Genomic DNA, 114,452 nt, shown 5'->3' with positions numbered 1-114,452 from the left:
TCCTCGGCTATTCCAACGGCGCCAATCTGGTTTCCAGCCTGATGCTGCTCCATCCCGGCCTTGTCGGACGGGCGGCACTGCTGCGGCCGATGCCGGTGCTGGACGAGACGCCGGCAACCGATCTGACCGGCATCAAGGCGCTGATTGTCGCCGGCGCCGCCGACCTGACCTACGGACCCTTCGCGCCGGCCCTGGTAACGCTGCTCAGCCAGCGCGGCGCCGAGGTCGACGCGCGTATCGTCGCTTCGGGCCATGAAATCGGCGACCCCGATGCCGCGATCGTGCGGCAATGGCTTGCCCCGCCCGCTCCTGCCGCCTGACGGGCAAGACGCGGATCGCCGCGCTCAGCCTCCTTCAGCGATGCCGGCCTGCGCCCCGGCAATCAGCAAGTCGAGGCCGCTTTCGAACAGCGCCTCGTGACCGCCCGCACGATAATCGGCCAGGGCCTGGCTGAGCAGCGGGTAACCGCTTGCCTTGGCATCGAGCGCTGCACCTCGACCCGGGCCGGCCGGATATTCTGCCTGTTCCTCGAGGACGCAGCCCACCGTGTAGCGCCCGACGATCATCAGCAACCGCATGGCCATGACGGAAGGCATGCCGGCCTCGCGCAGAAAAGTGAGCAACCGTTCGACATGTTCGAGATCGCCCGGATCGGCCTCGGTACCGGCATGGACGCGCGCACCGTCGCGATAGGCCATCAAGGCGCCGCGGAAGCTGCGGGCGTTGTTGCGTACGAATTCCTGCCAGCTCTCGCCCGGCAGCGGTACCTGATGTCCATGGCCGCGCCGCAGGATCTCCTCGTTCATTGCGTCGAGCAGGGCGCGCTTGTTCCTGAAATGCCAGTAGAGTGCCGGCTGCTGGACCTTGAGCCGCTGCGCCAGCAGCCGGGTCGAGAGCGCATCGATGCCGACGTCGTTCAACAGCTCGAGCGCCTGCGCCACGATCAGCGCCTTGTCCAGCTTCATATGCACCTCGCTTGCCCAGCCAATTTATCGGTGATAAACGCTACCTTATCACCGATAAACTTTAGGAAAGAAGCATCTCGATGAAAAGGGCCTATCTCGTCGTGCTGACGGCAATGGCGCTGGACGCGGCCGGCATCGGGCTGATCATGCCGGTGCTGCCGGGGCTGTTGCGCGAGGTTGGCCATGTCGAGGACATTGGCTGGATTTTCGGCGCGTTCCTCGCCGCCTATGCCGCAATGCAGGTGCTGTTTTCGCCCCTGCTCGGCGCGTTGTCCGACCGCTACGGCCGCCGGCCGGTGCTGCTTCTGTCGCTTGCCGGGTCGATGCTGGATTATCTGTTCATGACCTTCGCGCCGTCGCTGCCGCTGCTGTTCGTCGGCCGACTGATCGCCGGCCTAACGGGCGCCAGCATGGCGGTGGCCTCCGCCTATATGGTCGACATCAGCAGCGAAGAGCGGCGCGCCCGCGCCTTCGGCCATCTGAGCGCCGCTTTTGGCGTCGGGTTCATCGCCGGTCCGGCGCTCGGCGGCCTGCTCGGCGATGTCTGGCTGCGCGCGCCGTTCCTGGCGGCGACAGGGTTCACCGGCATCAATCTGGTGCTGGCCTTCCTTCTGCTGCCGGAGCCGGAGCGGGTCGGCGGCACAGGCGAGCCGCTGTCGTTCAACCCGCTGGCGCCGCTGCGTTGGGCCCTGACTTTTCCGGCCCTCCTGCCGCTGCTCGGCGCCTTTGCCGTGCTCGGCCTTGTCGGCGAAGTCGGCGGCACCGTCTGGGTTCTCTACGTGCAGGACAAATTCCGCTGGAGCCTTTTCACTGTGGGCATCTCGCTGGCATTGTTCGGCCTCTTCCATGCCGGAGCCCAGGGTTTCGTCGCCGGACCGATCGCCGAGCGCTGGGGCGAAAGGCGAGCGCTCATGGTCGCCATCCTTGCCGACAGCACGGCCTATGTGTCGATCGCGCTGGCCTGGCAAGGCTGGATGGCGTTCGCGCTGTTGCCGCTTTTCTGTCTCGGCGGCATCGGAGCCCCGGCGCTGCAATCGTTGCTGACGTCACGTGTCGCGGCAGATCACCAGGGGCGATTGCAAGGTGTGCTCACCAGCATGACGAGCCTGGTCTCGGTGCTCGGACCACTCGTCATCGCCATGCTCTATTTTCGCACTCGAATGGTCTTCCCAGGCATGGTGTGGGTCGCGGGCGCGACGCTCTATGTCCTCTGCCTGCCCCTGCTGCTCGCAACCGGATCGCCCACGGCCAAACGGGAGGCGGCGGAGTGAGGATAATAGTGGCCGGCGACAGGGTTATCCCTGCCCCATCCTGTTCCAGGCGTCCAGCCCGGCGATCTTATAGGCCTCGGCCAGCGTGGGATAGTTGAATGTATTGTTGACAAAGAAGTCGACCGTGCCACCCAGATTGATCACCGCCTGGCCGATGTGAATCAGTTCGGTGGCGCCCTCGCCGACGATATGCGCGCCGAGCAAGCGGCGTGTCTCGATCGAGAACAGAAGCTTCAGGAAGCCGGTGTTGACGCCCATGATGTGGCCCCGCGAGGTCTCGCGGAAACGGGCCACGCCAACCTCGTAGGCGGCGCCGCTCTCGCGCACCTGTTCCTCGGATTGGCCGACGGTGGAGATCTCGGGCACCGCGTAAATGCCATAAGGAAAGGTTTCCGGCGGCGGCGGCAATGTCACGCCGAAAGCATGGCACGCGGCTACCCGGCCCTGCTCCATCGAGGTGGAGGCCAGGCTCGGAAAGCCGATCACGTCGCCGGCGGCGTAAATGTTGGGCACGCTGGTCTGGAAGGTGTGCGGATCGACCTTGATGCGTCCCCTGGAGTCAGCCTCGATGCCGACCGCATCGAGGCCGAGGCTACCGACATTGCCGGTGCGGCCCGCGGCGTAGAGCACGATCTCGGAACGTATGGTGCGCCCGTCGGCCAGCGTGACCTCTGCATGGTCGGGCCTGGAGGCAATCTCCTTCACGGCGCTTCCCAGCCGGATGGTCATGCCGCGGTCGCGCATCTGGTGGATGAAGTCGTCGACGATCTCGCGGTCGACGAAATCGAGGATCGTGTTGCGCGGCTCGACCAGCGTCACCGGCACGTCGAGTGCCGAAAAGATCGTCGCGTATTCGACGCCGATGACCCCGGCGCCGATGACCGTCAGCGTGCGCGGCAAGCGGTCGAGCTCGAGCATTTCGTCACTGTCGAACACGCGGCTCTTGTCGAACGGCACGTCGCCCGGCCGGTGCGGCCTGGTGCCGACGGCGATCAGCGCATTGGCGAAGCCGACCTCGCTGTAGTCGCCATTGTCCGATGTCAGGCTGACCCTGTTGGGCCCGAGAAATTTCACCGCGGCGCGGGAGCTCTTGACCGTGTTGCGCATGAACTGGTGCTGCAGCACCTCGACCTCGTGGTCGAGCGTCTTGTGCAGGCGCTCGACCAAGTCTCCGACCGAGATGTCCTGCTTAACCCGATAGCCGCGCCCATAGAAGCCGCGCTCACGCCAGCCCGAGAGATTGAGCACGGTTTCGCGCAGCGTCTTCGACGGAATGGTGCCCGTGTGCACGGAAACGCCGCCCAGGCGCCGCCCCCTGTCGACGACCAGTACCGATTTGCCGAGTTTGGCCGATTGTACAGCGGCACGACGGCCGGAAGGGCCGCTGCCAATGACCAGCATGTCGTAATCCATCCTGCCCGTCCCTGCCCCTTGGCGCTTTTGGTGCGCCGCAACAAGCTAACGCCATGTCAGGCGCGAATTCAACCGGCCCGCCGGCCGCTTCCCCCGCCTTGCGCACCGGGAAAGGCTCGATCTTGATTCCGCCATCAGCCTTTACCATTTTCCCAGCAGGTGGGGCGCAGGCTAAGCAGGCCCCTGTTACGAGGAAATGACATGAACGCTCGCGTTCTCGACGGTGAAATCATCAATACCAGGCTCGACGACGTGAGGGCCTATGAAGGGGTACGCACGCGGCGTGTCCTGGCGGTCATGATCGACTATGTCATTGTCGCGCTGCTCACCATCCCTGTCGCCATCCTGGTGTTCTTCCTCGGACTTTTGACCCTCGGCCTTGGCTGGATGCTGTTTGGCGTCCTGGTCCCGGCCGTCGCGATTCTCTACATCTGGAACACGCTTGGCAGCGCCGACCAGGCGACCACGGGCATGAAGATGATGGGCATCCGGCTCGATCGGCTCGACGGCAGGCCGATCGACGGGCTCACGGCAGTGGTCCATTCGGTGCTGTTCTGGGCCGGCAACGTCATCCTGTCGCCGCTGGTGCTGCTGGTGACGCTGTTTTCCGATCGCAAGCGCACGCTGCACGACCTGCTGCTCGGCACGGTGGTCAGCCGCACCGGCCGCTGAGGCGCATTTTCGCAAGCATCGCCGCGGCGTCGGCACAAATGTGAAGGCGTCCGCATGGCCACGCCTTCACAATCCTGTTGAATTTTTCGCTTTCCGCGCCAAAGGTAGAGCGATTCGAAGGAGTGTTTCCGAGACTCGATGACGCAGCACCCGACCCAGTCGCCGCAGTTCTTCCTGACCGCGCCGTCGCCGTGCCCCTATCTCGACGGCCAGTTCGAGCGCAAGGTGTTCACGCATCTGGTCGGCGACAAGGCGTCAGAGATGAATGATCTCCTGACCCAAGGCGGGTTCCGCCGCTCCCAGAACATCGCGTACAGGCCGGCCTGCGAAACCTGCCGCGCCTGCGTCTCCGTGCGCATCCTGGCGCAGGAATTCGTCGCCAGCCGCAACATGAAGCGCGTGCTGCAGCACAATTCCGATCTCGTCGGCGCCATGCACAATGCCGAGCCCTCGACCGAACAATATTCGCTGTTCCGCAGCTATCTCGATGCCCGCCACCGCCGCGGCGGCATGTCGGACATGACGGTTCTGGACTACGCCATGATGGTCGAGGACACCCATGTCGACACCAAGGTCATCGAATATCGCCGGCGCGGGCCCGATACTTTCATCACCGGCAAGGGACAGGGCGAGCTGATCGCGGTGGCGCTCACCGACAAGATGGCCGACGGCCTGTCGATGGTGTATTCCTACTTCAATCCCGACTTCGAGGAGCGGTCTCTCGGCACGTTCATGATCCTCGATCACATCGCTCGCGCCAGGGCGATGGGGCTGCCCCATGTCTACCTGGGATACTGGGTCAACGGCTCGCGCAAGATGAATTATAAGATGCGCTTCATGCCGCAGGAGCATCTCGGCCCGAAGGGCTGGGAGCGCTACACCAACGAAGCGGTCTCACGCTGAGTTTTTCCAAGATCCACGTTTAACTGTTTCAACGCAGGGGATGCTGGTCTTTCAGCCGCTTGGCGGGAGAGTGCGTCATTGCGCCGATCGGCTGTCCCATCTGTATTTCATTACGAAAGTTTGCAAATGACGTCCCACAGCGACCACCAGAAGGGCCTTCTGATAACCGCCATTGGCGGCCTGACGCTGACCCTCGACATTCCGCTGATCCGCCTCGCCGATGGCGGCGCATGGACGATCCTGCTCTTGCGCGGGGCCGCCACCTTCATCGCCGCAATGATCATCTGGGCTGTCTGGCGGGCGCTCAGCCGAAACGCGCCTCAGCTCATTCCAGGCTGGTCGGGACTGGCGGCCGCGATATGCTACGGGCTGACCTCGATCACCTTCGTCACCGCCGTCTTCTACACCTCGACCGCCGACCTGGTGTTCATCCTGGCCTTCAACACAGTGTTCGCCGCGCTCTTGTCCTGGTTGTTTCTCCGCGAAAAGCCGCGGGCGGTGACGCTCGCGGCGATGCTGGTCATGATCCTCGGCGTGCTGGTAATCGTCGGCGGATCCGTCGGCACCGGACACCTGTTCGGCAATTTCATGGCGTTGTGTTCGGCCTTCTTCATTTCCGTGGCCATCACCATTTCGCGGGCCAGCGGCAAGGACATGGGCTTCACGGCGCTCGTCGGGGTGGTTCCGTCGCTCGTGCTGGCGGCCTTCATGGTGTCAGGTGAAGGCGTCCATGTGAGCGCGCCCTGGTGGATCATCTTTAACGGCGCCGTGATCATGCCGATTTCGTTCTTCTGCCTGGCGGCCGGTCCCAAATACATCTCCGGACCGGAAGTGGCGATGTTCTACCTTCTGGAGACCGTGCTGGCACCGGTGTGGGTATGGCTGATCTTCTCCGAAACGCCGTCACGCAACAGCCTGATCGGCGGCGCGATCCTGATCGTCACATTGGTGGTCCATTCGGTGTGGCAGTTGCATGACGGACGCAGGCGCCGCGCCGCCCTTGCGGTGCGTCATCCGGCCTGAATCTTCTTCGCCTCGCCGTCGATCTCGATCAGCGACGGCGAGCCTTCCTGTTCAGGGGAAGCAGGCATCTCGTCCATCATTTCCACCTCGCGCAGCCATTCGCGCCAGATCGCCACCAGCAGTGCCATCAGCACCGGGCCGATGAACAGGCCGAGAAAGCCCATCGTCTTGACGCCGCCGATCAGGCCGAAAAAGGTCGGCAGGAAGGGCAGTTTTATCGGCCCGCCGACGAGCTTCGGTCGCAAGGTCTTGTCGACGATGAACAGTTCGACCGTCCCCCAGATGAACAAAGCCAGGCCGGCCACCGGTGAGCCGCTGGCAGCGAGATAGATCGAAACCAGCGTGAAGGACAGCGGTGCCCCGCCGGGAATCAGCGCCATGACCCCGGTGAGCGCGCCAAGCGTCACGGGCGACGGCACGCCGGCCAGCCAGTAGGCGATGCCGAGCACCAATCCCTCGCCGATGGCGATGACGGTCATGCCGGTCACGGTCGAGGAAATGGTCGCCGGCACGACCCGCGAGATGCGCTCCCACCTCGTCGGCAGGATGCGCTCGCCCAGGCGATCGACCTGGCCCGCGAAATGCTCGCCGTCGCGATAGGCGAAGAACAGCGCGATCATCATGAACAAAAGCGTCAAAAGCAGGCCGAAGGCGCTGCCGCCAGCGGCAAGGACGCCGCGATAGATGCTGCCGATATTGGCGCCGCTGACCAGTTGGATCAGTTCGCCGATGCCGCCGGGATGGCCGAGATTGGTCGTCCATTGCTGGTTCAGCCATTCTCCTACGATAGGCAGCGTGGCGATCCAGTGCGGTGTCGGGGCGCCGTGCCGGTTGGTCTCGATCGCCCAGCCGACCCATTCGCGCACCTCGTTGATGGCGTAGGTGCCCGCGAGCGCGATCGGTATGACCAGGAAGGCAAGGATGAACAATATGGCGAAGGTGGCGGCGATGGTGCGGTTGCCGCCGACACCGGCCAAAAGCCGCCGGTAAAGCGGCCAGCTTGCGAAGGCGATGACCAGCGCGGCCAGCACCGGGAACAGGAAGCCGTGGAAGAAATAGACGCCGGCGGCAACGATCAGCACCAGCAGCCAGCGCGCCGCCGAGAGCGGTGGGATGACGGCGGCTCTGAGCGGCGTCGACAGACCGAACAGGCGCTGCCCCGGTTTCTGGATTTTCGCTTCCTTCAAACGCTCGTCTCTCCCCGGCCATCCCGCGGCTTATGCTCTGATATAGTGCAGCAATCGTGACGATAGTTCAAAAGGTGATGGTGAAGCTGCGGATCTCCCCCCTCGAGGGGGAGATGGCCGGCAGGCCAGAGGGGGTAGCCGCGCGTAAGGCGCTAGCATTCTTTGTTCAAAGCGATGAGGTTGCGTCCAGTCGAACCGACCCCCTCTGTCGCCTTCGGCGGCATCTCCCTTCGAGGGGGGAGATTACCCAAATTTCCCGGTCCTCGGGAAACCCTTCGGCACCATGCGGCCAGCCGACGCGCGGGCGCCGATCCATTCGGCCAATTCCTCGCGCGACCTTGTAAAGGTGCGGTCGGCCGAATCCTGCCAGGAAAGGCCGGTCTCCAGCGTAAACGGCTTGAGATCGAGAAGCCCGCCATCCTTGTATTTCTGCAGCCGCACGCCCTTGCCGCGGCTCATTTCCGGAATGTCGGACAGCGGAAACACCAGCATCTTTCGGTTCTCGCCGACGATGGCCAGATGATCGCCGCCGACCGGCACGCAGCGCTTGGCTTCGTCGGGCGCCTTGACGTTCATCACCTGCTTGCCCTTGCGGGTGTTGGCGACGACCTCTTCCTCCGGCACGATGAAACCGTTGGCGTCATGCGAGACCAGCAGCAGCTTGCGCTTCGGATCGTGGACGAAGGCGGTGACGATGTCCTGGTCATTGTCCATGTCGACGATGATGCGGATCGGCTCGCCATGGCCGCGCCCGCCCGGCAGCCGATCGGCGCCGATGGTGTAAAATTTGCCGCCGGTGGTGAACACCAGGATCTTGTCGGTCGTCTGCGCATGGAAGGCGAGTTTCAGGCTGTCGCCTTCCTTGAACGCAAGCTGCGAATGATCGGTCAGATGACCCTTCATCGCACGCAGCCAGCCCTTTTCCGAGACCACCACGGTGACCGGCTCGCGCTCGATCATGGCATGTGCGATGTCGGTCAGGTCATGCTCGGGCGCATCGGCGAACTGGGTGCGGCGCTTACCGAGCTCGGTCTCGGGGCCGAATTTGTCCCGCAGGCTCGCAACCTCCCACTTGATCGTCCCCCATTGCTTGGCTTCGGACGCAAGCAGCGCCTCGATCTGCTTCTTTTCGGCAGTGAGGCCGTCGAATTCCTTGCGGATCTCGAATTCTTCCAGCTTGCGCAGGGCGCGCAGGCGCATGTTGAGAATGGCTTCGGCCTGGGTGTCGGTGAGCGACCAGCGGGCCATCATGACCTGCTTTGGCTCATCCTCCTCACGGATGATCTTGATCACCTCGTCGATATTGAGATAGGCGATCAGGTAGCCGGCAAGGATCTCCAGCCGTCTTTCGATCTCGCCGAGGCGGTGTTTCGAGCGGCGGATCAGCACGTCGCGACGATGCTCGAGCCATTCCTGCAGCACGCCTTTCAGTGACAGGACGTTAGGCACCTTGCCGCGCGACAGCACGTTCATGTTGAGCGGGAAACGGCTTTCAAGCTCGGTGAGCTTGAACAGCGACTCCATCAGGATGCCGGGATCGACGGAACGGCTCTTGGGCACCAGCACGACGCGGATGTCCTCGGCGCTCTCGTCCCTGATGTCCTCGAGCAGCGGCAATTTGCGCGCCATCAGGAGCTCGGCGATCTTCTCGATCAGGCGCGCCTTCTGCACGCCATAGGGGATTTCGGTGACGACGATGCTCCAGGTGCCCCTGCCCTGGTCTTCCTGGCTCCATTTTGCCCGCACGCGAAAGCCGCCACGGCCGGTTTCATAGGATTCGAGGATGGAGGCTCGGCTATCGACGATGATGCCGCCGGTCGGGAAATCCGGGCCCTGGACGAAATCCATCAGCTTGGCCACCGGCGCGTCCCGATGCTCGATCAGGTGAAGGGCGGCGTCGCAAAGTTCGGCCGCGTTGTGCGGCGGGATCGATGTCGCCATGCCGACAGCGATGCCGGACGAGCCATTGGCCAGCAGATTGGGGAAGGCGCCCGGGAGCACCACCGGCTCCTCGTCCTCCTCATTGTAGGTCGGCCGGTAGTCGACGGCATCCTCGGTGATGCCCGCGAGCAGCTCGGTCGCCACATCGGTCATGCGCGCTTCGGTGTAGCGCATGGCGGCGGCGTTATCGCCGTCAATGTTGCCGAAATTGCCCTGGCCGTCGACCAAGGGGTAGCGCATCGAGAAATCCTGCGCCAGCCGCACCAGCGCATCGTAGATCGACTGGTCGCCATGCGGGTGGAACTTGCCCATCACCTCGCCGACGATACGAGCGCATTTGGCGAAGCCCTGGTCGGGGTTGAGGCGCAGCAGGCGCATGGCGTGCATGATGCGGCGATGGACGGGCTTCAGCCCGTCGCGGACATCGGGCAGCGCCCGGTGCATGATGGTCGACAGCGCATAGGCAAGATAGCGCTCTTCGAGCGCCTTCTTCAGATCGACCGGTTCGATGTGATCGCCGCCACCATTGTCAGGCGGCAAAAGCCTTTTTCCCATGGGCTGGAACTAGCCGAGCGGGTGATTCGCGGCAAGAGGGCAAGCCTTGAAGTGGGTGCATGCCCTGCCCTGCAACACGAAGCCGCAGGCAAGCCCGCCAGCCAACATCAATCCGTTACATGCCGTCTCTATTGCGAAGCGCGACGACGCCGGGCGGCCCGGTCTCCAGCATGTTCGGATCGAGTTTGCCTTTCGCCGCGATTTTTGACCATTGTGGCGGGATGCGCCTTTTTCCCGTCCAGTTCGTCACTGAAGGGTGATGGCGCCAAAAATTGAAAAATAATTTTCAGGACACTCGCAGGGGCATTCGCGATGACAATCAAACGCTCGACTCTCAGGAAATTCGCCTTTTCGACCTTCTTGCTCACACTGCCGCTGAACGCGGCGCTCGCCCAGGACACCGCGGTCGCCGACCGGCTGAAGGCGGCACTTGCCGCGCAGGGCGTCAACATCTCCTGGACCGGCGTGACCGGCGACAACGCCAGCATGGTGTTGCAGGGCGTATCCATCAAACCGGGCGCGGAAAAAGAAGCCCTTGCGATCGGCGACGTCAAACTCGAGGGCGTGACCGAAGCCAATGGCGGCTATGATATCGCAACCGTGTCGACCTCGGCATTCGAACATAGCAAGGACGGCGTCACCCTCAATTTAAGCCCCCTCGTCATCCACGACATGATGGTTCCGGCCAGCGGCGCCAGCGGCCCGCTGGGCTCGCTGATGATGTACAAGTCCGCCGAACTCTCGAACATGAGGGTCAAGATCGCCGACAAGACCGTTTTCTCGATGGACGGGCTTGCCATCGAAATCACGCCGCCGGTCGACGGCCAAGCGATGAAATTCACCGGCACCACCGAGAAGTTCAATGCCGACCTGACGCTGGTCGAGGATCCCAAGTCGAAGGAAGTCATCAACGCACTCGGCTACCAGAACATTGCGGGCAATTTCGAGATGGCCGGCACCTGGCAGCCCACTGACGGCAAGATGGAGCTGTCGAAATACAACATTTCGGTCGAGAATGCCGGCACGCTCGGCATGACCTTCGATCTCGGCGGCTACACGCTCGACTTCATCAAGTCGCTGCAGGAAATGCAGAAGAAGATGGCCGCGCAGCCCGAAGGGGCCGACAACTCGGCGCAAGGCATGGCCATGCTCGGCCTGTTGCAGCAGCTTTCCTTCAACAGCGCCTCGATCCGTTTCGACGACGATTCTCTGACGGGCAAGGTGCTGGACTATGTCGGCAAGCAGCAAGGCATGTCGGGCAAGGATATCGCCAACCAGGCCAAGGCGATCGTGCCGTTCGGCATGGCGCAGCTCAACAATCCGGAGCTGACGGCGCAGGTAACGGCGGCGGTCGGCAAATATCTCGACGATCCGAAGAGCCTCGAGATCTCGGCTAAGCCGCCGGCGTCGGTGCCGTTCGCACTGATCATGGCGGGCGCCATGTCCAATCCGACCGACCTGCCGAAGACGCTCGGCGTCACCGTCAAGGCCAACGAAGACTGATCGAAGCGACCTCGACTTGCTTCAAGATACGAAAAGCCCGGCAGCGATGCCGGGCTTTTGTCTGCGATTCTCAATCGAACGAGTCACTTCGGAGGCTTCTTTAAAGCGCCGTCCGAAGCGCCATCATGCCTCTTTCTTGATCGGTGCGACACGCAGCGACAAGTCGCGAAGCTGCTGCGGCGTGGCTTCCGACGGCGCATTCATCAACAGGTCGTAAGCCTGCTGGTTCATCGGGAACATGGTGATCTCGCGCAGGTTCTTGGCGCCCACCAGCAACATCACGACGCGGTCGATGCCGAATGCCGCTCCGCCGTGCGGCGGGGCGCCGTACTGAAACGCACGGTAAAGGCCGCCAAAGCGCTCCTCGACGGTCTGGCGATCCAGTCCGACCATCTCGAAGGCCCTGACCATGGTTTCGGGCAAATGGTTGCGGATGCCGCCCGAGGCAATCTCGAAGCCGTTGCACACGGCGTCGTACTGGAATGCCTTGATGCCGAGCGGCTCCTGGTTGTTGAGGGCGTCGATGCCGCCCTGCGGCATCGAAAACGGATTGTGGGCGAAATCGATCTTCTTCTCGTCCTCGTTCCACTCGAAGAACGGAAAGTCGACGATCCAGCACAGCTCGAAACGGTCGCGGTCGACCAGGTTCAGTTCCTCGCCGGCGCGGGTGCGCGCAGCACCCGCGAAGGAGACGAATTTCTTGGGATCGCCGGCGACGAAGAAGGCGGCATCGCCATCGGCAAGGCCCAGCTGAAGGCGGATCGCCTCGGTGCGCTCCTCGCCGATGTTCTTGGCAAGCGGACCCGCGCCTTCGAGTTTCTCGCCTTCCTTGCGCCAGAAGATGTAGCCCAATCCGGGCTGCCCCTCGCCTTGCGCCCAGCTGTTCATGCGGTCGCAGAAGGCACGGCTGCCCCCGGTCTTGGCCGGAATGGCCCAGACCTCGGCCTTGGGATCGTTGGCCAGGATGTTGGCGAAGACCTTGAAGCCGGAATCACGAAAATGGTCGGAGACCGCCTGCATCTCGATCGGGTTGCGCAGATCCGGCTTGTCGGTACCGTATTTGCGCATCGCAACATCATAGGGAATGCGCGGCCAGTCCTTCGTGACGGGCTTGCCGTTGGCAAAGGCCTCGAAGACCGATGTCATCACCGGCGCCATGGTGGAAAGCACGTCATCCTGCTCGACAAAGCTCATTTCGAGGTCGAGCTGGTAGAATTCGCCGGGCAGGCGGTCGGCGCGCGGATCCTCGTCGCGGAAGCAGGGCGCGATCTGGAAATAACGATCGAAACCCGAGACCATGATCAGCTGCTTGTATTGCTGCGGCGCCTGCGGCAGCGCATAGAAAGTGCCGGGGTGAATGCGCGACGGCACCAGGAAGTCGCGCGCGCCTTCGGGCGACGATGCGGTGAGGATCGGCGTCGAGAATTCGGTGAAGCCGACCTCGCCCATGCGCTTGCGCATCTCGGCGATGATCTTCGTGCGCGCCACGATGTTCCTGTGCAGCGTCTCGCGGCGCAGGTCGAGGAAGCGGTATTTCAGCCTGATGTCCTCGGGATAGTCCGGCTCGCCGAAGACCGGCAGCGGCAATTCCTTGGCCGCCGAAAGCACTTCGATCTCGCGCGCGAAAATCTCGATCTCGCCGGTCGGCAGGTTGGCATTGGTGGTTTCAGGCAGGCGCGCCTTGACCTCGCCGTCGACGCGGATCACCCATTCGCCGCGCACTGTTTCGGCGATCTTGAAGGCCGGCGAATCGGGATCGGCGACGATTTGGGTCAGGCCATAGTGGTCGCGCAGGTCGATGAACAGCAGGCCGCCATGGTCGCGCACGCGATGCACCCAGCCCGACAGGCGAACGGAAGCGCCGACGTCGCTCTTTCTCAACTGGGCACAGGTATGGCTGCGGTAACGGTGCATTGTCATGGGCAAAAGTCCGGGATGTTGGTTGCCGGCCGAAGCATCGCGGCCCGGCCTGAAAAATTTGCGCGAAAAGCGCATGGGAGGCCCGGTTTGTCAAGGCGAGTGGGCGGAGGGCCAGGGCAACGAACCCGGGTTGACGGGTTCTTTCGGAGCATTCGCCGGCGCGCAGGTCGCCCTATGAACCAAGGCTTGACAGCCGCAGGCGATGCGCGAGGTGATCGACGACCAATGCGGCGCTTGCGGAAGACGTTGTGGCCCGATGAAGGCGGATCTCCGCCCCGGGCAGCGGCGGCACATAAGGGCCAGGATGGACATCGCGCAGGCCGGGCGCGAGCATGCTGCCCTTGACCACGGTAACCGCAAGGCCCTGCTCGACGATCGCCTCCGTCGCGGCAAGGCTCGGGCTGACATAGGCCAGTCGCCACGGCCGGCCCGCTCTGTCGAGCGCGTCAATCGCCCATGCGCGAAACAAGCAATCGGGGTCCGACAACGCGACGGGCAGCGGATCGAGTTCTTCGACAGAGTGGGTCCTCGCCGCCGCCCATATCGCTCTTTCGCGGCATATCAGATCGCCCTCCGCCACACCTTCCGGATGCATGGCGATGACCGCGTCAAATGATGAGCCGAGCCGTTTCAGCAGCCGCGCCGTGAGGCCGATCTCCATTTCGACCTGCATGAGCGGAAATCGCACGGCGATATCGGCGAGGAGGCGTGGCAGGATCTTGGTGCCGTAGTCCTCCATGACGCCTATCCGGATGCGTCCCGCTACCCGTTGGTTGGAGACACGGGCAATCGCCTGCTCGTTAAGTGCAAGAATGCGGCGTGCGTCGATCAGAAACCCCTCGCCGGCGGCCGTAAGCTCGACATGGGCCGTCGATCGACGGAACAGCGAAATGTCGAGGCGCTCTTCAAGGCGCTTCACCTGCAAGCTGACGGTGGCTTGCGTTCGATTGAGCTGCTCGGCGGCTCGCGTGAAAGAGAGCCGCTCGGCAACGACGACGAAAGTCCGCAACAATTCCGGATCGAGACTCCGACTGCTCATTGCGCAAGCTTATCAAGCTCATTGCATTTATTCGATTCCTTTTACCCGGTTTGCCCGATACCGCTGGACTCCGAACTGGCAGAGGGGAAGCGATGGAAACTGGAGGCGTGCTCGCGGCGATTCTCTCCAGCGCCTTTGGCGGCACCGCTGTCGGTGCAACGCGCTATCTCGCGCATTCGCTGGATCCGCTCACCATCGGCGCGATCCGGTTCGGGGGTGGTTTTCTGGTGCTCGCCGCCGTAGCGCTTCTGCGACGGGACAAGTGGCCTGCGAAAAGCGATTGGCCTGGCGCCGCCGCATTGGGCCTGCTGTTCTTCGGCCTGTTCCCGGCGCTCTTCAACGGAGCCCTTGTCTACACGACGGCGGCGCGAGGAGCTCTGGCGCTTTCGACGCTGCCTGTGCTCACAATGCTCGCAGGCGCGGTTCTAGGGATCGAACCGCCGACGACGCGCAAGATCGTCGGCGTCCTGGTCGCGATGGCCGGAGTGGCTGTCGCGCTTGGCAGCAGCCTGACGACAGCTCCCCAGGGCGCCTGGCGCGGAGACCTCCTGATGATCGCGGCGGCATTCTGCATGGCGCTCTACAATGTCTGGTCGCGACCTTTTCTCACCCGCTGCGCGCCGACATCATTCGCCGCGTTTGGCATGGCCGTCGGCACGGCCTGCCTGTTGGCGCTGTCGACTTTGACTGGAGGCCTGACGCGACTTGCCGCGCTTGAGGCGTCGCAATGGGTTGCCAGCGGATACCTGGCCGTAATTTGCGGCGCCCTGATCTTCTTCCTCTGGGCGTTCGCGCTTGAACGTGCGCCGCCAACGCTGGTTGCCGTTTCAGTTGCCGTGAACCCCGTGACGGCATCGATCTTCGGCGCCGTCTTTCTCGGTGAGCAAATCAATGCAAACCTAATTGTCGGGCTCATCGCTGTCCTCGCGGGAATAGCCATCGCGTCGGGAGCAGCCGGGCGGTTCGCCGTGGGACGTCGAGGAGGCAGGCGCCGACTTCCTTGAACGGAAAGGCGGACACATCCTGTTGGCGCGGGGAATTGCCGCTGGTATTGACGGAAGCGATGGTTCAAGAAGGGATCACAGACATGTGATCGCCTCTTAATGTCCTCCATCCGTCCGCTGATCCCGCTCCTCATCGCCGCAGGCATCCTGCTCGGCGGCAATGGGCTGCAAAGCACGCTGATCGCGCTGCGCGGCGCGCAGGAAGGTTTTTCGGCTTCCGACATCGGCCTGATGGGCACGTTCTATTTCGCCGGCTTCCTGCTCGGCTGCCTGGCCGTCACCCGCATCCTGAAGGCGGTCGGCCATGTCAGGACCTTCTCGGCGCTGGCCGCGGCCGCCTCGGCCGGCACATTGCTCCTGGTTCTGGTCATCGACCCGGTGATGTGGTGCGCGGTGCGTTTTGCCGGCGGTTTCTGCTTCGCCGGCCTGTTCACGGTGATGGAGGCCTGGCTCAACTCCGGGGTCAGCAACAAGGACCGCGCCCGCGTGCTTGCCATCTACCGCATGGTCGACATCGGCTCGGTCACCGGCGCGCAGTTCCTCATCCCGATCTTCGGAGCGGGCGGCTTCGCCATATTCGCCATCATGTCGATGATGATCACGCTGTCGCTGGTGCCGGTATCGCTGGGCGATCGCTCCAACCCGACGCCGCCGGAAGACGTCAAGCTCGACCTGGCGCGGGTCTGGCGCATCTCGCCGCTCGGCTGTTTCGGCTGCATCGCCGTCGGCGTCACCAACAGCGCGTTCCGCACGCTGTCGCCGGTCTATGCCGAGCAGATCGGCATGTCTGTCGCCGATGTCGTCACCTTCGTCAGCGTCGGTATCTTCGGCGGCGCACTCATCCAATACCCGCTAGGCTATCTCTCCGATCGCTGGGACCGGCGCTCGGTGCTGCTGGCGACGACATGCTGCGCCATGCTGGCAGCGCTGGCGCTTGCGTTCGTGGCGGGAGCCGACCCGTTTCTCAACTTCCTCATCATCTTCATCTTCGGCTGTTTCGCCATGCCGCTCTACTCGCTGTCGGCGGCGCACTCCAACGACCGCGCCGGCGCGGGCGAGTTCGTTCTGATCAACGCCGCCTTGATGCTGTTTTATTCCTTCGGCGCCATTGGCGGCCCTTTCGCCGCATCGACGGCGATGCAGTATTTTGGCCCAAGCGCGCTGTTCGTGTTCAGCGCGCTGGTCTATGCAATCTTCATCACCGTCATCCTCTATCGGATGCGGGCACGATCGGGCGTGCCGGCTGGCAAGCGCAGCCGCTTCACCGCGCTGTTGCGCACCTCGACGGTTTTCGCCCGGCTGGCGAGAAGAAACGGCGATCCGGACGGGCCGGACGGGCCGTGATGCGAGCGCCAACGCTTGACGAAAGCCTTCCCGGCTGAAATCTAGGAAGACCCTACTCCTGCCAAAAGCGATTTGATGCACGTCATCACCACCCAAAAAGAACTCGAGACCGTTCTCGCCGCTTTCGAAAAATCGGATTTCGTCACCGTCGACACCGAATTCATCCGGGAAACGACCTTCTGGCCGATCCTGTGCCTGATCCAGATGGCGGCGCCCGGAATAACGGCGCTGATCGATCCGCTGTCGCCAGACATCGACCTGAAGCCGTTTTTCAGGCTGATGGCCAACGAAGCTGTCGTCAAAGTCTTCCATGCCGCGCGGCAGGACATCGAAATCATCGTCCATCTGGGCGATCTCGTTCCCCATCCGGTGTTCGATACCCAGGTTGCGGCGATGGTCTGCGGGTTCGGCGACAGCGTTTCCTACGATCAGCTCGTGCAGCGCGTCACCGGCGCGCGGCTCGACAAGTCCTCGCGCTTCACCGACTGGCGCCACCGGCCGCTGTCCGAAAAGCAGCTCGACTATGCGCTTGCCGACGTCACCCATCTTATCGAGGTCTACCAGCATCTCAGCGCCGAACTGGAGCGGGAGAACCGCGCCCACTGGCTGAACGAGGAGATGGACGTCCTGACCTCGCGCGAAACCTACGATCCGCACCCCGAGGATGCCTGGAAGCGGCTGAAGATGCGGCTGCGCAAGCCGCAGGAGCTGGCGATCGTGCAGGCCGTGGCGGCATGGCGCGAGCGCGAGGCGCGCGAACGCGACGTACCCCGCGGCCGCGTGCTCAAGGACGACGCCATCTACGAGGTGGCGCAGCAGGCGCCGCGCGACGCGGCCGCGCTGGCCAAGCTGCGCACGATACCGAAGGGCTGGGAGCGCTCCTCGACCGCGGCGGCGCTGCTTGGCGCGGTCAACACCGCACTAGCTCTGCCCAAGGAGCAATTGCCGAAGCTGCCAAAGAGTTTTCAGCCGCCCGAGGGATCGAGCGCCGCCGCGGAGCTGTTGAAGGTGCTGCTCAGGATCGTGGCCGAAAAGCAAGGCGTCGCATCGAAGGTCCTGGCTTCCAGCGACGACATCGACCGCATCGCTGCCGAAGGCGAAGCCGCCGACGTGCCGGCGCTGCAGGGCTGGCGCCGCGCCGTTTTCGGCGAGGCGGCGCTGAAGCTGGTGCGCGGCGAGATCGGCATCAAGTTCGACAAGCGCAAAATAGCGGTGTTCGATTTGTAGGCGGAGCGCCCCAACGAAGGGGAGTACTGCTCAAACCACCCGGAGCAGGTGCAGCGCGAACCAGATCCAGCCCAGCAAAAGAATCACTGCCCCCAGGGAGAAAGACCGGCTGCGCAGGAGCAGATTGTTGCTGGTCAGGTGAACCCAGGCATGAAAATAGCGGGTCGCGACAAAGATCCACATCAGGGCCAAGGTCAGATAGTTGACGCCGTTGGTCAGGTGCAACATCAGGCACAGCACATAGAAAAGCACCGGCAGTTCGAACTGGTTGCTGAGGTTGCTGGCAACTGTCACGCAGGAGGCCGGCTCGGTCGAGCGCGCCTTGTACTGGCTGACTTTGGCTTCGCCCGACTGGATGGCGACATACCTGCGCCGGGCCATGGCGCCATAGACGATGTAGACCAGCAACACGTGCGCCAGAACAGGCCAGAAAATCGATGTCTGGTTCATGAACCCTCCCCGCCCGGTGCCGGGTCAGATCAATTCTGTTTCTGACCCGCCAGCCAGAAGACGGCGATGACGATCACCGGAATTGCGAGCAGCGCGAATTTGGTGACGATCAGCGCCGAGGCGAGACCCAGGGAATCGGGATTGGCCGACAGGAAATCCGACAGAAGGCGGGCCACGGCGATGTTCTGGGCGTAGTTGGCGATCGTGTAGGGCAGCACCAGGATCAGTGCGAAGATCGATTGCATCTGGCCCGGAAGCACGCGGAAATTCCTCAACCGCCTTCCCGCTGCCAGGATCAGGCTGACCAGCGTCACCGACAACAGCGCGGGGAACAGAAGATCGAAGGTCAGATAGTGCCAGACCAGGATGATCTCGCCGCCGCGCCGGCCGAGCGCCGTCAGCCAGGCCATGCCTTCATCCGGCGTGAAGCCAAAAACGCGCATGTCGAGCGACGGCAAACCGCCACTCAACTGGCGGAAATAGAAGAACTCCATGAGCGTCATGGCGATGAAAACCGCCACCGATGCGGTGCAAAGGGCGGCAGCGTGGCGCGATAGCCGCAAGATAGTCGCGGCCAGATTGCGCCAGAACGTGTACTGGTCGGGCCGATCAGGCTCCGCCGGGATAGTTGGGGCTTTCGCGGGTGATCGTGACGTCATGGGCGTGGCTTTCACGAAGTCCGGCGTTGGATATGCGCACAAAGGTGGCGCGTTCGCGGAAATCGGCAAGGTCGCGGCCACCAACATAACCCATAGCGGCTTTCAGGCCGCCTGCAAGCTGGTGCAGCACGCCAGACACAGGTCCTTTGTAGGGGACCTGCCCCTCGATGCCTTCCGGCACCAGTTTCAGCGTGTCGCGAACCTCCGCCTGGAAGTATCGGTCGGCCGAGCCGCGCGCCATGGCGCCGACCGAACCCATGCCGCGATAGGCCTTGAAGGAGCGGCCCTGGTGCAGATAGACCTCGCCCGGGCTTTCGTCGGTGCCGGCAAGCAGCGAGCCGATCATGGCGGCACTGGCGCCGGCGGCAAGCGCCTTGGCCAGATCGCCGGAATATTTGATGCCGCCATCGGCGATCACCGAGGCGCCCGATTTGTGCGCAGTTTCCACCGCCGACATGATGGCCGACAGCTGCGGCACGCCGACGCCGGCGACGATGCGGGTGGTGCAGATGGAGCCGGGGCCGATGCCGACCTTGACGGCATCGGCGCCGGCATCGATCAGCGCCTGGGTGCCCTCGGCGGTGGCGACGTTGCCGGCCAGGATGCGCACCGAATTGGAGAGTTTTTTCGCCCGCGTGACGGCATCGAGGACACGCTGCGAATGGCCATGCGCGGTGTCGATGACCAGAAGGTCGACGCCCGCCTCGATCAGGCGCTCGGCGCGCTCGAAACCGTCGTCGCCGACGCTGGTGGCGGCCGCGGCGCGCAGACGCCCCTGCGCGTCCTTGGTGGCGTGCGGGTTGAGCTGCGATTTCTCGATGTCCTTGACGGTGATCAGCCCCACGCAATTGCCCTGCTTGTCGACGACGACGAGCTTTTCGATGCGGTGCTGATGCAGAAGCCGCTTGGCCTCGTCCTGGTCGACATTCTCCTTGACCGTGATCAGGTTCTCACGGGTCATCAATTCGTAGACCTTCTGCGCCGGATCGGAGGCGAAGCGCACGTCGCGATTGGTCAGGATGCCGACCAGCCGGCCGCTCTTGTGGCCGCCGGAGCCGCCATTCTCGACCACCGGAATACCCGAGATCGAGTAGGTGCGCATCAGCGACAACGCGTCGGCCAGCGTCGCGTCGGGACCGATGGTGACCGGGTTGACCACCATGCCGGATTCGAATTTCTTCACCTGCCGCACCTGCTCGGCCTGCTCGGCCGGCGAGAAATTGCGGTGGATGACGCCGATGCCGCCGGCCTGCGCCATGGCGATGGCAAGCCTTGCCTCCGTGACGGTATCCATGGCCGCCGACAGGATCGGCACGTTGAGGTCGATGTCGCCGGCAATCCGGGTGCGGATGTCGGTCTGGCCGGGCATGACTTCGGAATGGCCGGGCTGCAAAAGCACGTCGTCAAAGGTCAGCGCCAGCGCGCCGGTGGACGTTTCGATGATTTTTGCCATGGCCAGCCCTTTGAATGCGGGAAAAGCGCTGGACCGGGATGGACAGCGCGACTCTCTTCTTCCCTTTCAGGATTGGCGGTGGCTGGTACCACGTCCCGGCACGGAAGAAAAGCCGATCGTTGCGGACGCTTCAGCTTCTATTGCGAACCAAGGAAAGCATCCAGCAAAGCGTGACGCGGCGATGCAAAGGGGTTGACGACGGTTACACCGCCCCAGGTGAAGCCGTCCTGCAGGTCTTCCGACAGAAGCAGCCGGCAACCCGTTTGGGATGCAGCCGAAAGAATGACGGCATCCCAGATGCCGAAGCGATGGTCCGCCGCAAGATCGACAGCCATCGTCATCACCTCCGGCGTCGTCCCAGCAACCGGGAACGCGTCGCGCCAGCTAAGCAGCGCATCCCGAGCCTCCTGGCGCGACCTTCCGGCTTTGCGGACGAGGACATTGAACAGTTCACCCAGCACCTGGACCGGAACAATGGCAGCGTCTTGTGGAACCTTGCGCAGCAGTTCGAGAACGTGGTCGCGTTTGTCTACGTTGTTAACGCCCTCTGCGTAGGCAAGAATGTTGGTGTCGAGCGCGACCCTCACAGGTCATCCTCGTAGAGCTCATCGCGGGTCCAGCGTCCTGCATCGGCAACTGGCTGCCGTTCGAGTCGCGACAGCAATGCCGCGCGCGAGCGGGAGGCCACACCCTCGTGCCTCTCCGCAGGCACGATCCGTGCCACCGGCCGACCATGGCTTGTCACGACGTAGCTCTGGCCCTCGCGTACCTCACGCAGGATGCGAGAAAATCTGCGATTGGCATCGGCTGCCGAAACGGCCTCTTCCATGATCATAACGTCCTGTAGTTATTTTCACTACAATAGGGATAGTGTCCGCTTTTTGCAAGCAATCGTGTATCGCAGCCGCCACCGGAGGTTGCGGTCGCATAAAAGTGACAGCAATTTAACACGACATTGGTGTCCAGCCGTGATAACCGCCCTGCCTGCCGGCAAACTCCCGGTCGGCAACATCTGGAATCAAGCCCGGACGCGTTCCTTTGAACCGAACCATTCCGCTCATATTGGCGGTCGCTCTTTTCATGGAAAACATGGATTCGACCGTCATCGCCACATCGCTGCCGGCGATCGCCCTCGACATCCACACCAGCCCGATCGCGCTCAAGCTGGCGTTGACCTCCTATCTTGTGTCGCTGGCGATCTTCATTCCCATCAGCGGCTGGATGGCGGATCGCTTCGGCGCCAAGAACGTTTTTCGCGCCGCGATCGCGGTGTTCATCGTCGGTTCGGTCGCCTGCGCCGTTTCGGGCTCGCTGCCGGCCTTCGTGGTGTCGCGCTTCCTGCAAGGCATAGGCGGCGCCATGATGACGCCGGTCGGGCGCCTGGTGCTGGTGCGCGCCACGCCCAAGAGCGAACTTGTCGCGGCGATGTCCTGGCTGACCGTGCCGGCATTGGTGGGCCCGCTGGTCGGACCGCCGATCGGCGGCTTCATCACCACCTACTTCACCTGGCACTGGATCTTCCTGATCAATGTGCCGATCGGCCTGATCGGCATCTGGCTGGCCACCCGCTTCCTGCCGGAAACCGAATCGATGGAGACGCCGCCGCTCGATTTCGTCGGCTTCGTGCTGAGCGGGCTGGCGGCGTCCGGCGTCGTGTTCGGCCTGTCAGTGATCAGCTTGCCCTATCTGCCGCCGGCGACCGGCTTCATCACCGTGGGCGTCGGGCTGGTGTCGGGCGCTCTCTACCTCATGCATGCGCGCCGTGCCAGGAACCCCCTGCTGGCGCTCGACTTGTTCCGCAACCAGGTATTCCGCTCCTCCGTGCTTGGCGGCGGACTTTTCCGCATCGGCATCGGCGCCGTGCCGTTCCTGCTGCCGCTGATGTTCCAGATCGGTTTCGGGCTGACGCCGTTCCAGTCCGGCATGATTACCTTCGTCTCCGCGATCGGCGCCATCGGCATGAAATTCGTCACAGCGCTGATCTTCCGCGTCGTCGGCTTTCGTCGCGTGCTGATCGTCGGCTCGCTGGTGGCCGCCGCGTCGATCGCCGTCAACGGCCTGTTCACGCCCGATACGCCCTATCTCTTGATGCTGGCCATGCTGCTGGTGGGCGGCTTCATCCGCTCGATGTTCTTTACCGGCATCAACGCCCTCGCCTACGCCGAGGTTTCAGCCGAGGACACGAGCAAGGCAACACCGATCGCCGCCGTGTTCCAGCAACTGTCGATCGCGCTGGGCGTGGCGGTTGCCGGCGGCATCCTGGAAGTATCGACGGGTATCCACGGCGGCCCGTTGACATTGCCGGACTTCCATACCGCCTTCTTCATCGTCGCGGCAATTTCCGCCGCCGCATCGCTGTCGTTCATGCGGCTGGCGCCCGATGCCGGCAACGCCGTATCGGGCCACGGCCGCATGACCATGCCCAAGCCGCTGGAACCGGTGAGGTCGCCGGGGGAGTGAGACGGTTCAGCCGTCGCCGTCCGCCGGCCCTTCGCCATGGCTCCGTGCGCTCAAGTTCTTCGAGACATCCACTGGACGTTCCGATCCGCCTGATGGCGGACCGGATTCTCGCCCTTTGAAATCCTTCGCCAGTAGATACAGCTCCACCGACTCATCGCGCGACGCAGGCGGCTTGACGTGGTGGACGGACCGGAAATTCTTCTTCAGCATCGAGAGCAGCTCGTTTTCGGCGCCGCCCTGGAACGTCTTGGCCAGGAAGTGGCCGCCCGGCTTCAGCACCGACAGCGCGAAATCGGCGGCCACCTCGCACAGATGCATGGTGCGGATGTGGTCGGTCCGCTTGTGGCCGGTGGTGGGCGCCGCCATGTCGGACAGCACGACATCGGGATCGCCGCCAAGCGCCTCGGCCAGCTTCCGCGGCGCCTCGGGATCGAGGAAATCCATCAACAGCACCGGCGCGCCGGGCACCGCGTCCATCTCGAGATAGTCGATGCCTACGACATGCGGATTTTCCGCGGTCGATTTGGTCCGCGCGGCCGCGACCTGGCACCAGCCGCCGGGGGCCGCACCAAGGTCGATCACCTTCATGCCGGGTTTCAGCAGATGGTGCTTGTCGTCGATCTCGATCAGCTTGTAGGCCGCGCGCGAGCGGTAGCCGTCAGCCTTGGAGCGCTGGACGTAGGGATCGTTGATGTGACGCTGCAGCCAGCGGCGCGACGATTCCTTCAGCCCGCTTTTCTTCTTGATCCGCGTCTTCAGCACGCGAATGCCGGCCGAGCCCGGCTTTTCCGGTTTCTTGGTCATTGGTTGACTTCTTGTCCAAGTTTTCTCGCTTGCCGGGTTGTGGCCGTTTTTCGGCGGCAGCGCGTTTGGCAAACGGCTTCCCCCACTCCGTCGCTGCTTCGCAGCGCCACCTCTCCCCCCTCCGGAGGGAGAGGAAGGGCGCCAAGATTGGCTAGCTCGCGCCAATCCTCTCCCCCGTCGATCGGGGGAGAGGTGTCGAGCGAAGCTCGACGGAGTGGGGGTCGACTGCTCACCGGAGCAACGCTTGCGCCAGCTTGCCCGAGCGTGACTTCTGGACAAACGGAGCCGTTTGTCCGCGAAAACCGGTCGCCACTTTTCGCTGACGCGGTCCTGCGGTTCGGGATCATGTTCTGCCGCGCCCATCGTTGCGCCAGACGCCGTCATCGGCCATCAGCTCGCTCAATATGCCCTCGCGCAAGCCACGGTCGGCAACGCGCAGCCGCTCCGACGGCCACACGGCGCGGATCGCTTCCAGAATGGCGCAGCCGGCCAGCACCAGGTCGGCGCGGTCCGCGCCGATGCAGGGATTGGCGACACGCTGCTGGAAATCCCAGCCGACCAGCTTTTCGACCATGCGGTCGACGCTGTCCCTGTCCATCCACAGGCCGTCGACGCGGCGGCGGTCGTAGCGCTCGAGATCGAGATGGACGCCGGCCAGCGTCGTCACCGTTCCGGAAGTGCCCAGCAGATGAAATTTCGGGCTGGCCTTGAGGTGGCTAAGCCGATCGCGGCCATCGAAGGCGGCGAGCCGGGCGGCGACGTCGTCGACCATGGCGCCAAAAATCTCGCGCGTCACCGTGCGGCCGCCGAAACGCTCGGCCAGCGAGACGACGCCGACCGGCAGCGACGTCCACGACACGATATGGTTGGCGAGTCGCGGTGAGCGGCGGCCGGTGAGATCGATCAGCGCGATTTCGGAGGAGCCGCCGCCGATGTCGAACAGCACGACGCCCTGCGTGTCGCGCTCGACCAGCGAACCGCAGCCGGACACCGCCAGCCGCGCTTCGGTCTGTCGGTCGATGATTTCGAGCTTGAGGCCAGCCTCGCGCTCGACGCGCTCCAGGAACTCGACGCCGTTCGCCGCCGAGCGGCAGGCCTCGGTGGCGATCAGCCGCGCCTTCCTGATCTTGCGGTTGCGCAGTTTCTCGCCGCAGACCTTCAGGGCCTCGACCGCGCGGTCCATCGCCGGTTGGCCGAGGCGGCCGCTGGCCGTGAGCCCCTCGCCCAGTCGCACGATGCGCGAAAAGGCGTCGATGACACGAAACTGGCCATGACGCGCCGGCACGGCGACCAGCAGCCGGCAATTGTTGGTGCCGAGATCGAGCGCGGCAAATACCGGCAATTCCGGCATTGTCGGGCGACGGGCCCCCGGTTCGGGCCGAGCCACCGCGATGGGCGGTGTGGCTATGCCTGCAAGCGCCGCGCCAGCCGCGGCGGCGCGTGCCGTCGGCGCCCCGTTCGCCGCGGGACGGATATCGTCGCGCGCAAAAACCTTGCGCCCGCGCCGGCGTTTGCGCCTTTTCTTGGCCTTGCCCTTTTGATGGTGGTTCGCGTCGCTCGCCTGCCCGTCGGCGGAGCGTGGCTCCGTCGGGCGGCGTTGCTGCCATTTGGCGGTCCCCGGGCCTGACGGCCCCGGGGAAGCGCTGGACGCGCCCACCTCCGGCGCGCCGGCGCCGGTGTCGCGGTCTTCCACTGTCGTTCCTTCCGGCGCCGCGCGAACCGGCGAACGGACGCAGCAGGCGCTTCTTTGTTTCAAGTTGCCGCCAGACTAGCAGCGCCGGCCCGGATCACCAAGTGCCGCGTGGCACGAATTTTGCCGGCTGTCCGCAAACCGCCTGCTGCCGCGTCTTACGCAAAGTGGGGGTAAACAGCGACTTTCAGCACAAATGCATGCGGAGACGGTCGCATGGCCGGGCCGATATTCCCGCTCGGCTGTCGATTTTCCGCCTCTCGACGACGATAACGATTGCGGCTTGCCATGGCGGCAAGGGCCGGCGGTTGAATAGCCGGCTTCGATGAGGCATCTCTGAAATAGAGGGGGCAAAGCGATCGGAATCGCCGACCGCTTTCCCGCAATGACAGCGAAGACAACGGGCCCGCAACGCATGGCAGTCAGGCAATGAACTGGAGACGCTATTTCTGGCCGGTCGTCGGCATCGGGGCGGTGATTTTCTCGCTCCTGCTGCTCTGGCACGAATTGCGCGGCATTTCGCTGGATGATGTCTGGGACGGCATTGCGGCGATCCCGGCGCGCGGCTGGATCCTCGCGGGGCTGAGCTCGGTTGTCGCCTATGCCTCGCTCGCCGGCTACGACCACATCGCGCTCCTGCATATCGGCAAACGCGTGTCGTGGCTGTTCGTCACGCTGTGCTCCTTCACCACCTACGCGCTGTCGCACAATATCGGCGGCTCGGTGTTTTCGGGCGCCGTCATCCGTTATCGCGCCTATGGCACGAGGGGATTGAGCGGACAGGACGTCGGCGTGCTGGTGGCGATCTGCTGGATTACCTTCGTGCTGTCGACGGTACTTGCCTCCGGCCTCGTTCTGGTGCTCGAACCGCAGATCATCGACCGCTTCTCCGGCATAGCCCATCACGGCCTGTCGCGGGCTGCGGGCATCGTCATGCTTGCCGTCGTCGCCGCCTATATCTTCGGCAGCTGGCTGCATCTGCGGCCGCTGAAGATCGGCAGCTTCCAGATTCACTATCCGGCCCTGCCGATCGTGGCGCGGCAATTGCTGATCGGCCCGATCGAACTCCTGGCGGCGGCCGCGATCATCTTCTTTGCCCTGCCCGAGGCCCATAACCCCGGCTATTTCGTCGTGCTCGGCGTGTTCCTCGTCTCCTTCTCGATCGCGCAGATCTCGCACGCGCCGGGCGGGCTGGGCGTGTTCGAGGTGGTGTTCCTGGCCGGGCTCTCCGACATGGACCCCGTGGGCGTGCTGGCGGCCCTGCTGGTATTCCGGCTGTTTTATCTCATCGTCCCGCTGTTTCTGGGCCTGGGCATCGTGCTCTATTTCGAGCGCTCCCAGTTCGGGCGGACAGGCAATTGAAAGCCGCGCCGAAACATCACAATTGAAACACCGGCAGGCTTGACTATTTTCTGCTGGCGGCTACAAGGCAGCGCTCACAGCGGTTCGCCCGCTCGGCCCGCGCGGTTCATGACCTCGCCTGCTGGGGAATAGGTTAACGGTAGACCCACGGACTCTGACTCCGTTAGTCCTGGTTCGAATCCAGGTTCCCCAGCCAGCTTCACTCCCACCGTCCGCACCAGACCAACCAGCCTGATCCGCCGTCTCGCGATCGAACAGGCAGCCCGATCATCACGGGTTGAAATATCGGGGCGGCCTCTTACCTCGGTGAAGGGCGGGCGAACAATCCAGCAGATCGGAGAGCGGTTTTGGCGTCTCGCGGGATTCGACTACCGGCTATCCTGTTTCTTCTCACCGGCACGGGCGCGCTCTGGTCCTGCGTCGTTCCCGACGATACGTCCAAGCTTGCGAAAGAGGATCCCACGACGGCTGCCGCCCAAAAGGAAATGGTCGGCCTCAGCGAAGCGGATCTGCGAATGTGTGCGGGATTCCCCACCGCCACCGCCGACGAAGGAGCATCGGGGCAAATCTGGAGCTACGAGCGCGCGGTGCAGCGGGGCAATGTCAATGTCGTGCTTCCTACCTTCGCGGTAGGCCCCATCCCTTCCGTCGGCGGGTCGTTGAATGTCGCTCCGGGAGGTTATTGCAACACACAGGTTCGCATCGTCGATGGCCGTGTGGCTGAGGTCGCCTATGCGGGCGATAACAACCTTCCAAACCGCCGCGATGGGCTGTGTGTCAGCGCCGTCGACGCATGCGTCGTCTATGCCCGCAAACAAAACAAGGGCAGGCCTGGCAGTTAATGGCGTTCGACACCGGTGCGGGTGAGCCCGGCGTTGCCATAGGCGCTGCACGGGCTGGTGGAATGCCTGACACGGCGCGGCGAAGCGAGGCGTTGCCGGCGCTGCAAGCAAGGTTGGCCAAGACGGATGTACCAATCAGCTCGTCATGCCTGTGCAGGACGAGCGTGCAGCCGGCGCCGAGTTCTTGCCGTTAAGTCTATCATCACATGCATCCGCGCGACCGCCGGACGTCCCGATCCGTATTCCTCATACTGGCGGTCGGTGATCGCGGCTCAAATGCAGGGGGGAATGGAACCAGATCGGCCCTGCAACGTCATAGAAGCAGGTGCTCATGCAGGAGTGTGACGTCGATGACCAGGCTCCTTCTCGTCGCGGCTGTCGTGCTCGCCATGGCATGTGACGTATCGGCGGCGGCAAAGCTGGACGTCGCAGCCGTCAACAACGCGCAATTCGACGACAGCGAAGCAAAAGGCGTCAGTGCGACCGTGCTGAAGGCACAGATCCTTCTGGATCGCGCGCGCTTCTCGCCGGGCCTGATCGACGGCCGCGCAGCAGAGAACTTCGCCAAGGCGGTCCGGGCGTTTCAGGCAGCCAACGGGCTGCCCGCCGATGGTAAGCTCACCCGCCAGACCTGGGACAAGCTGGTCGCGACCTCCCCGAGCCCGGCGCTCGAGACGTACGAGCTGACGCGCAAGGATGTGCGCGGACCGTTTACCAGGCGAATTCCGGCGCGCATGGAGAAAATGGCCCGCCTGCGCAGGCTCGGCTACCACAACGCGGCGGAAAAAATAGCGGAGCGCTTCCACGTCAGCCAACAGTTGCTTCAACGGCTCAACCCTGGCGTCGGCTTCAGGAAGGCCGGGCAAAAGGTGCTGGTGCCTGCCGTCACCCGAGGCGATCCGCCCGCGGGTGTTGCTGAGGTCGAGGTCGACAAGGGCGCGCGCCAGCTTCGCGTGCTCGACCCGTCCGGCAAAGTGCTTGCGGTGTACCCCGCCTCGATCGGCAGCCAGGAGAAGCCGGCGCCGAGCGGCCAGGCAGAGGTCAAACGCGTGGTGCACAACCCCACCTATCACTACGATCCCGACTTCGCCTTCAAGGGGGTCAGGACCAAGCGCCCCTTCACGATCGCCGCCGGGCCAAACAATCCGGTGGGATCGGTGTGGATTGATTTGTCCATCGAAAGTTACGGCATTCACGGGACTCCGGACCCGAGCAAGATCGGGAAAACCTTCTCGCATGGCTGCATCAGGCTGACCAATTGGGACGCCGAAGACCTCGCCTCCGAAGTGCACGAGGGCACGAAGGTCATCTTCACCGGCGAAGCGGTGGGATCGATCGACCAGGGATCGCCGTAGAGGCAACCGGGGGACTCACTTTCACTTGGCTGCTGCCATTGAGGCGCTGCCGGCCTTGGCCGTTAGCCGGCCGGCGCCTCAGTTTACTGCGAAGTTACCCCAGCCACTTCTCATAGTCGGACACCAGCAGGTGCAGCGGGGCGACGTCCTCGTCGATGTTGGAGAAGCGGCCGATCGGCTCGCGAAACACATTGTCGGTGAGATCGTCATTGACGGTCGACACCTCGCCGATCAGCACGTCCTTGCCTTCGGCCCAGAAGGCATGCCAGACGCCGGGCAGCAGCGTGACGCTCTGGCCCGGATCGAGCTTCAGCAGCCCGCCCGCCGGCAACCGATGGATGGTTCCGTCGACAGGCACCGACACCTCGGCCTTGGGATCGATGCCGCCGTCGCGATCGTGCATGAACAGTTCCAGCACCAGCTTGCCGCCGCCACGGTTGATGATGTCCTCGGCCTTGATGTTGTGGCGGTGCATCGGCGACAGCTGGTCCTTGCGCGAGATCATGATCTTCTCGGCATAGAGCATGCCCATGCCCTTCTTCATGTCCTCGTAGCGGCCGTTGCGCACTGTGAACAGGAACAGGCCGAGCTCCTTGAATTTTTCCTGGCCGTAATCGGTGATGTCCCAGCCGAGCCGCGAGGTGAAAATGGCCGAGGAATCGATCTGGCGCGCCTTCATCTCTTCCGGCGACCAGTAGGCGAAGGGCGGCATGATGTAGCCGAACGAGCGGATGAAAGCGTCGGCTTCGCGGATGATGTCGTTGATGGCGGAGCGTTTCATGATCGTGGTCCTCGTGTCGACTTCTCCGACAAATCGCATAGCCGAACGACGATGCGGTGTCGATCCGTATTGCCTCGCCCCGGCTTGCAGCGCGGACGCATGGAACCACGGATCCGCCCGGCTGGCCGCGTGACATAAGGCGCTTTCAGGGCCATAACCCCTGCGGATTCCACAGGGTGACAGATGATGCCGACCATTCACGACCTCGATACGCCATCGATCCTGATCGACGCCGCGCGCGCCGAAGCCAATATTGCCCGCGCGCAGGCGCATGCCGACCGCCACGGGTTGAAGCTCAGGCCGCACATCAAGACGCATAAGCTGCCCTATTGGGCGAAGAAGCAGGTGGCGGCGGGCGCGGTCGGCATCACCTGCCAGAAGATCGGCGAGGCCGAGGTGATGGCCGATGCCGGGCTGACCGACATTTTTCTCCCCTACAACATCCTTGGCCGCGCCAAGCTGGAGCGGCTGAAGGCGCTGCATGGGCGCGTCACCCTATCGGTGACGGCGGACAGCGTGGAGACGATCGAAGGCTTGGCCGCCACCTTCACCGATGCCGGCCATCCCCTGCCGGTGCTGGTCGAATGCGACACCGGCATGGGGCGCTGCGGCGTGCAGACGGCCGGTGAAGCGGTTGGCCTGGCAAGACAGATCGAGACGGCAAAGGGCCTCGCCCTCGGCGGGTTGATGACCTATCCGGCCGCGGGCCGTGCGGGGGAGGCCGAGGCCTGGCTCGCCGGCGCCAGGCAGGCGCTGGCCGCCTGCGGTCTCGCCTGCGCGCGCATCTCCAGCGGCGGCACGCCCGACATGTGGCGCTCGGGCGAAGACAGCGTCGTCACGGAATACCGCCCCGGCACCTACATCTATCTCGACCGCTACCAGGTCGCCAAGGGCGTCGGCAGCCTCGACGATTGCGCGCTGAGCGTACTGTCGACCGTGGTCAGCCATCCGACGCGGACGCGTGCCATTCTCGACGCCGGCAGCAAGGCGCTGTCGAGCGATACGCTGGGGCTCGCCGATTTCGGCGAGTTGCTCGGCGTTGCGGGAGCACGGGTGACGGGCCTGAGCGAGGAACACGGCACGGTCACGCTCTCAGGCGATGGCAAGCTTCGCATCGGCGAGCGCGTGCGCGTGGTGCCCGACCATTGCTGCGTCGTCACCAACCTGTTCAATGAGGTCAATTTGATCGACGGCGAGACGGTGCTGGAAACCCTGCCGGTGGCCGCACGTGGGCGGATGGGATGACTTCTTTGGCCAGGCGCGGGTGATTCAAGCCGGCTGACGCTCAGCCTGCCGGGCCGCGACCCTGCGCATCGCAATCACCCGCCGCCGGTGGATTTCGGTACGCATCGCCATCAGGTGCAGCGCGAAGAACAGCACCGTGAACCCGATGGCCATCACCAGCAGCGGCCATAGCATCGAGGGGTCGATGGTCGATCCGCCCATGCGGAACACCGAGGCCGGCTGATGCAGCGTGTTCCACCAATCGACCGAGAATTTTATGATCGGGATGTTGATGAAGCCGACCAGCGTAATGATGGCGGCGGCCCAGGCGGCGCGGCCGGCATCATCGAGCGCGCGGGTCAGCGCGATGATGCCGAGATACATCAGGAACAGCACGAAAACCGAAGTCAGCCGCGCGTCCCACACCCACCAGGTGCCCCACATCGGCTTGCCCCAGATCGAACCGGTGACCAGCGCCAGCGCGGTGAAGACGGCACCTATGGGGGCCGCCGATTTCAGTGCGACATCGGCCAGCGGATGGCGCCAGACCAATGTGCCGAGCGCCGAGAGCGCCATCAGCGTGTAGCACATCATGGCCAACCAGGCGAAAGGCACATGGATGTACATGATGCGGACGGTGATGCCTTGCTGGAAGTCCTCGGGCGCGGTGAAGCTCATATAGAGGCCGGCGGCAAGGGTCAGCGCCGCAATCGTCGCCAGCCACGGCACCACCCGGTCGGCAAGCGCCACGAACCGTGTCGGGTTGGCAAGATCGGTCCAGCCGCTCAGGCGTGAAGTGCTGTCGCTCATGCCGCTTTAAATAGCCCGGCTATGCGTCTGGGGCAATCGAGGGAGTGTCGCAGGCCTTGTCACCTCCCCTTGGGGAGGGTCGCTGCGAAGCAGCGGGGTGAGGACGGCGGCGCTCCCCGACCGGACCTTCGGTCCGACCTCCCACGGGGGGAGGTAAAAGAACCCGCTCAGGCGGCCTCGCCCTGTATCGAGCGGCTGAGGCGGCGGACCTCTTCGTCGTTGAGCAGGCCGCCGGCGCGCAGCAGGCTGGCGAAACGGCCGTTGCGCAGCGACAGCTCGGCGAAGCCACCCATTTCGACCACCCTGCCCTTGTCCATGAACACGACCAGATCGGCGTCGCGGACGGTGGTCAGGCGGTGGGCGATGATGAAGGTGGTGCGGTCGCGGCGCAATTCGTCGATCGCTTCCTTGACGCGGTCCTCTGTCTCGACGTCGAGCGCGCTGGTCGCCTCATCCAGTACCAGGATCGGAGCATCCTTCAGCACGGCGCGGGCAATAGCAATGCGCTGGCGCTCGCCGCCAGACAACTGGCCGCCACGTTCGCCGACCACCGTGTCGTAGCCATTGCTCTTGGCCAGGATAAAGTCCTGTGCGGCAGCCGCATTGGCGGCGGCATGGATCTCGTCGTTGGTCGCATCAGAGCGGCCGACGCGGATGTTGTCCTCGATCGAGCGGTTGAGCAGGCCCGCATCCTGGAACACGGTGGCGATCGAATGGCGCAGCGACTTGCGGGTCACGGTGCGGGTATCGATGCCGTCGATCAGGATACGGCCGGTGGACGGCGAGAAGACGCGCTGCAACAAATTGATGAGCGTGGTCTTGCCGGCGCCGGTCGGCCCAACGATGGCTACGGTCTGGCCCGCCTGGACCTCGAAGGAGACGTCGTGGATGCCCTGCCCCGAATTGGCGAATTCGAAGCCGACATTCTCGAAGCGGACATGGCCGGTGACGTTCGTGAGATCGCGCAGCCCGTCCGGTTCGGCGGCGTCGGCCGCCGAGTCCTCGAGATGGTAGAAATCCTCGAGCTTGGCGCGGGCCTCCGAAATCTGGTTGGCGAATGCCGACATCTGGTCGAGACGGGCGATCAGCAGCGTTGCAAAACCGGTGAAGGCGATGACGTCGCCGATGCGCAGCTGGCCGTGGGTGACCAGATAGGCGCCGATCAAAAGCACCACCATCATCGAAATCGTCGACGACAGGCGATGCAGCGCATTGGCCATGGCCCACCAGTCGAGCACAGGGTTCTGCGCATCGAGCAGGTTCTTGACGTAGCGGCGCAGCGTATCGGCCTCATGGCCGAGGCGGTTGTAGCTCTGCAAAACGGCGACGTTGCTGACCGAGTCCGTCACATGGGCGAATACGGTATGATAGTGGCGCTCCACGGCGGCCTGGCCCGCCTTGGTCCGCTTCATCACCAGCCGGCCGATGCCGACATAGAGCACGCCGAGAGCCAGCAGCACCATCGACATGCGCACGTCCATGCTGAGCGCGGTCGGGATCAACAGGAACAGCGCGACGGCGGTGGACAGATGCTGGCGCATGAATTCGAGCCAGAGGCTGAACAAGGTCTCCACGGCACGCAGCAGCGTGTGCAGCGAATTGGACGTGCCGCGCTGATGATGCCAGGCGAGCGGCATGGTGATGACGCGCTCGAAGGAGTCGCAGAGCACTTCGCTGCGCCGGGCGTGGGCGAAGCGGTCGGCGCCGCGCGCCACAAGAACGAACGCGATGATGTTGAAGGCGCCGAGGCCGGCCCAGAGGGCGAGCGTCGAAAAGACGGAGCCGTGTGCGGAAATCGCGTCGATCACGCGACCGAACATGATCGGCTCCAGGATGGCGATGATGGCCAGCGCGACATTGGCTGAGCAGATCAGCGCCACGCGTTTCCTGTCAGCTGCCAAATAACCGAGCGCTCGCCAGTAGATTTGCAGAAGGGACACTTCAGCTACTCCGCCAAAACATTTATTGTGCACCGCACCATTTCTTGACACGTATCGGTTAACGCGTCGCAAAACAATGCCCGTCTATCCCTTCCGTTCCCGTTTAGCGAACAAAAGATGACGACGATGCGAAATCTCACGTGATCACCTAACGGGTTGAGATAAAAGGTGAAATGTCAGCCTTGCGGCAAAATCATGGCAGCCGCTGAGCGCTGCCACATTTTTAATCACGGCGATCTTGCCCGGCATGGCCCGACCGGGTGCGCCGGCTGCCGAAGCGGAGATCTGCAAATAGACAAAAGACTATCCCGCGCATTCCGGAGGATGCGCGGGACAGGGTTGAAGCTGTTGATTTTACGAAGGTATCTTCACGACGACTTCGACCTTGCTACCAGCCTTCGGTTGGAAAGACGCGGATTTCGTCTTCGAACCATCAACTTCAAGCGAGATCGACTTGGTCTTTTTGTCGCGGACGACACGCACCGTGACTTCGGCCCCCAGCATTTTGAGCGTGGCGGCGTAGCCATCCCAATGGCTGGGCAGTTTCGGCCTAAACGTGATCTGCTTTCCATGCCGCTCGATGCCGAGAATGCCTTCGACCGCCGCCCGGTACAGCCAGCCCGCCGAGCCCGTGTACCACGTCCAGCCACCGCGGCCGCCCTTGTTGTCGCTGGCATTGCCGTCGCCGGCGTAGATATCGGCCGCAACCACGTAGGGCTCGACGCGGTAGCGCTCTGCCGAGGCCTCGTCTAGTGCGTGGTTGACCGGGTTCAGCATCGAGAAGCAGCGATAGGCTTCGTCGTTCAGCCCCATTTCGGCCAGCGCGATGACGAACCAAGTGGCGGCATGAGTATACTGGCCGCCATTCTCGCGAACGCCCGGCGGGTAGCTCTTGATGTAGCCCGGATCCTTCTTCGTCTTCGAAAAGGGCGGCGTGAACAGCTTGAGGATCTTGAGTTCGTCGTCGACGAGCAGCTTGGTCGCCTGCTGCATCGCCGTCGTCGAACGCGCCGGATCGCCCTCGCCCGAGAGCACGCTCCAGGACTGGGCGATGGAGTCGATCCTGCACTCCTGGGATGAGCGCGAACCGAGCGGCGTGCCATCGTCAAAACTGCCGCGCCGATACCATTCGCCGTCCCACGCCGTGCTCTCCAGCGCGCGTTTCAGCGCGTCGGCATGCTTTGCCCAGGCCTGCGCGTGCTTGGCATCACCCTCCGTCTTGGCCACGGCGGCGAAGTCGCCCAGCGTCCGCAGCAGGAACCATCCGAGCCAGACGCTCTCGCCCTTGCCTTGCTCGCCGACGCGGTTCATGCCGTCATTCCAGTCGCCGCCGAGGATCAGCGGCAGCCCGGCGGGACTGCTGCGCGCAATGGCAAGATCGAGCGCACGCGCGCAATGCTCGTAAAGGGACGCCGTCTTTTTCGAAATTTCGGGCGTGAAGAAAGCATCGTGCTCGCCCTCGCCGAGCGGCTGTCCATCGATGAAGGGCAGCTGCTCCTTCAGGATGGTGGCGTCACCAGTCACCAGCAGGTAGCGCGCGGTGGCATGGGCCAGCCAGACCACGTCGTCGGAGATCAGCGTACGCACACCCGCCCCGGTGCGCGGCAGCCACCAATGCTGCACGTCGCCTTCAGGGAACTGCCGACGCGCCGCGTTGAGGATCTGGTCTCGCGCCAGTTTGGGATCGTGCGCCAGCAGAGCCAGCGTGTCCTGCAACTGGTCGCGGAAGCCGAAGGCGCCACTGGCCTGATAGAAGGCAGAGCGGGCGCGGATGCGGCAGGCGAGGCTCTGGTAGGGCAGCCAGTGGTTGACCATGGCGTCGAGCGCCTTGTCCGGCGTTTCGACCTGAATGGTGTCGAGGAAGCCGCGCCACTCGCGCTCGTTGTCGGCCAGACGCTGGTCGAAATCCCTGCCCCGATGCTTGCGCACCAGGGCGCTCGCTTCCGCGGCCGAGCCGGCGTCCCCGAGCAGCCAGAACAGCGTGACGTCGCCGCCGGCCGGAACATCGATGTCGCGGGCGATTGCAGCGCAGGGATCGTCGCCGGCCTCCACGCGGCCTGACAGTCCCGCGCCGCTCAGCACCGCCTGCGGAAACTCGCTGGTGCCGTGCCGGCCCAGGAATTCAGTCCGGTCTGCTGTCACCGAATGCACGCCGTCATCGGCGGCGAGGAAGGCGACGCGCTCCCCGAAATCGAGCCCGTAGGGGTTCTGTGCCAGCAAGGCGCCGGTGGCGGCATCGCGCGACGGAACGATGGTCGCCGCCGTGCGCGAGCGATGTCCGCCCAGCACCCATTCGGCATAGGCATAGACGCGCAGCCTGGCCGGCGCCGGGCCGGCATTCTGGATGCGCAGGCGGGAAATCTTCACCGGGTCGACCGGGTCGACGACATGGGTGAGGTCCATCGACAATGAGCCGCGCTTCGACCGGAAGGTGGAGAACCCTTGGCCGTGCCACGTCTCGTAAGTCATCGACGGATCGCGCACCACGGCGGCGAGCGGCGAGAATGCCCGGCCACTGGCGTGATCATAGATATAGATGCCCTCACCGGGCCGGTTCGAAACCGGATCGTTCGACCACGGCGTCAGCTGGTAGTCGCGGCTGTTGCGGCTCCAGGTGAAGGCAGCGCCTTCGGCGGAGACGTGGAAGCCGAACGAGGCGTTGGAAATAACATTGATCCAGGGCTGGGGCGTGGTGCTGCGGCCGGCCAGGCGCACGACATAATGCCGCCCGTCGCCCTCGAAACCACCGAACCCGTTCCATTGGCTGAGCCCGTGCCCGTCCGCCGCTAGGGCCTGCGAGCCAAAGGAATGTGTCATAGACGCCAATTCAGGCAATGCCGCCGGCTGCTGGGCATCGCGCGCCTGCAAGGCCGCCACCTCGGCCCGCTCGATCTGATCGAAGATGGTGCCGTTGCGCGTGTGCAGAACCACGCGGGCAACCGCAAGCAGCGTCTTGTAGGTGGTCTCGTCCATCAGGTCGCGGCGCACGGCGAATATGTGCTGGCGCGGTCCGAGCTCCTTGCCGCGCAAACGGCTGTTCTCGCATAGGGATTCGACCGCCCGCTGCAGGTCCTGCACATAGGAGGAGGCCTGTTCGTTGACGACGACGAAATCGATCATCATGCCACGGGTGCGCATGTATTCCTGGAAACGCAGTGCCTGCGCGACGATTTCGAGATCGGCGACGTCGCCGATCCTGACCAGGAAGATCGGGAAATCGCCCGAGATGCTGGTCGGCCACAGGCTCGACTGCTTGCCCAGTCCCGAAGCGATGGATTCTGCCGGCAGGCGCAGGAATGGATCCGGATAGATCAGGTAGCGCGCCAGCTTCTGTACGTTGGCGGCGTCGGCCAGGCTGAGGCCGAGATGCCGGGTCTGCACCTGGCTGCGCGTCCAGGCGAGCATGGCCTGGCGGGCAAAGCTCTCCGGGTGGTCGAGCCGGGCAATGGCCTCCTCCAGCTCCGCGCGGTTGGAACCGACGACGGTCCAGAAGGTCAGCGATATCTTCTTGTTGGCGGGCACGCGCACCTGGCGGCGCAGCGAAGCGACCGGATCGAGGGTAAAGCCGGAATGGCCGCCAAGCCGGGCGCCCGGATCGAAAGCCGCAGCGTCGACGATGGTGCGGCCACGGCCGATAAAGGCGCGCCTGTCGGTCTCGGCTTCGGCGTCGCGCGCCGGACCGGACGGGTCGGTGACGAAATGCACCATCGTCACGTCTGGCTCGCTGGTCTCGCGCTTGCGCCGCGTGGCGAAGATCGCCCCATTGTTGGGGGCAATTTCGGTCTCCACGAACATTTTCGAGAAGGCGGGATGGGCATTGTCGGATACCTCCAGGCCCAGCACCAGCTCGGCGAAGGAGGTCACTTCGATGTGACGGTCGGTCGGTCCCTCGTTGAACAGCGTCACGCGGCGGCCTTCGCCATTGCCTTCCGAGATGACGATGCATTCGACCTCGGAGCGCAGCGTGCCGACCAGTTTGACGAAGCTCGCCTTGTCGTCGGAGAACAGCGTCTGGGTGCGCTCCTCGGCCGCGCGCTTCGGCTCCGCCGTCGCCGACCACCAGTCGCCACTGCCTGCGTCGCGCAAGAAGATGTAGGAGCCGAGCCGGTCCTCGGTCGGATCCGGCTGCCAGCGCGTGACGGACAGATCGCCCCACCGGCTGTAGCCGGAGCCTGTCGCGGTGACCATCACCGAATAGCGGCCGTTCGACATCACGTTGGTCGAACGCAGTGCCCGCACAGGATCGAGCACGATGCGGGTGTCGGGACTCTCGGTTTCGGTCTCGTCCTTCGCCCGTTCGTCCGCCTCGGTTCTGACGGTCGCAGTCGGGATGTCGCGCGGCGCCCTCTCCTGGAGCAGAAGTTCGGCCGACTCGATGACCGGATCGCTGTGAAAACGGTCGCGCAGGCGACCCTCGAAAATGGCATCGGCGACCGCCGCGATCGACATACCGGAATGGTGGGCCATGTAGTTCTGCACGACGACGTGATCGGTGCCTTCCGGCACGCGCTGCGGCGTGAAATCGACCGCGTCGTAGTAACCATGGCGGCCAAGCGCGCCGAGCTCCCGCAGTCGCGCTAGGTTCTGCACCGCTTCGCGCGGGTTGAACTGCGCGGCCAGCACGGTGGCGTAAGGCGCGATCACCGTGTTCTGGCCAAGACCGCGCTTCAGCCCGAGACCGGGCACGCCGAAATTGGTGTACTGGTAGGTCAGCTCGCGGTCGCGGGCATTGTAGGCCGCTTCCGAAATGCCCCAGGGCACATTCTTCTGACGGCCATACTGGATCTGGCGCTTGATGATCAGCTTGCTGGTCTGGTTGAGAATCGAACCTTGCGGTTCCTTCATCACCAGCGGCGGCATCAGATACTCGAACATCGAGCCGGACCAGGACATCAGCGCGCCCTGGAAGCCGATCTCGACGATCGGCCGGCCAAGCCGGAACCAGTGCTCAGTCGGCAGGTCGCCCTTTGCGATGGCGAACAGGCTGGTCAGCCGCGCCTCGGAGGCCAGAAGATCGTAGCAGCTCTCGTCGAGCTGGTGCTCCTCGACCCGGTAGCCGATCGACAGCAGCTTGCGCTCCGGCCGCATCAGGAACGAGAACTCCATCTCGAAGGCGAAGCGGCGCGTGCGCTCGCGCAGGGTGAGCAGCTTGGCACGCAGCGCCTCTACGGCGTTGTCGTCGCTGTGGGCGTCGTGGACATGCGCCTCGCAGGTGGCTTCGAGCCTGGCCGCCCAGTCGACGATGACATCGCTCTGTGGCGATGCCGCCTCGGTGTGGATGGCGGTGGCGAGCTTGCGGATCTCGCCGGCCAGCACAGCCAAATTGATGGTGCGGATCGAGGCCATTTCCGGCTGCGCCTTGATGGTGTCGACGGCGCGCCGCATGCCGTCGAGGCGGTCGGCAAGGCGCTGGCGCAGCGGCCGCAGCTGACGGCGGTCGTCGGGCAGCTCATCCAGGCTCTCGCCGAGGATGGTCACTGTGTCGAGGATGCCCTCGAAATCGCCCTGGAGATGAACGGACGGCGCCTCGGCCCATTCGGCGCAGGCCGCCGCCACCGCCACCAGATGGCCGGCGAGATTGCCGCTGTCGACAGCCGAGATGTAGAGCGGATAGAGCGGCTTCAGTGTGGTGGTGTCGTACCAGTTGAAGAGATGGCCGCGGTTGCGCGGCATGCTCTCGATGGTCGTCATGGTGGCATCGATGCGGGTGATGGCATCGGACAGGCTGATCCAACCGAAATCGCGGGCCGAGACGACCGACAGGAGATAGACGCCGATGTTGGTCGGCGAGGTGCGCGGCGCGACCACTGGCGCCGGGCTCTCCTGGAAATTGTCCGGCGGCAGATGATGATGCTCGGCCGTGACGAAGGTTTCGAAATAGTGCCAGGTGCGGCGCGCCACCGTGCGCAGCGCATGGATGTCGGCCTGCGATATGCGCAGCCGGTCCTCGGTCTCGGCCGAGCGGCTGATCCAGCTGGCGATCGCCGGGGAGCCGATCCAGAACAGAGCGAAGAAAAAGGCGACGAAGGCGCCGGTGGAATCGGCCAGCACCGGAATGGCGAGGCCGACGAAGCCGATGATCACGGCGCCGTACATCATGCCGTAGTAGGAGCCGATGTCGTTGTCGCCGGCCTTGTGCGCCTGCGAGGCGGTGCGCCATTCCAGCAGGTTCTGCCGGGAGACGAACAGCCGGTAGAGCGTGCGCACGATGGCGTCGCCCATCATCCAGGCGTTATGCGCCATCAGCACGATCTTCAAGGCCACCATGGCGGTGCCGAAGGCCACGTCGCGCGCCAGCGCGGAGAAATGGCCGCGCGGCGTCTGGTCACCGCTCTTGGGCAGTATGGCGTTGACGACGTCGAAAGTGGGCGCCATGAACAGGCTGAGGATCAGCAATGCCTGCCATTGTGCTGCCTGCGTGAAGGGCAGCAGCGTCCAGCCGGCGATCGCCGCCATCACCCAGAAGATCGGCGTCAGCGAGCGGCGCAGATTGTCGACCATCTTCCAACGCGACAGCGCCGGGACGCCGGAGCGCGGATCGAGGATGAAGCCCAGGAGCTGCCAATCGCCGCGCGCCCAGCGATGGTGGCGCGAGGCGTCGACCGAATAGCGGGTCGGGTAATCCTCGACCAGTTCGACGTCGGTGACGAGCGCAGAACGCGCCAGCGCGCCTTCGAGCAGATCGTGACTGAGGATGGTGTTTTCCTCGATGCGGCCCTGCAACGCGGCCTCGAAGGCATCGACGTGGTAGAGGCCCTTGCCGGTGAAGGAACCGTCGCCGAAGACGTCCTGGTACAGGTCGGACACCGCAAAGACATAAGGATCGAGGCCGCGATTGGCCGAGAAGACCCGTTGGAAGAACGACGCCTCGTCGCCGCTGGTCAGCGAAGCGGTGATACGTGGCTGCAGGATCGTGTAGCCCGAGGTGACGACGCGCCTGGTGGCATCGAAATGCGGTCGGTTGAGCGGGTGGCAGAGCTTGCCGACAAGCGTAGCGACCGCATCGCGGGTGGTGCGCGTGTCGGCGTCGAGCGTCATTACGTGAACGACTTTTTCCGGCAGCGGCACATCGAGCGGCAGGAAGGTGGTGTCGCTGTCGCCGCGCAGCAGCAGGTCAAGCTCGTGCAGCTTGCCGCGCTTGCGCTCCCAGCCCATCCAGCATCCCTGCGCGGCATTATAGAGCCGGCGCCGGTGCAGGAGATAGAAGCGCGGCGCGCCTTCGGCGGGATAGCGGGCGTTGAGGCGGGCGATCTCGTCACGGGCGAATTCGAGAATCTCGGTGTCGGCCGCGTCGATCTCGGTCTTGCTGTCGGGCCAGTCCGACAGCAGGGCGAAGTGGATCTCGTCCGCCAGATTGGCGAGGTAGTGCACTTCGATGTTGCGGATGTTTTCCTCGACGTCGTCGCGCGAGCCGATCAGCGACGGCACCACCACCAGCGTGCGTGCCTCGGACGGCACGCCGTGCCTGTAGTCATAGCCGATAAGGCGCGTCGGCTTGAGGAACAGCGAGACAACGGTATTGAAGAAAGCGAGCGCGCCTTCGCTGGCCGGCACGGCAAACAGCGCCAGCATCAAGACGATCGAAGGCACAGACAGGCCGAGATTGGCAAGGGCATTGCCGGAAACCACCAGCAGCAGCACGGTCAGCGCAAAGACCGGCAGGACGATGCCCAGCCATCCGGTCTTGGCAAAGGTGCGCTTGACGGTCTGACTGACGGTCGGTCGGTAGCCGATCGCCTTTTCCAGCTCCAGCCGGCGTGGCCCGACAAGGAAAAAACCGACATCCGTGTGCGCTAAAGGAGCCGCAAGGCCATCTGCGCCGTCGGCGGCGGATGCAATTTCGTTGGTGATCTGGCCGGCCAGTTCGATCGCCTTTTCGGCGACGCGATATTCCGACAGATTCGAGCGGCGGGCCAGCTCTTCGATCGCGGTCCGGTACTGGTCACGCGAGAAGAAATCGAGCGCGGCGAAGTCGGTGCGCTCGCGCAGCACCGTGTCGATACGGCTGACGCCCTCGAACCACACCGTCCAGTCGATATCGTTGATGAGCCGCAGGCCGCGTATGATGTTGCCGGTCGTCACATTGCCGCTGGACAGCGTATGATGCTCGGAAATGATGATTTCCTCGGCGTCCGAGCCGGTCTTCTCGAGTTCGCCTTCCAGCCACTCCAGCGCCTTGCCTGCATTCTGCGAGCCGTCGCGCAAGCGGTAGAGCAGTTGCGTGGCAAAGGTGGTGTCCTGGGCGTGCGCGCTGAAATTGGCCAGGATCGCTTGCCGGTCCCGGGTATCGTCGGTCGCCAGCACCTTGTCGGCGACATCATTGGCGATCTGGCGCATCTGCCGGGTGCGGTTGACCCTGACCGCAAGGCGGCGAAGATTTTCGATCAGAACGAAGCGCAACAGCGACGGCAGCGCCCAGAGTTCGCCGATCTTCAGCGGCTCGACCGACTGGAAGCCCTGGACGATGGCCTTGAACATGGTCGCGGAGACGGAACTGTCGGAATGCGCCACATAAGTCCAGGCCAGCGCCAGCGCGCGCGGCACGCCGCCGCCGTCCGGCAGCTTCAGCGTCGGCAGTTGACGATAGAAGCGGCGCGGCAGGTCGCGCTTGACCTGGAAAATGGTTTCCTCGACCAGATAGTTGTTGTCGAGCAGCCATTGCGCCGCGGGCGTGATGGTCTCGCCCCTCGCCTGCGCGGCGTTGGTCGAACGGTAGACTTCGAGGATCTTCTTGGCGCTGTCGCGGATGCGGGCCTGGAAATCGAATGGCGTCAGGCCGAACAGATCCGCGAGATCGCCCTTGGCCAGGCTTTCACCGAGCAGCCGAAGGCGTTCCTCCGGCAGGAAAATGGATCTTATCGGTTCTTCCGTGATGGGCGGGAAGCTCGCGCTGGTCTTTTCGATTTGTGCTGGATTCGTCTGAATATTCATTGAAAATTCCGTAAGCGGGCACTCAGCGGCGTCACCGCCACGGCAATGGCCCTAAAACCGATTCAAATGCAATTGGTTGCATGCCCAGCTTTTGCCGAAAATTGTTTCCGCACCACGACAAGGCATCGTCTTTCGACAGTTTCAAAGACGAACGCCCCTCACTCCCGCCGAGACCGATCGACGGAAAGGATTCAGGCTTTTTCGTGATCCCGGCTGGAGCTTACCCTATATTTCGCCGGCATCACGATCATGTTTGGAAACAAGCGTTAATCGTTGGGTCGAATGCCATCGATCCGGACCACGAATACTGTCGGGTGGTCGATGGGCTTGATGCGCAGGCCAGCTGTGGCTGAGGCAGTCAGGAGTGCGTCGAGGTGGCTAAGGCGAACAGGCTCTGCGGCGGAAACCAAGACTTCCCCACCCAGGCACAGGACGAGGGTCGCTCTGCTTTCAATCCCGATTTCCAAAGGGTTCGACATTACGAGGCGTTCGACGGAATGCCTCATGCGGCCACGCCGGGTCATCACGTTGAGATCGGTGATCGGACCGGCGATCAGTTCGGCACTGGTCGGCCGGTCGGCTGGAAAGGAAAACGGCGCTGAAGCGGCGGTCAGGCACGCCGGCGGCTCGCCGGCGACATCAAGAATGATCCCCTCGCCTTCCAATACCGACAGGGTGCGGTCAATGCCGGCAAAGCTGGAGAACGGCCCGCTGCCTTCGACGCGGGCCATGGAGACACGCCAATCGAAGGTGTCGAGCCCGGCATCGGCCGGCGAGACGGCGATTTCCGTCGTCACGCCGCCGCCGTTCTTCCATGGCATCGATTTGTATTCGGCTGCCCGCAGGACGCGCATCGGTCGGCCTGTTATCCCAGAATGCCGGGCAAATTGAGCTGATGCTCCCTGGCGCAGTCGATGGCGATGTCGTAGCCGGCGTCGGCGTGCCTCATGACGCCGGTCGCCGGATCATTCCACAGCACCCGCTCCAGGCGCCTGGCTGCCTCAGGCGTGCCGTCCGCGACGATGACCATGCCGGCATGCTGGGAAAAGCCCATCCCGACGCCGCCGCCATGGTGCAGCGACACCCAGGTGGCGCCCGACGCCGTGTTGAGCAAGGCGTTGAGCAGCGGCCAGTCGGACACCGCGTCCGAGCCGTCCTTCATCGCCTCCGTCTCGCGGTTTGGCGACGCGACCGAGCCGGAATCGAGATGGTCGCGGCCAATGACGACAGGCGCCTTGAGTTCGCCTCTGGCGACCATCTCGTTGAAGGCCAGGCCCAGCCGGTGGCGGTCGCCGAGGCCGACCCAGCAGATGCGCGCCGGCAAGCCCTGGAAGGCGATGCGCTCGCGCGCCATGTCCAGCCAGTTGTGCAAATGGGTGTTGCCGGGCGTCAGTTCGCGCACCTTGGCATCGGTCTTATAGATGTCCTGCGGGTCGCCGGAAAGGGCCGCCCAGCGGAACGGGCCGATGCCGCGGCAGAACAGCGGGCGGATATAGGCCGGCACGAAACCGGGAAAGGCAAAGGCGTTCTCGAAGCCTTCTTCCTTGGCGACCTGGCGGATGTTGTTGCCGTAGTCGAGCGTCGGCACGCCGGCGTTCCAGAAGGCCACCATCGCCTCGACATGCTCGCGCATCGAGGCGCGGGCGGCTTTCTCGACTGCTTTCGGGTCGGACGTGCGCTTCTCGCGCCACTCGGCGAGCGTCCAGCCCTTGGGCAGATAGCCGTTCAACGGATCGTGCGCCGAGGTCTGGTCGGTGACCATGTCGGGGCGCACGCCGCGCCGCACCAGTTCCGGCACGATATCGGCGGTGTTGCCGACCAGGCCGACCGATTTCGCCTCGCCCGCCCTGGTCCAGCGCTCGATCTTCTCCAGCGCCTCGTCAAGCGTGTCCGCCCGCTCGTCGACATAGCGGGTGCGCAGCCGGAAATCGATGCGGTCGGGATCGCATTCGACGGCCAGGCAGCAGGCGCCGGCCATGACGGCGGCGAGAGGCTGCGCGCCGCCCATGCCGCCGAGGCCGCCAGTCAGGATCCATTTGCCCCTGAGATCGCCGCCATAGTGCTGGCGTCCGGCTTCGACGAAGGTCTCGTAGGTGCCCTGCACGATGCCTTGCGTGCCGATATAGATCCACGAGCCGGCCGTCATCTGGCCGTACATCATCAGGCCTTTCCTATCGAGCTCGTTGAATTTCTCCCAGGTCGCCCAATGCGGCACCAAATTGGAGTTGGCGATCAAAACGCGCGGCGCGTCCGGATGGGTGCGGAAGACGCCGACCGGCTTGCCGGACTGCACCAGCAGCGTCTCGTCCTCGCCAAGCGTCTTCAGCGAAGCGGCGATGCGGTCGAAATCGTTCCAGGTGCGCGCGGCCCGGCCGATGCCGCCATAGACGACCAGTTCGTTGGGATTTTCGGCGACATCGGGATCGAGATTGTTCATCAGCATGCGCAGCGGCGCTTCGGTCGTCCAATACCTGGCATTGAGCTTGTCGCCGCGGGGGCTGCGCACTTCGCGGATGTTGTGGCGAGGATCGGTCATGTCGTCACTTCCCTTTCAGATGAGTGCGGCGAGGCGTCAGCTCTCGACCCACGAAATCGCGGTCTCGAGGATGGATGTCAGCGTGGCGCGGATCGGCGCGGCGAAGGCGGCGTCGTAAGGCACCGGCCAGTTGTCGGGCGCGCCCTTGCCTTCGGGCTCTCGCATGTAGCCGCGGTTGGACAGTTCCATCTGCAGCGCATGGACGCCGTTTTGCGGCTGGCCGAAATGGCGCGTGATCCACCCGCCCTTGAAGCGGCCATTGACCACGAAGGTCTCGCCGGTCTCGGCCAGGATCCCGGCGACCTTTTCCTGCAGCGCCGGATCCGTGCTCTTGCCGTCATTGGTGCCGAGATTGAAGACCGGCAGCGTGCCATCGAACAGGCGCGGCAGCACAGAGCGGATCGAGTGGCAGTCATAGAGGACGATTTTGCCATGCAATCCGCGCAGCCGGTCGATCTCGGCCTGGAGCGCGGCATGATAGGGCATGAAGAATTTTCGGCGGCGCTCGTCGATTTCCGACGGTCCCGGTTCCTCGCCTGTACGGTAGAGCGGATCGCCATCGAAGGTTTCGGTCGGGCAGAGGCCGGTCGTCGCCTGACCAGGGTAGAGCGAGGCCCCGGACGGATCGCGATTGACGTCGATGACGGTGCGCGAGATGGCGGTGTGCACGACGGTGGCGCCAAGACCTGCGGCAAAATCATAGAGCTTGTCGATCCACCAGTCGCAGTCGCGCTGGCCAAGCCAGCTCGAGACCAGCCGGTTGTCGAGACCGGCGAGATCGATGCCGGTGTGCGGCATGGAAACCAGCAGCGGTGCGGTGCCTTGATTTACCGTCAGCCAAGGAGGTGTCATGCGAGATCTCCGCAAGTTGGAGCTCTACGGCTGGGATGCGAAGGAACGAGACCTATCATGCCAAGCACTCTCATGAGGCAATCCCCGGCAGCGCCACCGCGCTCGCCGCCTTCACCGCCGCACCGCTTCGCACCATGGCGATGGCTTTCTCCATGTCGGGATGGAAATACCGGTCGTTGTCGAGATGCGGCACCTCGGCCCTGACCAATTTGCGCACCGCTTCGAGTGCGGCGCTGGAAGCAAGCGGCGCGTGGAAATCGCAGCCCTGGGTCGCGGCCAGCAACTCGATGCCGATGACGGCCGTGGCGTTCTCGACCATGCCGATCAGCCGGCGCGCACCATGTGCGGCCATCGAGACGTGATCCTCCTGGTTGGCCGAGGTCGGGATCGAATCGACGCTTGCTGGATAGGCCTTCTGCTTGTTTTCGGAAACCAGCGCTGCCGCCGTCACCTGCGGGATCATGAAGCCGGAATTCAGGCCGGGCTTCGGCGTCAAAAAGGCGGGCATGCCCGACAGCGCAGGGTCGACCAGCATGGCGATGCGGCGCTCCGACAGCGAGCCGATCTCGCAGACGGCGAGTGCGATCATGTCGGCAGCGAAAGCCACCGGCTCGGCATGGAAATTGCCGCCCGACAAGGCGGTGTCGTCCTCGGCGAAGATCAAGGGATTGTCGGTGACGCCATTGGCTTCCGTGCCGAGCGTGTCAGCCGCCTTGCGCAACACGTCCAGAGCGGCCCCCATCACCTGCGGCTGGCAGCGCAGGCAATAGGGATCCTGCACGCGCTCGTCGCCGACGCGGTGGGATTCGCGGATGGCGCTGCCGGCCATCAGACTGCGTAGCGCATTCGCCGTCTCGATCTGGCCGCGATGCTTCCTCAAGAGATGGATGCGCGGATCGAAGGGGGCGTCCGAGCCCCTGGCGGCGTCGGTGGACAGTGCACCCGCGACCAGTGCCGACTGGTAGAGAACTTCGGCCTCGAACAAGCCCGCCAGCGCGTAGGCGGTCGAGAATTGCGTGCCGTTAAGCAGCGCCAGCCCTTCCTTGGCGCCAAGGATGACAGGCTCCAGCCCATGCGAGACGAAGGCGACCTTGGCCGGGAAGCGGCCATGCGGCGTGAAGCATTCGCCGACGCCGATCATCACGGCCGTCATGTGTGACAGCGGCGCGAGGTCGCCGGAGGCGCCGACCGAACCTTGCGCCGGCACCACCGGGATGACATCGTTGGCCAGCATCGCTTCCAGCAGCTCGATGGTGCGCGACCGCACACCGGAGGCGCCTTGCGCCAGGCTGGCAAGCTTCAGGGCCATCATCAGCCTGCAAACAGCGACCGGCATCGGCTCGCCGACGCCGGCGGCGTGCGAGAGCACGATGTTGCGCTGGAGCGTTTCGAGATCCTGGGCAGGAATGCGGACGCTGGCCAGTTTGCCGAAACCGGTGTTGATGCCATAGACCGGCTCGCCCTTGGCGACGATGCGTGCGACAGCCTCCGCACTCGCCTTGATCCTTGGCCGGCAGGCATCGTCGAGCCTGGGCACGGCGCCGCGATAGATGGCGCGCCAGTCGGCCAGGGTCACGTTGCCGGGTTTCAGTACGAGTTCGGTCATTGTCCTCTCCAGATGCGCGCGTGCAAGGGGTTGAAGCCCATGCGGTAGACGAGTTCGGCAGGGCGCTCGATGCTCCAGATCGCTAGATCGGCGGATTTCCCCGCCTCCAGCGTGCCGGTCTGTCCGAGCAGACCCAGTGCGCGGGCGGCTTCGCGGGTCACGCCCGCGAGGCATTCATCGACCGTCATGCCGAACAAGGTCGCCGCCATGTTCATGGTCAGCAGCAACGACGTCAGCGGCGAGGTGCCGGGATTGTTGTCGGTGGCGACGGCCATCCTGACGTCATGCCTGCGGAATAATTCGATCGGAGGTTTCTTCGTTTCGCGAATAAAATAGTAGGCGCCGGGCAGGATCGTCGCCACGCTGCCCGATGCAGCCATTGCCGCCGCGCCTGCCTCATCGGTGTATTCGAGATGATCGGCCGACAACGCGCCATAGCGCGCGGCGAGTTCGGCGCCATGCAGGTTCGACAATTGGTCGGCATGGAGCTTTACCGGCAGGCCAAGCGCCTTTGCGGCTTCGAAGACCCGTGCCATCTGCTCGACCGAAAACGCGATGCCTTCGCAGAAACCATCGACGGCGTCGGCAAGCCCGTCGGCAGCAATGGCCGGCAGGATCGTGGCGGTGATGAGATCGATGAAGTCGTCCTTGTCGCCCTTGGCTTCCGGCGGCAAGGCATGGGCGCCGAGAAAGGTCGTGCGGATCGTCACCGGGCGCTCGGCGCCCAGGCGGCGCGCCGCGCGCAGCGACTTTTTCTCGTTTTCCAGGTCAAGGCCATAGCCGGACTTGACCTCGACGGTGGTGGCGCCCTCGGCGATCAGCGCATCGAGACGCGGCAGTGTCTGAGCGACCAGTTCGTCCTCACCCGCGGCACGCAAGGCCCTAACCGACGAGACGATGCCGCCGCCGGCCCTGGCGACCTCCTCATAGGTGGCGCCGGCCAGCCGCATCTCGAACTCGTTGGCGCGGTCGCCGGCATGGACGAGATGGGTGTGGCAGTCGATCAGGCCGGGCGTGATCCAGCGGCCCTCGCAATCGACGATCTCGGCACGCTGCTCGAACGCCGCCGGAATATCGGCTTCGGCGCCGGCATAGACGATGATGCCGTCACGCGCGGCGACGGCGCCCTTTTCGACGACGCCCTGCCCTGCCCCTTCGGCAAAAGTCGCCAGGCGCGCATTGCGCCATATGCGAACCGCCGCCGCCCGGCTCCTGCTTTCTCCAGCCATCATATTTTCCCTTTGAAAGGATGGCGGTTATGTATATACATATTAAAAAGCACCGCAAGTGCTATTGTCATCATAAGCCAGGATTCGGAGAACAACGTGACGGCGATCTTTGCGGAACAGGCGCTTCTGCCGGAAGGCTGGCGAAGCAATGTGCGCATCGCCCTGGGCGGAGGCCGCGTTGCGGCAATCGACGCCGGGGTTGCGCCGAACACCGGCGACGAGCGCCACGCCATCGTCCTGCCGGGCATGCCCAACCTGCATAGCCACGCGTTCCAGCGCGGCATGGCCGGACTTGCCGAGTTGCGCGGCCCGTCGGCCGACAGTTTCTGGAGTTGGCGCGAGGTGATGTACCGTTTCGCGCTGTCGATGACGCCCGACCAGGTCGAGGCGGTAGCCGCCCAGCTCTATGTCGAGATGCTGGAGGCCGGCTTTTCGCGTGTGGGCGAATTTCATTATCTGCATCACGACCGCGACGGAAAGCCCTACGCCAACATTGCCGAAATGGCCGAGCGCATCGCGGCCGCCGCCGCAGAAACCGGTATAGGCTTGACGCTGCTGCCGGTCTTCTATGCTCACTCTTCTTTCGGCGGCGCGGCTCCCAACGAAGGTCAGCGTCGATTCCTCAATGATGTTAACCGGTTTTCACGCTTGCTTGAGAAAAGTCGCGAATGCGTTCGCGCCTTGAATCAAGCGGTCATCGGCGTCGCCCCCCATAGTTTGCGTGCCGCGACGGTCGAGGAGTTGCGACAAGTCGCTGCGATGGCGCCGGACGGACCGATCCACATCCACGTCGCGGAACAAGTGAAGGAGGTCGAGGACTGCATTGCCTGGTCGGGCGCGCGTCCAGTCGAATTTCTGCTTGGCCATGCCAATGTCGACCCGCGCTGGTGCCTGATCCATGCCACCCATATGACCGATTCCGAGACCATGGCGATGGCAAAAAGCGGCGCGATCGCGGGGCTGTGCCCGATCACCGAAGCCAATCTCGGTGATGGCATTTTTGCGGCGCCGCTGTTCGCGCAACATGGCGGCCGCTTCGGCGTGGGCTCCGATTCCAACGTGCTGATCGGCCTGCCGGACGAGCTTCGGCAACTCGAATATTCGCAGCGTCTTGCCCACCGCGCCCGCAACGTGCTGGCGGTCGCCGGCGGCTCGACCGGCCGCGCGCTGTTCGACGCAGCGCTTGACGGCGGCAGCGTCGCCCTTGGCGCCGGCGCCTCGCGGATCGCCATTGGCGCATCCGCCGATCTCGTCTCGCTCGACCACAGCCAGGCTTCGCTTGCCGGCAAGACCGGAGACGCGATCCTCGACGCCTGGATCTTCGCCAACGGCACCAAGATCGATTGCGTCTGGGTGCACGGCCAAAAGCAAGTCAGCGGCGGCAGGCACGCCAGGCGCGACGCCATCGCGGCGCGTTTCCGCAATGTCATGACGGCGCTTTCGGCAGGCTGATCAGGGACAGCCCATGAACATGGTGGCGACAGCGGAGACGGAGGGCGGCGAGACGGTGTCGCTGCATCAGCGCATCCTGTCGGACATAAGCGAGAAAATCCTGTCCGGCGCCTGGGCGCCGGGGCATCGCATCCCGTTCGAGCACGAGCTGACGGCCGAATATGATTGCTCGCGCATGACGGTGAACAAGGCGCTGTCGCAGCTTGCCAAGTCAGGACTGATCGAACGCCGCCGGCGCTCAGGCAGTTTCGTGCGTCGGCCGCAATCGCAAGCGGCGGTGCTGGAAATCCATGACATCAGGATCGAGGTCGAAGCGCTCGGCCTGCCCTATCGCTACGAGCGGCTTGCGCGCCTGAAGCGGCGCAGCAGCGCGCAAGACCGGTCGCTGCTCGGGCTTTCCGCCTCGGGTTCGGTGCTATCGCTGGAATGCCTGCATTTCGCCGGAGAACGGCCGTTCGCGCTCGAAGAGCGGCTGATCAATCTCTCCGCCGTCAAGGAAGCCGGCGAGGAAGAGTTCCTGGATATTGCGCCGGGCCCGTGGCTGATCGGCCGTGTGCCGTGGAGCGAGGCCGAGCATCGCATTCGTGCTGTTGCCGCCGACGAGCGTGTTGCCGATGCCCTCGACATCGGCCTTGGTGCGGCCTGTCTTGTGGTCGAGCGCCGGACATGGAGTGCCGAGCACCCGGTCACCCATGTGCGCTTCACCTATGCAGCCGAGAGCCACACGTTGGTGGCAAGATTCACGCCGTCACACGGATAGCATCTCTTCCCTTCTCCCCTTTTTGCCTTCGCAAGGAAGGGGAGAAGGGAAAGCGCAGCGCCTCAGATCGCCGCGGTGATAATGATCTCGACCAGATATTCCGGACCGGCGAGCTTGGCTTCGCCGGTGGCGCGTGCGGGTGTGTGGCCCTGCGGCACCCACTTGTCCCATTCCGAGTTCATCTCGGCGAAGGTGCCCATGTCGGCCAGCCAGATGATCGCCTGGACGATCTTGGTCTTGTCGGTGCCGGCCTTGGCCAGCAATTCGTCGATCGTCGCCAGAATATCGCGGGTCTGCGAGGCGACATTGCCGCCCGGCTCTCCGACCTGGCCGGCCAGATAGACGGTATTGCCGTGAATGACGATCTGGCTCATGCGCGGGCCAACATCGATGCGACGAATGCTCATGGGAGGTTTCCTTCCTTTGTGGTCGCGCCTCTTTAGAGTTGGCACCGGCTTCGGGCAAGGCCGAGCGTTCCAAATCCCCTTGGACCAGCGGCGCCGGAGAGTCACGGCAAGTTGAGCCGGCAGCCACAATTCCGCTCGATTGGCTTGTTGACTAATGTAATAACATCACATATCCAATCGGCGCTGCCCGGCAGCCGCACTACCGCCCCACGGACCGTCAAATGACCGAAACCTGCCTGACATTCCGTGACTTGACGCTTGGCTATAACAGCCATCCGGCGATCCATCATCTGGACGGCATCATACGCAAAGGCTCGCTGACCGCCGTCGTTGGCGCCAATGGTTCGGGCAAGTCGACGTTGATGAAGGGTATCGTCGGCGTGCTGAAGCCGATGGCCGGCGCTGTGACGCGGGCGCCTGGCGTGCGCGCCGCCTATCTGCCGCAGCAGTCGGAACTCGACCGCAGCTTTCCGGCCCGGGTCGTCGATCTGGTCTCGCTCGGCCTGTGGCCGAAACGCGGGCTGCTCGGCCGCCATACCAAGGAGGATCGCCAATCCGTCAGCGAGGCGTTGATGGCGGTCGGCCTTGGCGGCTTCGAGACCCGCCCGATCGACACGCTGTCGGGCGGCCAGTTGCAGCGCACCTTGTTTGCCCGCGTGCTGTTGCAGGATGCGGATCTCATCCTGCTCGACGAGCCGTTCAACGCCGTCGATGCAAAGACGATGGGCGATCTTATTGCGCTGATCAAGCGCTGGCATGGCGAGGAACGCACAATCATGGTCGTCGTCCACGACCTCGACCTTGTCCGGCAGAATTTTCCCGAAACGCTGCTGCTGGCCCGCCAGCCTGTCGCCTGGGGCGAGACGAAGGAGACGCTGCGGCCTGAGAATCTCCTGCGGGCCAGGCGCTTCCATGAAGCGTGGGAAGAGAACGCGCCATGGTGCGAGCCGGGCGGACCCGATCATGACCATGACGGACATGACCATGAGGGACATGGTCACGATCATGATGAGCCTGCCCATGCACAGGATCGTCACCACCATCATGGCGCCGGACCAAGGGCTGCATGATGAACGTCTTCTACGAACTCTTCATCGCGCCTTTCGCCGATTTCGCCTTCATGCAGCGGGCGCTGTTCGGCTCGCTGATGCTGTCGCTCGGCGCCTGTCCGGTCGGCGTGTTCCTGATGTTGCGGCGCATGAGCCTCTCGGGCGACGCCATGGCGCACGCGATCCTGCCGGGCGCCGCCGCCGGCTTCCTGCTTTACGGGCTGGAAATCCTGCCGATGACCATTGGCGGCCTGATCGCCGGCATCGTCGTTGCACTCGGCGCGGGCGCCGTCTCGCGATTCACCATCCAGCGCGAAGACGCCTCGATGGCCGCCTTCTATCTGATTTCGCTCGCCGTCGGCGTGCTGATGGTTTCGGTCCGCGGCTCCAGCGTCGACCTCATGCATGTGCTGTTCGGTACGGTGCTGGCGCTCAACGATGAAGCGCTGACGCTGATCGGCGGCATCGTGCTGGTGACGCTTGCCAGCCTTGCCGTCTTCTGGCGGGCCTTGGTCGCCGAATGCCTCGACCCGCTATTCCTGCGCTCGGTCAGCCGGTGGGGCAGTCCGGTGCATTTCATTTTCCTCGGCCTCGTCGTGCTCAACCTCGTTGGCGGCTTCCAGGCGCTGGGCACGCTTCTGTCGGTCGGGCTGATGATGCTGCCGGCCGCCGCGGCCCGTTTCTGGACCGTGCGCGTCGAACCGATGTGCGTGCTGGCCGTGCTGATCGGCTTTGCCTCCTGCATCGCCGGACTGCTTCTGTCCTACCACGCCTCGCTGCCCTCAGGCCCGGCGATCATCCTGTCGGCAGGCGTCGTCTATTTCGCCTCGATCCTGTTCGGCACGCGCGGCGCGCTGCGCGCCCGCATCGTCCATCACCGTCATCGGACGGCCTGATCCACCCCAGCCTCCAAGGAGACCGCCCATGTTGAAATCGATCCGCGCCGCCCTTACGATGAGCGTTATAACATTAACTGCTCTCGACGCGTCGTCGGCCTTTGCGGCGCCCTTGAAAGTGGTCGCAAGTTTTACCGTCATTGCCGATTTCGCCAGGAATGTTGGCGGCGACCGCGTCAACATCACCACCATCGTGGGACCCGACGGCGATGCGCATGTCTACGAGCCGAGCCCGGCTGATGCGGTAGCCATGGCGGGCGCCGATCTGGTGCTGGTCAACGGCCTGCATTTCGAGGGCTTTCTACAGCGGCTGGTCGATGCCAGCGCCACCAAGGCCTCGATCGTCACCCTGACCAAGGGCGTGGCGGCGATCGACTTCAAACCGGAATTCGCCGATGCGGACGCGGCGGAGGGCGCGGGTACAGGCGGCGGCAAGACGGTCGCCGACCCACATGCCTTCCAGTCGATCGCCAACGCCAAGATCTATGTGAAGAACATTGCCGAAGCGTTCTGCGCGGCCGACAATGATGGCTGCGTCAGCTACCAGACCAACGCCGCGGCTTACACAAAGAAGCTCGACGCGCTCGAAGGTGAAGTGAAGGCGGCGATCCAGTCCATCCCCGAGGCAAAACGCGTTGTCATCACCTCGCATGACGCGTTCGGCTATTTCGAGCACGAATACGGCCTGACCTTCCTAGCGCCGGAGGGCGTCTCGACGGACTCCGAACCGTCGGCCGCCGACGTCGCCAAGCTGGTCGAGCAGGTCAAGCAGGACAAAGCGGCGGCGATCTTCGTCGAGAACATCACCAATCCGCGCCTGATCGAGCAGATCGCCAGCGAGACCGGCATCAAGGTCGGCGGCACGCTCTATTCCGACGCGCTGTCGCAGCCCGACGGCCCGGCCTCGACCTATATCGACATGATGCACAACAACATCACGCAGATCAAAGGCGCGATCCTCGGCAGTTGAGCCGCTCCGACCCAACCGGGCCCTCGCGGCCCGGTTGGATTTTCCGGTCAGCACTCGCTATTTGGCAGAGAAATCCCTCGGCGTGGATTGCCGGCCGTGCCGGGGAGTGGCAAGACTGCCCAACCAGATTGCGAGGACACCACAATGGAATACCGCGAGATCAGCGAGGACTATTCGGTCTCGGGCCAGATCCAGCCCGAGGACGTCGCCGCCATCAAGGCAGCAGGCTTCAAGAGCGTGATCTGCAACCGGCCGGACGACGAGCAGCCCGGCCAGCCTTCGGCCGACACGCTCAAGGCCGCAGTCGAGGCTGCCGGGCTTGCCTTCCGCTACATTCCCGTCATCAGCGGCCAGATCACCGCGGAGAATGTCGAGGACCAGGGACAAGCGCTCGACGAGCTGGAAGGCCCGGTGTTCGCCTACTGCCGTTCCGGCGCCCGCTGCACCAATCTCTATGGGCTGATTCAGCAGTCGAAGGGTTAGATTGGCAGCGCGCCCGTCTCCTTGAGCGTCTCGAGCACAATCGCCGTCTTGACGTGCTGCACGGATTCGTGGGGCAAGAGCACGCCATTGACGAACTCCGACAATGATTTCAGGTCGGGCGTAACCACCTTCAGGATATAATCCATTTCGCCGGTCAGCGCGTGCGCCTCCTGCACTTCGGGCAGCCGCGCCACCAGTTCGCCGAAGCGCCGCGCATTGTCGCGGTTGTGAGTGGCCAAGGTCACCGAGATGACGTTGACCAGCGAAAAGCCCAGCCGGTCGCGGTCAAGCACGGCGCGATAGCCCTTGATATAGCCGTCCTCCTCAAGCCGCTGGCGGCGGCGCGAGCATTGCGAGGCCGAGAGGTTCACCCGCTCCGAAAGGTCGTTGTTGGTGAGCCGTGCGTCACACTGCAACAGCGCCAATATCTTGCGATCAAACTGATCAAGACGCGTATCATTCATGATACTTCCAAAAACCATGCACATTTCATGCATCAGATAAACATTTCAAGCGTTTGAATGCAAGCACCGTGCGACCTGCCCGCGCTATGATGAGTTGAGATGGCCCATCCAGGCCAAGCCAGCTTCCGGAGGATTATCATGGGTCCCTTCCCGCACGACGCCCCGCCCGCCAAGATCAGCAAGGCGAACCCTGCCGGCACCGACGGTTTCGAGTTCGTCGAATTCGCGCATCCGGAGCCGCGGAAGCTGGCCGAGTTGTTCACCCGCATGGGCTACGTAGCCGTGGCCAGGCATCGCACGAAGGACATCACCGTCTGGCGGCAAGGCGACATCAACTATGTCGTCAACGCCGAGCCCAGCTCGCATGCGATGAAGTTCGTCGACAAGCATGGCCCATGCGCCTCCTCGATGGCGTGGCGGGTCGTGGACGCCAAGCATGCCTTAGAACACGCGGTATCGAAAGGAGCCACGCCTTACGAAGGCGCCGACAAGACGCTTGACGTGCCGGCGATCGTTGGCATCGGCGGCTCGCTGCTCTACTTCATCGAAACCTATGGCGAGAGGGGTTCGGCCTATGATGCCGAATTCGAATGGCTGGGCAAACGCGACCCCAGGCCGGAAGGCGTCGGCTTCTATTTCCTCGACCACCTCACGCATAATGTCTACCGCGGCAACATGGACAAATGGTGGGATTTCTACCGCGACCTGTTTGGCTTCAAGCAGATCCATTTCTTCGACATCGACGGCAAGATCACCGGGCTGGTCAGCCGGGCGATCACCTCGCCCTGCGGCAAGATCCGCATTCCGCTCAACGAGTCCAAGGACGACACCAGCCAGATCGCCGAATATCTGAAGAAGTACAATGGCGAGGGCATCCAGCACATAGCGGTGGGCACCGACGCGATCTACGAGGCCACCGACAAGCTTGCCGCCAATGGGCTGAAATTCATGCCCGGCCCGCCGGAGACCTATTACGAGATGTCGCATGCACGCGTGAACGGCCATGACGAGCCGATCGAGCGCATGAAGAAGCATGGCATTTTGATCGACGGTGAAGGCGTGGTCGACGGCGGCACGACGAAGATCCTCTTGCAGATCTTCTCCAAGACCGTGATCGGACCGATCTTCTTCGAATTCATCCAGCGCAAAGGCGACGAAGGCTTTGGCGAAGGCAATTTCCGCGCACTGTTCGAATCGATCGAGCAGGACCAGATCAAGCGCGGCGTGATCAAGGTGCAGGCCGCGGAGTAGATCGATCCCGACCAGGTGGCTTGCGGTTCGATAAATTATGACCTAAATTATGGTCACAAAGGATCGAGCCATGAATGTTTCCATCGCCGAGGCCAAGGCCAAATTGTCGGAACTCGTCAGCCGCGCGGAAGCCGGTGAAGAGATTGTACTCACGCGCCACGGCAAGGTGGCTGCGCGTATCGTGCCTCCGGCAGCGGCGGAACCCTTGCCGCGTATCGGCGCGTTGAAAGGCAAGATCTGGATTGCGGACGATTTTGACGAACTCGGCCCCGAATGGGACGAGTACGTCAAATGATGATCGGCCCGTTTCTCGCCGATACACATATCATCCTTTGGTCGATTTCGGACGATCGACGTCTCAGCAAGCACTACCGCGCCATCCTGGCTTCGGAAGCGGTGGTGTTCGCCAGCGCGGCAAGCGTCTGGGAAATTGCCATCAAGCGCTCAATCAGAAAACTCGATGCGCCGGATGATCTGCCAACACTGCTTCCAAGGATGCAATTTCAGCCGCTCGCCGTCACCTTCCAGCATGCGAACGCTGTCGCTGGCCTACCCCACCACCATGGCGATCCATTCGACAGACTACTGATTGCGCAGGCGCAAATGGACAAACTAACCATCATGACATCCGACCCGCATTTCGCCCGCTACGACGTCGCCCTGACATAAGCAGTGCTCTCACAAACCCAGCCGTCCAACCTCCTCCTGCCTCAGCTTCAAATCATAATCGAGCAGGAACTCGTCGAGTTGCGGCGGCGCGACCGACGTGCCGGACAGCATCGCGTGCACCTGGCCGCGATGGTGGATGTCATGCAGGAAAACATGGGCGAGGATATCGCCGATCTTTTCCGGGATCATGCCGTCTCCACGCCGGTCAGTGATGACATGGCGGTCGAGGTCGGCTTCCAACAAGGCATCGCAGAAGGTGATCAGCCTGCGGTCGAACTTGATCTGGGCCACTGACAAATCGGCTGCGTTATCGAACGGCACGAAATCATCGTACACCGCGGCGCCGATACCGCCCTGCTCCAGAAAATCGAGATAGAGAAGATCGACCGCAAGGATGTGGTTGAGCGTCGCCCTTATCGACGGGAAGAAGCTGATGCGATTGGCTTCGAATTCACCAGGCCCCAGCATAAGCACGGCGCGGTAGAGCCGGTCGTTCGACCAGCGGTTGTTGCGGGCCATTCGGCGCAGATGATCAAGCAGGTTCATCCTTCAACTTCTTGCGCTCTCACCCTTCATATTTCTCGACCGTCTGCTCGATGGCGCCGAAGATCGAATGCCCGGCCTTGTCCTTCATCTCTATGCGCACCGTGTCGCCGAAACGCAGAAACGGCGTCTTCGGCTCGCCGCTCTCGATGGTCTCGATCATGCGCAGTTCAGCGATGCAGGAATAGCCAGCGCCGCCGGCCGAGACAGGCTTGCCAGGCTCACCGCCGAGCTTGTTGGAGACGGTGCCGGAGCCGATGATGGTGCCGGCCGCCAGCGGCCGTGTTTTCGCCGCGTGCACGATGAGCGCGGGGAAATCGAACGTCATGTCGACGCCGGCATTCGCCCGGCCGAAAGGTTTGCCGTTGAGGTCGGCAAGCAGCGGCAGGCTGACCTTGCCGCCATCCCAGGCCTCGCCCAACTCGTCCGGCGTCACCGCGACCGGCGAGAAGGCCGAGGACGGCTTGGATTGAAAGAAGCCGAACCCCTTGGCGAGTTCCGGTCCGGTAATGGCACGCAGCGTCACGTCGTTGACCAGCATCACTAGGCGAATCGCCTCCCACGCTTTTTCAAGGCCAGCGCCCATCGGCACATCATCGACAACGACCGCGACTTCCGCCTCCATGTCGATGCCAAAGGCCTCGTCGGCCGTGCGGATCGGGTCTCGCGGCGGGATGAAGCTGTCGGAGCCGCCCTGATAGATCAGCGGGTCGGTCCAGAAGCTTGCCGGCATTTCGGCGCCGCGTGCTTTTCGCACCAGCTCGACATGGTTCACATAGGCCGAACCGTCAGCCCATTGATAGGCGCGCGGCAGCGGCGAATGGGCATTATGTTCGTGAAAGCGCGCCGACGGCACCGCATTGCTCTCGAGCGACTCCGCCATTGCGGCCAAATGCGGCGAAATCCGCCGCCAATCGTCGAGCGCCGCCTGCAGCGTCGGCACCAGGAAGGAGGCGTCGGTGAAGCGTGTAAGATCGCGCGAGACGACGACGAGCTTTCCGTCGCGCGTCCCGTTCTTCAATGTAGCAAGCTTCATGCGGTTTCCTCTCCTGACGCGGCCTTGCGCCGCTTGGCCCACAACAAAGCTGTTATGGGCGATCGTCAAGCCGCCGGCTCAACTTTCCTGAAGGCAGTTTTCCGACGGCAGCGATCCATTCAGGACCAATCGCCCTCGGGCGTGCCATTGAAGCGCTTCTTCAGATCGGCCCAGCAGTCGATGTAATTGTCCTGCCTGGTGTCGAGTTCGGCAGCGTAGCGGGTCAGCATCTGCGGGAACCGGGTCTCGAACATGAAGGCCATGGTGTTGTCGAGCTTGACGGGCTTCAGATCCGCGCGCGAGGCCTTTTCGAAGCCAGGTGCATCCGGGCCATGGGCCAGCATCAGATTGTGCAGACTGATGCCGCCGGGAACGAACCCTTCTTCCTTGGCGTCGTACTGGCCGTGAATCAGCCCCATGAACTCGCTCATGATGTTGCGGTGATACCAGGGCGGGCGGAACGTATCCTCCGCCACCAGCCAGCGCGGCGGAAAGATGACGAAATCGATGTTGGCGGTGCCCTCCTCGCCGCTCGGCGCCGTCAGCACCGTGAAAATCGACGGATCGGGGTGGTCAAAGAGGATCGCACCAACCGGCGAAAACGCCGCCAGATCATATTTATAGGGTGCATAGTTGCCGTGCCACGCCACAACATCGAGGGGCGAATGGCCGATTTCCGTGACATGAAAATGTCCGCACCATTTGACGATCAGCCGGCAGTGCGTCTCCTTCTCCTCAAACCAGGCGCAGGGCGTCTTGAAATCGCGCGGATTGGCCAGGCAGTTGGCGCCGATCGGGCCGCGGTCGGGCATCGTCAGCTTGGCGCCGTAGTTCTCGCAGACATAGCCGCGCACTTCGGCATCGACCAGTTCGACCTTGAACACGAGACCGCGCGGCAGGACCGCGATCTCGCCGGGCCTGAGCTCGATGACTCCCATCTCGGTGACGAAGCGCAAGGCGCCCACCTGCGGCACCACCAGCAACTCGCCGTCGGCGTTGAAGAAATGGTCGTCGACCATCGACCTGTTGGCGACATAGACATGCGCCGCCATGCCGGTCTGCCCAAGCACGTCGCCGGCGGTGGTGATCGTGCGCATGCCGGCGATGAAGTCGGTCGGCTCCTTCGGCATCGGCACCGGGCTCCAGCGATACTGGCCGAGCGCCAGCTCATGATCGCCGACATTGGGCGCACTTTTCCAGAAGGGATAGCTCACCGACTTGAAGCGCCCGGTATGTCTGACGCTCGGCCTGATGCGGTAAAGCCAGGAGCGCTCATTGGTGCCGCGCGGCGCGGTGAAGGGCGAACCGGAGAGCTGCTCGGCATAGAGGCCGTAGGCCGGCCGCTGCGGTGAATTACGCCCGTGCGGCAGCGAACCCGGCAGGCTTTCGGTTTCGAAATCGTTACCGAAACCCGGCATGTAGGAAAAGGCCATCGCTTCCTCCTCGCGAATGCTTGACCAAATTGGTTTCATTTGTAACCATCCAAAATGTAACTATCAATGCCGTGCGCGGGCATTTCTCGATGGCTGGTCATGGAATCCGAAATCCTGGAACTCGAAAGCTTTCTGCCCTACCGGCTGTATCGGCTGGCCGATGCGCTGAGCCGCGAATTCTCTCGGATCTACAAGGAGCGTCACGGCCTCACACGGCCGGAATGGCGTACGCTTTCGGGGCTTGGCCAGCGCGGCACAATGACCGCGACGGAACTCGGCGCGCAGTCGGCGATGCACAAGACAAAGGTTTCGCGTGCCGTGGCGGAGCTTGAGCGTCGCCGCTGGCTCATCCGAACCACTGACGAGAACGATCGCCGCGTCGAGCACCTGGCGCTGACCAGAGCCGGACTTGCGGCCTATAGCGAGATGGTGCCACTGGCGAAGGCTTTCGAACAGGAGCTGCTGGCCCAGCTGAGCGCCGACCAGCAAGCCTCCATCGTCAAAGGCGTTGCGTCATTGGAAAGCGCGTTGGGTCTGAGACAGCGGCTATCGGCAGATAGAATATGAGACGGTGGCTCGACGCGACAGCGCCTTGAAGCAGAGACTGTCTGGCGGTCATTTTCGATCGCTGCTTGCTCGGTGGCGGATTTTCAGTGCTGTATGTCAGCCAGTGATCATCGACGGGCGAATTGGGGGAAGAATGAAGTCGCTGCTCGCGAGGCCGGTGGCCGTGGTCGTCTTGCTGTTTGCCAGAGCCATCACCGCTGTGCGGCCGTTTTGGCATGAAGGCAGATTGCCTCGGCGTCGCTCGATCTTCTTTGCCAATCATTCCAGCCATGGCGATTTCATCTTGATCTGGGCTGTTCTGCCGCCGCGCCTGCGGCGGCGGGTGCGTCCCGTAGCGGGTGCCGACTACTGGCTGAAATCAAAAGTCCGAGCCTTCATCGGCCGTGACGTTTTCAATGCCGTCCTGATCGAGCGCAATCGCGATGGACGCACGCTGGATCCTGTCGAAAGCATGGGAGAGGCGATGAGGGAAGGCTCTTCGCTCATTCTCTTCCCGGAAGGCACGCGCAACCAATCCGACGCGTCCTTGCAGCCATTCAAGTCCGGGCTGTTCCATTTGGCGGCATCGCACCCGGATTTCGAGTTGGTGCCGGTATGGATCGCCAATCTCAACCGGGTGATGCCGAAAGGGGAATTCGTGCCTATCCCGCTGATCTGCACCGTGACGTTCGGCGAGGCAATGCACCTGGCTGACGGCGAGAGCAAGGATATGTTCCTCGAGCGGGCACGTGGGGCGCTGCTGGCGCTGGCACCGAAAAAGGCAGCGGAATGAGCTCAACCCAATTCGATATGATGGTTCTCGTGCTCGGCGTCTGCGGGATCCTGCTCGTGGCCTCTTTCGTGGGGCATATCCTGGAGCGACGGCTGTCGCCGGAAGGCTCCAACCCAGCCATCGAGAACCTCAACGCCCGTATCAATGCCTGGTGGGTAATGGCGATCCTCATCGCCATAGCATTCATCGCCGGGCGGATCGGCGTCCTGCTTCTCTTCGGCTTCTGTTCCTTCGCGGCACTTCGCGAATTCGTGACGCTGACCAATACCCGGCGTGCCGACCACTGGGCGCTGGCCACGGCGTTTTTCGTCGTGCTGCCGGTACAGTATGTGCTGCTCTGGATCGAGGACTACGAGATCTTTTCTGTTTTCATCCCGGTCTACGCCTTCCTGTTGATGCCCATCATCTCGGCCATACGGGGCGACACCCAGCACTTCCTCGTTCGAATTGCCGAGGTGCAATGGGCGCTGATGATCTGCGTTTTCTGCGCCTCCCACGTCCCGGCTCTTCTGACGTTGCATATTCCCGGCTACGAGGGTCGCAATGTGCTTCTGATAGCCTTCCTTGTCATCGTCGTGCAATTGAGCGACGTACTGCAATACATCTGGGGAAAGGCGATCGGGCATACGAAGATCGCACCAAAGCTTTCGCCGTCCAAGACGCTTGAAGGTTTCCTCGGCGGCGTTGCAAGCGCCAGCCTCATCGGCGCTGGCCTGTGGTGGATCACGCCGTTCTCTCCGCTTCAGGCGGGCGCGATGGCCTTCCTGATCACGCTGATGGGTTTTTTCGGCGGCCTTGTGATGTCCGCCATCAAACGTGACCGCGGCGTGAAGGATTGGGGCCATCTGATCGACGGCCATGGCGGCCTGATAGATCGGCTGGATTCGGTGGTTTTCTCCGCTCCGATCTTCTTCCATCTCACTCGTTATTTCTGGTCACCGGGATGAGGCAGTGATGAACACGGGCGATCGCAGACCACTTGCAAGCCGCGACACGCGCTGGGCACAAGCGACGGCCAGACGTCTCGCCGCACTCTCCGTGACCCCCAACCAGATTTCGCAGGCCAGTATCCTCGCCGGCGCGCTGGCAGGCACGGCCTTCTGGCTTGGCGGGCAGAGCGGCGGCACTTCTCGTTTGCTGCTGTTGCTGGGCGCGGCGCTGTTTTGCCAACTGCGGCTGCTGTGCAATCTGTTCGATGGCATGGTCGCCGTCGAGGGCGGCAAGGCGTCGGCCGACGGGCCGTTCTGGAACGAGTTCCCGGACAGGCTCGCCGATATCGCCATCATGGCCGGCATAGGTTACGGCATCGGCATGCCTGGCCTTGGCTGGGCAGCGGCCTGTTTTTCGGTTCTCACCGCCTATGTGCGGGAATTGGGGCGGGCCAACGAGACGCCGAGTGATTTCACCGGACCGATGGCCAAGCCACATCGCATGGCAGTAGCAACCGTCGCGGCACTGCTATCTACCGGAGAATTCCTTTGGAATGGCCACAACGAAGTCTTGACGCTTGCGCTCGCCGCCATTGCCATCGGCGCCGCCGCAACTGCGTTGCGGCGCGCCTGGCGACAGGTGCGATGGCTGAAAACCAGGCGACCCTAGCATCGCCTGCCTCGAAGCCTGAGACTCCCGGCGCATCGATTACCAGTCCATCACCACCTTGCCCGAACTGCCGCTGCGCATCGCGTCGAATCCAACCTGGAAATCATCGATGCCGATGCGGTGCGTGATCAGGCCTGAGACGTCGAGCGGGCCCTGGACCAGCGCGATCATCTTGTACCAGGTCTCGAACATCTCGCGGCCATAGATGCCCTTGAGATGCAGCATCTTGAAGATGACCTTGTTCCAGTCGATCTCGAACCCGGTCGGCGCAATGCCGAGGATGGCGATCTTGCCGCCATTGTTCATGGTGTCGATCATGTCGCGGAAGGCGGGGGCTGCCCCCGACATTTCCAGGCCGACATCAAAACCCTCCGTCATGCCGAGCGCCGGCATCACGTCGCTCAGTTTTTCCTTGGAGGCGTCGACGACGTGCTGGACGCCAAGCTTGCGCGCAAGATCCAGCCGAACCGGATTGATATCGGTGATAACGACCTTCCTGGCGCCGACGCATTGCGCCACCAGCGCGCCCATGATGCCGATCGGTCCGGCGCCGGTGACCAGCACGTCCTCGCCGACCAGATCGAATGACAATGCGGTGTGAACCGCATTGCCCAGGGGATCGAAGATCGCGGCGATCTCGTCCGGCACATCGTCGGGGATCGGCACGACATTGTGCTGTGGGATCGCCAGGTACTCGCCGAAGGCGCCCGGGCGATTGACGCCGACGCCGAGCGTGTTGCGGCACAGATGCCCCCTGCCCGCGCGGCAGTTGCGGCAATGTCCGCAGACGATGTGGCCTTCGCCCGACACGCGTTGGCCGACCTTGTATTCGGTGACCGCGGCGCCGAAATCCGCGACGGTGCCGACGAATTCATGGCCGGTCACCATCGGCACGGGCACCGTCTTCTGCGCCCACTGGTCCCAATTGTAGATGTGGACGTCGGTGCCGCAAATCGCGGTCTTCTTCACCTTGATCAGGACGTCGTTGGGGCCGATTTCCGGCACCGGCACCTCTTCCATCCAGATGCCCGGCTCGGCCTTGGCCTTCACCAGCGCCTTCATCATGTTCGACATTCTTTTGTCCCTTGAATCTCTTGATCCGGAAGCGGTTTGCGGCGCCGGTCGCTCAGGAAATCACACCTAGTTCCTTGCCAACCGCACCGAAAGCCTCGACCGCCCGATCAATGTCGGCGCTGGAATGCGCAGCCGACATCTGCGTGCGGATGCGCGCCTGGCCCTTGGGCACCACCGGGAAGGAGAAGCCGATGACATAGATGCCGCGTTGCAGCATGCGCGCCGCCATCTCCTGCGCCAAGCTGGCATCGCCCAGCATGACCGGGATGATCGGATGGCCGGCGCCTGCCAGCGTGAAGCCGAGCTTCCCCATCTGTGTCCGAAACCGTTCCGCATTGGCATATAGGCGCTCGCGCAGGGCATCGCCATTGCGGATCATGTCGAACACTCTGATCGAGGCGCCGGCGATCGCCGGCATCAGCGTGTTGGAAAACAGATAGGGCCGCGAGCGCTGGCGCAGCCAGTCGACCACCTGTTTCTTGCCGGACGTGTAGCCGCCGGAAGCGCCGCCCAGCGCCTTGCCGAGCGTACCGGTGATGATGTCGACCCTGCCCTCGACGCCGCAATGCTCAGCCGAGCCGCGGCCGTTCCTGCCGACGAAGCCGACCGCGTGACTGTCGTCGACCATGACCATGGCATCGTATTTTTCGGCCAGATCGCACACACCCGCGAGATTGGCGATGATGCCATCCATCGAGAACACGCCGTCGGTGGCGATCAGCCGGAACCGGCAATCCTTCGCCTCCTTCAGCCGCGCCTCGAGATCCGCCATATCGTTGTTCGCGTAGCGGAAGCGCTTGGTCTTGGACAGCCTGACCCCGTCGATGATGGAGGCGTGGTTCAGCGCATCGGAGATGATGGCGTCCTCCTCGCCCAGAAGCGTCTCGAACAGTCCACCATTGGCATCGAAGCAGGAGCCGTAGAGGATGGTGTCGTCCATCCCGAGGAAGGACGATATCGTCGCTTCCAACTGCTTGTGCTCCTCCTGCGTGCCGCAGATGAAACGCACCGAAGCCATGCCGTAGCCGTAGCGGTCGAGCGCGTGCTTTGCCGCCTCGCGCAGGTCGGGGCTGTCGGCGAGGCCGAGATAGTTGTTGGCGCAGAAATTCAGCACCTTCTCGCCGCCGACATCGATCTCAGCCGACTGCGTGGAGGAAATCACCCGCTCGGACTTGTACAGTCCGGCCGATCTGAGCCCCTCAAGTTCACCGTCGATATGGGAGAGAAATGCTGCGGTCATGATCGTGCCTCGTTTGACGTGGGCCGACTGTCGTCCCGCACGCACAAAAAATCCACCGCAAAAGCGACCGGATCAGGTGGCTGGGTAATGTCGAACGGATGCCGCAGGCATGGCTCGAGAGACGATCCGGATCACGTGGGGCCGGCGAATGTTCAAATGCGGACCGGCCGCGAAAGAGGCCGATAACCATTTCGCGATCTTTAAGCCTTTCCCCTTGTCGGCCAGCTGTCGATTTCCAGTCCTGTTAATGTTTGCAGTTCAATGATGCTCATACAGGAATCCGTTGGCGAGAGGGCCGCCCCCCAAGATGTCGCAGCAGCCGGTGCAAACCGTTTCAGGCAAGCTCATACTGCTGATCAAGGCTGGTTACTGGCTGGCGCTGCTGATCATCGCCGCCATGGTGGTGGCTTCCTTCATCCTGCTGCAGCAGGTGATGGCCACCCAACGGCACAACCATACGCTGCTCGATATCGTCAGCACGCAAAAGACGCTGTCGCAGCGCATCGTCTTCCTCGCCGGTGCGACCGGTGCTGCTTCGCGCGACAAGCAGCCGGCGCTCGTCAACGCGCTCAAGCAGGCGACGGCGGAGTTCGAAACCAACTATGACCTGCTGCTCAAGCAGACGGCCGCCGATCCAAAGTCGCCGGCCAGGCTCGATCCGAAGACGATCGAGAACGTCCTTTTCGGCAAGCCTTTTCATCTCGACTATTTTTCCGTCGGGCTGGTCGCCAATGGCGAACGCCTGGTATCGGCCTTCTCGTCCCAACTCGCACTCGGCGACAATGGAGGCTACAAGGGCGGTTACGAACGCGTCACCCTCGACGCCTCGGTCGCCAACGCAACATTGTCGGGCTATTCGGCGCTGGGCCAGCGCATCAGCGCTTTCGCCGACGAACGATCCGAAAAGATGCTCGATCTGCACCGCACGCTGTTTTACGCCACGATCGGCGTCATCGTTCTGGTGGCGCTGTTCATCTTCCGGCCCATGTCAAACGCGATCCTGCGCAAGACGCGCGAACTCGTCGATGCGCGCAATTCGATGGCCTTCATCGCCGTTCATGACGGGCTGACAGGTCTGCACAACCGCACATTCCTGACCGACCATTTCGACACGCTGATCAAGAGCGCGCATCGTCGGCGCGAACGTCTTGCGGTGGTGCAGCTTGATCTCGACCGGTTCAAGCAGATCAACGACACGCTCGGCCACGCCGCCGGCGACTATGTGCTGGTCATCACGGCCCAGCGCATGCGCGATTCCTGTCGGGCGTCGGATCTGTGCGTGCGCCTCGGTGGCGACGAGTTCGTGATGATCCTCAACGGCGCCGGCGGCAGCGAAGACATCAACATGCTGGCACGGCGCATTCTTGCGCACATCAACGAGCCGATCGTCTTCCAGGGCACGACCATTCTACCGGGCGCCAGCGGCGGCATCGCCGTCTATCCGATCGACGCCGACAACGCCCAGGACCTGCTGGTTCACGCCGATCTGGCGCTTTACTCCGCCAAGAAGATGGGCGGCGGCAATTTCTCGTTCTTCTCCGAGGAATTGCGTCGCGAACTCGATTATCGCAAGCAACTCGAGCACGACATCAAGGTTGCCATTTCACAGCAGGCATTCCAGGTCTATTTCCAGCCGCAGGTTTCACTGAGCGACGGCACGATCAGTGGCATCGAGGCGCTGGTGCGCTGGAACCATGCCGAGCGCGGCATGATCTCGCCTGGCGAATTCATTCCCGTCGCCGAGAAATGCGGTTTCATGCCTGATATCGGCCGCATCGTCATCAGCAAGGCGATCAACGAAGCCGCCGAATGGAACCGCGACGGCATTGCTTTCGGACGACTTGCGGTCAACGTATCCGGAACCGAATTGCGCGAGCACGACTTCGATGCTTTCCTGTTCGAGACGCTTGAGAAGGCCGGCCTGCCGCCGCAGAAACTGTCGCTGGAAATCGTCGAATCCGTCATTCTCGATGACGAGAAGACAGGCATCGCGGCAAAGCTACGCCATATCAGGGCCGCCGGCGTCCATCTTGAGCTCGACGATTTCGGCACTGGCTACGCGTCGCTCAGCCACGTCAATCCCAACGAGATCGACCGGCTGAAGATCGATCGCCGCTTCGTCCAGAACATCCATGAGAACGGTGACAACTCCAAGATCGTGCGCGCCATCACCGAGCTCGCGCGCGGCCTTGGTATCTCGATCGTCGCGGAGGGCGCCGAGACCGAAGCCGAACTCGATTCACTGATGGCCATCGGATGCGACCAGGTGCAGGGCTACTCCATCGCCTTCCCGATGCCGCAGGACAAAGCCCGTGACTGGCTGAGCGCCCGCATGCCGAAGAAGGCTAGGCTAACGGTGCTGCAGGGAAGCCTGGCGTAGGCAGCCCTCACCCGCGCTTGACAACTCATCACCGAAATGGCGCCCTGTGACGATCGCAAACGGGTAGTCCCGATGCCGCTTCTGCTTGCTTTGCTGACCATGCTCGCCGCATTTCCCGCTTATGCAGCGGATCGCACCATCTATCTGACTTTCGATGACGGACCGCTGAACGGCACCAGCAACATCCTCGACGTGCTGGAAGCGCAGCAGGTGCCGGCGACGTTGTTCATGGTCGGCATGCATGCGCAGGCGAGCGCGGGCAACAAGGCATTAGTCAGACGCGCAAAAGCTCTGCCGCTGGTGACGGTCGGAAATCACAGCTACAGCCACGCCAACAACCGCTACCAACATTTCTATGCCGATACGGAAGGCGTGGTGGCAGACATGCTGCGGGCCAACGCCGTGCTCGGGCTCGCTCCGGCGGTTCATGCGAGGCTGCCTGGGCGCGACGTGTTCAGACTGCCCTCAATGTCGAAGAACGACACCTCGCTCGGCCTTGCGCAGGAAGGCCGGGAGGAGCCGGACTACGAATTCGTCGCCGCTTCCGGCTTCTATCTCTATGGCTGGGACCATGAGTGGGTGCATGACGACACAGGCAAGCCGGTGCAGAGCGTCGACCACCTGGTCAGCGAGATCGATCACCTGTTCGGCTATGGCCGCTTCGTCAAGCACGGAAAGATGATCCTGCTCATGCATGACGAGATGTTCCAGGACGGCTTCGACGGCAAGACGAAACTGGCCATGCTGATTACCGCGCTGAAGCAGCGCGGCTATGCCTTTGGGACAATCCAGAGTTATGACGACTGAGGCGGTGATCCGGCTTTCCTACAGCGCGTAGTGTCGAAGAGATTCACGCGGCGCGCCTTGGACATCGTCAGCTTTCCACGTTGGCCCGCAAGGTCGCCAGCACTTGCGCAAACTCCGCCAGCCTGTCGTCTGACAGGCCCACGCGCAGCCGCTTGTCGAAGGCAAGCGCCGCCTTGCGCAGTGTCTCGAACATCGCTTCTCCGGCCTCTGTCAATTCGACCAGATGGACCCGGCGGTTGACGGGATCGCGGCGGCGCGTCAGCAATCCTTGCGCCTCCATCGCGTTTAGATGATGGGTGAGCGTCGCTCCCTGTATGCCGATCATTCCGGCAAGCTCACGCTGGTTGGCAAGCTTGCTCGATTTGACCGACAGCAGAGTAAGCCAGACGGGCAATGTGCCGCCGGCTTCAACCAAAGCGGTGTCGAAGGCCTGTGCAACAAGCTTGGCGGTGCGGCCGAGATTCATGCCGACCGGCGGGCGTTCAAAGGGCGTCATGGCAAGACACTAGACGGTGTTTTCCACGGATGGAACTGGCACTCATTTATACATTGACATCTAACAGTTAGATGTCTAACTATTTGGACGACGGCGGGCAAGAGAGGAGAGCTAGTATGCAATATGTCTACATCATCACCATCGGTCTTCACGTCATGGCGGGGGTGTTCTGGGCCGGCACCACCATCACGCTGGCGCGCGACCCCGAGATCCGGGCTGAACGCTTCATTGGACCGCAAATGGGCGCGGCCGGCATGGTGTTTCTCACCGGTGCGCTGCTCTGGTATTTTTTCCATGGTGCCTATTTCGGCTCGATGGAAATGGTGCTGGCCCTCGGCATCGTTGCCGCTTTCGCCGCGGCTGGAGTGCTCAGCACCATGGTCCGCCGCACCAGCACGCAGCTTGCTGGCGCCGACGCGGCCACCGAACCTGCCCTGCGCGCGAAGATGGCCCAAGGCGAGCGAATCGCCGCCTGGCTGCTGGTTCTCACCGTGCTCTGCATGGCCACCGCCAGAATGTTCTGATCACGGATCGTACGGTGCCGGCGCAAGCAGGCGGCGTACGCGGCGCGCAACGAACCAAGGCAGCAGATGGCTCTCCTTGCGGAGGTTCCGTTGCGCGCCTCCTCGAAATTGTTAGCGACAGCAGCCTTTCAAATCCTTAGCCCGAACCGGATGCCGTCATAGATGGCGGCGTGGATGTTGCGCGAGGCGACGGCATCGCCGATGCGGAACAGCACGAAAGATCCTTGCGGATTGCGCTCGGGAAAAATGTCGCCGCCACTCACCAGCCGCTCATAGTCTATGGCGCCGCCGTTCGTCGCCAATGGCTTCAGCGAGAGATAAAGGTCGTCTAGCGGCGCCGTGCCATGCTCGACCACCACCTGGTCGACCCGCCGCTCGCCGCGCCAGCCGTCGGCGAAATCGGAGGCAAGCTCGGCAACCAGTTGATTGCCCTCGCGGCGCACCGAGCGCAGCCTTGTGTTGATAGTGATGGTGACCCCCTTCTCCTGGAAGGCGCGCATGTAGGGTACGTGGTTCATGCCGCCCATTTCCGGCGCGAAGAATCGCTCCGGCGAAACCAGTTCCAGCTTCGAACCGGCGGCCGCGACGAGTTCCGCAGCGCCCATTCCCTGATGGCCGCCATTGTCGTCATAGAGCAGCACGTTTTCAGCCGGCTTGACGCTGCCAGCCATGATGTCCCAGCTCGATGTGACAAGAGTGTCGCCCGCCATCAGCGGCGGATTCTGCGGCAGTCCGCCGGTGGCGATCACCACGACATCGGGCGACAACGCCAGAACGTCGTCCTTCTCGGCCCAACTGTCGTAGCGGATCTCGACGCCGAGCCGGTCGAGTTCGGCCAACCGCCAGTCGACGATGCCGATCAATTCCTTGCGGCGCGGGTTCTGCGTCGCCAGCCTGACCTGCCCGCCGGCCTGGCCCGATGCCTCCAGCACCGTCACCTGATGGCCGCGCTCCGCGGCCACGCGCGCTATTTCCAGTCCGCCTGCACCAGCGCCGATGACGACGACTTTTCGCTTTGGTCCCTCGGCCTTGGTGATGATATGCGGAATGTCCGCCTCGCGGCCGGTCGCCGCATTGTGGACGCAGAGCGCCTCGCCGCCTTCGTAGATGCGGTCGAGGCAGTAGGTGGCTCCGACACACGGGCGGATTTCGTGCTCGCGCCCTTCCATCACTTTGCGGACGATGTGCGGATCGGCGATGTGGGCGCGGGTCATGCCGACCATGTCGAGCTTGCCGGCGGCGATGGCGTGGCGCGCAGTTGCGACGTCGGAAATTCGCGCCGCGTGGAAGGTCGGGAATTTCGTCGCCGCCCTCACCTCGCCGGCGAAGTCGAGATGCGGCGATGAGCGCATGCCGGTCACCGGAATGACCTTGGTCAGTGCCGCGTCGGTCTCGATCGAGCCCCGGATGATGTTGAGGAAATCGACCTTGCCTGATGAGGCAAGCCGCCTGGCGATCTCGACGCCCTCCTCTTTCGACAGGCCTTGCGAAAAATCCTCGTCGGCGACCATGCGTATGCCGACGACGAATTTTTCGCCGACGGCCGCCCGCACGGCGTCGAGCACCATGTCGGTGAACCGCAGCCGGTTGTCGAGCGAGCCGCCGAACTCGTCCTCCCGATGGTTGGTGGACGGAGACCAGAAGCCGTCCATCAGATGGCCGTAAGCCTCGAATTCGATGCCGTCGAGACCGGCGGCCTGGCAGCGCTGGGCCGCGGAAGCATAGTCGGAAACGATGCGTTCGATATCCCAATCCTCGATGGTCTTGGGAAAGGCGCGATGCGCCGGCTCCCGCACCGGCGAAGCCGACAGGACGGGCAGCCAGTCGGCCTTGTTCCAACCGGTTCGACGGCCGAGATGGGTGATCTGGATCATCACCTTGCAGTCATGCTCGTGGCAGGCGTCGGTCAGTTCCGCGAGCCATGGCACGATCCCGTCATCATAGAGATGCAAATTGCCGAAAGCGGCCGGGCTGTCGCGTGAAACGATGGCCGAGCCGGCGGTCATTGTCAGCGCCATGCCGCCCTTGGCCTTCTCCGTGTGGTAGAGCCGGTACCGCGCCTTGGGCATGCCGTCTTCCGAATAGGCAGGCTCGTGGCTGGTCGACATCACCCGGTTCTTCAACGTCAGATGCTTGAGCTGATAGGGCTGGAGAAGCGGATCGTTGCTGGTCATCGTCTTCCTGCGGTTTCAAATTGTGTTATTGAGCGGCCAGATGCGCCGCCCCTGAGTGGATTGCGGCGTTTATTCCAATCTTCGTTCGCGCCGACCGCCATGGAAGCGTGCTTCCGGCGACAGGCAGACAAGGAGCCGTCCATGATCGATACCAAAACCCTCACCCAGCTCGGCGCGCATGTCGAGACGCCACAGAGCCCGGAAGCGGCGGTCCTGGAAACCGTGCCGTTTTCGCGCGGCGACGGCCCGCCGGCCATCGTGCGCTTCACCTGCCCGGAATTCACCTCGCTGTGCCCGGTCACCGGCCAGCCTGATTTCGCCCACATCGTCATCGACTACGCACCCGACGCTGCTCTGGTGGAATCGAAGTCGCTCAAGCTGTTCATGACCTCGTTTCGCAATCATGGTGCTTTCCATGAGGATTGCACCGTCATGATCGGCCGCCGCATCGTGGCGGCAACGAGCCCGCTATGGTTGCGCATCGGCGGCTATTGGTATCCACGCGGCGGCATTCCGATCGACGTGTTCTGGCAGACGGGCGCGCCGCCGGAAGGCGCCTGGCTGCCCGAGACCGGAGTGGCGCCCTATCGCGGGCGAGGCTAGCTCGAACCATCATTCGCATTGGTACTGGCTGAGCGCCCATTCGCCGGTCACCGATAGCAGGTCCGATATCTTCCATTCGCCGTCGACCCTTTTGAACTTCCACTCAAGGCGGTGCGGGTTGCCGGCGACGACGAAGGCGACGATGACCTTGGCCTGGTCGCCATTGATCGCCTCGAGCGTCTTCAGGCTCTTGTCGATCTCGCCCTTGTCATAGTCGGCATTGTCGAGCGCCATGTTGGGGTCGAGGCACTCGCCCTGCCCGGATTTGCGCAGCGCATCGCTCTTGTCGAGCACCGTTTTCGCCGGATCGACGAAATGGCGGCGCTGCGACGGATCGACCTCCAAGCCGACCTGGTCGTAGAATGGCCGGACCACCGCTGTCGGCGAGCCCGGCTGAATTGGGGCGGCAGGTTCGCTCGGCGAGGCAGCCGGTGGTGTTGCCGGCTCGGCGGCTGCGCGAGGTGCAGGCGCTGGCGGCGACCCGTTGTCGTCGGGCGCGGTGGCCGCCGGAGCGTTTGCCGGCGGCGCGCCGAGCAGCCCCTGCGCGGCGGCGCCACCCAAGTCCGCCGCCATCATGCACACGGCCGACAGCGCCAGAAACCGGCGGCGGGCCATCGGATCACTCCGGATCTTGGCCCGCCAGGCATTCGAGCTGGCTCAGCGTCCAGTCGCTGGTCTTCGATGCGATGTCCGATATCCTCCACTTGCCGTCGATCTTCTTCAGCGACCAATGCATTTCGCGTTGTGCATCGTCTCCTTCCGGAAAGAGGCTGAAGCTCGCCACCACCTGGGCAGTATCGCCATCCACCATCTCGGACACTTTCAGGGTCTTGGAGACGGTCTTCTGGTCGAAATCCTGCGCATCGAGGCCCGGATCGAAATCGATGCAGGCGACCTGGTCCGGATTCTTCCTCGTTGCCTGATCGTTGAGGTCGAACAGTCTCGTCACCGGCTCGGTGAAGCGATCCCGGTATTTTGCGTCGGCCTCGAACTTGACATCCGGAACATAGAAGAACTTCACGGCGTCCGACGCCGGACCGGCCAGGGCGACAGCGGGAAAGGCCGTCGCAAGGGCGGCAAGGAGCACTGTCAGTCTCATGCAGAATCTCCGGCTTTTGATGGCTTGGCGCAATCCAGTAGCACGCATCCTGCATATCGGCTTTTTTGCGGCTCATGAAGCCCGCGGCCGCGTCGCGGCCGATGCAGGTCATCCGACAGTCGTGCGTGCCAAGACTGCGATCAGAGACCAAGCGCCACCTTGCGGCCATCATGGATGGCAAAAGCCGCCTGCCTTGAGGCGGTGCAATCACCAATCGACGTGTGGGCAATTTTGCGCCTGTCGAGTTCGACGGAAAGCATGTCGGCTGCCATATTCGTCGTGGCGAAGACCAGCGCATCGGCTTCGACGTCCTGCTCGGTTCCGTCGAGCAGGGAAGCGACCCTGGCCGCCTTGCCGTCCCAATGAACGATGGCGCTCTCGGTCAGAAACCGCACCCGCAGCCTGACGAGTGCGCGGCGCAGCGGCGCGTCGACGGCCATTCGCTGAAGCTCTTTGCCAACCAGGGCGTCAGGTGTCACAAGCGTCACATTGTGACCGTCCTCGGCGAGTTTCCAGGCGGTGCCGCACCCTTTCCAATTGCCGCCATCGTCGAGCAAGATAACATTTTTGCCTGGTCTCGCCTCACGGGCCATCACGGCTTCGGCCGAGAGAACCAGCCCGCCGCCCGGGATGCTTTCCCACTGCGGCAATGCCCGTTGGAAAGCGCCGTCTGACGGCATCGAGCCGGTTGCGATGATGACGTGGTCCGCGCCTTCGCGCTCGACATCCTCCGCCTCGACATATTGTCCGTACCGGACGTCGACCTGAAGCTGGCTGAGCTGGCGCTGGTACCAGTCGATCAGATCCAGAATCTGGGCGCGGCGCGGTTGCAGCCCCGCAAGGCGGAACTGCCCCCCAAGACGGTCGGAAGCCTCGGCCAGCGTGACACGGTGACCGCGTTCGGCTGCTACACGCGCCGCTTCGAGGCCGGCGGGACCGCCGCCGACGACCAGTACGCGCTTGGGTTGGCTAGCCGGGGCAAAGCGATCTCCGCCCCATTCCCATTCCCGCCCCGCTGAAGGATTGATGACGCAGCTGATCCAGTAGTCGCGGCTGCGTCGGCCCCAGCACATCTGGTTGCAGGACAGGCAACCGCGAATGTCTTCCGGCCGTCCGGCGGCGGCCTTTGCAGCCAGGTGCGGATCGGCGATCTGCCCCCGCACGATGGAAACCAGATCAGCGTGGCCTTCGCTCAGCACACTTTCGGCATTCTGCGGCGTACGGATGTGACTCTCGGCGGTGACCAACGCGTGGCGCACGGTGGATTTGAGCACGGACGCTAGGTCGGCGCCGAGCTTTTCCGGATAAACAAAGGTCGGGATGATTTTGTAGAAATCGAAGTAGGAGCCCGTTCCACAAGTCACATAATCCATCAAAGAATCGCGGTCATGGAGGTCGATTATCTCGGCCAATGCTTCGCGCTTCAGCGCCACTTCGACTTCCGGTTCGTCGTTGACCGCAAGGCCGATGATGAAATCATCGCCGCATTCCCGGCGAATTCTGCTCATCACCTCACGGCTCATCCGGGTGCGATTTTGAAGGCTGCCGCCCCACCGGTCGTCGCGGCGATTCGACCAGGGCGTCCAGAACTGGTCCAGCATCGAATGATACGCCGCCCAGACCTCGACGCCGTCGAAACCGGCCTCGCGGCAACGGCGCGCCGCCTGCACGAAACCGTCGATCGTTTCTTCGATCTCGGCTTCGGACATTCGATGCGAACCGTCAGAGTCGTGATAACTCGGCAGTCCGGAAGGGGACCAGCCGGCATGGAACGAGTTGTCCGCGTCCGCGTGCTGACCGACATGATAGAGCTGCTGGATGGCGACGGCGCCGTTGCCGCGGATCGCTTCCGTCACTTTGCGGAAATGGGGGATCACGCTCTCGTCGGAAGGACGGAAGTTGCCGCGGGTAAGAACCGCGGCCCGGTGCACCGGCATCGGCTCGACGACGATCATGCCCGCGCCGCCGATAGCGCGTTCGGCATAATAGCCGACATGCCGTTCTGTCGGCAGTCCCTCTACTGCCATGTTCGCGGTATGGGCTCCGAACACGATCCTGTTGCGTAAGGTCTTGCCGCGCAGAGCAATCGGCGTGAACAACCGGTTGAAGACCTGCCCAGACATGTACCGCTCCTCAAAAGCCTTAGCGGCAGCACCCGAGCGCCAGCGCCCGCAGCCATAATCGATTTGCCGGACAGCCGGCACCTGAAAGGGTGCCGGCATTCGCCAACCATTGCAGCTAGGCGTCCAGCCAGACGTTCTGGAGGTCCATTTCAAAAGTCTGGTGGACGCCGTAGTTCTTCACCTTCTTGCTCGTATGACTGTAGAGCTTCTGCCAGAACGGCTGGATGATGACGCCGGAATCCTGCAGGATCTGCTCGACATCCTTCATCACCTCCTTGCGCTTGGCGACGTCGATCAGCGATAGCGCCTGCTTGAGCTTGGCGTCGAAATCGGGATTCGAATACGCCGATTCATTCCAGGCCTCGCCGGTGCGATAGCCGAGCGCCAGCACCTGGACGCCGAGCGGGCGCATGTACCAGATCGTCATCGAATAGGGATATTTCGTCCAGTCGTTCCAGAACGTCGAGCCCGGCAGCACCGTCCGTTTCACCTTGATTCCGGCCTCGCGCAGCTGGCCCGCGATGGCATCGCCGGTGTTCTTCTGCCAATCGTCCTCGATGGTGATCAGCTCATGCTCGAAGTCGGCCTGACCCGCCTCCGCCATCAGCTTCTTGGCGCCAGCGGCATCACGCTCCTTCTTGGGCAGCGGGTAATACTCCGGATGGATGGGGCTGACATGGTGGTTTTCGCCGACCGTGCCGCGACCGCTGTAGCCAAGCTGCAGCACCGCGTTGTTGTCGACCGCCATCTGGAGCGCGTTGCGAACACGCTTGTCGTCGTAGGGTTTGTGCGTGACGTTGGTGCGCGCAACCAGGGTGGTCGCGGTCGCCACCTCCGATTTCTCCAGCCCCATCTTGTCGAGGATGTCGATAAAATCGGCGGGCGACTCGAAATTGAGGTCGATTTCGCCGGAATCGAAGGCATTCACCGTGGCGTTGAAGTCGGTGCCGTAGTCGATGAATTCGACGCCGTCGAGCGGAGCTTCGCCGCCCCACCATTTGCCGTTCTCGCGGCGCTTGACGACAGCCTTCTGGCCAACATCGTAAGAGACCAGCTCGAAGGGTCCGGTGCCGATCGGCTTCTTGATCGGATCGGCGCCATCGGCATCGAAATTGCGGTGGACGACGAGCGCCGGATAGTCGGTGAAGTTCGGGATCAGCGAAATGTCGGGCTCGGAGAGCTTCAGCTTGACCGTGTTGTCGTCGACCTTGGTGATCGCGCCGTCCCTCGCCTTGCCGGTCTTGGCGTCGATCAGCGCGCCGACACGCGCGGCCATGGAGTTGCCGGCGACGCCCTTCTCGCACCAGCGCGTCAGATTGTGCACCACATCATCGGCGTTGAAGACATCGCCATTGTTCCAGGTGACGCCCTTGCGCACATGCAGCGTATATTCGGTGGCGTCGTCGTTGATGTCCCAGCTTTCGAGCAGCACCGGCTCGAAGGTGAACTGCCTGGTATAGCGCACAAGCGGCTCCAGCCAGGTGCGCGAGATGTTGGCAAGCTCAACCCAGTCATAGGTGCGCGGATCCTTCTGCGCCTTCACCGACATCGAGACACGCAGCGTTCCGCCCTTCTTCGGCTCCTCGGCCAAGGCGTTCGTCGGCGCGGCAAGGCCGATCATGCCATAGGCCAGAGCCGTCGATGCCCCGAAGGCGCTTGCCAACGCCAGGAATTCGCGCCGATCGAACCGACCCGCACGCGCCTCGTTGGCCATCTCCTCTATGGCGCTTGGAACACGATCACCATTGCTTTTGAAAAGCGTCATTTTTTCCTCCCTTGTGGTTCCCGTCAGATCTTCGTCCCGTCAGCTAACGCTGTCCGGCAATTTCTCCTCGCGCAGCGCGATAAAATCCCTGAGACCGTCGGCGATGCCCACATCGAGCTTCGGCTCCTCATAATCGGCCAGCATGTTACGCGCTTTCTCCCGGCCGCGCGTGTCGTGGTCCTTCGCCCCTTCGGCCTTCCACTGTTCATAGGAATTGAAATCCATGATGCTGGGCATGAAGAAGGCCCGCTCGAAATGCTCAAGCGTGTGCTGGGTGCCGAGAAAATGGCCCTGCGGCCCCACCTCGCGGATGGCGGCCATCGCTTCCTTGAAATCGTCGAACGGCAGCCCGCCGGCATATTTGTACCAGCCGACGAGCTGTTCGCAATCGGTCGCGAACTTCGAATAGCCGCAGGTGAGACCCGCCTCGAGCCATCCGGCCGAGTGCCAGATGTAGTTGGCTCCGGCAAGGATGGCGGCATGCATGAGCATGTTCGCCTCGTAGCCGGCCTGGGCATCGTTCAGCTTCGAGCCGACATGGAAGCCGGACGTGCGCCACGGCAGCCCGTATTTCCGCGCCAGCGCGCCCATCAGATACATCATCTGCGCGGCCTCCGGCGTGCCGCCCATCGGAGCGCCGGTCTTCATGTCGACCGTGACCATAAACTGGCCGTAGATTTGAGGCGAGCCGGGACGCAGGAGCTGGGTGAACGCTACACCGGCAAGCGCCTCGGCATTGACCTGCGCCACCGCGCCCACGGCCGAGGCCGAGGTCGAGGCGCCGCAGAGCGCGAAGGGCGCCAGGATCAGCGGCTGATTGTGACGGGCATAGACCTTCATCGCATCCAGCATGGTGGCATCCCATACCAGCGGTGAATTGCAGTTGGTGATCGACACCAGCACAGGGTTGTCGCGCACGTAATCCTCACCGAACACGATGCCCGCCATCGCCATCGTGTCTTCCGCCCGATCCTTCGACGTCACGATGCCCATGAACGGCTTGTCGGAATGCTTCAGCGCCGAATGGATGATGTGGAGGTGACGCTTGGGCACCGCTATTTCCATCGGCTCGCAGATGATCGAGCTCGAGGAATGCAGGGCCGGCGCCATGTAGGCGAGCTTGTGGAAATTGTTGAGGTCGGCGAGCGTGCCGTAGCGCCTGACATTGTCGAGGTCACGCACATAAGGCGCGCCATACATCGGCACGAAGATGGAATTCTTTCCGCCCACGCGCACCGTACGCTCAGGGTTGCGCGCGTTGAGCGTGAACTCCGACGGCACCTTCGAGACGAGCTCCATCAGCAAGGCGCGGTCGATCCGCACTCTTGTCTCGGAGACGTCCGCGCCGGCGGCCTTCCACATTTCGATGGCCTCATCGTCGCGGAACTCGCATCCGACGTCCTCCAGGATGGCGAGCGATTCCTGGTGTATGAGTTCCACTGCCTCGTCCGGCACCATCTGATAGACGGGGATTTGGCGGACCAGTGTCGGAAACGACGTTACCGGAGCTCCCCGCAGCGCCTTGCGCCCCAGGCGGCCGCCGGCTCGACGATTGGCGTGTTCGGTCACAGCGGCCGGTGCGTTCATGGCAACTCCATTCCTCTTATACCTCGCAGCCTAGACGCACAAAACAGGAATGTGACGCTGGAAAATCCTGATCTCTTGTATAAGCTCTGCTTATGCGAAACCTGCGCCACCTCCTGCCCTCGGCCGGCAGCCTGATCGTCTTCGAGGCGGCGGGCCGCCTGTCGAGCTTCACCGCCGCGGGGCGAGAGCTCGGCATGACCCAGGCCGCCGTTTCCTACGCGGTGCGCGGGCTGGAGGAACAGCTCGGCGCCAAGCTGTTCCAGCGCCGTCACCGGCAGGTCAGCCTGACGGAGGCCGGCGAGCGTTTCCACGCCGACGTTTCGCTGGGCCTGTCCCACATCCGAAAGTCGGCGGAGGATCTGCGCCTGCAGGCGACCGGAGGCCACGTGACGCTTGCCGCCTCGACTGCGTTCGGCTCCTTCTGGATGATGCCGCGGCTGCAGCAGTTCCGCGACGAACTGCCGGGCATTGATCTGCGCATCCAGACCGCCGACCGCGACCTCGACATCATCGCAGAGGGGATCCCGCTTGCCGTGCGCGGCGGCGAACCGAGGGACTGGCAGGACTATCATTCGCTGCCGCTTGCCGACGAAGAGATCTTTCCCGTCGCCGGCACCAGCTACGCGGCGAAGTTCGGCCTGCCCAAATCGGTCGCGGAACTGGCCACGCACCGTCTCATCCATCTTGAGGAGCCCTATCGGGAGGCGGCGAGCTGGAATGAGTGGTTCGAATCGGCCGGCGCCCGTCTCGGCGATACCGCGCGCGGCCTGCGCATCAACGATTACGGGCTGGTAATCCAGGGCGTCATGGAAGGGCAAGGCATCGCGCTCGGCTGGCGCCACCTTGCCGAGCGGATGCTCGCGACGGGACTGTTGGTGCCGGTGACGGACCATGTGCTCAAGACCGGCAAGGCGTTCTATGTCATCTGGCCGAGGAACCGGGAGCTTAGCGAGAATGCCCGCAAGGTACGGGATTGGCTGGCAGCGCAAGCGTGAGGTCGTTCACTGTTTTCACCGTACTTCACCCTCGCCCGCTCGGCACGAATCCGCCTATACTGTCACCATGCCCATACGCCAGCTTTCCGAAACGATGATCAACCAGATCGCCGCCGGCGAAGTCATCGAGCGTCCGGCAAGCGTGGTGAAGGAACTGGTCGAGAACGCGCTTGATGCCGGTGCGGGAAAGGTCGAGGTCGTCACATCAGGCGGCGGGTTGAACCTGATCCGTGTCACCGATGACGGCTTCGGCATCCCCGAACAGGAGCTTTCGCTGGCGATCGCACGCCATTGCACCTCCAAGCTTGCCGAAGACATCCACGACATCCGCTCGCTCGGCTTTCGCGGCGAGGCGCTGCCGTCGATCGGCTCGGTGTCGCGGCTGTCGATCCGCTCGCGCACGGCGGCAAGCGACAGCGCCGCCGAGATCGGCATCGAGGGCGGCAGGATCTCGCCCGTCAGGCCGGCGGCGGCCAATCGCGGCACCACCGTGGAGGTGCGCGACCTTTTCTTCGCCACCCCGGCAAGGCTGAAATTCATGAAAGGCGAGCGCGCCGAAAGCTCGGCGACCAGCGACGTGGTCAAGCGCATCGCGATCGCCTTTCCGACCGTTCGCTTCACGCTCAGCGGTTCCGACCGCTCGAGGCTTGAATTGCCGGCGACCGATGACAGCGCGGACGGACGCCTGCGCCGCATCGCCCAGGTGATGGGGGCCGAGTTTCCCGACAATTCCATTGCCATCGATGCGATGCGCGAAGGCGTGCATCTGACCGGCCATGTATCGATCCCGTCCTTCACCCGCGCAAACGCGCTGCAGCAATATGCCTATGTCAATGGCCGGCCAGTGCGCGACAAGCTGATCGCCGGCGCTATCAGAGGCGCCTTCGCCGACGTCCTGCCACGCGACCGCCATGCGGTCACGGTGCTTTTCCTGACACTCGACCCGGCGATCGTCGACGTCAATGTCCACCCAGCCAAGGCCGATGTCCGCTTCCGCGACCCCGGCCTGGTGCGCGGGCTGATCGTCGGCGCCATCCGTCAGGCGCTTGCCGAAGCCGGCATCCGCGCCGCCACTTCCGGTGCCGCCGGCATGATGGCGGCGTTCCGGCCGGGAGCGGCGTCATACGCCCATGGCGGCCCGGCCAATGGTCACCGCAGCTACGAAGCGGCCTACCGCGCCTCGGGTTCTGCCGGTTTCGACCACGCACGCTCGCCGCAACGACCACTCGACATGGAGTTCCAGGGTTCAGGATTCGAACGAAACGGCGGGTTCGGCGAAAACGAGCAGGCGGCGTTCGATGCCGGCCCGATCGCCAGCGCCGACGCCCGGGCAGGACAGGGCGAAGCGGCGGAGACGCTGCTTGGCACGGTGCTCGGTGCGGCACGCGCGCAGGTGCATGAGAACTACATCGTCGCCCAGACCAGGGACTCACTTGTCATCGTCGACCAGCATGCCGCGCATGAGCGGCTGGTCTACGAGGCGTTGAAGAACGCGCTGCACGCGCGCGCCGTGCCGTCGCAGATGCTGCTTCTGCCGGAGATCGTCGACCTGCCTGAAGAGGATGCCGAACGGCTCGCCACGCATTCCGAAACGCTCGCCCGCTTCGGGCTCGGCATCGAGCGTTTCGGGCCGGGCGCCGTGGCCGTGCGCGAGACACCGTCGATGCTGGGCGAGACCAACGTCCAGCAATTGGTGCGCGACCTCGCCGACGAGATCGCCGACAACGACACCGTCGACACGCTGAAGGAAAGGCTGGACAAAATCGCGGCGACCATGGCCTGCCATGGTTCGGTGCGTTCCGGCCGCCTGCTCAAGGCCGAGGAGATGAACGCGCTGCTGCGCCAGATGGAGGCCACGCCCGGCTCCGGCACCTGCAACCACGGTCGCCCGACCTATATCGAACTCAAGCTGGCGGACATCGAGAGGCTGTTCGGGCGGCGGTGAAGGCTGCCTGCGAGGTTTGCCGGTGCAGCCCCCACCCCGCTGCTTCGCAGCGACCCTCCCCACAAGGGGGAGGGTGAGGAAGCGCCCTGCCCATCTACAGGAAAGCACTTTTATGAGGACGCGGAAAAGCGGAGTTCCCTACCTCCCCCTTGTGGGGAGGTCGGACCGAAGGTCCGGGCGGGGGTCCGAAAAGAGCCGCTTCCAAGCGGCTCTTTTCGAATCAAGAAGTGACCCCAACTCCCTGGTTCACCTCTTCAAATTCACTACGATGACGCCCCCTAGCGCCAGCGCGCCGCCAAGCAGGCCGAGCAGCATCGGGACTTCGCCCAGCCAGAAGAAGCCGATCAGGGCGGACATGGGAGAGACCAGATAAAGGAAGTTCGAGGCACGCGCCGCAGGCAAGCGCGAAAGCGCCGTCGCCCAGGCGGCATAGGCGATCAGGCTCGGCACGACGCCGAGATAGATGACCGCCCCCAGCCCCGCCATATCGGCGACCGCCGCCTGCGAAAAAGCTGCCGGCAGGAAGGGCGCCAGGCAGAGCGCGCCGAGCACCATATTCGAGGCCGCGATGGTCAGTGGATGGTGGCGGGCGAACAGCGGCTTCTGCACGATGGTGTTGACGGCCGAACAGAGCGCTGATCCCAGCACCAGAAGCGCACCCGTGTCGAAATGCAGGCCCTGTCCGTCGGCCATGGCGATAATGCCGATGCCGCTGAAGGAAATGGCGGTGCCGACCCAGGCCATCGTCGAGAATCGTTCGCCGAGCAGCGCCATCGCCATGATGGCGGTGAAGATCGGGCTGACATTGATGATGAATCCGGCAGCACCGGCCGAAACCGTCAGTTCGCCGAAATTGAGCATGGCGGTGTAGAGCGCGACGAAAACGGCGCCGCCAAAGGCCAGGCGCCACAACTCGCCTATGCGCGGCAGCGTCGGCCGCCTGACAGCAAGGAAGATCGCCGCAGGTACCGCGGCGATGGCAAAGCGCAGGGCGCCGAGTTCGAGCGGCCCGAACGCGGCGAGGCCAGCCCGGATCGCCGGAAAGGCCGAGGCCCAGCCAATCACCGTCAGCGCCACCGCTACGGCCGCGGTGGTGTCCATCCGCTGTGCTGGATTCAACGTGCTCGTCATCGCCCTCATCTCATCGTCCTCCCGTTCTTTCGCCTCTCGATGGGGAGAAAACGCTTTTTCGGACCAATTGACAAACGACCAAATCGAGGGTCAGCTGTGACTATGGATCACAGCTTAGACGACATCTTGCCGCTCGAGACACTGCGCGCCTTCGATGCAGCGGCACGCACGGGGAGTTTTTCGGCAGCCGCGCAGAGGCTCAATCTCACCCATGGCGCTATCAGCCGGCAGATCGCCAAGCTGGAGGGCTGGCTTGGCCTGAAGGTTTTCGAACGCGGGGCGCGCGGCGTGACGCTGACGAACGAAGGCAATCGCCTGCATCTCAGGACCACCGAAGCCTTCGCGTTGATCTCGGTCAATTCGGACCGCTGGGTTGAACCGCGCGGCACCGCAGTGGTGCGGCTGGCCTCGATCCCCTCGGTAAGCGGCCTATGGCTGATGCCACGCATGGCGGCGCTTGAGAATGATCCCACCCGCCTGCGCATCGTGCTGGATGTCGATAACCGCCAGGCCGATCTCGCCGATGAAGGCATCGATCTGTCGGTGCGCTGCGGACGCGGCCGCATCCCGGGCCGCGTTTCGATGCAGTTGTTCGAGGAGTATCTGTTTCCGATCGCCTCGCCGAGCCTCGCGCCTGAGATCGGTGGCGGCGACCCGGCCCGGCTGCTCAAATTCCCGCTGATCAACGATTCCGACGCATCCGGCTGGCGCGCCTGGTTCGCCGCGCGGGACATGGATTACCGGCCGCGCCCGCAGGATCGCCGCTTCGAAGACTACAATCTGGTGCTCGATGCCGCGGCGCACAGCCTGGGCATCGCCCTGGCGCGCCCGCCGCTCACCGAACACCAGATACGGTCGGGGCGCGTCGTGGCCGTCGACGACCGCGTTGTGCTCAATCCCGTCTCCTACTGGCTAGATCGTCCCGCCGGGAGGCCCCGCGCCGCTGCCGCCGACCTGTCGCGCCGCATCGCGGCGCAGGCCGGTGTGTCGGCGGAAAAGATCGAACACTTCATCGAAGCCGACACGTAGGTTTCAGAGCAGTTCACCGTTTCACGGAAACGGCGAACCGCTCTATGTCTTTGTTTTGCGCAATTCCATAGGGAAAGCGCTACGCGCTTTTCCCGGGAAAACCGTACACACTTGCTTTAGCGAATGGCCAACCAGACAAATGCAATGAGCGCGGCAACCAGCAGGCCCGTTGCGATGGGGCCGATGCCGACCGCGCCTTGTTCGCGATTCCCCGGTGCGGCTCCCTTTGGTTGGCCGGTCATGCGCCCCGGCACCACATTGTCGGCTGACGCCTTTTGCACGACGAATACCCGCGGCGAGATGAACGCCGGCCACGAGAGCGGCGCGGGCCGGGCAGCGCCGCCGTCTTCGGCTCTTGTGACGGCCACTGGCACGCCGCGCTGAGCCTCGTCGCCTGGCGACGTCTGCTTGCGCGCCGCAATCTCGGAAACGGCCTTTCCGGCGGTGTCCATATCCGGCTCCATCGCCGCCTGATAGGCCCGTACGATCTGCGGTGCGGCCAATTGCTGCGACGTCTCGGCCGACGCGGGCGGCAGGGCCGCCAGCGCTTCCAAGGGCGGTTGCGGGCGCAAGGCCGGCAGCGGCGGTTGCATGGCCATCTTGACCAGCGCTGCCTTGAGCGCATCGGGTTTCGCCGACGGCACCGCCTGCGGCGTCATCGCCTCCTTGAGCAAGGAAGCCAGCCGAGCGGAAGAAATGTCCATCATGTCCCCACCAATGGTACTCTTCGGCTCATCAAATAGGATATCAGCATTGCCTCGAGCTTGTCCCATGCTTGACCTTGCCGGCAATTTGTGGCGATGAACTCGGCATGAAGCTCGGCACCAAAGCATGATGAACCGTTTCGAAGGCCCCGGCGGCAAGGAAGCCCGTATTCGCTATCTCGACGGCGACTTCCAGGTGACGAGCCCGGGCGCGTTCGTGCGCTGCGCGGTGACCGGCGAAAGCATTCCGCTCGACGAGCTGAAGTACTGGAGCGTTGAGAGGCAGGAGCCCTACATCAACGCCGCGGCCTCATTGCGCCGCGAGATCGAGGCGCATCCGGAATTGCGCAAGCGAAGCTGAGCAAATCCCGGAATGCGCAGCCGTTTCTGTCCGCCGTTGCGTAAAAACCAAGAAGCAGAGCGGGTCGGCGATTCCATCGAAGGCTGAACGCCTTAGCCCTTAAGCTTAAGCTTACGCTGGCGCCAGGCATCGAGCGTCTCCTCGATGATACGTTCGGGAACGTGGTCGAGTTCGAAGACCGCGTCGATTTCCAGCACGTCGAGACGATCGAGAAAGTCCTTCGAAGCGCCGTGGCGCAGCCGGGCGGCATCCTTGGCGGTGGTGATGAGGCCGAGCCCTTCGGCGCGCGCGGTGGCCGCCAGTTCAGCAAGCTCATCCTCGGCGTAGAAATGATGATCCGGAAACGGCCGCTTCAAAGCCACCTCGCCGCCGGCCTCCCCTACCGTGTCGAAGAATTTCTCGGGGTGGCCGATGCCGGCGAAGGCAAGATAACGTTTGCCGGCGAGGCGCTCCTTGCCGCTCGGCTCGGTGTGAGCCTCGAAGATCGGCCGGCCGGCGCGCGCCGCCTGGCGCACCACCGCGTCGGCGGCGGTGCCGTCACCCATCTTCAGCAACCCGCTGGTGAAGACCAGCTGATCGACGACCCTGGCCCTGAGCGGTCCGCCCGGGATGACACGGCCGTTGCCAATGCCGTAGCGCGCGTCGACGACGACCAGCGCATAGTCGATATGGATGCGCGCGCTCTGGAAACCGTCATCCATGATCAGGAAATCGCAGCCATGGTTTTCCATGAGCAGCCGTGCTCCGGCAGCGCGGTGCGGCGTCACTGCCACGGGCGCGTGTTCGGCCAGCAGCAGCGGCTCGTCACCGACATGCCTGGCGCTGTCGTGTTTGATGTCGACGACATGCGGCTCGGCGAAGGAGCCCCCATGGCCGCGCGAGAGGAAACCGGGTTTGAGCCGCATGCGCCTGGCGTGTTCGGCCATGGCGATCGCCACCGGCGTCTTGCCCGTCCCGCCGACGGTGAAATTGCCGATGCACAGAACCGGCGCTTCGATCTTCTCGCGCCTGGCCCGCCGCATGCCACGGCCGGCGACGAATGCATAGGCGGCCGACAGCGGCGACAGCGCGAAAACGCGCCAGTCCGGCTCCTCCCACCAGAACGGCGGTGCTTCGGAGGCCATTTTACCGCCCGTTCGCGCCCTTCAGGCGCGCCTTGACGACCAGCGGCTGGATATAGGGCTCAAGCGACTTCAGCGTGCGCGCCAGCGCGCCGCGCATCTCATCGACGGTCGCGGCGCCGGCCGCCATCATCTCATGGCGCGCGACTTCGTTGGTGAGCAGGAAGTTGACCGCACCGGCCAGCATGTCGCGGTCGCGCACCAGCTTGGCGCCGCCGCTGTCGAGCAGGCGCTGGTAGGCCTCGCGGAAATTCTGCACGTTGCGTCCGGCAAGGACCGCCGTCTCGAGCATGGCTGGCTCGAGCGGGTTCTGGCCGCCTTCAGAGGTGAGCGAACGGCCGACAAAGGCGATCTCGGTCATCCTGAGATAGAGTCCCATCTCGCCGATCGTATCGCCGAGCAGGATGTCGACATCGGGCCCGATCCTGTCGGCCTTGCTGCGCCGCGCTACCTTGAGGCCCATGCCGGAAATCTGCTCGGCCAGGGCCCCGGCGCGGTCGGGATGGCGCGGGACGACGATCGTCAGCAGGCCGTGGTGACGCTTGTGCAGCATCGCATGAACCTCGGCGGCAACCACTTCCTCGCCGTCATGGGTCGAGATCGCCGCCCAGGTCGGACGGCCGCCAATCTGCCGCTGCAAGGTGGCCAGCGCCCGTTCGTCGACGGGCGGCGGGTTGGTGTCGACCTTGAGATTGCCGGAAACGGTTACCGGCCGGGCGCCGAGCGCGCGGAAACGCTCGCCGTCGACATCGGACTGGGCAACGACATGGGCAAGGTTCTCGAACAGCGCCTCGGCGATGTTGGGGCGCTTCTTCCAGGACGTGAAGGAGCGGTCGGACAGCCTGCCATTGACCAGAACCTGCGGCACGTGGCGGGCGCCAAGCTCGAGAATCGTCATCGGCCAGATCTCCGATTCGGCGATGATCGCCAGATCCGGCTTCCAGTGGTCGAGGAAACGGCTGACCGCCGGCTTGAGGTCGAGCGGCACATACTGGTGGATGATGCGGTCGCCCAATCTCTCGTCGGCGACCTTGGCCGACGTTACGGTGCCGGTCGTCAGCACGATATTGACGCCGTAGTCGAGTATGCTCTCGACCAGGGGAACGACAGCTATGGTTTCGCCGACGCTCGCGGCGTGGATCCAGATAACAGGCCCATCGGGGCGAGGCCGGCCGGCGACGCCGTAGCGTTCGCGGCGGCGGTTGCGGTCTTCCTTGCCGCGCGAGGTGCGCCAGGCAACATAGGGTCCGACCAGCGGATAGGCGACAGCGCCCGCCAAACGATATGCCGTCAGCATGGTACGCGCCCAGCGACCGCTCATCGCGGGGCATCCACGAGACGGTAGGCCTCGGCGGTCGCGGCATTGAGCGAGGCCGTCACTTCGAGGCGCTTGCGCTCCATCTCGGCGTCATCGGCATTGGCCGGCACGAAAACCGGTGTACCGATGATGATGGACGAGCGGCCGAACGGCAGGTTGATGGTCGTCTTGTCCCAGCTCTTCTCCAGCACCTTGCGGCGGCTGGTGGCAATGGCCGCCGGCAGGATCGGCCGGCCGGAGAGCCGCGCCAGGAGCACGATGCCAAGCCCCGCATCGCGCGGCGTGCCATGGGGGATGTCAGCGATCATGGCGACGTTCTTGCCGGCGACGAGCGACTTTTTCAGGGCGATCAGTGCCTTGGCGCCGCCCTTGTCGAGATGTTTGGCATTATCGCGCCCGCCGGAGCCGCGTACGGCCTCGATGCCGAATCTCTCGATCATCAGGGCGTTGAGTTCGGCATCGGCACTGCGCGACACCATGGCGACGAGCGGCCTGCCCTTGGGGTAGTAGGCCGGCGTCAACAGATGCTGGCCGTGCCAGAGCGCAATGATGCCGGGCTCGAACTGGGCATAGGCACCGCCGGTCAATTTCGCCGAGCCGTCGACGACGCGGTTGGTCAGGCGCACCAGCCGAACGAACTGCGCCAGCAGGCCGACGATGATGTTCTTGACGAATCGCGACTGCGCCAGCGGCTTGCGGATCCTGCGCCAGAAGGCCTTGGTGGCGCGGCTGCGGCCCCTGCCCGTCGGCGTAGCCTGGCCGGGCGGCGCTTTCGCCAGATCATTATCCATCGAAGTCAACCGACAGCCTTGTGGTCGGGGTCCAGGAGCCGATGCAGGTGCACGACGAAATAACGCATATGGGCATTGTCCACGCTGGCCTGCGCCTTGGCTTTCCATGCCGTATGGGCGGATTGATAGTCGGGATAGATGCCGACGATGTCGAGCGCGTCAAGATCGCGGAATTCGGTGCCGCCAAGCTTCTTCAGTTCGCCGCCGAACACCAGGTGCAAAAGCTGTTTCTTTCCGTCTTCCGCGGCCATTTCGGTCCTTCACATATTGTGAGTTTGTGACAGGTCTAGACCAAAGCCGCCGACTTTGGAACCTTCGATAATGCTTTCAATCATCCAGTCCGGCAATGACGCCCACGAGCACCGCCAGCAGTTCACCGCTGCCGGCGGCGAGCGCGCCGTGGCGGGTCACCTCGCCGGCATAGAGCGGCGCGCGGCCATGCGGGTCGAGCAACTGGCCGCCCGCCTCGCGCAGGATAAGGTCGGCGGCGGCGATATCCCAGTCGTGCGCGTTCGGCTTTACGAAAGTGGCATCGAGCGTGCCGTTGGCGATCATTGCCAGGCGATAGGCAAGCGAAGGGCTGTAGGGCGCCCGCTTCAGCCGTTCCTGCCAGCCGGCCGGTATCCTGTCGAGCAACTGCTTCAATCCGGAAATTTCGGCCTTGTCGCCGGGCTGGCGCACCGCGATGCGCCTGCCGTTACGGAAGGCGCCCTGACCAGGCAGCGCCCAGTAAGTCTCGTTAAGCGCCGGACACTCGAGCACGCCGGCAAGCGAACGGCCATGCTCCACGACGGCGACGCTGACACACCAGGTGCGCTGGCCTTCCAGGAAGCCGCGGGTGCCGTCGATCGGATCGACGACAAAGGTTCGGCGCGCCGAAAGCCGCACTGGATCGTCGACCGTCTCCTCGGAGAGCCAGCCATAATCCGGTCGCGCCGCAAGCAGGGTCTGGCGCAAATACGCATCGGCGGCGTGATCGGCCTCGCTGACCGGCGACGTGCCGCCTTTCATCCAGACTTGCGGACTGTTGCCGAAGTAGCGCATCGCGATGGCACCCGCCTCGCGGGCAGCATCGCGCAGCAGCGGCAGATCCTCCGTGGCGCCGGTCGTGGTCAGATCATGCTCCGGCAAGGGTCATGCCTTCGATCAGCAACGTGGGGGCGGCGGTGCCGAAATTGCGATCGAGATCGCTTGCCGGCACCATGTTTAGGAACATCGTCTTCAAATTGGAGGCGATCGTGACTTCGGCGACGGGATAGGCAAGCTGGCCGTTGTCGATCCAGAACCCGGATGCGCCGCGGCTGTATTCGCCGGTCACCATGTCGACACCTTGCCCGAACACCTCGGTGACGTAGAAGCCCGTCTTGAGCGAGGCGATCAGTTCTTCCGGCGAGCGCTCGCCCGGCTCGATGGCAAGATTGGTCGAAGACGGCGAGACGGACGAGCCGCTGCGCGAACCGCGTCCATTGGTAACGAGACCCAGTTCCCGCGCCGCCGAGGTCGACAGGAACCAGTGGTTGAGCACACCGTTCTCGATCATCAAAAGCTTGTCGCCTTCAACGCCTTCGCCGTCGAACGGACGCGAGGCCTGGCCGCGCCGCCTCAGCGGCTCGTCGGTGACGGTAATGGCCGATGCAGCCACCTTTTTGCCCATCATGTCGCGCAGGAACGACGTCTTGCGCGCGACGGCAGCGCCGTTGATGGCGCCCGCGAGATGGCCGGCAATGCCGCGCGCCACGCGCGGATCGAACACCACGTCGACCGGTCCGGTCGCGGCCTTGCGCGCGCCGAGCCGGCGCACGGCGCGTTCCCCGGCCTTGCGGCCTATGTCTTCCGGCGCATCCAGGTCGGCAAAATGCTGGCGCGAGGAGAATTCATAATCGCGCTCCATGCCGGTACCCTCGCCGGCGATGACGCTCGTGGAGCGCGAGAAGCGCGAGGCGACATAATGGCCGAGGAAGCCGTGCGAGGTGGCCAATACCAGCCCTCCGAGCCCGGCGCTGGCATTGCTGCCCGCCGAATTGGTCACGCCTTTGACGGCCAGAGCCGCCGCTTCCGCGGCCAGTGCCGCTTCCTTCAACTGGTCGGCCGATACTTCTGTTGCATCGAACAGGTCGAGATCGCGCGTCTGCCTGGCCAGCAGCGCCGGATCCGCGAGGCCCTGGTTGGGATCTTCGGGAGAGACCCTGGCCATGGCGACGGCACGTTCGGCAAGCGCCTTCGGATCGGACGCGGCAGTCGCGGAAACACTTGCCACCCGCTGGCCGACAAAGACACGCAGCGAAACGTCGTCGCCTTCCGACGCCTCGGTGTTTTCGACCTTGCCCAGCCGCACCGACACACCGGTCGAGCGGCCACGCACCGCGACGGCATCCGCGGCATCGGCGCCAGCTTTTTTGGCAGCCTCGACCAGGGCCGCGACGCGGTCGGTCAATCTTGATGCGTCCGATATATCGCTCATGCGCGTGATCCTGCTGTTGCGGCTGGCCCGAGAGCCGCCGTCCCCCATCTATTGTTCCGGTCCGGCTTGTGCAATGGCACAAGCTTCAATCAAAATGCATCGGTTCAGCCGCCCATCGCGAAGCGCGGCACCGCATCGCCAGCACGGAGCATTTCCAATGACGCCTTTCCATCTTGCCTTCCCGGTCCGTGATCTCGATGAAACACGCGCTTTCTATGGCGAGGTGCTGGGTTGCGCCATCGGCCGCTCTTCGGAGACCTGGGTCGATTTCGACCTGTTCGGCCACCAGATGTCGGCGCATCTGCGGCCACCGGCCGCGCCGGCTGCCAGCGACGGCAAGGTCGACGGCATGGCGGTGCCGATCCCGCATTTCGGCGCCGTGCTTTTGATGGATGACTGGCAGCGGCTTGCCGCGCGGCTGGAAGCACGCGCCGACATAGACTGGCTGGAGCGGCCGATGATCCGCTTCAAGGGAGAGCCCGGCGAACAGGCGACGCTGTTCATCCGCGATCCCTCGGGCAACGCGCTGGAATTCAAGGGCTTTCGTTCGCTGGAGCAGATTTTCGCGCATTGACATGGTGCAAGCCGTGGCGCGCGGACTCAGGACCCGGCAACAGGCGTCCAGATCACATCCTCGATTTTTTGCGCGCCCGTGGCCAGCATCGCCAGCCTGTCGAAGCCGAGCGCGATGCCGCTGGCCTGTGGCATGACCGCGAGTGCCGCGAGAAAATCCTCGTCCAGCGGATAGCGCTCGCCATAGACGCGCTCTTTCTCGTCCATTTCCATGATGAAGCGCCGGCGCTGCTCCTCGGCGTCCGTCAACTCGCCGAAGCCGTTGGCAAGTTCGACGCCGCAGCAATAGAGCTCGAAGCGCTCGGCGACGCGGGGGTCGCGTGGGCTCGGTCGCGCCAGAGCCGCCTCGGCGACCGGGTACTCGCAAAGGATGGTCGCGCGGCCGATTCCGAGATTGGGCTCGATCTTCTCCACCATCACCCGGCTGAACAGGTCGGCCCAGCCGTCGTCGGGCGCGGTACGCAGGCCGGCACCGGTCAGGGCCTGATGGAGCGAATCGCGGTCGGTGATGCCGTCGGCGCTGACCGTCGCAAGCAGATCGATCCCGGCATGGTGCGCGAAGGCGTCCGCCACCGTCAGCCGCTCCGGCTCCGCGAAAGGATCGCAGTCGCGGCCGCGAAAGCTGAAGCGCGTGGCCCCTGCCCTTGTCGCGGCCAGCGCCAGCAGATCCGCGCAATCCCGCATCAGGCTCTCATAGGTTTCGCCGACCCTGTACCATTCGAGCATGGTGAATTCGGGATGGTGCAAAGGGCCACGCTCGCGGTTGCGATAGACCGGGCCGAAGCTGAAGATCCTGGTCTCGCCGGCAGCGAGCAGCTTCTTGCAGGCGAATTCCGGCGACGTGTGCAGATAGAGCGGCTTGCGCTGCCCGTCCGGCGCGACCGCCTCGGTTGCGAAGGCCGCCAGATGCGCCTCGTTGCCGGGCGATATCTGCAGGGCCGATGCCTGCACCTCGATGAAATCGCGACGGGCGAACCAGTCGCGCAAGGCGGCGGCAAGGCCGTTGCGCAGCATCAGGCGCGAACGGCGATCGGCATGCACATGCGGCGTCCACCAGGGCGAAGCGGCGGTCATGGGCGGTTTGAAGGCGCGCTGGTTCGCGTTGGGGGCTGGCGGTTCGCGCCGAGATGCGCTAGGCCCCCATCCAGCGCCGCGCAAGCCGGCAAACGCCCGTCAACTCTCGCAGGATAAAAAACCGTGGTGAAAGTCATCGCCAGTTCGCTCCGCAAAGGCAATGTCGTCGACAAGGACGGCAAGCTTTATGTGATCCTCTTTGCCGAAAACATCCACCCAGGCAAGGGCACGCCCGTGACGCAGCTCGACATGCGCCGCATCGGCGACGGGGTGAAGGTTTCGGAACGCTACCGCACCACCGAACAGGTGGAGCGCGCCTATGTCGAGGAGCGCGAGCACACCTTCCTCTACGCCGACGGCGAAGGCTATCACTTCATGAACCCCGAGACCTACGACCAGGTGGCGGTGTCGGAAGCCGTCGTCGGCGATGCCGCCCCCTATTTGCAGGAAGGTATGCCGGTTCAGGTCTCGCAGTTCAACGGCATCGCCATCTCCCTGGTGCTGCCGCAGCGGGCCACCTTCGAAGTGGTCGAGACCGAGCCCACGACCAAGGGCCAGACGGCGTCCTCTTCCTACAAGCCCGCCCTGCTCTCCAACGGCGTGCGCACCGCCGTGCCGCCGCATATCGCGCCAGGCACCCGCGTGGTGGTGATGACGGCCGATGGGTCCTATGTGGAGCGCGCGAAGGACTGAGGCGAACTCTTACGTCTACCCGGAAGCCAGCGCCGCCTCACTGTTTGAAACAGTGTTCGCGATGCCATTGCAGGAAGCGAGGATGTGGGCGCTCGACCTGCCGACGGGGTGGAAGCGCGCGGCGGCTCCTGTTTATGAATCCCTGCACACTCTCCAGGTCGTTAACCTGCCTTGATACCAGTATTTCCAGATCATCGGACAGGCTGATCAATCCGCGATCGAACATCCAATGCGCTGTGCCGGATAGCGCGATGCCATTGTTGACGATGTCGGGTCCGTTCTTTTCAACCGGTCGAATGTGGGCGGCAGAAACTTCCGCCCGGCCGCCGCCATTTATCAACTTGAGACCTGAGATCGCGCAACGCTCGTCATAGGCGCGCAAGACAACGCGACGAAAAATGCGATCCCGCACAATTCGCGATCCGATATAGCTTACACGACTACGGCCCTCCTCGAACTGGAATGGAGCCTTTTCGTCCTGAAACCCGGATGAAATGCCGATCTGATCCACACGTGGCAGCAACGGCTCATGGTCGTCAAAGCCCAGATCGATAATGCGATTGAAGTCGCTTGGACTGATTGGTCGGACGGCCGATTGGGCGCGACCAGAAATCCTTCCTTGGTCGTTAAGCAGGCCGCGTTCAACGAGACCATCCGTCCCATTGAAGGGAACAGGAGTGGCCAAATCGAGGTAGGTTCCCGGCTCAATCAGAGCCAGATACATACCAGGCGCTACTGGATCTGGGAGAACCTGCTGGACCTTGGCTACGGCGAAATAGCCACGGGTATCGTCTACTTTGCTAGGTTCGTAGTAGATGATCCAGTCACCGACGCATGCTTCCACACGACGCAGATACTGGCTAGGAAACTGATATCGCTCAGCGGGACTGTCATCGTAGATCGAATCTGACCGGTGAATGAAGACCCCGAATCCCATTATCTTCCTGCAGCTTGGGGGATATCCGTGGAGATGTAGCACCAAAACTCGATCTTGGGAGCTTACTCTACCTTGAGAAACTCCCCTCTCCGATAAACTTCCCCGGATTTTTACAGAGCTGTCGCAAATGGCTCGCGCAGTTCGTCCTTTGGGTGAAGAAGGAGAACGCCAATGAGAAAGCTTATCGTCACCGAATTCATCAGCGTCGATGGCATCGCCGAAGTCGAGAAACTGCCTGGCGTGACCTGGAACGACGAGATGAACAGGTTCAAGGAGGACGAGCTGGCTGACAGCGGCGCCATGCTTTTGGGACGCACAACCTACGAGATTTTCGCCGGCTCGTGGCCGAGCGAAACCGGAGACTTCGCCGACCGGTTCAACGCGCTGCCGAAATACGTCGCGTCCAGCAGTTTGAAGGTGCTCGACTGGAAACCGGCCGAGCTGCTCAGGGGGCCGCTGCCGGAGGCGGTCAGGACACTGAAGCTAGGTAGCGGCGGCAACATCTATGTGCATGGCAGCCTCAACGTCGCGCAGGAACTGTTGCGCCATGGTCTGGTCGACCGCGTCAGGCTGCTGAGCTACCCCGGCACCGTTGGCCAAGGCAAAAAGCTGTTTCCGGCCGGCGATCCGGTGTCGTTTGAGTTGATTTCCGCCAAGCCATTCAGCAATGGGGTGGTGGCGCTGGAGTATGCGCCGGTGCTGGCGAAATCGTAATCGGTTAGAGTGCCCTTCTTCCAGAGAGGACTGGAGGGCGCCTGGCTTTCGGGATCAAAACTATAGCGGTGACGTGAGGCAACGTGTGGACCTCGCGTCACCCGGTCTGCTTTCCCCGTCTTTGCTCGACAGCAGCACTTTCCCTAGCCTCCACAACCCTCTCCACCTCGCGCTTCAGCTGGTCCTTGATATCCGCCGTCTCGGTCATCAGGACCTCGATCTTGAGGAAGTCGAGCACGCGGTATTTGGACACCGCCGGGCGGATCAGGATGTCGGGCTGGCACTGCTTCAGCTTGTTGGCGATGATCGACTGCATCATCAATTGAGTGGCGCCGAACATCAGGTCGACGGAGGTCGGCCGCCTGTGGTCGGCCTCTTCCGGCGCGCCGACCACGTCGACGCCTATGATGATGTCGGCATCATCCTCGATCAGGTCGAAGGGCACAGGGTTGTAGATGCCGCCGTCGATCAGCAGCCGGCCGTCGCGCATCACCGGGCGGAACACGGCAGGAATGGCCGCTGAAGCCGCTAGCGCCGAATGCAGGTCGCCTTCGGCGAACACGGCCAGCTTGTGGCCGAAATAGTCCGTCGCCGTCACCTTCAGCGGGATTTTCAGCTCGGCGAAGGTTTCGGGAATGGCTTCGGGCAGGAAGGCCTTGAGGATGCGCTCGACATTGAACTGGCTGACGCGGATGCCGGCCTGCATGGCCTCGGCGATGGTGCCGGGCCGCGCCCGCCACATGCGGCTCGCCACCTCGGCGCGGCGGCCGAGGATCGAGCGGGCATAATCATGGATGTCCTTGCCGGTCATGCCGGAGGCCATGCCGGCGCCCATGATGGCGCCGATGGACGAGCCGGCGATTGCGACCGGCCTGATGCCCAGCTCGTCCAGCGCCTCGATGACATGGATATGCGCCAGACCGCGCGCGCCGCCGCCGCCAAAGGCGATGCCGAAGGTGAGGTTCATCCCTTGTTGGCTCCGGCCAAGGGCGGTCCGACGACCATGATGGTCGGCTCGGCCGACAAAAGCTTCTTCGCCGCGGCCTTGACCTGGTCGAGTGTCACCGCGTTGATGAGGCCGGTGCGGCGCTGAATGTAATCGACGCCGAGGTCGTCGAGCTGCAGCTCGACCAGGGTCGCGGCGATGGCGCTGGAGGAGTCCAGGTTGTTGATGGCGTAGGCGCCGATCATGTATTTCTTGGTCGCCGCCAGTTCCGCGTCGGTCGGGCCGTCCTCGGCAAGCCGCTTGACCACGTCCCGCACGATGCCAAGGGTTTCGGCGGCCCGGTCCGATCGTGTGCCGGTGGTGACGATCAGAGCGTCGGCATGGTCCTGGTTGATGAGCGAGGAATTGACGCTGTAGGCCAGCCCGCGCTTCTCGCGCACCTCTTGGAACAGGCGCGAGGTGAAGGTGCCGCCGCCGAGAATCTCGTTCATCAGAACCGCAGGGAAGAAATCCGCCGCCTTGCGCTTCACGCCAGGCCAGGCAAGCTGAAGCGAGGTCTGCGGTAGGTCGTAGTCGACCTCGATATGCCGCGCCAGATTCGGCTCGACGTCGGCAACCGGCGCGAGCGCCTGGTTCTGCGGCAGCCCGCCGAACACCATGTCCAGTTTCTTCTTCAGCGTTTCCGGGTCGATGGCGCCGACCACCGCGACATGCAGCCCGCTCCGCGCGAAGACGGCCTTGTGCAGCGCCTTCAGATCGTCCCGCGTGATGGCGGCGATGCTCTGCCTGGTGCCCTGATCGGAGCGCGAATAAGGATGATCGCCATAGAGCGCGCGCGCCCATCTGTCCTGCGCGATCGTGTCGGGGTCGTTCTCTCCGGCGATGATGCCGGACAGGATCTGAGCGCCGATGCGATCGATCGGCGCCTGGTCGAAACGCGGCTCGTTGACCGCCAGCCGCAGCAGGTCGAACGCCTCGTCGCGCTGCTCGGCCAACATGCGCATGGAACCGTAGATGCCGTCGCGGGTCTCCTCGAAGCTCATCTCGGCGCCGGCGTCGTCGAGCTTCACCTGGAAGGCGTCGCTGTCCAGAGGGCCTGCGCCTTCGTCGAACAGACCGGTCATCAGATTGGCCAGCCCTTCCTTGCCCGGCGGATCCTGCGTCGAGCCGCCCCCAAAGACGAAACGGATGGCCACCATCGGCACCGAATAGTCTTCGACCAGCCAGGCGGTGACGCCCTTGGGCGAGGTGACCTGCTGGATGTCCATGGCGCGGGCGGCAAGCGCCGGCAGGACCAGGAAGAAGATGGAAAGGAGCAAAGTGACAAGCGCTGCGCGTGCCCTCCCTTCTCCCCGTTTGGGAGACGGGAAAGAGCCGTGTTGCTCGCTCTTCATCATCAATTCCCCGCCTGTTGCTGCGGCAAGAGATAGCCGGTCGTCGACCGGGCCAGCACCAGATAGCGCGCGGCGACGGCCTTGATCTCGCCGGGAGTGATGTTGCGGATGCGCTCCGGCCATTGCTCGATGTCCTGCACATTGCCGCCGGTGGCAAGCTCGGCGCCATAGATATTGGCCATCGAATCCTGTTTGTCGCGGGCGAAAACCATCGAGCGGACATAGCGGTCCTTGGCCTTGTCCAGCTCCTTGACGGTGACGCCTTCCCTGGCGATGCGCACGACCTCCGCGTCGACGGCCGCCTCGACATCGACGAGCCTGGCGTCGCCGCGCGGCGTGCCATAGACGGTGAAGTTGGTGTCGTCCAGCATGGTGCCCTGGAAATAGGCCCCGGCGTTGGAAGCGATGCCTTGCCTGACCACCAGCGCCTGATAGAGCCGGCTGCGGTTGCCGCCGCCCAGTATTTCCGCCAGCAGGTCGAGCGCCTCGGCTTCGCCGGGCTTGGCCGTGTGGTAGGACGGCACCACCCATTGGGTGGAGAAATTCGGCACGCTGACGCGGGCGTCGGACAGCGTCACCGTGCGCCTGGTGTTCTGCTCCGGCTCGACCGGGCGGACGCGCGGCGGCAGGTCGGGCCCGCGCGCGATCTTGCCGTAGGTTTTCTCGGCCAGAGCCTTGACCGTGTCGGGCTCGACGTCACCGGCCACGATCAGCACCGCGTTGTTGGGCTGGTAGTATTTGTTGTAGAAGGCGATGGCGTCGGTGCGGTTCAACTGCTCCATCTCCTGCATCCAGCCAATGACCGGAATTCGGTAGGGCTGGTTCTGCCACAGCGTGGCGTCGAGTTCCTCTTCGAGCACCGCCTCGGGACTGTTGTCGATGCGCGAACGGCGCTCCTCCAGGATGACGTCGCGCTCGGTCTTGATGACATCGTCGGTGAGGATGAGGTTGCGCATACGGTCGGCCTCGAAGCTCATCATCAGCTCGAGCGCCGACGGCGCCACCGTCTCGTGGAAGGCGGTGTAGTCGTAGGAGGTGAAGGCGTTGTTGGAGCCGCCTATGTCGGAGACGGCGCGGTCGAACTCGCCGGCGGCGTGATTGGCCGTCGCCTTGAACATCAGATGCTCGAAGAAGTGGGCGATGCCGGATTTGCCTGGCGGCTCGTCGGCGCTGCCCACCTTATACCACACCATATGGGTGACGATCGGCGAGCGATGGTCGGGAATGACGACCACTTCCATGCCATTGTCGAGCAGAAAATCCGTTACCTTGAACTCGGCCGGCCGCTTGTCGGCGGCGAAGGTCGCCGGGGCCAGTCCGGCAATGACCAAAGCCAGCGATGTGGCCAAGAGCGTCTTGCGCAGCCATTCAGCCTGAAATGTCATCAATGGCTCCGGTTTCTCATGACGGACGATAGGCGGCGAGCCGATGTTGTGAAAGTGAATTGTTGATTACTGGCATGGCACGACCTGCTCCCCTGGGAAGAGGGCTCGCATTCCATCTTCGCCCGCAAATGAAGCTTAACTCAGGCGGCCTCGACAAGCCGGATCAGCGTCTCGCCATAGTGGCGCTCGTCGACAACTGAAAATCCCGGTCCCGGCTCGAAAGGCGCCGCCGCTGCCTCCTCGACCACGCACAGCGCGCCGGGACGCAGCCAGCCGCCTTGCTTGGCCGACCTCAGCGCGCGTTCGCCAAGACCCTTGCCGTAGGGTGGATCGGCGAAAACGAGGTCGAACGGCGCCAGCGTGCCGGCCTCGCCCAGAGCCGTTGCGTCGCGCCGAAATATCTTGGTGCGGCCGGTCAGGCCGAAGGCCTCGACATTGTCGCGGATCAGGCCGCGGCCTTCGGCCGACTCCTCGATGAAGACGCCATAGGACGCGCCGCGCGACAGCGCCTCGAGCCCGAGAGCGCCCGTGCCTGCGAACAGGTCGAGCACGCGCGCGCCCTGCAACCGATCGGCAAAGCGATGCGCCAGCACATTGAAAACAGCCTCGCGGGTGCGGTCAGTGGTGGGGCGGATGGCGCTGCCGCGGGGCGTCGCCAGCGGGCGCCCGCGAAACTCGCCGCCGACGATCCTCATTTCGCCCTTGGACCCTTGAAACCGCCGCGCGGCCGCTCGCCGCCGCCGCCCGGACGTTCGCCACGCGGCTTGCCGAACGGCTTGGGGCCGCCCGGCTTGCCGCCGGGCTTGCCATAGGCCGGCTTGAAAGACGCCTTACGGGCCTTGGCCTCAGCGGCTTTGGCAGCATCCGCCTCCGCCCTGCCCTTGCCGATTGGGCGCGCGCCCGGCGCCATCCAGACATTGGCCTTGCGCTGGCCGGGCGGCTCGATCGGCCGCTGCTCGCGCTCGGATTTCTTGCCGCCCGGTTTGCCGCCAAAACCACCGCGCGGCTTGTCGCCGAAGCTACCGCGTTCGGGTCTCGGGCCGCGGTCGCCAAAGCTTTTTTCCGGCCTCGCGCCTCTGTCGGGGCTGGTCGACAGTTTGCCCAGCGCCTCGTCACGGCTGCCTTCGCGGCGCTTGCGGTTCTTGATCAGGCCGCCCTCGCCGATCGGCCGGTGGTCACCCTCGCGCGAAAATCTCGGCCGCTCGGCCTCCTCACGCCGCAGCTCGACCCGCCGCACCGGCAAGTTGGAAAACGGCTTTGTTATCTCGGCATCGAAATTGGCACCGGATTCCTCTATCAGGCGTTCGCCGAGCTGATCGCGCAACACCTTGCCCTTGATCTCCAGCACATGGCCTTCGGGGAGCTCGTCGAGCTGGAACGGGCCGTAGGAGATGCGGATCAGCCGCGTCACGTCGAGGCCGAGCGCGCCGAGAATGTTCTTGACCTCGCGGTTTTTGCCCTCGCGCAAGCCGATCGTCAGCCAGGCGTTCGAGCCTTGCTCGCGATCGAGGCTCGCCTCGATGGCGCCATAGAAGACGCCGTCCACGGCAATGCCTTCGCGCAAACCCGCAAGCGCACTTTCCTCGACCTTGCCATGGACGCGCACCCGGTAACGGCGCAGCCAGCCGGTGGCCGGCAGTTCGAGCACGCGAGACAGGCCGCCATCATTGGTCAGCAGCAGCAGGCCTTCGGTGTTGATGTCGAGCCGGCCGATGGTCATCAGCCGGGGCAATTCAGCCGGCAGCACGTCGAAGACGGTCTTGCGGCCCTCGGGGTCGCGGTTGGTGGTCACGACACCGGCAGGCTTGTGGAACAGGAACAGCCGAGTGCGCTCGATCGGCGGGATCTCCATGCCGTCGAGATGGATGATGTCGCCCGGCATCACATTGAAAGCCGGCGAAGACAGAACCCGGCCGTTGACCTTGACGCGGCCGGCCGCGATCAACTCCTCGGCGTCGCGGCGCGAGGCAAGCCCGGCGCGAGCCAGCCGCTTGGCGATCCGCTCGCCGGCTTCCTCGGGCGCCTCCGCAGGACGCGGACGGGACTTGAAACCGCCTTGCGGCCGGTCGGCAGCGAAATCGCGCTTCGGACGGTCTGCGAAATCGCGCTTCGGACGGTCAGAGAAGTCGGGCTTGGGCCGATCGGCAAAATCACGCTTAGGACGATCGAAGCGTCTTTCACCCGTCGCACCTTCAGCCGCCATTGGCCGCTCGCCGCGCGGTGCATACGGCTTGCGCGGGCCTTCGCGGTTTTCATAAGGCTTGCCTTGCGGACGCGGACCCTTGTTGAAGGGCCGCTCCGAGCGCCCGCCTTCCCCGCCCTCGCGCGGCTTGTACTCACGCTTCTGTGGCCGTTCGCCATCGGCGGCCATTGGACGCTCGCCGCGCGGTGCGTAGGGCTTCCGCGGGCCTTCGCGGTTTTCATAAGGCTTGCCTTGCGGACGCGGACCCTTGTTGAAGGGCCGCTCCGGGCGCCCGCCTTCGCCGCCTTCGCGCGGCTTGTACTCACGCTTCTGGGGCCGTTCGCCATCGGCGGCCATCGGCCGCTCACCGCGCGGCGCGTAGGGTTTGCGCGGCCCTTCGTGCTTTTCGAAGGGCTTGCCGCCGTCGCCACGCTTGGCAAACGGTTTCTTGGCGCCGAAGGCTGGCTTGCCGCCTTTGCCGGCATCGCGCCCACGCGCGCCCGCCGGTTTCGGACCGCTTTTGCCCGGACCCTTCTGGCGCGGAGATTTCTTGTCGTTGTCGTCCATGTGGCCTTTGTCCGTTTGCGCTGCTACAGCGTGGCGCATCCTTTCGGGCGCGCAACGAACGCTGTAGCATTTTTGATTTGGCGCATGATCATTTCCGAAAACCGTACCCGATTTTCGAGGTTATGCGCTCAATAACAGGATCACCGGCGAGTGGCGAGGAGATAATCGGAATGGAAGCCCGCGTGAAGCGGCCCGATTTCATGGCGCTGGCGCTGGAGGAGGCGCAAGCGGCAGCCTCGCGCGGCGAAGTGCCGGTCGGCGCCGTCATCGCCAGCGCCGGCACGGTCGTGGCCAGTGCCGGCAACCGCACCCGGGAGCTTGCCGATCCGACGGCCCATGCCGAGATGCTGGCCATCCGCGAAGCCTGCCGAAGGCTGTCGAGCGAGCGGCTCACCGGACACGATCTCTATGTGACGCTGGAGCCTTGCGCCATGTGCGCCGGCGCCATCTCCTTCGCCAGGTTGCGCCGGCTCTACTTTGGCGCCGCGGACGAAAAGGGCGGCGCGGTGGTCAACGGCGTGCGCTTCTTCGCTTCGCCGACCTGCCATCACACGCCCGACATTTATGCGGGCATCGCGGAGGCCGAATCGGCCCTGCTGCTGAAGGATTTCTTTCGGGAACGCCGCGACTGAACGGGGTGCGATACCCGTCAGCAAAGCAAATGCGCCCCGCTTTTTACAGGGACGGCAGCCAGTCGAACCAGCCACCCTTCTTGCCTTCCGCCTCTCTCTTCAGGCGGCGTTCCTTTTTGTACTCGTCTTCGCCGAGTTCGTTTTGCGGCGCCGTGCCGGATGCGACGCGATAGGCAAGGGGCGGTTCGCTCAGATATTTGCGGGTATTCGGATCGCCCTGCTTGCTTTCGGCAAGGCGGCGCTGGATATCGGCGGCGCGGCCCTTGTCGGAATCGGCAGGCGTCCAGCGCGGCGGGTGACTCGAGCCGGATTCTTCCATCGCCTTCTTCACCGAGGCCGGATCGGTCTGCACGTCGTCGACGATCTGCGACTGGTAGGACGGATCATCCTGGTGGGCGGTGGCGTCGGCGCGCAGGCGGGCACGGCGCTGCTCGGGCGATTCGGGCCATTCGGCGCTTGCGGTCTCGATGCTATCCTGTGGCGCCGGCAGCGCTTCCTTCTGACCAGGCGCCGGCTTCACCAGGGTGGGACGCGGCTTGTAATCGATGTGTTCCTTGCGCTTGGGGGCGAACGAAAAAGCGCCGGTGAGATCGCCGGCCAATTGTTCGCCGGCGGTCTTGTCCGTGCCGTAGGTCGGAGAACCGACACAGCCGGACAGAGCGAGCCCCGATGCGACAAGCGGCGCCAACAGCGCGAGGCGCGCGTTAAATCTCTCGGTCATGCCAAAAAGTCCCACTCTAGACAGCCTCTCGATCGCCGCCGGCCCCAAGGTCCGGTCCCCGTGTCCAAGCACTTGCGACGAAAATCCGGCGACAATTTGTCTTCCGGAGTTTCGCGTGTTTACCTCAACCACTCGTTAAGGGCAACGCGCGGACGGATTTGCACCGACCGGCGTGGCATTTGTGCACCGATATGCCTGGCCTTCAAAGCCGACCGAGCGCCTTAAGCTCATGCAGCACGGCGGCGTCGCGCGCCGAGACATCGGGAAAGGCAGGATCCTGCCCGACATCGGCGGTGTAACGCCACGACCGCGCGCATTTGACCAGGCCGCGATCCTCGGCTTTTTCGATCACCACGGCGACGCCCTTGACGTCTTCGAGCGTGAAGGCGCCTTGTTGCACCTCGCCATGGGCGATGATGAGATCGCTGGTGATCGCCATTTCGGCCATGTCGACATCCGATATCGCCGCCTCGAGCGCCGCATCGTCGATGGTGACGACGGGAACCGCTTCCAGCGACGAGCCGATCACCTTCTGGGCACGCGCGATTTCCAGCGCACCGGTGACGACGCGGCGCACCTGCCGCACCTTACGCCATTTTTCCGCCAGCGCCTCGTTCTTCCAGTTTTCCGGGATCGCCGGGAACTGGTCGAGATGCACCGAGACGGCATCGGGGTGGCGGTCGAGCCAGGCCTCTTCCATGGTGAAGGGCAGCATCGGCGCCAGCCATCTCACCAGACAGTCGAAAAGGTGGCGCACCACCTGCACCGAGGCCTTGCGCTTCGCGCTCGACGGCGCATCGCAGTAGAGCGCGTCCTTGCGGATATCGAAATAGAAGGCCGACAGCTCGACCACCATGAAATCGAGGAGCGCACGGGTGATGCGCTTGAACTCGAAGGCATCGTAGCCCTGGCGCACCACCTCATCGAGTTCGGCGAGGCGATGCAGCATCAGCCGTTCCAGCTCCGGCATCCCTTCCAGCGGCACCTCCTCGCCATCGTCGTGGGCGAGCGTGCCCAGCATCCAGCGGATGGTGTTGCGCAGCTTGCGGTAGGCGTCGATGTTGGTTTGCAGCACGTTCTTGCCGAGGCGCTGGTCTTCCCAATAGTCGGTCGTCACCACCCACAGGCGCAGGATGTCCGCGCCGGACTGCTTGATCACGTCCTGCGGGACGACGGTGTTGCCGAGTGACTTCGACATCTTGCGGCCGTCCTCGTCCATGGTGAAACCATGGGTGACGACGGTGTTGTAAGGCGCCCTGCCCCTGGTGCCGCAGCTTTCGAGCAGTGAGGAGTGGAACCAGCCGCGATGCTGGTCGGAGCCTTCGAGATAAACGTCGGCCGGCCATTTGAGATCGGGACGATCCTCCAGCGTGAACACGTGAGTCGAGCCTGAATCAAACCAGACGTCGAGGATGTCCGTCACCTGTTTCCATCTGGAGGCATCGTGATTGCCGAGGAAACGGTCCTTGGCGCCGGCGGCGAACCAGGCATCGGCGCCCTCTTTCTCGAAAGCGTCCATGATGCGCTGGTTGACCGCCTCGTCCTGGAGCACATTGCCGTCGGCGTCGGCGAAGACCGCGATCGGCACGCCCCAGGCGCGCTGGCGCGACAGCACCCAGTCGGGCCGTTCCTCGATCATGGCGCGAATGCGGTTCTGCCCCGCCCCCGGCACGAAACGGGTGTCGTCGATCGCCTTCAGCGCACGGCTGCGCAGCGTCGTGCCGTCGCCGAGGTCCTTGTCCATGTAAACGAACCATTGCGGCGTGTTGCGGAAGATGACCGGTTTCTTCGACCGCCAGGAATGCGGATAGGAGTGTTTCAGCCGACCGCGCGCGAACAACGCGTTGCGCTTGATCAGCTCATCGATGACCGCTTGGTTGGCATTGCCCTTCTTGCCGTTGTCGTCAAGGACGCGCGCCGCGCCACCCTCACGATCCGGACCGAAGCCCGGCGCGTCCTTGGTGAAAAAGCCGGCATCGTCGACGGTGAACGGGATCGCGGTGTCGACGCCGCGCGCGCGCAGGTCCGGGGCCGCGTCCATCCAGGCGTCGAAATCCTCGCGACCATGGCCCGGCGCCGTGTGAACGAACCCGGTGCCCGCATCATCGGTGACATGGTCGCCGGCAAGCATGGGCACCGGAAACTCATAGCCGCCTTCAAGACCCTTGAAGGGATGCGAAAGCGTAAGACTTCCAAGCTCTTGCGCCGACACGCTGCGAAGACGATTCAAGGTGACTTTGGCCTTGACCGAAGCCTCTTCAGCCAGTGTATCGGCAAAGATCAGCTTTTCGCCCGGCTGCGGGCCGAAGGCGTTCTCGGCTGCCGTGACCTCGTAGAGGCCGTAGTTGATGCGCGGCGAATAGTTGACGGCACGGTTGCCGGGGATCGTCCAGGGCGTCGTCGTCCAGATGACGACGTGGGCCTGCAGCAGATCGAGAGCGCCCTCGGTCAGTGCGGCCTCTCCGTCAGCGACGGGGCGCACCAGACTGGCGACGGGGAACTTCACCCAGATCGTATCCGACTCATAATCCTGGTATTCGATCTCGGCCTCGGCGAGCGCGGTGCGCTCGACGACACTCCACATCACCGGCTTGGAGCCGCGATAGAGCTGGCCCGACATGGCGAATTTCAACAGTTCGCCGGCGATACGCGCCTCGGCGTGGAAGGCCATGGTCGTATACGGATTCTTGAAGTCGCCGATGACGCCAAGGCGCTGGAATTCCGCCCCCTGAACGCCGATCCAGTGAGCGGCGAAATCCCGGCATTCCTTGCGGAATTCGTTGACCGGCACCTCATCCTTGTTCTTGCCCTTGGCGCGGTACTGCTCCTCGATCTTCCATTCGATCGGCAGGCCGTGGCAGTCCCAGCCGGGCACGTAATTGGCGTCGCGGCCGCGCATCTGGAAGGAGCGGTTGATGACGTCCTTGAGGATCTTGTTCAGCGCATGGCCGATATGGATGTTGCCGTTGGCATAAGGCGGGCCGTCATGCAGCACGTATTTCGGGCGACCGGCGGAGGCCTCGCGCAACTTGCGGTAGAGATCCATCTCCTGCCAGCGCTGGACCAGCACCGGCTCCTTCTCGGGCAAACCGGCACGCATCGGGAAGTCCGTCTGCGGCAGGTAAAGCGTCTTGGAATAGTCGATCGTTTCAGCTGTATCGGTCATTGATCTGCCATTGTGGATTGCCCGGCGGCAAGGGAGCTCGGGCCTGAACTATCATGATCTGGAAAAAGCGCGAGGGGTCGCGCGCAAGATTCCCGGCGGCTCCGACAGCTCTCAGGCCGTCCGGAACACCGGGCTGGTAATTCGTATCGTAATCGCGACGGAACGCGAGACCACTGTCATGGCCGCGCTTTTAAACGAGGTGGGCCAGCTTGGAAAGCCCGAACTCCAAGGCACTCGCCTTGCCGCTTGTGCCAATTGCGCATATATGTTTGGGCAAATGGCACCGGAGGCGCGTCATGTCCAATCCGCATCGCAAGGTCCACGTGCCGGCTGCCAGACGGGCCGCCCGTAAGGAGAAGGTCGAGCGTGCGCAGGATGGCTTGGTCCGGGATGCCGCAACGGGGCAATTCCTGGTCAGCTTCACCAAGGTGGAAGAACTCCGCCACCGTGGGTTCAGCAATGACGAAATCTACAAGATCGTAGGATCGCGGCGCACTTTGGCGCGCAGGAAAGAACGCAATGAGAAACTGAGTATTGCCGAGTCCGATCGCGTCATGCGCATCGAGCGCATTTCCACAATGGCGGATCGTGTTTTCGGAGACCACGAAAAAGCGCAACGTTGGTTGCGCAAACGCAGCCGGGTGCTCAACGAAGCGCCTATCACGCTCCTGCAGTCGGAAACCGGTGCTTCCCTGGTGGAAGAGGAACTGCATCGCATCGATTATGGCATTTTCGCCTGACGATGCGTCTATGGCGTATCTCCAACTTCGCCGACCTGTCCGGCCGGGGCGGCATGCTCAGCTCCGGCCGTTGGAACATCAAGGGCACCGCCATTGTGTACTGTGCGGATCACCCCGCCACGGCGCTTCTTGAAATTCTCGTTCATGTCGACGTGGAAGATTTGCCGCCCACGTTCCAGCTCCTGGAAATCGAAGTGCCTGACGGCGTCTCCATTGCCGTCCCCGATTTGCCCGAGGGCTGGAAAGACAATCCGGCCAAGACACGCGAGATTGGCAGCGATTTTGTCAGTGCCGCCAGCCATCCAGTCATGGAAGTTCCTTGCGTGATCGTTCCCTTCGCCAGAAACTATATTCTCAATCCCGCCTTGCTGGAACGCGAAGGCATCGCCATCGTCGGCACCACAAGTCATCAGATCGATACGCGATTGCTGGAATAAGGCCGATACCGGCTACATCTTGAAATCGAAGCGATAGGTCGTCGATACGCCGATCATGAACTGGTTGCGGTCGCCGCGCTCCTTGACCAGGCTGGAATCGGCGGCCGGGCCTTCGAGGCGTGAATATTCCCCGAACAGGCTGGCGGTCATCGGGTCGGTCACCTTCCACGTCACCGCACCGCCAAGGCCGACCGATTTCAGGCCGCCGCCGGGATTATACTGGTTCAACCCCGAGGCCACGGCTTCCTGCGCGTCGACGCCGTAATAGGCGTCGAAATATTTGGCGGAGGCGAACGAGACGCGCGGCCCGCCAGAGATCCTGACGGTTGGCGTCACATCGTAGAAGGCGTCGGCGGCGATGTCGGCGACGAAGCCGTTATGGGCGCGGATGCCGTGCCGCAACTCGGCACGCGCACGTATCCAGTCCGTCGGATAGAATTCGAAGAAGCCGCCCACCTCGCCGCCCCAGCGGACCGGATCGAGGCCCTTCAACTCGTCGGCATCGCCATCGTCGCGCGAGAACAGGAACTTGCCGGTCAGGCCGGCGCGAACGCCGCCGTCATCGACCAGCGCCAGCGAAATGTTGTCGTTGCGTGAGGTGAAGCGGGCCGCCGGGCCAGCCTTGCCCAAGGAGATGATCGGCGAGGCGCTGAGCAGGTACTTCTTGCCGCCCTCGAAATTAGGCGCCACCATGCCAGTGGCGCCGACCGTCAGATACCAATCGCCGGACAGCCAGCCGAAGGCGCCCTCGCCGGCATCGGCCGCACCTGAGGTAGCCAGCATGACGGTAGCCAAGGCTGCAGAAATTTTCCCGACCGGACTCATGACTACCCCATTAGCACGATACGACTGTCTTTCGGTCACAGCTTTGAAGAGGCTTTGGTAAAATTTGATTTAAGGTCGAGACGTCCGGCTCGCATTGCTCACCATCCGGCCGCCGTCGGCTGGACGCGGGTCGGCACCAAGGGTAACTTCATTCCCTGCTGGCGGTCCTCGATGGAGGTGGCGACATGACCTTGCACGGCGATGCACTGAAGAACGCGATCGGACAGACGCGAGCAAAGTGGGGGTGGTTTGTTGGCCTGGGCGTGTTGCTGCTGATCCTCGGCGGCATTGCGTTCGGCAACCTCTTCATTGCCACGGTGGCTTCCGTCTATGTCGTGGGGTGGCTGATGCTGGTGGCCGGCATCATCGAGATCATGCATGCCTTCGGGGTCAAGACGTGGGGCCGCTTCTTCTACTGGCTGCTCAGCGGATTGCTCTACGCGGTCGCGGGCTTTTTCGCCTTCGACAACCCGCTGCTGGCCTCGGCGGTGCTGACCTTCCTGCTGGCCGTCGCGCTCGTCGCTTCCGGCGTGCTGCGCGCCTGGGTCGGCTACAGCCACCGGCCTGAGCGCGGCTGGGGCTGGATCGTCGCGGCCGGCGCCATCAGCGCGATCGCAGGATTGATCATAGCCATGGGCTGGCCGGTCAACAGCGTATGGGTGCTCGGCCTGTTCCTGGCAATCGACCTGATCTTCCAGGGCTGGACCTTCATCGCCGTCGGTCTGGCGCTGAAAAAGTAACGTCTGATTCGAGCATGATCTAACCCGAAAACCGGACCATGCTTCAAAAAGCCATGGCCGCGTCGAGTTGCGAAAGTGGCTTGACGCCGGCCAGCAGTGCTCTCGCCTCAGCCTCGTCGCGCTTCATCTGCGCGACCAGCGCATCAAGCCCGTCGAACTTCACCTCGCTGCGCAGGTAACCGAAGAACGACACCTGGCAGATCTCGCCATAGAGGTCACCGGAAAAATCGAAGACGAAGGTTTCCAGAAGCGGCGCGCCATCATCGTCGACGGTCGGACGGCGGCCAAAGCTGGCAACGCCATCATGCAGCCTTCCGTCGGCGCGGCGAAAGCGAACGGCATAGATGCCTTCCCTGAGGGTGGCCTCGGCGGGAAGCCTCATGTTGGCGGTCGGAAAGCCGAGCGTTCGCCCCAGTTTCTGGCCGCCCACGACTTCGCTCTCCACCGTGAAGCGATAGCCGAGCAGGCCGGCGGCCTCGGCCACCGCGCCTTCGCAAAGCAAGGCGCGGATGCGGCTCGATGAAACCACCTCGGCGCTTTCGTCCCGAAATGCATCGACCAGCGTGACGCCGAAGCCATGGCGCTCGCCAGCCGCCATCAGATAGGCCGGCCCGCCCTGGCGGTCCTTGCCGAAATGGAAATCGAAGCCGGTCACGGCATGGGTGATGCCAAGCGTTCTCTCAAGCACGTCGGTCACGAAGGCTTCCGCCGATAGCGAGGCGAAGTCGCGCGTGAAAGGCTGTTCGACGAGCGCGGCAAAGCCCAGCAGCGACAGGAGCCGCGCCTTCATCGGCGGCGGCGTCAGCACGAACAGCGGTATCTCGGGCCTGAATATCTTTCGCGGGTGCGGTTCGAAAGTCAGCACCAGCGCCGGCACGCCACGCCGCCGCGCCTCCGCCAATGCCCGTTCGAGCACCGCCTGATGACCGCGATGGACACCGTCGAAATTGCCGATCGCGACAACGCCGCCGCGCAAATCGGCGGGCAGCGGAGCGGTTGCCGAAAGGTGCTGGAAAGCGTCCATCGCCATCTACCGCAGCCTGGGAATGACGGCCACTGGATGATAGGCGTGCCTGTCAAGAAACGCGGCGAGCCTTGCGGGATCCGGTTGCGATGCATCGCCATAGTCGCGGGCATGAATGCCGCCTGAGACATAGAGAACGTCGAAACCGTTGTCGGCCGCGCCCTTGATATCGGTCAGCATTCCGTCGCCGATGGCCAACACCTGGCGGCGCTCGACCGGCCGGCCAAGGATCTCCGTCACCTCCTTCATCGCCACATCATAGACCGGCGCATAAGGCTTTCCGGCGATCAGCGTGCGGCCGCCGAGCTGCGCGTAGTCGCGTGCCAGGGCGCCGGCGCACCAGATGATGCGTTCGCCGCGCTCGACCATGATATCCGGGTTGGCGCAGATGAAAGGCAGGTTCCTGGCGCGCAGCCGCCGCAGCAGCTCCGCATAATCTTCGGGCTTCTCCACTTCGTCATCGAACAGGCCGGTGCAGACGACGCCGGATGCCTCGAACTCCTCGACGAGATCGACGTCGAGCCCGTCATAGAGGGTCAAGTCTCGCTCGGCGCCGACATGGAAGATCTTTCGCGGGCCTTCCACGATCAGGTCGCGGGTCACGTCGCCCGAGGTGACCACGCGGTCGTAGGCCGATGGGGGAACGCCGATGACGTTCATCTGGGCCACGACGTCGGCGCTGCGGCGCGGCGAATTGGTGATCAGGACGACGGGAATGCCGGCCGTACGGGCAGCCGCCAGCGCCGACGCAGCCGCGGGAAAATGCCTTTCGCCATTGTGCACTACGCCCCAGACATCGCAGAGAATGGCCGAATAGTTCTTCGACACGTCTTCGAGCGAACCGATGATGTCAGGCGAGGCCGCCATGCCGTATCCTTCAGTCATGATCGTTGCGGTGCCGCAGCCGACGGTTCGCCGCAGCCGGTTGGAATTATCCGAACCGGCCCAGCCTGTCACCAGCTTTCGCCCGCCTGTACCGGCATCCACCACCGTTCACTGGTTGGTTAACGAGCTTTGAAAATGCAGCCTGACCTTGGATATATTCCAGAAACCTGAAATTTAACGATTTATGACACCGTCCCCACTGACTATCGATTTGGCGGGGCAGCTGTGACAATGATCCGAAGATTCGGACGCGACCGGCGTGGCAATTATGCGCTGATGACCGTGCTCGCCATGGTGCCGCTGATGGGCGCCGTGGCGATCGCCGTCGACTATACGGAAATGGTGGGCCAAAGGCAAAACGCCTTGAACGCCTTGGACGCGGCCGGCTTCGCCACGGCCCAGCAGATCGTTGCCGGCGCCAGCGACGCCGACGCGGTGGCCTATGCCAAGAATTTCTTCGAAGCCAATCTCGCGCATATCGATCCGGCCAACACCACGCTGGCCGTGACGCTGCCCAACAACAACACAGGCGGCGGGACGCTGAAGCTCTGCGCGACCTTGGTCTACAAGCCCTATTTCGAGCCGACGGCTAAACTACTGCTGGGCGGCAGCGCCGGCAGCACCGATATCGGCTTCAGCACCTGCTCCGAAGTGCGCCTGAAGAACACGCTGGAAGTGTCGCTGGTGCTTGATAATTCCGGTTCGATGAAGGAGCTCGGCAAAGGCTCGAACAAGGTGCGGTTCGACCTTCTCAAGAGCGCCGCCAAGCAGTTGGTCGACCAGTTGGCCGGCCAGGCCCAGCAGATGAGGCAGGTCACCAAGCCGGTCCAGTTCAGCCTCGTTCCCTTTGCCGCCTCGGTGAATGTCGGTCCGGGCAACGGCTCGGCGGCGTGGATGGACACGACCGGCATATCGCCGATCCATCATGAGAATTTCGACTGGACAAACACGATGACCCAGATGAAATCTCCATGGGGATCGACCAAATACGCAGAGAACATTGCCGGCATCTGGTACGCGAAAGGCACCGGCTGGGACGCGAGCCAGAAAGACCAGCCACTGACCCGGTTCTCGATCTACAAACAGATGAAACGCACCACGGGGTGCAGTTCAAGGAACCGGGACGGCAGTTGCAAGACCTACACCTACGATACGGTTGCCAACTGGGGAGGCTGTGTCGAATCTCGGCCATATCCATACAACATCCAGGATACCGCAGCGTCCACACCCGCTACCCTGTTCGTGCCGATGTTCGCGCCCGATGAAACTGATCTCATCGACAGCAGCAGCCGGCCGGCCAACAACAATTGGCGTGCCGACGTGCCGTCGGGGACACTTGTGCCGCCAGTCACCAGCGCCGAACGCCAGCGCTACATGCCGAAATATTTCAATGATCCGGGGACTACGGTGACATCAGGCTATGGCATGGATGCCGGTCCCAACACGAGTTGCAGCACAACGGCGATCAAGCCGCTGACCGACGTCTCCACGACGGCCGGCGCTGACGCGGTCAAAGCCGCCATCGACGCCATGGCCGCTGACGGCGCCACCAACGTGCCGGAAGGCATGGCCTGGGGCTGGCGAACCCTGTCCAGCACCGCACCCTTCACCGAGGGACGGCCCGAGACGGAAAGAGGCAATGACAAGGTGCTGATCGTGCTGACCGACGGCGCCAATACCTACTACACGCCAACGTCGGTGACGGCGCAGACCTACTCTGGAACCAATTGGAGTTCTGGCGGCAACGACATGGCTGGCAGCAAGGCGATCTATTCGGCTCTCGGATACGCCGTACCTTTCATCAAAAGCTATACCTATGGCCGCATGTTCCTCGGCACGGATGTCACCAAGGACGACTACAGCAACGCCAACTACACCAAAGCGATGAACGAGCATTTCACCGCCCTGTGTAACAACGCCAAGGCCGCCGGGGTCATGGTCATGACCATCGCGCTTGATCTGGACGCCACCAAGACAGCGGAGAAAACGCAGATGGATGCGCTGAAGGCCTGTTCTTCGGATTCCCGCTTCAGCAAGGACAAGACCGATCCGAGCAAGCCGATGAAGCTGTTCTGGAATTCGACGGGCGCAACGCTGTCCGACGATTTCAAGGCGATCGGCAACGAGCTGTCCAACCTGCGCATCGTCAGCTGATCCGACGAATTCCACGTCGACGCCCTGCATCCGGCGGGGTGTCGTTTTTTGGAGGCACCGGGGGGCCGCTCCAGATTGGTTAGTGCTTGGTGAAGCGCGAACCAAGCAATCGAGCGGTTTCCCAAACCCGTCCTTCAGCGTTTTGTGGAAAGCTGGCGTCGAACGAGAATCCGCCGGCGGGGGCCGCTGCAAGACATGCGTGAAATCTGGCGTCAATTCCGCCGCGACAGGCGCGGCAACTATGCTCTCGTGACGGCCTTCGCGATGGTCCCGCTGATGGGCGGGCTGGCGCTCGCGGTCGACTTCACGGAAATGAACCGCGAAAAGCAGACGGTGTTGAACGCGCTCGACGCCGCCAACTTCGCCACGGCGCGCCGCGTGACGGAAGGCGCCACCGACGACCAGCTGAGGGCCTATGCGCTCGACTTCTTCAATGCCAATCTGAACGATGTCGATCCCGCCAACACGACGCTCAACCTCACTTTGCCCAGCAACGCCGCTGGCGGCGGAACAATGAAGCTTTGCGGCACCTTGACCTATAATCCTTACTTCCTGCCGACGGCGAAGATACTGCTCGGCGGCACCGGCGCCACCAATATCGGCTTCACCGCGTGCTCGGAGGTGCGGCTGAAGAACACGCTCGAAGTAGCGCTGGTGCTCGACAATTCCGGATCGATGGTCACGCCCGGAACCGGCTCGGGGCAGAAGCGCATCGATCTCCTCAAGACCGCGGCGAAGCAGTTGGTCGACACGCTTGCCCAACAGGCCGCGATGATCAAGCAGGTCGACAAGCCGGTGCAGTTCGGCCTCGTACCCTTTGCCGCCTCGGTCAATGTCGGTCCTGGCAATGGCAATGCGTCCTGGATGGACACCGAGGGCCTGTCACCGGTGTCGAACGAGAATTTCGACTGGTCGACGCTGAACGCCGCCAACAAATACGCCCAGCAGACCAACGGCATCTGGTACAAACGCGGCACCGGCTGGGGCGACGAGGAAGGCCAGATGCTGACCCGGTTTTCGCTCTACCGCGACATGAAGGTCGTCACCAGCCATGAGCGTGTTAAAAACAGCAAGCACGTTGTTTGTGCTGAATACAACTGGAACAATACCTGCAAGCGCAGTTACGACGCATACGACTATGTCGATTCCTACGGTCCGTTCGCCAGTTGGCAAGGCTGTGTCGAAGCCCGGCCCTACCCCTACAATGTCAACGACGCCCCGCCGTCCGGCGGCTCGGCCAACACCGGAATAGGCGTGGGCGATCCGGCGACGATGTTCGTGCCGATGTTCGCCCCGGATGAACCCGGCAATCACTGGAAGATCACCCAGGATCCCAACGAAGCCGCGCCAAAGACCTACGGCGCCATCAACAGCTGGTGGAACGACGATCCTTCGAGCAGCAGCGGCCAAGCCCGGCTGCGCAACATGACCAAGTATTTCCAGCCGCGGCCGATCGATGCACCGGTATTGCCCGCAGGCAACGGCCCGAACTACAGTTGCACTACCAACCCGATCACGCCGCTGACCGACGTCAGCGTCGCCGATGGGCTCGCTACGATCAAAGCCGCGATCGACCTGATGCAGCCGGATGGCGGCACCAATGTTCCCGAGGGCATGGGCTGGGGCTGGCGGG

The 114,452-nt window shown here is 63.6% G+C and carries 100 protein-coding genes and 1 tRNA gene (2 of these 101 cut by a window edge); 45 read left to right on the top strand and 56 right to left on the bottom strand.

The features are described from left to right. Positions 1–320, top strand: the end of a protein-coding gene (locus FJ428_RS26520) for an alpha/beta hydrolase (RefSeq protein ID WP_140515667.1). It extends 340 nt beyond the left edge of the window; only the last 320 of its 660 coding nucleotides appear in the window; the start codon falls outside the window, past its left edge; the stop codon is at positions 318–320. A 24-nt stretch (positions 321–344) separates the two neighbouring features. On the opposite strand, the gene FJ428_RS26515 is transcribed toward FJ428_RS26520, so the two are convergent. Continuing rightward, positions 345–965 carry a TetR/AcrR family transcriptional regulator C-terminal domain-containing protein gene (locus FJ428_RS26515; RefSeq protein ID WP_140494084.1) on the bottom strand — a complete coding sequence of 207 codons (621 nt, stop codon included), beginning with the start codon at positions 963–965 and terminating at the stop codon, positions 345–347. 80 nt (positions 966–1,045) lie between these two features. Here FJ428_RS26515 and FJ428_RS26510 point away from each other — a divergent pair, with 80 nt between their 5' ends. After that, positions 1,046–2,236, top strand: a complete 1,191-nt coding sequence (locus tag FJ428_RS26510) for a TCR/Tet family MFS transporter (protein ID WP_140494086.1) — start codon at positions 1,046–1,048, stop codon at positions 2,234–2,236. 24 nt (positions 2,237–2,260) lie between these two features. Here FJ428_RS26510 and sthA read toward each other — a convergent pair whose 3' ends face one another. Further along, positions 2,261–3,649, bottom strand: coding sequence for a Si-specific NAD(P)(+) transhydrogenase (sthA, locus tag FJ428_RS26505; RefSeq protein WP_140494088.1), 1,389 nt, complete (start codon positions 3,647–3,649; stop codon positions 2,261–2,263). A 201-nt stretch (positions 3,650–3,850) separates the two neighbouring features. Here sthA and FJ428_RS26500 point away from each other — a divergent pair, with 201 nt between their 5' ends. The 3 genes from FJ428_RS26500 (at position 3,851) to FJ428_RS26490 (ending at position 6,247) form a co-directional block, all read left to right on the top strand. Further along, complete coding sequence (locus FJ428_RS26500; protein WP_140494090.1) at positions 3,851–4,321, top strand: RDD family protein; 471 nt, start codon at positions 3,851–3,853, stop codon at positions 4,319–4,321. A gap of 138 nt (positions 4,322–4,459) precedes the next feature. Next, a complete protein-coding gene (locus tag FJ428_RS26495) occupies positions 4,460–5,224 on the top strand; it encodes an arginyltransferase (RefSeq protein ID WP_140494092.1) in 765 nt (254 codons plus the stop codon). A gap of 126 nt (positions 5,225–5,350) precedes the next feature. After that, positions 5,351–6,247 (top strand): DMT family transporter, encoded by an 897-nt coding sequence (locus FJ428_RS26490; protein ID WP_140515659.1) that lies wholly within the window; start codon positions 5,351–5,353, stop codon positions 6,245–6,247. Here the strand turns inward: FJ428_RS26490 and FJ428_RS26485 are convergent. Beyond that, positions 6,235–7,434 carry an AI-2E family transporter gene (locus FJ428_RS26485; protein ID WP_140515657.1) on the bottom strand — a complete coding sequence of 400 codons (1,200 nt, stop codon included), beginning with the start codon at positions 7,432–7,434 and terminating at the stop codon, positions 6,235–6,237. The two genes, FJ428_RS26490 and FJ428_RS26485, sit on opposite strands and share 13 nt — an antisense overlap. Before the next feature lie 243 nt (positions 7,435–7,677). After that, complete coding sequence (gene parC, locus FJ428_RS26480) at positions 7,678–9,930, bottom strand: DNA topoisomerase IV subunit A (protein WP_140557024.1); 2,253 nt, start codon at positions 9,928–9,930, stop codon at positions 7,678–7,680. 312 nt (positions 9,931–10,242) lie between these two features. On the opposite strand from parC, the gene FJ428_RS26475 reads away from it, so the two are divergent. After that, a complete protein-coding gene (locus FJ428_RS26475) occupies positions 10,243–11,433 on the top strand; it encodes a hypothetical protein (protein ID WP_140880495.1) in 1,191 nt (396 codons plus the stop codon). A gap of 123 nt (positions 11,434–11,556) precedes the next feature. Here FJ428_RS26475 and aspS read toward each other — a convergent pair whose 3' ends face one another. Then, complete coding sequence (aspS, locus tag FJ428_RS26470; protein ID WP_181167403.1) at positions 11,557–13,347, bottom strand: aspartate--tRNA ligase; 1,791 nt, start codon at positions 13,345–13,347, stop codon at positions 11,557–11,559. Positions 13,348–13,525: 178 nt separating this feature from the next. Continuing rightward, positions 13,526–14,392: a LysR family transcriptional regulator gene (locus FJ428_RS26465; RefSeq protein WP_140557030.1), complete on the bottom strand. Its 867-nt coding sequence runs from the start codon at positions 14,390–14,392 to the stop codon at positions 13,526–13,528. On the opposite strand from FJ428_RS26465, the gene FJ428_RS26460 reads away from it, so the two are divergent. From FJ428_RS26460 to rnd, 3 genes are all read left to right on the top strand, one after another. After that, the gene (locus FJ428_RS26460; RefSeq protein WP_318012516.1) at positions 14,392–15,396 is read left to right on the top strand and encodes a DMT family transporter; all 1,005 of its coding nucleotides are present in this window, start codon (positions 14,392–14,394) and stop codon (positions 15,394–15,396) included. The two genes, FJ428_RS26465 and FJ428_RS26460, sit on opposite strands and share 1 nt — an antisense overlap. A 99-nt stretch (positions 15,397–15,495) precedes the next feature. Beyond that, positions 15,496–16,740, top strand: a complete 1,245-nt coding sequence (locus FJ428_RS26455) for an MFS transporter (protein WP_140880494.1) — start codon at positions 15,496–15,498, stop codon at positions 16,738–16,740. Between the two features lie 75 nt (positions 16,741–16,815). Next, the gene (gene rnd / locus FJ428_RS26450; protein ID WP_140565168.1) at positions 16,816–17,967 is read left to right on the top strand and encodes a ribonuclease D; all 1,152 of its coding nucleotides are present in this window, start codon (positions 16,816–16,818) and stop codon (positions 17,965–17,967) included. A gap of 30 nt (positions 17,968–17,997) precedes the next feature. Here rnd and FJ428_RS26445 read toward each other — a convergent pair whose 3' ends face one another. From FJ428_RS26445 to FJ428_RS26425, 5 genes are all read right to left on the bottom strand, one after another. Then, a complete protein-coding gene (locus FJ428_RS26445; RefSeq protein WP_140656143.1) occupies positions 17,998–18,417 on the bottom strand; it encodes an MAPEG family protein in 420 nt (139 codons plus the stop codon). 29 nt (positions 18,418–18,446) lie between these two features. Beyond that, positions 18,447–19,076, bottom strand: coding sequence for a hypothetical protein (locus FJ428_RS26440; RefSeq protein WP_140685756.1), 630 nt, complete (start codon positions 19,074–19,076; stop codon positions 18,447–18,449). Next, positions 19,027–20,529 carry an IMP dehydrogenase gene (gene guaB / locus FJ428_RS26435; RefSeq protein ID WP_140494114.1) on the bottom strand — a complete coding sequence of 501 codons (1,503 nt, stop codon included), beginning with the start codon at positions 20,527–20,529 and terminating at the stop codon, positions 19,027–19,029. The genes FJ428_RS26440 and guaB overlap by 50 nt, the downstream gene beginning before the upstream one ends. 137 nt (positions 20,530–20,666) lie before the next feature. Then, positions 20,667–21,116 carry a PIN domain-containing protein gene (locus FJ428_RS26430; RefSeq protein ID WP_140515645.1) on the bottom strand — a complete coding sequence of 150 codons (450 nt, stop codon included), beginning with the start codon at positions 21,114–21,116 and terminating at the stop codon, positions 20,667–20,669. Continuing rightward, positions 21,113–21,358, bottom strand: a complete 246-nt coding sequence (locus FJ428_RS26425) for a type II toxin-antitoxin system prevent-host-death family antitoxin (RefSeq protein ID WP_140521745.1) — start codon at positions 21,356–21,358, stop codon at positions 21,113–21,115. The genes FJ428_RS26430 and FJ428_RS26425 overlap by 4 nt, the downstream gene beginning before the upstream one ends. 209 nt (positions 21,359–21,567) lie before the next feature. On the opposite strand from FJ428_RS26425, the gene FJ428_RS26420 reads away from it, so the two are divergent. After that, on the top strand, positions 21,568–22,989 hold the full coding sequence (locus tag FJ428_RS26420) for an MFS transporter (RefSeq protein ID WP_140880493.1): 1,422 nt from the start codon (positions 21,568–21,570) through the stop codon (positions 22,987–22,989). Between the two features lie 6 nt (positions 22,990–22,995). Here the strand turns inward: FJ428_RS26420 and FJ428_RS26415 are convergent, their stop codons facing one another. After that, the gene (locus FJ428_RS26415; RefSeq protein WP_140494122.1) at positions 22,996–23,793 is read right to left on the bottom strand and encodes an RlmE family RNA methyltransferase; all 798 of its coding nucleotides are present in this window, start codon (positions 23,791–23,793) and stop codon (positions 22,996–22,998) included. Between the two features lie 343 nt (positions 23,794–24,136). Next, complete coding sequence (locus tag FJ428_RS26405) at positions 24,137–25,486, bottom strand: Ppx/GppA phosphatase family protein (protein WP_140880492.1); 1,350 nt, start codon at positions 25,484–25,486, stop codon at positions 24,137–24,139. A 426-nt stretch (positions 25,487–25,912) separates the two neighbouring features. On the opposite strand from FJ428_RS26405, the gene FJ428_RS26400 reads away from it, so the two are divergent. From FJ428_RS26400 to FJ428_RS26385, 4 genes are all read left to right on the top strand, one after another. Continuing rightward, positions 25,913–26,845, top strand: a complete 933-nt coding sequence (locus FJ428_RS26400; RefSeq protein ID WP_140880491.1) for a lysylphosphatidylglycerol synthase domain-containing protein — start codon at positions 25,913–25,915, stop codon at positions 26,843–26,845. Between the two features lie 122 nt (positions 26,846–26,967). After that, a tRNA-Gln gene (locus FJ428_RS26395) sits at positions 26,968–27,041 on the top strand. A 151-nt stretch (positions 27,042–27,192) separates the two neighbouring features. Further along, on the top strand, positions 27,193–27,687 hold the full coding sequence (locus FJ428_RS26390) for a hypothetical protein (RefSeq protein WP_224519168.1): 495 nt from the start codon (positions 27,193–27,195) through the stop codon (positions 27,685–27,687). A gap of 350 nt (positions 27,688–28,037) precedes the next feature. Continuing rightward, positions 28,038–29,042 carry a L,D-transpeptidase gene (locus FJ428_RS26385; RefSeq protein ID WP_140673368.1) on the top strand — a complete coding sequence of 335 codons (1,005 nt, stop codon included), beginning with the start codon at positions 28,038–28,040 and terminating at the stop codon, positions 29,040–29,042. Between the two features lie 94 nt (positions 29,043–29,136). Here the strand turns inward: FJ428_RS26385 and FJ428_RS26380 are convergent, their stop codons facing one another. Then, positions 29,137–29,823 (bottom strand): D-lyxose/D-mannose family sugar isomerase, encoded by a 687-nt coding sequence (locus FJ428_RS26380; protein WP_140515633.1) that lies wholly within the window; start codon positions 29,821–29,823, stop codon positions 29,137–29,139. 186 nt (positions 29,824–30,009) lie between these two features. Between FJ428_RS26380 and FJ428_RS26375 the strand changes: the two genes are divergently transcribed. Next, positions 30,010–31,068: a D-TA family PLP-dependent enzyme gene (locus tag FJ428_RS26375; RefSeq protein WP_181167401.1), complete on the top strand. Its 1,059-nt coding sequence runs from the start codon at positions 30,010–30,012 to the stop codon at positions 31,066–31,068. A 24-nt stretch (positions 31,069–31,092) separates the two neighbouring features. On the opposite strand, the gene FJ428_RS26370 is transcribed toward FJ428_RS26375, so the two are convergent. The 8 genes from FJ428_RS26370 to hutI all read right to left on the bottom strand — a co-directional run bounded on the left by FJ428_RS26370 (position 31,093) and on the right by hutI (position 48,951). Further along, positions 31,093–31,857 (bottom strand): heme ABC transporter permease, encoded by a 765-nt coding sequence (locus FJ428_RS26370; RefSeq protein WP_140521733.1) that lies wholly within the window; start codon positions 31,855–31,857, stop codon positions 31,093–31,095. Positions 31,858–32,024: 167 nt separating this feature from the next. Beyond that, positions 32,025–33,797: a glucan ABC transporter ATP-binding protein/ permease gene (locus tag FJ428_RS26365; protein WP_140494133.1), complete on the bottom strand. Its 1,773-nt coding sequence runs from the start codon at positions 33,795–33,797 to the stop codon at positions 32,025–32,027. Positions 33,798–34,151: 354 nt separating this feature from the next. After that, the gene (locus tag FJ428_RS26360; RefSeq protein ID WP_140880489.1) at positions 34,152–42,728 is read right to left on the bottom strand and encodes a glucoamylase family protein; all 8,577 of its coding nucleotides are present in this window, start codon (positions 42,726–42,728) and stop codon (positions 34,152–34,154) included. A gap of 266 nt (positions 42,729–42,994) precedes the next feature. After that, positions 42,995–43,582: a HutD family protein gene (locus FJ428_RS26355; RefSeq protein ID WP_140880488.1), complete on the bottom strand. Its 588-nt coding sequence runs from the start codon at positions 43,580–43,582 to the stop codon at positions 42,995–42,997. 11 nt (positions 43,583–43,593) lie between these two features. Next, on the bottom strand, positions 43,594–45,264 hold the full coding sequence (gene hutU / locus FJ428_RS26350; protein ID WP_140656154.1) for a urocanate hydratase: 1,671 nt from the start codon (positions 45,262–45,264) through the stop codon (positions 43,594–43,596). A gap of 36 nt (positions 45,265–45,300) precedes the next feature. Continuing rightward, positions 45,301–46,116, bottom strand: a complete 816-nt coding sequence (gene hutG / locus FJ428_RS26345; RefSeq protein ID WP_140583764.1) for an N-formylglutamate deformylase — start codon at positions 46,114–46,116, stop codon at positions 45,301–45,303. A 70-nt stretch (positions 46,117–46,186) separates the two neighbouring features. Then, the gene (hutH, locus tag FJ428_RS26340) at positions 46,187–47,722 is read right to left on the bottom strand and encodes a histidine ammonia-lyase (RefSeq protein WP_140880487.1); all 1,536 of its coding nucleotides are present in this window, start codon (positions 47,720–47,722) and stop codon (positions 46,187–46,189) included. Next, a complete protein-coding gene (gene hutI, locus FJ428_RS26335; RefSeq protein ID WP_140880486.1) occupies positions 47,719–48,951 on the bottom strand; it encodes an imidazolonepropionase in 1,233 nt (410 codons plus the stop codon). Before hutI ends, hutH begins: the two co-directional genes overlap by 4 nt. A 96-nt stretch (positions 48,952–49,047) precedes the next feature. Here hutI and FJ428_RS26330 point away from each other — a divergent pair, with 96 nt between their 5' ends. Together FJ428_RS26330 and hutC are read left to right on the top strand one after the other, a co-directional pair. Beyond that, complete coding sequence (locus tag FJ428_RS26330; protein WP_140880485.1) at positions 49,048–50,403, top strand: formimidoylglutamate deiminase; 1,356 nt, start codon at positions 49,048–49,050, stop codon at positions 50,401–50,403. Between the two features lie 13 nt (positions 50,404–50,416). Continuing rightward, the gene (hutC, locus tag FJ428_RS26325) at positions 50,417–51,163 is read left to right on the top strand and encodes a histidine utilization repressor (protein WP_140624632.1); all 747 of its coding nucleotides are present in this window, start codon (positions 50,417–50,419) and stop codon (positions 51,161–51,163) included. Positions 51,164–51,225: 62 nt separating this feature from the next. Here hutC and FJ428_RS26320 read toward each other — a convergent pair whose 3' ends face one another. Next, positions 51,226–51,570 carry a RidA family protein gene (locus tag FJ428_RS26320; protein ID WP_056562755.1) on the bottom strand — a complete coding sequence of 115 codons (345 nt, stop codon included), beginning with the start codon at positions 51,568–51,570 and terminating at the stop codon, positions 51,226–51,228. Positions 51,571–51,791: 221 nt separating this feature from the next. On the opposite strand from FJ428_RS26320, the gene aztA reads away from it, so the two are divergent. The 4 genes from aztA to FJ428_RS26300 all read left to right on the top strand — a co-directional run bounded on the left by aztA (position 51,792) and on the right by FJ428_RS26300 (position 54,968). Then, positions 51,792–52,640, top strand: coding sequence for a zinc ABC transporter ATP-binding protein AztA (gene aztA, locus FJ428_RS26315; protein ID WP_140560547.1), 849 nt, complete (start codon positions 51,792–51,794; stop codon positions 52,638–52,640). Continuing rightward, entirely contained in the window at positions 52,640–53,515 is an 876-nt protein-coding gene (aztB, locus tag FJ428_RS26310) for a zinc ABC transporter permease AztB (RefSeq protein WP_140557055.1), read from the top strand. The genes aztA and aztB overlap by 1 nt, the downstream gene beginning before the upstream one ends. A gap of 28 nt (positions 53,516–53,543) precedes the next feature. Next, the gene (aztC, locus tag FJ428_RS26305; RefSeq protein WP_140880484.1) at positions 53,544–54,485 is read left to right on the top strand and encodes a zinc ABC transporter substrate-binding protein AztC; all 942 of its coding nucleotides are present in this window, start codon (positions 53,544–53,546) and stop codon (positions 54,483–54,485) included. A 144-nt stretch (positions 54,486–54,629) separates the two neighbouring features. Then, complete coding sequence (locus FJ428_RS26300; protein WP_140494156.1) at positions 54,630–54,968, top strand: TIGR01244 family sulfur transferase; 339 nt, start codon at positions 54,630–54,632, stop codon at positions 54,966–54,968. Here the strand turns inward: FJ428_RS26300 and FJ428_RS26295 are convergent. Beyond that, positions 54,965–55,432, bottom strand: a complete 468-nt coding sequence (locus tag FJ428_RS26295) for an Lrp/AsnC family transcriptional regulator (protein WP_140494158.1) — start codon at positions 55,430–55,432, stop codon at positions 54,965–54,967. The two genes, FJ428_RS26300 and FJ428_RS26295, sit on opposite strands and share 4 nt — an antisense overlap. 138 nt (positions 55,433–55,570) lie before the next feature. Here FJ428_RS26295 and hppD point away from each other — a divergent pair, with 138 nt between their 5' ends. From hppD to FJ428_RS26280, 3 genes are all read left to right on the top strand, one after another. Next, complete coding sequence (hppD, locus tag FJ428_RS26290; RefSeq protein WP_140880483.1) at positions 55,571–56,683, top strand: 4-hydroxyphenylpyruvate dioxygenase; 1,113 nt, start codon at positions 55,571–55,573, stop codon at positions 56,681–56,683. Between the two features lie 70 nt (positions 56,684–56,753). Beyond that, entirely contained in the window at positions 56,754–56,978 is a 225-nt protein-coding gene (locus FJ428_RS26285; protein WP_023813589.1) for a type II toxin-antitoxin system prevent-host-death family antitoxin, read from the top strand. Beyond that, a complete protein-coding gene (locus FJ428_RS26280) occupies positions 56,975–57,352 on the top strand; it encodes a type II toxin-antitoxin system VapC family toxin (protein WP_140494162.1) in 378 nt (125 codons plus the stop codon). Before FJ428_RS26285 ends, FJ428_RS26280 begins: the two co-directional genes overlap by 4 nt. A gap of 9 nt (positions 57,353–57,361) precedes the next feature. On the opposite strand, the gene FJ428_RS26275 is transcribed toward FJ428_RS26280, so the two are convergent. The 3 genes from FJ428_RS26275 to hmgA all read right to left on the bottom strand — a co-directional run bounded on the left by FJ428_RS26275 (position 57,362) and on the right by hmgA (position 60,364). Beyond that, entirely contained in the window at positions 57,362–57,898 is a 537-nt protein-coding gene (locus tag FJ428_RS26275) for a DinB family protein (RefSeq protein WP_140494164.1), read from the bottom strand. Positions 57,899–57,917: 19 nt separating this feature from the next. Then, positions 57,918–58,931 carry a fumarylacetoacetate hydrolase family protein gene (locus FJ428_RS26270; RefSeq protein ID WP_140670060.1) on the bottom strand — a complete coding sequence of 338 codons (1,014 nt, stop codon included), beginning with the start codon at positions 58,929–58,931 and terminating at the stop codon, positions 57,918–57,920. Between the two features lie 119 nt (positions 58,932–59,050). After that, positions 59,051–60,364: a homogentisate 1,2-dioxygenase gene (gene hmgA, locus FJ428_RS26265; protein WP_140880482.1), complete on the bottom strand. Its 1,314-nt coding sequence runs from the start codon at positions 60,362–60,364 to the stop codon at positions 59,051–59,053. Positions 60,365–60,463: 99 nt separating this feature from the next. Here hmgA and FJ428_RS26260 point away from each other — a divergent pair, with 99 nt between their 5' ends. The 4 genes from FJ428_RS26260 (at position 60,464) to FJ428_RS26245 (ending at position 63,302) form a co-directional block, all read left to right on the top strand. Next, on the top strand, positions 60,464–60,931 hold the full coding sequence (locus FJ428_RS26260) for a MarR family transcriptional regulator (protein ID WP_140650046.1): 468 nt from the start codon (positions 60,464–60,466) through the stop codon (positions 60,929–60,931). A 133-nt stretch (positions 60,932–61,064) separates the two neighbouring features. Next, complete coding sequence (locus tag FJ428_RS26255) at positions 61,065–61,703, top strand: lysophospholipid acyltransferase family protein (RefSeq protein ID WP_140624625.1); 639 nt, start codon at positions 61,065–61,067, stop codon at positions 61,701–61,703. After that, positions 61,700–62,650, top strand: a complete 951-nt coding sequence (locus tag FJ428_RS26250) for a phosphatidate cytidylyltransferase (RefSeq protein WP_140624624.1) — start codon at positions 61,700–61,702, stop codon at positions 62,648–62,650. The genes FJ428_RS26255 and FJ428_RS26250 overlap by 4 nt, the downstream gene beginning before the upstream one ends. A 4-nt stretch (positions 62,651–62,654) precedes the next feature. Further along, positions 62,655–63,302 carry a CDP-alcohol phosphatidyltransferase family protein gene (locus FJ428_RS26245; RefSeq protein WP_181167398.1) on the top strand — a complete coding sequence of 216 codons (648 nt, stop codon included), beginning with the start codon at positions 62,655–62,657 and terminating at the stop codon, positions 63,300–63,302. 39 nt (positions 63,303–63,341) lie between these two features. Here the strand turns inward: FJ428_RS26245 and tdh are convergent, their stop codons facing one another. Further along, on the bottom strand, positions 63,342–64,376 hold the full coding sequence (tdh, locus tag FJ428_RS26240) for an L-threonine 3-dehydrogenase (RefSeq protein WP_140494176.1): 1,035 nt from the start codon (positions 64,374–64,376) through the stop codon (positions 63,342–63,344). Positions 64,377–64,428: 52 nt separating this feature from the next. After that, positions 64,429–65,616 carry a glycine C-acetyltransferase gene (locus FJ428_RS26235; RefSeq protein ID WP_140521700.1) on the bottom strand — a complete coding sequence of 396 codons (1,188 nt, stop codon included), beginning with the start codon at positions 65,614–65,616 and terminating at the stop codon, positions 64,429–64,431. A gap of 307 nt (positions 65,617–65,923) precedes the next feature. Here FJ428_RS26235 and FJ428_RS26230 point away from each other — a divergent pair, with 307 nt between their 5' ends. Together FJ428_RS26230 and FJ428_RS26225 are read left to right on the top strand one after the other, a co-directional pair. Further along, the gene (locus tag FJ428_RS26230; protein ID WP_140494180.1) at positions 65,924–67,996 is read left to right on the top strand and encodes an EAL domain-containing protein; all 2,073 of its coding nucleotides are present in this window, start codon (positions 65,924–65,926) and stop codon (positions 67,994–67,996) included. A gap of 72 nt (positions 67,997–68,068) precedes the next feature. Further along, positions 68,069–68,803, top strand: coding sequence for a polysaccharide deacetylase family protein (locus FJ428_RS26225; protein ID WP_140685765.1), 735 nt, complete (start codon positions 68,069–68,071; stop codon positions 68,801–68,803). A 67-nt stretch (positions 68,804–68,870) separates the two neighbouring features. On the opposite strand, the gene FJ428_RS26220 is transcribed toward FJ428_RS26225, so the two are convergent. Continuing rightward, entirely contained in the window at positions 68,871–69,299 is a 429-nt protein-coding gene (locus FJ428_RS26220; RefSeq protein ID WP_140494184.1) for a MarR family winged helix-turn-helix transcriptional regulator, read from the bottom strand. A gap of 116 nt (positions 69,300–69,415) precedes the next feature. On the opposite strand from FJ428_RS26220, the gene FJ428_RS26215 reads away from it, so the two are divergent. Then, positions 69,416–69,823, top strand: coding sequence for a hypothetical protein (locus FJ428_RS26215; RefSeq protein ID WP_140521694.1), 408 nt, complete (start codon positions 69,416–69,418; stop codon positions 69,821–69,823). A gap of 128 nt (positions 69,824–69,951) precedes the next feature. Here FJ428_RS26215 and FJ428_RS26210 read toward each other — a convergent pair whose 3' ends face one another. Next, on the bottom strand, positions 69,952–71,997 hold the full coding sequence (locus FJ428_RS26210) for an NADH:flavin oxidoreductase (protein ID WP_140880481.1): 2,046 nt from the start codon (positions 71,995–71,997) through the stop codon (positions 69,952–69,954). Positions 71,998–72,138: 141 nt separating this feature from the next. On the opposite strand from FJ428_RS26210, the gene queF reads away from it, so the two are divergent. Next, entirely contained in the window at positions 72,139–72,600 is a 462-nt protein-coding gene (gene queF, locus FJ428_RS26205; protein ID WP_140515582.1) for a preQ(1) synthase, read from the top strand. Positions 72,601–72,609: 9 nt separating this feature from the next. Here the strand turns inward: queF and FJ428_RS26200 are convergent, their stop codons facing one another. The 5 genes from FJ428_RS26200 to FJ428_RS26180 all read right to left on the bottom strand — a co-directional run bounded on the left by FJ428_RS26200 (position 72,610) and on the right by FJ428_RS26180 (position 79,174). Beyond that, on the bottom strand, positions 72,610–73,215 hold the full coding sequence (locus FJ428_RS26200) for a hypothetical protein (RefSeq protein WP_140656180.1): 606 nt from the start codon (positions 73,213–73,215) through the stop codon (positions 72,610–72,612). A gap of 4 nt (positions 73,216–73,219) precedes the next feature. Beyond that, positions 73,220–73,699, bottom strand: coding sequence for a DUF3828 domain-containing protein (locus tag FJ428_RS26195; protein WP_140565146.1), 480 nt, complete (start codon positions 73,697–73,699; stop codon positions 73,220–73,222). A gap of 140 nt (positions 73,700–73,839) precedes the next feature. After that, entirely contained in the window at positions 73,840–75,822 is a 1,983-nt protein-coding gene (locus FJ428_RS26190; RefSeq protein WP_140880480.1) for an FAD-dependent oxidoreductase, read from the bottom strand. 115 nt (positions 75,823–75,937) lie between these two features. Next, positions 75,938–77,587: an ABC transporter substrate-binding protein gene (locus FJ428_RS26185; RefSeq protein WP_140631470.1), complete on the bottom strand. Its 1,650-nt coding sequence runs from the start codon at positions 77,585–77,587 to the stop codon at positions 75,938–75,940. 39 nt (positions 77,588–77,626) lie between these two features. Next, entirely contained in the window at positions 77,627–79,174 is a 1,548-nt protein-coding gene (locus tag FJ428_RS26180) for a trimethylamine methyltransferase family protein (RefSeq protein ID WP_140515574.1), read from the bottom strand. Between the two features lie 92 nt (positions 79,175–79,266). Between FJ428_RS26180 and FJ428_RS26175 the strand changes: the two genes are divergently transcribed. Both FJ428_RS26175 and mutL read left to right on the top strand, forming a co-directional pair. After that, the gene (locus tag FJ428_RS26175) at positions 79,267–80,169 is read left to right on the top strand and encodes a LysR substrate-binding domain-containing protein (protein WP_140557078.1); all 903 of its coding nucleotides are present in this window, start codon (positions 79,267–79,269) and stop codon (positions 80,167–80,169) included. A 67-nt stretch (positions 80,170–80,236) separates the two neighbouring features. Further along, complete coding sequence (mutL, locus tag FJ428_RS26170) at positions 80,237–82,114, top strand: DNA mismatch repair endonuclease MutL (RefSeq protein ID WP_140880517.1); 1,878 nt, start codon at positions 80,237–80,239, stop codon at positions 82,112–82,114. Between the two features lie 246 nt (positions 82,115–82,360). On the opposite strand, the gene FJ428_RS26165 is transcribed toward mutL, so the two are convergent. Beyond that, positions 82,361–83,254, bottom strand: coding sequence for an EamA family transporter (locus tag FJ428_RS26165; protein WP_140521678.1), 894 nt, complete (start codon positions 83,252–83,254; stop codon positions 82,361–82,363). 93 nt (positions 83,255–83,347) lie between these two features. Here FJ428_RS26165 and FJ428_RS26160 point away from each other — a divergent pair, with 93 nt between their 5' ends. Beyond that, positions 83,348–84,274: a LysR family transcriptional regulator gene (locus FJ428_RS26160; protein WP_140521676.1), complete on the top strand. Its 927-nt coding sequence runs from the start codon at positions 83,348–83,350 to the stop codon at positions 84,272–84,274. Between the two features lie 116 nt (positions 84,275–84,390). On the opposite strand, the gene FJ428_RS26155 is transcribed toward FJ428_RS26160, so the two are convergent. After that, a complete protein-coding gene (locus tag FJ428_RS26155) occupies positions 84,391–84,981 on the bottom strand; it encodes a hypothetical protein (protein WP_140880479.1) in 591 nt (196 codons plus the stop codon). Between the two features lie 124 nt (positions 84,982–85,105). Between FJ428_RS26155 and FJ428_RS26150 the strand changes: the two genes are divergently transcribed. After that, positions 85,106–85,339, top strand: coding sequence for a DUF2093 domain-containing protein (locus FJ428_RS26150; RefSeq protein ID WP_140494196.1), 234 nt, complete (start codon positions 85,106–85,108; stop codon positions 85,337–85,339). A 92-nt stretch (positions 85,340–85,431) separates the two neighbouring features. On the opposite strand, the gene lpxK is transcribed toward FJ428_RS26150, so the two are convergent. The 6 genes from lpxK to FJ428_RS26120 all read right to left on the bottom strand — a co-directional run bounded on the left by lpxK (position 85,432) and on the right by FJ428_RS26120 (position 91,030). Beyond that, positions 85,432–86,463 carry a tetraacyldisaccharide 4'-kinase gene (gene lpxK / locus FJ428_RS26145; RefSeq protein ID WP_140880478.1) on the bottom strand — a complete coding sequence of 344 codons (1,032 nt, stop codon included), beginning with the start codon at positions 86,461–86,463 and terminating at the stop codon, positions 85,432–85,434. Between the two features lies 1 nt (position 86,464). Then, positions 86,465–87,781 (bottom strand): lipid IV(A) 3-deoxy-D-manno-octulosonic acid transferase, encoded by a 1,317-nt coding sequence (waaA, locus tag FJ428_RS26140; RefSeq protein ID WP_140494199.1) that lies wholly within the window; start codon positions 87,779–87,781, stop codon positions 86,465–86,467. Further along, entirely contained in the window at positions 87,778–88,569 is a 792-nt protein-coding gene (locus FJ428_RS26135) for a lysophospholipid acyltransferase family protein (protein ID WP_140521674.1), read from the bottom strand. Before FJ428_RS26135 ends, waaA begins: the two co-directional genes overlap by 4 nt. A 5-nt stretch (positions 88,570–88,574) precedes the next feature. Continuing rightward, positions 88,575–88,820: a DUF4170 domain-containing protein gene (locus FJ428_RS26130; protein ID WP_140494203.1), complete on the bottom strand. Its 246-nt coding sequence runs from the start codon at positions 88,818–88,820 to the stop codon at positions 88,575–88,577. A gap of 76 nt (positions 88,821–88,896) precedes the next feature. Continuing rightward, a complete protein-coding gene (locus FJ428_RS26125; RefSeq protein ID WP_140521672.1) occupies positions 88,897–89,700 on the bottom strand; it encodes a 3'(2'),5'-bisphosphate nucleotidase CysQ in 804 nt (267 codons plus the stop codon). After that, positions 89,687–91,030 (bottom strand): TldD/PmbA family protein, encoded by a 1,344-nt coding sequence (locus FJ428_RS26120; RefSeq protein WP_140494207.1) that lies wholly within the window; start codon positions 91,028–91,030, stop codon positions 89,687–89,689. Before FJ428_RS26120 ends, FJ428_RS26125 begins: the two co-directional genes overlap by 14 nt. A gap of 157 nt (positions 91,031–91,187) precedes the next feature. Between FJ428_RS26120 and FJ428_RS26115 the strand changes: the two genes are divergently transcribed. Further along, the gene (locus FJ428_RS26115) at positions 91,188–91,604 is read left to right on the top strand and encodes a VOC family protein (protein ID WP_140494209.1); all 417 of its coding nucleotides are present in this window, start codon (positions 91,188–91,190) and stop codon (positions 91,602–91,604) included. A gap of 26 nt (positions 91,605–91,630) precedes the next feature. Here the strand turns inward: FJ428_RS26115 and epmA are convergent, their stop codons facing one another. Next, on the bottom strand, positions 91,631–92,677 hold the full coding sequence (gene epmA / locus FJ428_RS26110) for an EF-P lysine aminoacylase EpmA (RefSeq protein ID WP_140560524.1): 1,047 nt from the start codon (positions 92,675–92,677) through the stop codon (positions 91,631–91,633). 123 nt (positions 92,678–92,800) lie between these two features. Between epmA and efp the strand changes: the two genes are divergently transcribed. Further along, positions 92,801–93,370, top strand: a complete 570-nt coding sequence (gene efp, locus FJ428_RS26105) for an elongation factor P (protein ID WP_140494213.1) — start codon at positions 92,801–92,803, stop codon at positions 93,368–93,370. Between the two features lie 37 nt (positions 93,371–93,407). On the opposite strand, the gene FJ428_RS26100 is transcribed toward efp, so the two are convergent. Then, positions 93,408–94,307: an HNH endonuclease gene (locus FJ428_RS26100; protein ID WP_140515558.1), complete on the bottom strand. Its 900-nt coding sequence runs from the start codon at positions 94,305–94,307 to the stop codon at positions 93,408–93,410. 171 nt (positions 94,308–94,478) lie between these two features. Between FJ428_RS26100 and FJ428_RS26095 the strand changes: the two genes are divergently transcribed. Then, the gene (locus FJ428_RS26095) at positions 94,479–95,021 is read left to right on the top strand and encodes a dihydrofolate reductase family protein (RefSeq protein WP_140880477.1); all 543 of its coding nucleotides are present in this window, start codon (positions 94,479–94,481) and stop codon (positions 95,019–95,021) included. Between the two features lie 97 nt (positions 95,022–95,118). Here FJ428_RS26095 and FJ428_RS26090 read toward each other — a convergent pair whose 3' ends face one another. From FJ428_RS26090 to FJ428_RS26070, 5 genes are all read right to left on the bottom strand, one after another. Beyond that, on the bottom strand, positions 95,119–95,988 hold the full coding sequence (locus FJ428_RS26090) for a patatin-like phospholipase family protein (protein WP_140521662.1): 870 nt from the start codon (positions 95,986–95,988) through the stop codon (positions 95,119–95,121). Next, entirely contained in the window at positions 95,985–97,361 is a 1,377-nt protein-coding gene (locus FJ428_RS26085; protein WP_181167395.1) for a pitrilysin family protein, read from the bottom strand. Before FJ428_RS26085 ends, FJ428_RS26090 begins: the two co-directional genes overlap by 4 nt. Positions 97,362–97,363: 2 nt before the next feature. Further along, positions 97,364–98,746: a pitrilysin family protein gene (locus FJ428_RS26080; protein ID WP_140557097.1), complete on the bottom strand. Its 1,383-nt coding sequence runs from the start codon at positions 98,744–98,746 to the stop codon at positions 97,364–97,366. 140 nt (positions 98,747–98,886) lie between these two features. Next, positions 98,887–99,441: a 16S rRNA (guanine(966)-N(2))-methyltransferase RsmD gene (gene rsmD, locus FJ428_RS26075; RefSeq protein ID WP_140624605.1), complete on the bottom strand. Its 555-nt coding sequence runs from the start codon at positions 99,439–99,441 to the stop codon at positions 98,887–98,889. After that, on the bottom strand, positions 99,438–101,495 hold the full coding sequence (locus FJ428_RS26070) for a pseudouridine synthase (protein WP_140880476.1): 2,058 nt from the start codon (positions 101,493–101,495) through the stop codon (positions 99,438–99,440). The genes rsmD and FJ428_RS26070 overlap by 4 nt, the downstream gene beginning before the upstream one ends. 182 nt (positions 101,496–101,677) lie before the next feature. On the opposite strand from FJ428_RS26070, the gene FJ428_RS26065 reads away from it, so the two are divergent. Next, a complete protein-coding gene (locus FJ428_RS26065; protein WP_140522168.1) occupies positions 101,678–102,127 on the top strand; it encodes a nucleoside deaminase in 450 nt (149 codons plus the stop codon). A gap of 43 nt (positions 102,128–102,170) precedes the next feature. Here FJ428_RS26065 and FJ428_RS26060 read toward each other — a convergent pair whose 3' ends face one another. Both FJ428_RS26060 and ileS read right to left on the bottom strand, forming a co-directional pair. Further along, on the bottom strand, positions 102,171–102,848 hold the full coding sequence (locus FJ428_RS26060) for a hypothetical protein (protein WP_140494227.1): 678 nt from the start codon (positions 102,846–102,848) through the stop codon (positions 102,171–102,173). Positions 102,849–103,050: 202 nt separating this feature from the next. Further along, a complete protein-coding gene (gene ileS / locus FJ428_RS26055) occupies positions 103,051–106,014 on the bottom strand; it encodes an isoleucine--tRNA ligase (RefSeq protein WP_140880475.1) in 2,964 nt (987 codons plus the stop codon). Between the two features lie 296 nt (positions 106,015–106,310). Here ileS and FJ428_RS26050 point away from each other — a divergent pair, with 296 nt between their 5' ends. Together FJ428_RS26050 and FJ428_RS26045 are read left to right on the top strand one after the other, a co-directional pair. Further along, positions 106,311–106,754: an antitoxin Xre/MbcA/ParS toxin-binding domain-containing protein gene (locus FJ428_RS26050; protein ID WP_140494231.1), complete on the top strand. Its 444-nt coding sequence runs from the start codon at positions 106,311–106,313 to the stop codon at positions 106,752–106,754. A gap of 2 nt (positions 106,755–106,756) precedes the next feature. Continuing rightward, a complete protein-coding gene (locus FJ428_RS26045) occupies positions 106,757–107,191 on the top strand; it encodes an RES family NAD+ phosphorylase (protein WP_140494233.1) in 435 nt (144 codons plus the stop codon). Positions 107,192–107,203: 12 nt separating this feature from the next. Here the strand turns inward: FJ428_RS26045 and FJ428_RS26040 are convergent, their stop codons facing one another. Continuing rightward, complete coding sequence (locus tag FJ428_RS26040; protein WP_224519163.1) at positions 107,204–107,974, bottom strand: MipA/OmpV family protein; 771 nt, start codon at positions 107,972–107,974, stop codon at positions 107,204–107,206. Positions 107,975–108,201: 227 nt separating this feature from the next. Here FJ428_RS26040 and FJ428_RS26035 point away from each other — a divergent pair, with 227 nt between their 5' ends. After that, on the top strand, positions 108,202–108,756 hold the full coding sequence (locus FJ428_RS26035; protein WP_140494237.1) for an HdeD family acid-resistance protein: 555 nt from the start codon (positions 108,202–108,204) through the stop codon (positions 108,754–108,756). 43 nt (positions 108,757–108,799) lie between these two features. On the opposite strand, the gene FJ428_RS26030 is transcribed toward FJ428_RS26035, so the two are convergent. Together FJ428_RS26030 and FJ428_RS26025 are read right to left on the bottom strand one after the other, a co-directional pair. Then, a complete protein-coding gene (locus FJ428_RS26030) occupies positions 108,800–109,780 on the bottom strand; it encodes a bifunctional riboflavin kinase/FAD synthetase (protein WP_140495019.1) in 981 nt (326 codons plus the stop codon). A 6-nt stretch (positions 109,781–109,786) separates the two neighbouring features. Continuing rightward, on the bottom strand, positions 109,787–110,647 hold the full coding sequence (locus FJ428_RS26025; RefSeq protein WP_140880516.1) for a TIGR01459 family HAD-type hydrolase: 861 nt from the start codon (positions 110,645–110,647) through the stop codon (positions 109,787–109,789). A 249-nt stretch (positions 110,648–110,896) separates the two neighbouring features. Here FJ428_RS26025 and FJ428_RS26020 point away from each other — a divergent pair, with 249 nt between their 5' ends. Both FJ428_RS26020 and FJ428_RS26015 read left to right on the top strand, forming a co-directional pair. Continuing rightward, entirely contained in the window at positions 110,897–112,819 is a 1,923-nt protein-coding gene (locus tag FJ428_RS26020) for a pilus assembly protein (protein ID WP_140880474.1), read from the top strand. A 195-nt stretch (positions 112,820–113,014) separates the two neighbouring features. After that, positions 113,015–114,452, top strand: the 5' portion of a protein-coding gene (locus FJ428_RS26015; RefSeq protein WP_181167394.1) for a TadE/TadG family type IV pilus assembly protein. It continues 539 nt past the right edge of the window; the window shows 1,438 of its 1,977 coding nt (coding positions 1–1,438); its start codon is at positions 113,015–113,017; its stop codon lies off the right edge, out of view.

The sequence above is a fragment of the Mesorhizobium sp. B2-8-1 genome, assembly GCF_006440955.1.
Lineage (GTDB): Bacteria > Pseudomonadota > Alphaproteobacteria > Rhizobiales > Rhizobiaceae > Mesorhizobium.
The sequence above is the reverse complement of the archived record's forward strand: the minus strand, read 5'-3'. Positions and strand labels throughout refer to the sequence as shown.

Bases quoted from the DNA above. Each gene is read 5' to 3' on its own strand.
- FJ428_RS26515 (WP_140494084.1), bottom strand. From the start codon at position 965: ATGAAGCTGGACAAGGCGCTGATCGTGGCGCAGGCGCTCGAGCTGTTG.
- FJ428_RS26510 (WP_140494086.1), top strand. From the start codon at position 1,046: ATGAAAAGGGCCTATCTCGTCGTGCTGACGGCAATGGCGCTGGACGCG.
- sthA (WP_140494088.1), bottom strand. From the start codon at position 3,649: ATGGATTACGACATGCTGGTCATTGGCAGCGGCCCTTCCGGCCGTCGT.
- FJ428_RS26500 (WP_140494090.1), top strand. From the start codon at position 3,851: ATGAACGCTCGCGTTCTCGACGGTGAAATCATCAATACCAGGCTCGAC.
- FJ428_RS26495 (WP_140494092.1), top strand. From the start codon at position 4,460: ATGACGCAGCACCCGACCCAGTCGCCGCAGTTCTTCCTGACCGCGCCG.
- FJ428_RS26490 (WP_140515659.1), top strand. From the start codon at position 5,351: ATGACGTCCCACAGCGACCACCAGAAGGGCCTTCTGATAACCGCCATT.
- parC (WP_140557024.1), bottom strand. From the start codon at position 9,930: ATGGGAAAAAGGCTTTTGCCGCCTGACAATGGTGGCGGCGATCACATC.
- FJ428_RS26475 (WP_140880495.1), top strand. From the start codon at position 10,243: ATGACAATCAAACGCTCGACTCTCAGGAAATTCGCCTTTTCGACCTTC.
- aspS (WP_181167403.1), bottom strand. From the start codon at position 13,347: ATGCACCGTTACCGCAGCCATACCTGTGCCCAGTTGAGAAAGAGCGAC.
- FJ428_RS26465 (WP_140557030.1), bottom strand. From the start codon at position 14,392: ATGAGCAGTCGGAGTCTCGATCCGGAATTGTTGCGGACTTTCGTCGTC.
- FJ428_RS26455 (WP_140880494.1), top strand. From the start codon at position 15,496: ATGTCCTCCATCCGTCCGCTGATCCCGCTCCTCATCGCCGCAGGCATC.
- rnd (WP_140565168.1), top strand. From the start codon at position 16,816: ATGCACGTCATCACCACCCAAAAAGAACTCGAGACCGTTCTCGCCGCT.
- FJ428_RS26445 (WP_140656143.1), bottom strand. From the start codon at position 18,417: ATGAACCAGACATCGATTTTCTGGCCTGTTCTGGCGCACGTGTTGCTG.
- FJ428_RS26440 (WP_140685756.1), bottom strand. From the start codon at position 19,076: ATGACGTCACGATCACCCGCGAAAGCCCCAACTATCCCGGCGGAGCCT.
- guaB (WP_140494114.1), bottom strand. From the start codon at position 20,529: ATGGCAAAAATCATCGAAACGTCCACCGGCGCGCTGGCGCTGACCTTT.
- FJ428_RS26425 (WP_140521745.1), bottom strand. From the start codon at position 21,358: ATGGAAGAGGCCGTTTCGGCAGCCGATGCCAATCGCAGATTTTCTCGC.
- FJ428_RS26415 (WP_140494122.1), bottom strand. From the start codon at position 23,793: ATGACCAAGAAACCGGAAAAGCCGGGCTCGGCCGGCATTCGCGTGCTG.
- FJ428_RS26400 (WP_140880491.1), top strand. From the start codon at position 25,913: ATGAACTGGAGACGCTATTTCTGGCCGGTCGTCGGCATCGGGGCGGTG.
- FJ428_RS26385 (WP_140673368.1), top strand. From the start codon at position 28,038: ATGACCAGGCTCCTTCTCGTCGCGGCTGTCGTGCTCGCCATGGCATGT.
- FJ428_RS26380 (WP_140515633.1), bottom strand. From the start codon at position 29,823: ATGAAACGCTCCGCCATCAACGACATCATCCGCGAAGCCGACGCTTTC.
- FJ428_RS26375 (WP_181167401.1), top strand. From the start codon at position 30,010: ATGCCGACCATTCACGACCTCGATACGCCATCGATCCTGATCGACGCC.
- FJ428_RS26370 (WP_140521733.1), bottom strand. From the start codon at position 31,857: ATGAGCGACAGCACTTCACGCCTGAGCGGCTGGACCGATCTTGCCAAC.
- FJ428_RS26360 (WP_140880489.1), bottom strand. From the start codon at position 42,728: ATGAATATTCAGACGAATCCAGCACAAATCGAAAAGACCAGCGCGAGC.
- FJ428_RS26355 (WP_140880488.1), bottom strand. From the start codon at position 43,582: ATGCGCGTCCTGCGGGCAGCCGAATACAAATCGATGCCATGGAAGAAC.
- hutU (WP_140656154.1), bottom strand. From the start codon at position 45,264: ATGACCGATCCTCGCCACAACATCCGCGAAGTGCGCAGCCCCCGCGGC.
- hutG (WP_140583764.1), bottom strand. From the start codon at position 46,116: ATGACACCTCCTTGGCTGACGGTAAATCAAGGCACCGCACCGCTGCTG.
- hutH (WP_140880487.1), bottom strand. From the start codon at position 47,722: ATGACCGAACTCGTACTGAAACCCGGCAACGTGACCCTGGCCGACTGG.
- hutI (WP_140880486.1), bottom strand. From the start codon at position 48,951: ATGGCTGGAGAAAGCAGGAGCCGGGCGGCGGCGGTTCGCATATGGCGC.
- hutC (WP_140624632.1), top strand. From the start codon at position 50,417: ATGAACATGGTGGCGACAGCGGAGACGGAGGGCGGCGAGACGGTGTCG.
- FJ428_RS26320 (WP_056562755.1), bottom strand. From the start codon at position 51,570: ATGAGCATTCGTCGCATCGATGTTGGCCCGCGCATGAGCCAGATCGTC.
- aztA (WP_140560547.1), top strand. From the start codon at position 51,792: ATGACCGAAACCTGCCTGACATTCCGTGACTTGACGCTTGGCTATAAC.
- aztB (WP_140557055.1), top strand. From the start codon at position 52,640: ATGAACGTCTTCTACGAACTCTTCATCGCGCCTTTCGCCGATTTCGCC.
- aztC (WP_140880484.1), top strand. From the start codon at position 53,544: ATGTTGAAATCGATCCGCGCCGCCCTTACGATGAGCGTTATAACATTA.
- FJ428_RS26300 (WP_140494156.1), top strand. From the start codon at position 54,630: ATGGAATACCGCGAGATCAGCGAGGACTATTCGGTCTCGGGCCAGATC.
- FJ428_RS26295 (WP_140494158.1), bottom strand. From the start codon at position 55,432: ATGAATGATACGCGTCTTGATCAGTTTGATCGCAAGATATTGGCGCTG.
- hppD (WP_140880483.1), top strand. From the start codon at position 55,571: ATGGGTCCCTTCCCGCACGACGCCCCGCCCGCCAAGATCAGCAAGGCG.
- FJ428_RS26285 (WP_023813589.1), top strand. From the start codon at position 56,754: ATGAATGTTTCCATCGCCGAGGCCAAGGCCAAATTGTCGGAACTCGTC.
- FJ428_RS26280 (WP_140494162.1), top strand. From the start codon at position 56,975: ATGATGATCGGCCCGTTTCTCGCCGATACACATATCATCCTTTGGTCG.
- FJ428_RS26275 (WP_140494164.1), bottom strand. From the start codon at position 57,898: ATGAACCTGCTTGATCATCTGCGCCGAATGGCCCGCAACAACCGCTGG.
- FJ428_RS26270 (WP_140670060.1), bottom strand. From the start codon at position 58,931: ATGAAGCTTGCTACATTGAAGAACGGGACGCGCGACGGAAAGCTCGTC.
- hmgA (WP_140880482.1), bottom strand. From the start codon at position 60,364: ATGGCCTTTTCCTACATGCCGGGTTTCGGTAACGATTTCGAAACCGAA.
- FJ428_RS26260 (WP_140650046.1), top strand. From the start codon at position 60,464: ATGGAATCCGAAATCCTGGAACTCGAAAGCTTTCTGCCCTACCGGCTG.
- FJ428_RS26255 (WP_140624625.1), top strand. From the start codon at position 61,065: ATGAAGTCGCTGCTCGCGAGGCCGGTGGCCGTGGTCGTCTTGCTGTTT.
- FJ428_RS26250 (WP_140624624.1), top strand. From the start codon at position 61,700: ATGAGCTCAACCCAATTCGATATGATGGTTCTCGTGCTCGGCGTCTGC.
- tdh (WP_140494176.1), bottom strand. From the start codon at position 64,376: ATGTCGAACATGATGAAGGCGCTGGTGAAGGCCAAGGCCGAGCCGGGC.
- FJ428_RS26235 (WP_140521700.1), bottom strand. From the start codon at position 65,616: ATGACCGCAGCATTTCTCTCCCATATCGACGGTGAACTTGAGGGGCTC.
- FJ428_RS26230 (WP_140494180.1), top strand. From the start codon at position 65,924: ATGTCGCAGCAGCCGGTGCAAACCGTTTCAGGCAAGCTCATACTGCTG.
- FJ428_RS26225 (WP_140685765.1), top strand. From the start codon at position 68,069: ATGCCGCTTCTGCTTGCTTTGCTGACCATGCTCGCCGCATTTCCCGCT.
- FJ428_RS26220 (WP_140494184.1), bottom strand. From the start codon at position 69,299: ATGACGCCCTTTGAACGCCCGCCGGTCGGCATGAATCTCGGCCGCACC.
- FJ428_RS26215 (WP_140521694.1), top strand. From the start codon at position 69,416: ATGCAATATGTCTACATCATCACCATCGGTCTTCACGTCATGGCGGGG.
- FJ428_RS26210 (WP_140880481.1), bottom strand. From the start codon at position 71,997: ATGACCAGCAACGATCCGCTTCTCCAGCCCTATCAGCTCAAGCATCTG.
- queF (WP_140515582.1), top strand. From the start codon at position 72,139: ATGATCGATACCAAAACCCTCACCCAGCTCGGCGCGCATGTCGAGACG.
- FJ428_RS26200 (WP_140656180.1), bottom strand. From the start codon at position 73,215: ATGGCCCGCCGCCGGTTTCTGGCGCTGTCGGCCGTGTGCATGATGGCG.
- FJ428_RS26195 (WP_140565146.1), bottom strand. From the start codon at position 73,699: ATGAGACTGACAGTGCTCCTTGCCGCCCTTGCGACGGCCTTTCCCGCT.
- FJ428_RS26190 (WP_140880480.1), bottom strand. From the start codon at position 75,822: ATGTCTGGGCAGGTCTTCAACCGGTTGTTCACGCCGATTGCTCTGCGC.
- FJ428_RS26185 (WP_140631470.1), bottom strand. From the start codon at position 77,587: ATGACGCTTTTCAAAAGCAATGGTGATCGTGTTCCAAGCGCCATAGAG.
- FJ428_RS26180 (WP_140515574.1), bottom strand. From the start codon at position 79,174: ATGAACGCACCGGCCGCTGTGACCGAACACGCCAATCGTCGAGCCGGC.
- FJ428_RS26175 (WP_140557078.1), top strand. From the start codon at position 79,267: ATGCGAAACCTGCGCCACCTCCTGCCCTCGGCCGGCAGCCTGATCGTC.
- mutL (WP_140880517.1), top strand. From the start codon at position 80,237: ATGCCCATACGCCAGCTTTCCGAAACGATGATCAACCAGATCGCCGCC.
- FJ428_RS26165 (WP_140521678.1), bottom strand. From the start codon at position 83,254: ATGAGGGCGATGACGAGCACGTTGAATCCAGCACAGCGGATGGACACC.
- FJ428_RS26160 (WP_140521676.1), top strand. From the start codon at position 83,348: ATGGATCACAGCTTAGACGACATCTTGCCGCTCGAGACACTGCGCGCC.
- FJ428_RS26155 (WP_140880479.1), bottom strand. From the start codon at position 84,981: ATGATGGACATTTCTTCCGCTCGGCTGGCTTCCTTGCTCAAGGAGGCG.
- FJ428_RS26150 (WP_140494196.1), top strand. From the start codon at position 85,106: ATGATGAACCGTTTCGAAGGCCCCGGCGGCAAGGAAGCCCGTATTCGC.
- lpxK (WP_140880478.1), bottom strand. From the start codon at position 86,463: ATGGCCTCCGAAGCACCGCCGTTCTGGTGGGAGGAGCCGGACTGGCGC.
- waaA (WP_140494199.1), bottom strand. From the start codon at position 87,781: ATGAGCGGTCGCTGGGCGCGTACCATGCTGACGGCATATCGTTTGGCG.
- FJ428_RS26135 (WP_140521674.1), bottom strand. From the start codon at position 88,569: ATGGATAATGATCTGGCGAAAGCGCCGCCCGGCCAGGCTACGCCGACG.
- FJ428_RS26130 (WP_140494203.1), bottom strand. From the start codon at position 88,820: ATGGCCGCGGAAGACGGAAAGAAACAGCTTTTGCACCTGGTGTTCGGC.
- FJ428_RS26120 (WP_140494207.1), bottom strand. From the start codon at position 91,030: ATGAGCGATATATCGGACGCATCAAGATTGACCGACCGCGTCGCGGCC.
- FJ428_RS26115 (WP_140494209.1), top strand. From the start codon at position 91,188: ATGACGCCTTTCCATCTTGCCTTCCCGGTCCGTGATCTCGATGAAACA.
- epmA (WP_140560524.1), bottom strand. From the start codon at position 92,677: ATGACCGCCGCTTCGCCCTGGTGGACGCCGCATGTGCATGCCGATCGC.
- FJ428_RS26100 (WP_140515558.1), bottom strand. From the start codon at position 94,307: ATGGGATTCGGGGTCTTCATTCACCGGTCAGATTCGATCTACGATGAC.
- FJ428_RS26095 (WP_140880477.1), top strand. From the start codon at position 94,479: ATGAGAAAGCTTATCGTCACCGAATTCATCAGCGTCGATGGCATCGCC.
- FJ428_RS26090 (WP_140521662.1), bottom strand. From the start codon at position 95,988: ATGAACCTCACCTTCGGCATCGCCTTTGGCGGCGGCGGCGCGCGCGGT.
- FJ428_RS26085 (WP_181167395.1), bottom strand. From the start codon at position 97,361: ATGAAGAGCGAGCAACACGGCTCTTTCCCGTCTCCCAAACGGGGAGAA.
- FJ428_RS26080 (WP_140557097.1), bottom strand. From the start codon at position 98,746: ATGACATTTCAGGCTGAATGGCTGCGCAAGACGCTCTTGGCCACATCG.
- rsmD (WP_140624605.1), bottom strand. From the start codon at position 99,441: ATGAGGATCGTCGGCGGCGAGTTTCGCGGGCGCCCGCTGGCGACGCCC.
- FJ428_RS26070 (WP_140880476.1), bottom strand. From the start codon at position 101,495: ATGGACGACAACGACAAGAAATCTCCGCGCCAGAAGGGTCCGGGCAAA.
- FJ428_RS26060 (WP_140494227.1), bottom strand. From the start codon at position 102,848: ATGACCGAGAGATTTAACGCGCGCCTCGCGCTGTTGGCGCCGCTTGTC.
- ileS (WP_140880475.1), bottom strand. From the start codon at position 106,014: ATGACCGATACAGCTGAAACGATCGACTATTCCAAGACGCTTTACCTG.
- FJ428_RS26050 (WP_140494231.1), top strand. From the start codon at position 106,311: ATGTCCAATCCGCATCGCAAGGTCCACGTGCCGGCTGCCAGACGGGCC.
- FJ428_RS26045 (WP_140494233.1), top strand. From the start codon at position 106,757: ATGCGTCTATGGCGTATCTCCAACTTCGCCGACCTGTCCGGCCGGGGC.
- FJ428_RS26040 (WP_224519163.1), bottom strand. From the start codon at position 107,974: ATGCTGGCTACCTCAGGTGCGGCCGATGCCGGCGAGGGCGCCTTCGGC.
- FJ428_RS26035 (WP_140494237.1), top strand. From the start codon at position 108,202: ATGACCTTGCACGGCGATGCACTGAAGAACGCGATCGGACAGACGCGA.
- FJ428_RS26030 (WP_140495019.1), bottom strand. From the start codon at position 109,780: ATGGACGCTTTCCAGCACCTTTCGGCAACCGCTCCGCTGCCCGCCGAT.
- FJ428_RS26025 (WP_140880516.1), bottom strand. From the start codon at position 110,647: ATGGCGGCCTCGCCTGACATCATCGGTTCGCTCGAAGACGTGTCGAAG.
- FJ428_RS26020 (WP_140880474.1), top strand. From the start codon at position 110,897: ATGATCCGAAGATTCGGACGCGACCGGCGTGGCAATTATGCGCTGATG.